The organism is Paenibacillus sp. FSL H8-0260, assembly GCF_045040625.1.
Taxonomy (GTDB): Bacteria; Bacillota; Bacilli; order Paenibacillales; family Paenibacillaceae; genus Paenibacillus_AQ; species Paenibacillus_AQ odorifer.
In genome coordinates this window covers 1,730,141-1,845,483 of record NZ_CP150298.1, presented here as the reverse complement: position 1 = coordinate 1,845,483, position 115,343 = coordinate 1,730,141, and the positions used below count along the sequence as shown (strand labels likewise).

General features: G+C 46.2%; 94 protein-coding genes and 1 riboswitch (2 of these 95 running past the window's edge). Of the genes, 30 read left to right on the top strand and 64 right to left on the bottom strand.

Going from position 1 to position 115,343, the window contains the following annotated elements:
• From MHI51_RS07950 to MHI51_RS07905, 10 genes are all read right to left on the bottom strand, one after another.
• Positions 1-5,074: the 5' portion of a polysaccharide lyase family 8 super-sandwich domain-containing protein gene (locus tag MHI51_RS07950; protein WP_405173752.1), read on the bottom strand. Its footprint begins 2,894 nt before the window's first position; the window shows 5,074 of its 7,968 coding nt (coding positions 1-5,074); it begins with the start codon at positions 5,072-5,074; its stop codon lies beyond the left edge, outside the window.
• A gap of 41 nt (positions 5,075-5,115) precedes the next feature.
• Entirely contained in the window at positions 5,116-6,948 is a 1,833-nt protein-coding gene (locus MHI51_RS07945; RefSeq protein ID WP_076277100.1) for a beta-galactosidase family protein, read from the bottom strand.
• 25 nt (positions 6,949-6,973) lie between these two features.
• A complete protein-coding gene (locus MHI51_RS07940) occupies positions 6,974-8,248 on the bottom strand; it encodes an alpha-L-fucosidase (RefSeq protein WP_256719026.1) in 1,275 nt (424 codons plus the stop codon).
• A gap of 115 nt (positions 8,249-8,363) precedes the next feature.
• Positions 8,364-9,761, bottom strand: coding sequence for an ABC transporter substrate-binding protein (locus MHI51_RS07935; RefSeq protein WP_076192894.1), 1,398 nt, complete (start codon positions 9,759-9,761; stop codon positions 8,364-8,366).
• Between the two features lie 141 nt (positions 9,762-9,902).
• Positions 9,903-10,739 (bottom strand): carbohydrate ABC transporter permease, encoded by an 837-nt coding sequence (locus tag MHI51_RS07930; protein WP_076277101.1) that lies wholly within the window; start codon positions 10,737-10,739, stop codon positions 9,903-9,905.
• Between the two features lie 15 nt (positions 10,740-10,754).
• Positions 10,755-11,684, bottom strand: coding sequence for a carbohydrate ABC transporter permease (locus tag MHI51_RS07925; protein ID WP_051490863.1), 930 nt, complete (start codon positions 11,682-11,684; stop codon positions 10,755-10,757).
• A gap of 169 nt (positions 11,685-11,853) precedes the next feature.
• Complete coding sequence (locus tag MHI51_RS07920) at positions 11,854-13,437, bottom strand: response regulator (protein WP_076138290.1); 1,584 nt, start codon at positions 13,435-13,437, stop codon at positions 11,854-11,856.
• Positions 13,437-15,158, bottom strand: coding sequence for a sensor histidine kinase (locus tag MHI51_RS07915; RefSeq protein WP_076281121.1), 1,722 nt, complete (start codon positions 15,156-15,158; stop codon positions 13,437-13,439). Before MHI51_RS07915 ends, MHI51_RS07920 begins: the two co-directional genes overlap by 1 nt.
• 67 nt (positions 15,159-15,225) lie before the next feature.
• Entirely contained in the window at positions 15,226-17,385 is a 2,160-nt protein-coding gene (locus tag MHI51_RS07910) for an alginate lyase family protein (RefSeq protein WP_405173751.1), read from the bottom strand.
• The gene (locus MHI51_RS07905; protein WP_342410571.1) at positions 17,375-18,496 is read right to left on the bottom strand and encodes a glycoside hydrolase family 88 protein; all 1,122 of its coding nucleotides are present in this window, start codon (positions 18,494-18,496) and stop codon (positions 17,375-17,377) included. Before MHI51_RS07905 ends, MHI51_RS07910 begins: the two co-directional genes overlap by 11 nt.
• A gap of 259 nt (positions 18,497-18,755) precedes the next feature.
• Here MHI51_RS07905 and MHI51_RS07900 point away from each other — a divergent pair, with 259 nt between their 5' ends.
• Complete coding sequence (locus MHI51_RS07900) at positions 18,756-20,018, top strand: TraB/GumN family protein (RefSeq protein WP_076220344.1); 1,263 nt, start codon at positions 18,756-18,758, stop codon at positions 20,016-20,018.
• A gap of 196 nt (positions 20,019-20,214) precedes the next feature.
• On the opposite strand, the gene MHI51_RS07895 is transcribed toward MHI51_RS07900, so the two are convergent.
• Positions 20,215-21,501 (bottom strand): Gfo/Idh/MocA family oxidoreductase, encoded by a 1,287-nt coding sequence (locus MHI51_RS07895; protein WP_405173750.1) that lies wholly within the window; start codon positions 21,499-21,501, stop codon positions 20,215-20,217.
• A gap of 147 nt (positions 21,502-21,648) precedes the next feature.
• On the opposite strand from MHI51_RS07895, the gene MHI51_RS07890 reads away from it, so the two are divergent.
• Positions 21,649-22,476 carry a helix-turn-helix domain-containing protein gene (locus MHI51_RS07890; protein WP_076301920.1) on the top strand — a complete coding sequence of 276 codons (828 nt, stop codon included), beginning with the start codon at positions 21,649-21,651 and terminating at the stop codon, positions 22,474-22,476.
• A 560-nt stretch (positions 22,477-23,036) separates the two neighbouring features.
• Here MHI51_RS07890 and MHI51_RS07885 read toward each other — a convergent pair.
• Genes MHI51_RS07885 through MHI51_RS07845 form a run of 9 tightly spaced genes read right to left on the bottom strand, consistent with a single transcriptional unit; the run spans position 23,037 to position 36,763 of the window.
• Positions 23,037-25,256, bottom strand: coding sequence for a glycoside hydrolase family 105 protein (locus MHI51_RS07885; RefSeq protein WP_405173749.1), 2,220 nt, complete (start codon positions 25,254-25,256; stop codon positions 23,037-23,039).
• Positions 25,257-25,271: 15 nt separating this feature from the next.
• Positions 25,272-26,543: a hypothetical protein gene (locus MHI51_RS07880; protein WP_405173748.1), complete on the bottom strand. Its 1,272-nt coding sequence runs from the start codon at positions 26,541-26,543 to the stop codon at positions 25,272-25,274.
• Positions 26,544-26,570: 27 nt separating this feature from the next.
• Positions 26,571-27,380 carry a polysaccharide deacetylase family protein gene (locus MHI51_RS07875; protein ID WP_405173747.1) on the bottom strand — a complete coding sequence of 270 codons (810 nt, stop codon included), beginning with the start codon at positions 27,378-27,380 and terminating at the stop codon, positions 26,571-26,573.
• A gap of 21 nt (positions 27,381-27,401) precedes the next feature.
• Positions 27,402-28,109, bottom strand: a complete 708-nt coding sequence (locus tag MHI51_RS07870) for a DUF1961 family protein (RefSeq protein ID WP_179087644.1) — start codon at positions 28,107-28,109, stop codon at positions 27,402-27,404.
• A gap of 27 nt (positions 28,110-28,136) precedes the next feature.
• Complete coding sequence (locus tag MHI51_RS07865) at positions 28,137-30,773, bottom strand: hypothetical protein (RefSeq protein WP_405173746.1); 2,637 nt, start codon at positions 30,771-30,773, stop codon at positions 28,137-28,139.
• A 29-nt stretch (positions 30,774-30,802) separates the two neighbouring features.
• A complete protein-coding gene (locus tag MHI51_RS07860; RefSeq protein ID WP_081387534.1) occupies positions 30,803-33,217 on the bottom strand; it encodes a helix-turn-helix domain-containing protein in 2,415 nt (804 codons plus the stop codon).
• A 51-nt stretch (positions 33,218-33,268) separates the two neighbouring features.
• On the bottom strand, positions 33,269-34,855 hold the full coding sequence (locus MHI51_RS07855) for an extracellular solute-binding protein (RefSeq protein ID WP_076220261.1): 1,587 nt from the start codon (positions 34,853-34,855) through the stop codon (positions 33,269-33,271).
• 34 nt (positions 34,856-34,889) lie between these two features.
• Positions 34,890-35,774, bottom strand: a complete 885-nt coding sequence (locus tag MHI51_RS07850; protein ID WP_076220262.1) for a carbohydrate ABC transporter permease — start codon at positions 35,772-35,774, stop codon at positions 34,890-34,892.
• Positions 35,775-35,791: 17 nt separating this feature from the next.
• The gene (locus MHI51_RS07845; protein ID WP_076142502.1) at positions 35,792-36,763 is read right to left on the bottom strand and encodes a sugar ABC transporter permease; all 972 of its coding nucleotides are present in this window, start codon (positions 36,761-36,763) and stop codon (positions 35,792-35,794) included.
• A gap of 264 nt (positions 36,764-37,027) precedes the next feature.
• On the opposite strand from MHI51_RS07845, the gene MHI51_RS07840 reads away from it, so the two are divergent.
• Entirely contained in the window at positions 37,028-39,019 is a 1,992-nt protein-coding gene (locus MHI51_RS07840; RefSeq protein WP_405173745.1) for a beta-galactosidase, read from the top strand.
• A 75-nt stretch (positions 39,020-39,094) separates the two neighbouring features.
• On the opposite strand, the gene fucU is transcribed toward MHI51_RS07840, so the two are convergent.
• From fucU to MHI51_RS07820, 4 genes are read right to left on the bottom strand one after another with little or no spacing between them, the layout of a single operon-like run.
• Positions 39,095-39,523 (bottom strand): L-fucose mutarotase, encoded by a 429-nt coding sequence (fucU, locus tag MHI51_RS07835; RefSeq protein ID WP_076277110.1) that lies wholly within the window; start codon positions 39,521-39,523, stop codon positions 39,095-39,097.
• Positions 39,524-39,534: 11 nt separating this feature from the next.
• Entirely contained in the window at positions 39,535-40,185 is a 651-nt protein-coding gene (locus MHI51_RS07830) for a class II aldolase/adducin family protein (protein WP_038569477.1), read from the bottom strand.
• Between the two features lie 20 nt (positions 40,186-40,205).
• Positions 40,206-41,651: a rhamnulokinase family protein gene (locus MHI51_RS07825; RefSeq protein ID WP_076220128.1), complete on the bottom strand. Its 1,446-nt coding sequence runs from the start codon at positions 41,649-41,651 to the stop codon at positions 40,206-40,208.
• Between the two features lie 29 nt (positions 41,652-41,680).
• On the bottom strand, positions 41,681-43,447 hold the full coding sequence (locus MHI51_RS07820) for an L-fucose isomerase (RefSeq protein WP_405173744.1): 1,767 nt from the start codon (positions 43,445-43,447) through the stop codon (positions 41,681-41,683).
• Positions 43,448-43,688: 241 nt separating this feature from the next.
• Here MHI51_RS07820 and MHI51_RS07815 point away from each other — a divergent pair, with 241 nt between their 5' ends.
• Positions 43,689-44,459, top strand: coding sequence for a DeoR/GlpR family DNA-binding transcription regulator (locus MHI51_RS07815; protein ID WP_076130709.1), 771 nt, complete (start codon positions 43,689-43,691; stop codon positions 44,457-44,459).
• Positions 44,460-44,500: 41 nt separating this feature from the next.
• Here MHI51_RS07815 and MHI51_RS07810 read toward each other — a convergent pair whose 3' ends face one another.
• Complete coding sequence (locus tag MHI51_RS07810) at positions 44,501-45,208, bottom strand: SGNH/GDSL hydrolase family protein (protein ID WP_076220130.1); 708 nt, start codon at positions 45,206-45,208, stop codon at positions 44,501-44,503.
• A 66-nt stretch (positions 45,209-45,274) separates the two neighbouring features.
• Here MHI51_RS07810 and MHI51_RS07805 point away from each other — a divergent pair, with 66 nt between their 5' ends.
• The gene (locus MHI51_RS07805; protein ID WP_076220131.1) at positions 45,275-46,249 is read left to right on the top strand and encodes an aldo/keto reductase family protein; all 975 of its coding nucleotides are present in this window, start codon (positions 45,275-45,277) and stop codon (positions 46,247-46,249) included.
• An 82-nt stretch (positions 46,250-46,331) separates the two neighbouring features.
• On the opposite strand, the gene MHI51_RS07800 is transcribed toward MHI51_RS07805, so the two are convergent.
• The gene (locus tag MHI51_RS07800) at positions 46,332-49,007 is read right to left on the bottom strand and encodes a YhgE/Pip domain-containing protein (RefSeq protein WP_076277113.1); all 2,676 of its coding nucleotides are present in this window, start codon (positions 49,005-49,007) and stop codon (positions 46,332-46,334) included.
• A 235-nt stretch (positions 49,008-49,242) separates the two neighbouring features.
• Between MHI51_RS07800 and MHI51_RS07795 the strand changes: the two genes are divergently transcribed.
• The gene (locus MHI51_RS07795; RefSeq protein ID WP_076220854.1) at positions 49,243-49,770 is read left to right on the top strand and encodes a hypothetical protein; all 528 of its coding nucleotides are present in this window, start codon (positions 49,243-49,245) and stop codon (positions 49,768-49,770) included.
• A gap of 81 nt (positions 49,771-49,851) precedes the next feature.
• On the opposite strand, the gene MHI51_RS07790 is transcribed toward MHI51_RS07795, so the two are convergent.
• From MHI51_RS07790 to MHI51_RS07770, 5 genes are read right to left on the bottom strand one after another with little or no spacing between them, the layout of a single operon-like run.
• Complete coding sequence (locus MHI51_RS07790) at positions 49,852-50,817, bottom strand: family 43 glycosylhydrolase (protein WP_076125166.1); 966 nt, start codon at positions 50,815-50,817, stop codon at positions 49,852-49,854.
• 12 nt (positions 50,818-50,829) lie between these two features.
• The gene (locus MHI51_RS07785; protein WP_405174046.1) at positions 50,830-52,107 is read right to left on the bottom strand and encodes a glycoside hydrolase family 27 protein; all 1,278 of its coding nucleotides are present in this window, start codon (positions 52,105-52,107) and stop codon (positions 50,830-50,832) included.
• Between the two features lie 31 nt (positions 52,108-52,138).
• The gene (locus MHI51_RS07780; protein ID WP_076125168.1) at positions 52,139-52,411 is read right to left on the bottom strand and encodes a DUF6171 family protein; all 273 of its coding nucleotides are present in this window, start codon (positions 52,409-52,411) and stop codon (positions 52,139-52,141) included.
• A gap of 4 nt (positions 52,412-52,415) precedes the next feature.
• Positions 52,416-53,891 carry an alpha-N-arabinofuranosidase gene (locus tag MHI51_RS07775; protein WP_076220435.1) on the bottom strand — a complete coding sequence of 492 codons (1,476 nt, stop codon included), beginning with the start codon at positions 53,889-53,891 and terminating at the stop codon, positions 52,416-52,418.
• The gene (locus MHI51_RS07770; protein ID WP_405174045.1) at positions 53,888-55,210 is read right to left on the bottom strand and encodes an arabinan endo-1,5-alpha-L-arabinosidase; all 1,323 of its coding nucleotides are present in this window, start codon (positions 55,208-55,210) and stop codon (positions 53,888-53,890) included. The genes MHI51_RS07775 and MHI51_RS07770 overlap by 4 nt, the downstream gene beginning before the upstream one ends.
• A gap of 424 nt (positions 55,211-55,634) precedes the next feature.
• Between MHI51_RS07770 and MHI51_RS07765 the strand changes: the two genes are divergently transcribed.
• The 3 genes from MHI51_RS07765 to MHI51_RS07755 all read left to right on the top strand — a co-directional run bounded on the left by MHI51_RS07765 (position 55,635) and on the right by MHI51_RS07755 (position 57,167).
• Positions 55,635-56,591, top strand: a complete 957-nt coding sequence (locus MHI51_RS07765) for a transcriptional regulator (protein ID WP_036675692.1) — start codon at positions 55,635-55,637, stop codon at positions 56,589-56,591.
• A 131-nt stretch (positions 56,592-56,722) separates the two neighbouring features.
• A complete protein-coding gene (locus tag MHI51_RS07760; protein ID WP_036675694.1) occupies positions 56,723-56,881 on the top strand; it encodes a hypothetical protein in 159 nt (52 codons plus the stop codon).
• Between the two features lie 136 nt (positions 56,882-57,017).
• Positions 57,018-57,167, top strand: a complete 150-nt coding sequence (locus tag MHI51_RS07755) for a hypothetical protein (RefSeq protein ID WP_405173743.1) — start codon at positions 57,018-57,020, stop codon at positions 57,165-57,167.
• Positions 57,168-57,664: 497 nt separating this feature from the next.
• Here the strand turns inward: MHI51_RS07755 and MHI51_RS07750 are convergent, their stop codons facing one another.
• From MHI51_RS07750 to MHI51_RS07670, 17 genes are all read right to left on the bottom strand, one after another.
• Positions 57,665-57,838 carry a hypothetical protein gene (locus MHI51_RS07750; protein WP_405173742.1) on the bottom strand — a complete coding sequence of 58 codons (174 nt, stop codon included), beginning with the start codon at positions 57,836-57,838 and terminating at the stop codon, positions 57,665-57,667.
• A gap of 36 nt (positions 57,839-57,874) precedes the next feature.
• Positions 57,875-58,645: a class I SAM-dependent methyltransferase gene (locus MHI51_RS07745; protein WP_076220669.1), complete on the bottom strand. Its 771-nt coding sequence runs from the start codon at positions 58,643-58,645 to the stop codon at positions 57,875-57,877.
• Between the two features lie 56 nt (positions 58,646-58,701).
• Complete coding sequence (locus tag MHI51_RS07740) at positions 58,702-59,625, bottom strand: S1 RNA-binding domain-containing protein (RefSeq protein ID WP_076220668.1); 924 nt, start codon at positions 59,623-59,625, stop codon at positions 58,702-58,704.
• On the bottom strand, positions 59,622-59,969 hold the full coding sequence (rsfS, locus tag MHI51_RS07735) for a ribosome silencing factor (RefSeq protein ID WP_036675699.1): 348 nt from the start codon (positions 59,967-59,969) through the stop codon (positions 59,622-59,624). Before rsfS ends, MHI51_RS07740 begins: the two co-directional genes overlap by 4 nt.
• Complete coding sequence (yqeK, locus tag MHI51_RS07730) at positions 59,966-60,544, bottom strand: bis(5'-nucleosyl)-tetraphosphatase (symmetrical) YqeK (protein ID WP_076125176.1); 579 nt, start codon at positions 60,542-60,544, stop codon at positions 59,966-59,968. The genes rsfS and yqeK overlap by 4 nt, the downstream gene beginning before the upstream one ends.
• Positions 60,516-61,118, bottom strand: a complete 603-nt coding sequence (locus tag MHI51_RS07725; protein WP_076138319.1) for a nicotinate-nucleotide adenylyltransferase — start codon at positions 61,116-61,118, stop codon at positions 60,516-60,518. Before MHI51_RS07725 ends, yqeK begins: the two co-directional genes overlap by 29 nt.
• Before the next feature lie 36 nt (positions 61,119-61,154).
• Positions 61,155-61,448: a ribosome assembly RNA-binding protein YhbY gene (gene yhbY / locus MHI51_RS07720; RefSeq protein ID WP_036675703.1), complete on the bottom strand. Its 294-nt coding sequence runs from the start codon at positions 61,446-61,448 to the stop codon at positions 61,155-61,157.
• A gap of 67 nt (positions 61,449-61,515) precedes the next feature.
• On the bottom strand, positions 61,516-62,334 hold the full coding sequence (gene aroE / locus MHI51_RS07715; protein ID WP_081387649.1) for a shikimate dehydrogenase: 819 nt from the start codon (positions 62,332-62,334) through the stop codon (positions 61,516-61,518).
• Positions 62,335-62,405: 71 nt separating this feature from the next.
• Positions 62,406-63,533, bottom strand: a complete 1,128-nt coding sequence (gene yqeH, locus MHI51_RS07710; RefSeq protein ID WP_076277850.1) for a ribosome biogenesis GTPase YqeH — start codon at positions 63,531-63,533, stop codon at positions 62,406-62,408.
• 2 nt (positions 63,534-63,535) lie between these two features.
• A complete protein-coding gene (locus MHI51_RS07705; protein WP_036675921.1) occupies positions 63,536-64,057 on the bottom strand; it encodes a YqeG family HAD IIIA-type phosphatase in 522 nt (173 codons plus the stop codon).
• 87 nt (positions 64,058-64,144) lie between these two features.
• Positions 64,145-66,385 (bottom strand): DUF4129 domain-containing transglutaminase family protein, encoded by a 2,241-nt coding sequence (locus MHI51_RS07700; RefSeq protein ID WP_405173741.1) that lies wholly within the window; start codon positions 66,383-66,385, stop codon positions 64,145-64,147.
• A gap of 1 nt (position 66,386) precedes the next feature.
• A complete protein-coding gene (locus MHI51_RS07695; protein ID WP_076104720.1) occupies positions 66,387-67,631 on the bottom strand; it encodes a DUF58 domain-containing protein in 1,245 nt (414 codons plus the stop codon).
• 1 nt (position 67,632) lies between these two features.
• Positions 67,633-68,589 carry an AAA family ATPase gene (locus MHI51_RS07690; RefSeq protein WP_405173740.1) on the bottom strand — a complete coding sequence of 319 codons (957 nt, stop codon included), beginning with the start codon at positions 68,587-68,589 and terminating at the stop codon, positions 67,633-67,635.
• A gap of 155 nt (positions 68,590-68,744) precedes the next feature.
• The gene (spoVAE, locus tag MHI51_RS07685) at positions 68,745-69,095 is read right to left on the bottom strand and encodes a stage V sporulation protein AE (RefSeq protein WP_036675923.1); all 351 of its coding nucleotides are present in this window, start codon (positions 69,093-69,095) and stop codon (positions 68,745-68,747) included.
• Positions 69,096-69,097: 2 nt separating this feature from the next.
• Positions 69,098-70,129 (bottom strand): stage V sporulation protein AD, encoded by a 1,032-nt coding sequence (gene spoVAD / locus MHI51_RS07680; protein ID WP_036675714.1) that lies wholly within the window; start codon positions 70,127-70,129, stop codon positions 69,098-69,100.
• Positions 70,126-70,629, bottom strand: a complete 504-nt coding sequence (gene spoVAC / locus MHI51_RS07675) for a stage V sporulation protein AC (protein WP_076125192.1) — start codon at positions 70,627-70,629, stop codon at positions 70,126-70,128. The genes spoVAD and spoVAC overlap by 4 nt, the downstream gene beginning before the upstream one ends.
• Before the next feature lie 139 nt (positions 70,630-70,768).
• Positions 70,769-70,945 (bottom strand): hypothetical protein, encoded by a 177-nt coding sequence (locus MHI51_RS07670; protein WP_155288103.1) that lies wholly within the window; start codon positions 70,943-70,945, stop codon positions 70,769-70,771.
• A gap of 247 nt (positions 70,946-71,192) precedes the next feature.
• Here MHI51_RS07670 and MHI51_RS07665 point away from each other — a divergent pair, with 247 nt between their 5' ends.
• Positions 71,193-72,266, top strand: a complete 1,074-nt coding sequence (locus MHI51_RS07665; protein WP_076185305.1) for a M42 family metallopeptidase — start codon at positions 71,193-71,195, stop codon at positions 72,264-72,266.
• A gap of 489 nt (positions 72,267-72,755) precedes the next feature.
• On the opposite strand, the gene MHI51_RS07660 is transcribed toward MHI51_RS07665, so the two are convergent.
• The 3 genes from MHI51_RS07660 to MHI51_RS07650 all read right to left on the bottom strand — a co-directional run bounded on the left by MHI51_RS07660 (position 72,756) and on the right by MHI51_RS07650 (position 74,468).
• Positions 72,756-73,595, bottom strand: coding sequence for an aldo/keto reductase (locus MHI51_RS07660; protein ID WP_217696910.1), 840 nt, complete (start codon positions 73,593-73,595; stop codon positions 72,756-72,758).
• A gap of 195 nt (positions 73,596-73,790) precedes the next feature.
• Positions 73,791-74,105: a multidrug efflux SMR transporter gene (locus MHI51_RS07655; RefSeq protein ID WP_076125196.1), complete on the bottom strand. Its 315-nt coding sequence runs from the start codon at positions 74,103-74,105 to the stop codon at positions 73,791-73,793.
• Positions 74,106-74,468 (bottom strand): multidrug efflux SMR transporter, encoded by a 363-nt coding sequence (locus MHI51_RS07650; protein ID WP_036675723.1) that lies wholly within the window; start codon positions 74,466-74,468, stop codon positions 74,106-74,108. It abuts the gene before it with no gap.
• An 84-nt stretch (positions 74,469-74,552) separates the two neighbouring features.
• Positions 74,553-74,660, bottom strand: a riboswitch (guanidine-I (ykkC/yxkD leader).
• A 150-nt stretch (positions 74,661-74,810) separates the two neighbouring features.
• On the opposite strand from MHI51_RS07650, the gene MHI51_RS07645 reads away from it, so the two are divergent.
• Together MHI51_RS07645 and MHI51_RS07640 are read left to right on the top strand one after the other, a co-directional pair.
• Complete coding sequence (locus tag MHI51_RS07645) at positions 74,811-75,749, top strand: MBL fold metallo-hydrolase (protein ID WP_076277852.1); 939 nt, start codon at positions 74,811-74,813, stop codon at positions 75,747-75,749.
• A gap of 28 nt (positions 75,750-75,777) precedes the next feature.
• Positions 75,778-76,116 carry a hypothetical protein gene (locus MHI51_RS07640; protein ID WP_076220329.1) on the top strand — a complete coding sequence of 113 codons (339 nt, stop codon included), beginning with the start codon at positions 75,778-75,780 and terminating at the stop codon, positions 76,114-76,116.
• 144 nt (positions 76,117-76,260) lie between these two features.
• Here the strand turns inward: MHI51_RS07640 and MHI51_RS07635 are convergent, their stop codons facing one another.
• The gene (locus MHI51_RS07635) at positions 76,261-79,092 is read right to left on the bottom strand and encodes a glycoside hydrolase family 3 protein (protein WP_076277853.1); all 2,832 of its coding nucleotides are present in this window, start codon (positions 79,090-79,092) and stop codon (positions 76,261-76,263) included.
• A 174-nt stretch (positions 79,093-79,266) separates the two neighbouring features.
• Between MHI51_RS07635 and MHI51_RS07630 the strand changes: the two genes are divergently transcribed.
• The gene (locus MHI51_RS07630; protein ID WP_076220877.1) at positions 79,267-79,656 is read left to right on the top strand and encodes a DUF1720 domain-containing protein; all 390 of its coding nucleotides are present in this window, start codon (positions 79,267-79,269) and stop codon (positions 79,654-79,656) included.
• Here the strand turns inward: MHI51_RS07630 and MHI51_RS07625 are convergent.
• The 3 genes from MHI51_RS07625 to MHI51_RS07615 all read right to left on the bottom strand — a co-directional run bounded on the left by MHI51_RS07625 (position 79,644) and on the right by MHI51_RS07615 (position 82,168).
• Positions 79,644-80,321, bottom strand: a complete 678-nt coding sequence (locus MHI51_RS07625; protein ID WP_076220878.1) for a winged helix-turn-helix domain-containing protein — start codon at positions 80,319-80,321, stop codon at positions 79,644-79,646. The two genes, MHI51_RS07630 and MHI51_RS07625, sit on opposite strands and share 13 nt — an antisense overlap.
• A gap of 1,102 nt (positions 80,322-81,423) precedes the next feature.
• Complete coding sequence (locus tag MHI51_RS07620) at positions 81,424-81,843, bottom strand: rhodanese-like domain-containing protein (RefSeq protein ID WP_405173739.1); 420 nt, start codon at positions 81,841-81,843, stop codon at positions 81,424-81,426.
• 4 nt (positions 81,844-81,847) lie between these two features.
• Entirely contained in the window at positions 81,848-82,168 is a 321-nt protein-coding gene (locus MHI51_RS07615) for a rhodanese-like domain-containing protein (RefSeq protein WP_076185313.1), read from the bottom strand.
• 101 nt (positions 82,169-82,269) lie between these two features.
• Here MHI51_RS07615 and MHI51_RS07610 point away from each other — a divergent pair, with 101 nt between their 5' ends.
• The 6 genes from MHI51_RS07610 (at position 82,270) to MHI51_RS07585 (ending at position 88,728) form a co-directional block, all read left to right on the top strand.
• Positions 82,270-82,554, top strand: a complete 285-nt coding sequence (locus MHI51_RS07610; RefSeq protein ID WP_405173738.1) for an ArsR/SmtB family transcription factor — start codon at positions 82,270-82,272, stop codon at positions 82,552-82,554.
• A gap of 6 nt (positions 82,555-82,560) precedes the next feature.
• Complete coding sequence (locus tag MHI51_RS07605; RefSeq protein WP_342410556.1) at positions 82,561-85,119, top strand: FAD-dependent oxidoreductase; 2,559 nt, start codon at positions 82,561-82,563, stop codon at positions 85,117-85,119.
• 209 nt (positions 85,120-85,328) lie between these two features.
• Positions 85,329-86,021: a response regulator transcription factor gene (locus MHI51_RS07600; RefSeq protein WP_342410555.1), complete on the top strand. Its 693-nt coding sequence runs from the start codon at positions 85,329-85,331 to the stop codon at positions 86,019-86,021.
• 82 nt (positions 86,022-86,103) lie between these two features.
• Positions 86,104-87,027 (top strand): ABC transporter ATP-binding protein, encoded by a 924-nt coding sequence (locus MHI51_RS07595; protein ID WP_036675740.1) that lies wholly within the window; start codon positions 86,104-86,106, stop codon positions 87,025-87,027.
• Positions 87,020-87,781 carry an ABC transporter permease gene (locus MHI51_RS07590; RefSeq protein WP_076141190.1) on the top strand — a complete coding sequence of 254 codons (762 nt, stop codon included), beginning with the start codon at positions 87,020-87,022 and terminating at the stop codon, positions 87,779-87,781. The genes MHI51_RS07595 and MHI51_RS07590 overlap by 8 nt, the downstream gene beginning before the upstream one ends.
• Positions 87,782-87,801: 20 nt before the next feature.
• Entirely contained in the window at positions 87,802-88,728 is a 927-nt protein-coding gene (locus MHI51_RS07585; RefSeq protein ID WP_405173737.1) for a sensor histidine kinase, read from the top strand.
• A gap of 138 nt (positions 88,729-88,866) precedes the next feature.
• Here MHI51_RS07585 and MHI51_RS07580 read toward each other — a convergent pair whose 3' ends face one another.
• Entirely contained in the window at positions 88,867-89,325 is a 459-nt protein-coding gene (locus MHI51_RS07580) for an Lrp/AsnC family transcriptional regulator (protein WP_076185318.1), read from the bottom strand.
• Positions 89,326-89,497: 172 nt separating this feature from the next.
• Between MHI51_RS07580 and MHI51_RS07575 the strand changes: the two genes are divergently transcribed.
• Positions 89,498-90,673 carry a serine hydrolase domain-containing protein gene (locus MHI51_RS07575; RefSeq protein WP_405173736.1) on the top strand — a complete coding sequence of 392 codons (1,176 nt, stop codon included), beginning with the start codon at positions 89,498-89,500 and terminating at the stop codon, positions 90,671-90,673.
• A gap of 119 nt (positions 90,674-90,792) precedes the next feature.
• Entirely contained in the window at positions 90,793-92,001 is a 1,209-nt protein-coding gene (locus tag MHI51_RS07570; protein WP_076220450.1) for an MFS transporter, read from the top strand.
• A 106-nt stretch (positions 92,002-92,107) separates the two neighbouring features.
• Here MHI51_RS07570 and MHI51_RS07565 read toward each other — a convergent pair whose 3' ends face one another.
• Entirely contained in the window at positions 92,108-94,372 is a 2,265-nt protein-coding gene (locus MHI51_RS07565; RefSeq protein ID WP_405173735.1) for a glycoside hydrolase family 3 C-terminal domain-containing protein, read from the bottom strand.
• Between the two features lie 110 nt (positions 94,373-94,482).
• On the opposite strand from MHI51_RS07565, the gene MHI51_RS07560 reads away from it, so the two are divergent.
• Positions 94,483-95,760, top strand: coding sequence for an AraC family transcriptional regulator (locus MHI51_RS07560; protein WP_076277857.1), 1,278 nt, complete (start codon positions 94,483-94,485; stop codon positions 95,758-95,760).
• 52 nt (positions 95,761-95,812) lie between these two features.
• Here the strand turns inward: MHI51_RS07560 and MHI51_RS07555 are convergent, their stop codons facing one another.
• Both MHI51_RS07555 and MHI51_RS07550 read right to left on the bottom strand, forming a co-directional pair.
• Entirely contained in the window at positions 95,813-96,880 is a 1,068-nt protein-coding gene (locus MHI51_RS07555) for a serine hydrolase (protein ID WP_076277858.1), read from the bottom strand.
• 181 nt (positions 96,881-97,061) lie between these two features.
• Entirely contained in the window at positions 97,062-97,895 is an 834-nt protein-coding gene (locus MHI51_RS07550; protein WP_076277859.1) for a metallophosphoesterase, read from the bottom strand.
• A 223-nt stretch (positions 97,896-98,118) separates the two neighbouring features.
• On the opposite strand from MHI51_RS07550, the gene MHI51_RS07545 reads away from it, so the two are divergent.
• The 4 genes from MHI51_RS07545 to MHI51_RS07530 all read left to right on the top strand — a co-directional run bounded on the left by MHI51_RS07545 (position 98,119) and on the right by MHI51_RS07530 (position 102,906).
• Positions 98,119-99,771: a helix-turn-helix domain-containing protein gene (locus MHI51_RS07545; RefSeq protein ID WP_076277860.1), complete on the top strand. Its 1,653-nt coding sequence runs from the start codon at positions 98,119-98,121 to the stop codon at positions 99,769-99,771.
• A gap of 170 nt (positions 99,772-99,941) precedes the next feature.
• Positions 99,942-100,889, top strand: coding sequence for an iron-hydroxamate ABC transporter substrate-binding protein (locus MHI51_RS07540; protein ID WP_076220363.1), 948 nt, complete (start codon positions 99,942-99,944; stop codon positions 100,887-100,889).
• A gap of 5 nt (positions 100,890-100,894) precedes the next feature.
• Complete coding sequence (locus tag MHI51_RS07535) at positions 100,895-101,902, top strand: iron ABC transporter permease (protein ID WP_076220362.1); 1,008 nt, start codon at positions 100,895-100,897, stop codon at positions 101,900-101,902.
• Positions 101,899-102,906, top strand: coding sequence for a FecCD family ABC transporter permease (locus MHI51_RS07530; protein WP_405173734.1), 1,008 nt, complete (start codon positions 101,899-101,901; stop codon positions 102,904-102,906). The genes MHI51_RS07535 and MHI51_RS07530 overlap by 4 nt, the downstream gene beginning before the upstream one ends.
• Before the next feature lie 85 nt (positions 102,907-102,991).
• Here MHI51_RS07530 and MHI51_RS07525 read toward each other — a convergent pair whose 3' ends face one another.
• Positions 102,992-103,690 carry an SDR family oxidoreductase gene (locus MHI51_RS07525; protein WP_076220987.1) on the bottom strand — a complete coding sequence of 233 codons (699 nt, stop codon included), beginning with the start codon at positions 103,688-103,690 and terminating at the stop codon, positions 102,992-102,994.
• A complete protein-coding gene (locus tag MHI51_RS07520) occupies positions 103,690-104,160 on the bottom strand; it encodes a VOC family protein (protein WP_405173733.1) in 471 nt (156 codons plus the stop codon). Before MHI51_RS07520 ends, MHI51_RS07525 begins: the two co-directional genes overlap by 1 nt.
• A gap of 263 nt (positions 104,161-104,423) precedes the next feature.
• On the opposite strand from MHI51_RS07520, the gene MHI51_RS07515 reads away from it, so the two are divergent.
• From MHI51_RS07515 to MHI51_RS07505, 3 genes are read left to right on the top strand one after another with little or no spacing between them, the layout of a single operon-like run.
• A complete protein-coding gene (locus MHI51_RS07515; RefSeq protein WP_076125253.1) occupies positions 104,424-105,305 on the top strand; it encodes a carbohydrate ABC transporter permease in 882 nt (293 codons plus the stop codon).
• Positions 105,305-106,144 carry a carbohydrate ABC transporter permease gene (locus MHI51_RS07510; protein WP_076141188.1) on the top strand — a complete coding sequence of 280 codons (840 nt, stop codon included), beginning with the start codon at positions 105,305-105,307 and terminating at the stop codon, positions 106,142-106,144. Before MHI51_RS07515 ends, MHI51_RS07510 begins: the two co-directional genes overlap by 1 nt.
• Positions 106,145-106,176: 32 nt before the next feature.
• Entirely contained in the window at positions 106,177-107,448 is a 1,272-nt protein-coding gene (locus tag MHI51_RS07505) for an ABC transporter substrate-binding protein (RefSeq protein WP_143761979.1), read from the top strand.
• Between the two features lie 102 nt (positions 107,449-107,550).
• Here the strand turns inward: MHI51_RS07505 and MHI51_RS07500 are convergent, their stop codons facing one another.
• The gene (locus MHI51_RS07500) at positions 107,551-108,132 is read right to left on the bottom strand and encodes a TetR/AcrR family transcriptional regulator (protein WP_076220677.1); all 582 of its coding nucleotides are present in this window, start codon (positions 108,130-108,132) and stop codon (positions 107,551-107,553) included.
• A gap of 294 nt (positions 108,133-108,426) precedes the next feature.
• On the opposite strand from MHI51_RS07500, the gene MHI51_RS07495 reads away from it, so the two are divergent.
• Positions 108,427-109,869 (top strand): DHA2 family efflux MFS transporter permease subunit, encoded by a 1,443-nt coding sequence (locus tag MHI51_RS07495; RefSeq protein WP_256719091.1) that lies wholly within the window; start codon positions 108,427-108,429, stop codon positions 109,867-109,869.
• A 127-nt stretch (positions 109,870-109,996) separates the two neighbouring features.
• Here MHI51_RS07495 and MHI51_RS07490 read toward each other — a convergent pair whose 3' ends face one another.
• Both MHI51_RS07490 and MHI51_RS07485 read right to left on the bottom strand, forming a co-directional pair.
• Positions 109,997-111,010 carry a stalk domain-containing protein gene (locus MHI51_RS07490; RefSeq protein WP_076220700.1) on the bottom strand — a complete coding sequence of 338 codons (1,014 nt, stop codon included), beginning with the start codon at positions 111,008-111,010 and terminating at the stop codon, positions 109,997-109,999.
• Between the two features lie 435 nt (positions 111,011-111,445).
• Positions 111,446-115,343, bottom strand: the 3' portion of a protein-coding gene (locus tag MHI51_RS07485; RefSeq protein ID WP_405173732.1) for an endo-1,4-beta-xylanase. It continues 686 nt past the right edge of the window; the window shows 3,898 of its 4,584 coding nt (coding positions 687-4,584); the start codon falls outside the window, past its right edge — the gene reads right to left on this strand; its stop codon occupies positions 111,446-111,448.

Here is a 115,343-nt window from a genome sequence, read left to right as displayed (position 1 = left end):
CTGTCGCCGTTTCATCCTGATTCGGCAGCAGCACATACGAATACGATTGATTCACCGGATTCGTTCCCTGAGCAATCGACAGGCTGGCATAATTTCTCGTAATCGGCTCCGTTGATCCCCCTTGATTAGTATCCTTCCATGCGCCAGTCCGAGACTCACGCAGACCGTCTATCGTTGGGGCATCAGGGAAATAATAACCGATTCCCGAGCCGGGAACATTGCCTTCCAGATGTGCCCAATGCACCTGATTCATTGACTCAGACCAACCCAGCGCGGATGGCTTGGCCTCTCCGTTGACCGTAAGTACATTGTCTCCGCTCGCCTTGAGCTTACGGTTATCTACGATGGTCTCCACCTTGCGGTTATCCGTGCTTGTAATGCCTGCCCCAAGTGCTACGATTTCATCATCGAACATGAACCAGGACTTTTTACCGGACAATGTGCTGTTATCCGGATCCAGATCCATGCCGGCCGCTCCATAAAGGCCGTCTATGGATGATCCTCCCACCCATGTTTTAGATGTAGTCTTGGCTGCACCGCGACTTGCCCCATCCGATGTAACCCCAGGCAGACGATAAGCGTTCACGGTCGGCCAGAATGCATCTGCATATTGATCCAGATCCTGATTATACAGATAGGTCATGCCTTCGCCTGTATACCAGCCCTTCAGATTCTCTGTGCCCGCTTCATAGTTGGCAATTCGGGCCGAAGACATGCTGATCCCAAAGGCATATCCAGGCCGATGGTGGACAATCCGGTCCATAGCCGAAAACTGCTTATGCACAGTAAGGTCTCCTGATGGCTGCACCTCTGGATCGTCCATAAGCGTCTGGAGCAGAACTATATCGGCTACTCTTAGACCGTCGTAATAACTTTCTACTACCGTATCGGCTTCGAACCAATACTTCACCATCGATTTAAATCGGGCCGCTTGCTCCGGTGGCGCGGAAGAAGCCAGCCGCAAAATATGCGACCAAGGCACGAGCTGCCGGTTTCCCCGGGCTATCGATCTACCGAACACCATATCCATCATTAATTTTCTGTAGACGAGAGGTTCATAAGAATCCGTTACCCAGTTGTATACATTCTTCATATTGGTATCAGTCAGCGGCCAAGAGGACCCTGTCAGCAAAGTCATCATTTTCATCATATCGCCAAGCAATACAGCCCCATAACTGCCGGTATAAGCAATATTATTATGCTGGATAAAGGAGCCGTCCTCATAAAATCCGTCTCCGCGGGTCACATAGGGTAATACTTGGCTAACCGCATCCCGCCCTTGTTTGATCTTCGCACTGTCACGATTATGAATGCCCCTCAAGACCACTGCCAGTGCTTTATCCAGCCGATTCGCGCCGGTTTCCATCAACGAGGGTTGATTGGTCCGTTTGGTTGGGTCCGGGCAGAATTTATCAATGGCTTTGGTATATTTGGTAATCTGATCGGCTGACAAATACTCGAACATTAAGGCCATCGTATCTCCCAATGCAAGCGGAATGCCGATCTCCCATTCGAACCAATTGCCTTTCTCCAGTTTAGTTTCGTTATACCAATTCGCGTATAAGAAATCTAAACCATCCAGAATATCTGATTTCAACTGCATATTCTCGTACAATGGTGAGCCGGATGTCGAAAAGGCAATAGCCATATCCTTCAACCGGTTATAAGAGGCTGCCGTATCAAAAGCATCCGCTGTGCTGCCCGGCTTATCGCTCCATAAATAAGTACGGTTCATTTGCTTGTTCATCGTATCCCAGAATCCAGTTCGCTCCTGATTACTGATCTTATCGGATAAAGTCTTTATAGACTTGGCAATGTCCGGGTTATTCGGGTCGAAGGAATGCCCTCCGGTCAAATACTCCACCCATCTTCCACGAAGCTCGTCATATTCGTCTTTTGGAGTCTCTCCTTCAGTAATATTAAATTTCAATACATGCGTTGCCCCTATAGAATTCTTCACATCCACCGTTATAACTGTATTTCCCGAAGCTTGCACTACATCCGTCTTGCTATCTTTGCTGAGCAGTGTCAACCCCGGTATATCCAGTTCCAGGGACAATAGGTTTTGAGACTGAGTAGGATCAGACACCGAAACGACAAGCTCCTGATCGATCTGCCGAATCATCACGGAAGCTGGATTGAGTGCCTTGATGGAATCTACTGTTCCTGGATTCCAGAAATTAGCGGCGGTTATGCCCAGCTTCTTCTCTCTGACCGCATGCACATCCTCTGTATTGCGCAGCACTTCGATATCCGGGTTGCCACTGTAATCCTCAGTACCTGAAATGTCACGATTAGGCAACAGAACATAGGAGTATGAGCCATTCGTAGGCGTATCTCCATGCTCAACTGCCAGGCTTAAATAGTTGCGCGTAATGGGAACATCGGATTGAGTGGCATTAATCTCTTTCCAACTGCCGGTTCTGGCTTCACGTTGCGCCAGTATACTTGGAGCTTCAGGGAAATAGTAGCCCACGTCGGCACCTGGCACATTACCCTCCAGATGGGCCCATTGAACGTTCTTTAACGTCGCTGACCATCCGGACTGTGACGGTTCTACAGCTCCGTTGATTAGAAGTTTGTTGTTTCCCACTTCGTTAAGCATCCGGTTATCGATAATCGTCTCAACAGACTGCGGGCCGGCAGTTGATTTGGAAATTCCCGAACCAAGCGCCACAATCTCATCATCGAACATAAACCAGGATTTCTTGCCTTGCAAATCGCTACTGGTCACTTGGGAGAGTGAGAAATCCATACCTGCTGCACCGTATAGGCCTTCCAGCGACGATCCACCCACCCAGGTTTTCGGATTCATGTAACTTTTCCATTCCACAGGCACCATCCCCTGCCCCGATCCATCCGTTGTCGTGCCAGACAAGCGGTAGGAATTGACGGTAGGCCAGAAGTCATTCCGGTATTGGGTCAGATCCTGATTGTATAAATAGGTCATCCCAATCCCCGTATACCATCCTTTCAGGTTCTCGTTGTTCCCTTTCTCAAACGCCGAGATGCGATTCGAGAACAGACTCAAGCCGAAGCCGTAACCTTCGCGTAGATGAACCACCCGGTCCATGCCGGCGAATACCTGATTCTTAATGAGAGCTCCTCTTGGATTGATCTTCCCGTCATTCATCAGCTTTTTCACAATCGTTATATCTGCAAGCGACAACCCTTCATAATAATTGCCGGATGTCATATTCGCTGAGATCCATTCTTTCGCCGCTTGCTTTATGGATACTGCAATATTCTCCGGAGCAGTTTCAGCCATCCGCAGCAAGGTGACAATTAACCCTCTTGCGCTGCCGCTTCCTTTTCTAGATATACCTCTGCCATTTACCGAATCCATAAATTGACCGTTGTAGATCACCGGCTCGTAAGTCTGAGCCACCCATTCGTAAATGTTCAGAACATTCGGGTCCGTTATTGGCCATGGAGAATCGGTCAGCAGATAAGACATGTCCGCCGTCCCTTTGAGCCAGACCGAACCATATCCTCCCGTATAGGCAATATTATTATGCTGAACGAGGGAACCATCCTTATACACACCGTCACCATGAGTCGTGTAAACATACTCGGAGCCAATGGAATCACGGCCCTGAATGATCTTTGCACTGTTGTTGCCAATCACGCCTCTTACCGTGACCACAAGTGCTTTGTCTAGTAGATTTGCTCCCGTCATCTTCGTGCCTTTAACGCCAAGCACCGACCCTACTTTCGGGTCTGGACAGAAGGCATCAATAGCCGCAAGATACTGATTGATTTGCTGCGGTGTTAGATGGTCATACATGAGCACCATAAGATCATTCACAATCTGCGGCGTGCCAATCTCCCAGTCCCACCAGTTCCCATAAGCGCTTTTGCTCGGATTATAGCGGTTTGTATACATCCAATTGATTGCGCTTACAATATCATTCACCAAAGTGCTGTTGCCGTAAAGCTCCGATCCCTCCACAGAATAGGCCAATGCCATAGTCTTCAGGCGATTGTAAGCGCTTGTAATAAACTGCGAATCTGTAGTGCTCGCGGTATCACTCCACAAGGAGGTGCGGCCGGAGGATTTATCCATACTCTCCCAAAGTGCAGCAGCCGATGCAGCCTGAGCGCTAATACTAGCAGCTATATCAGGATCACTCCCATCGTATTGACCGCCACTTAATCGGTCGTACCATTTCAGCCTCAGTTTATTGTAGGCCTGTATCGTGTCGGGAGCTTCGACAGTAACCAGACATTCGGCTGCAAGGCTACCATCCGGTGTGGCGATCTTGATGGTCGAAGAACCGATCCCCGTACCCATTACATTACCAAGTGCGTCCACAGTCGCAGCTTCTGGATTGCTCGAAGTCCACACTACCGTTTTATCCACCGCCGTTATAGGGGATAAAGTCGGCAGAAGTGCAACCGTGTCCCCTTTGACCATAGAAAAGGCCGTACGGTCTAGCGCAATTCCTGTAAGACCCGCATATTCCTCCAAAGCGATATCATCTATCCATAGCTTTCCTTTTCCAGTCTCCAAAAAAGGCTCGATGACTAGCTTCGTCGCGTTAGCCGGCATAGTTAGAAATACTTGCTGCATACTCCAGTCCTGTGTGCCTGTTATTTTGGGAGAGGAAGGTCCATCTCCCACTTTGGCAGTATTGTAATACTGTGTTCTAAAGTAGGCTCCCTGTCCAGTGACGTTGTCCGTCTTTAGCCAGACTTTAAGTCTGTAGGATTTACCGGGGATAACCGAAGTTACCCCCTGATTGATGGAAATCCTGCTTGTGGCAAAGGCATCGAACAGCATGGACCGGGTTCCTTCATGCGCAGTGCCAGCGTCTATCTTGATATTCGCTGTTTTATTCGTGCCTTTCCCGCTACCTGTAGGGACCCATAAGCTCCAGCCTACCGGAGCAGCGTCTGTAACCCCTGTCCAGGTTGAGTCAAGGGCTGTCGTTGTATTCTCAAAGCTTCCGTTAAGCATAAGATTTGATGCAGCCGCAGATGCCCTGCTATGCGAGGGATAAAGAACTCCCCCACAGGAAGAAAAAAGATCAACAATGAGAACTAATACTAAAAATAGACTTGGTTTACGCATTTGTTCACCCCAATCTTAGAATTGGTTAAAGCTAAAGGCATCTACAAGTTATCATCCTGCACAAAATTCAACACGGCGTCATCGACGGCCGAAGTTCTTCCCAGATCAGGAAGGTTCACAAGCTCAATCTCGCAAGTCTCCGCACAACCATGCAGCTCCAAAAGAACCAGCTCATTGCTCCCCTTGCGCAAGAGTGGACCAGGGATATATAGCGCCCGCTGCGGTCCAACGTTCCAGTAACGGCCCAGATTAAATCCGTTAATCCAGGCGACCCCTTTATTCCATCCATCGAATCGTAGAAAGGTATCGCCAATCTCCTCCGCCTCGAAGCAGCCCCGGTAGAATCCGGGCAGACCCGAAAGGGTCGCAGCTTGCTGCTTCTCCACCGGGTGCTTCTTGTACGCTAGTGAAGCCAGCTGTTCCTGTTCCAACGGCAAAGTACGAATCGTCCAGTTATATTGCAGCTGGTTATCAATCCGAACCCCGTCCAGAATCCCTTTCGGATCGCGAATGAGCGGCCCGTAATTGATTCGCCCCATGTTCTCGACAAGGATATCCAGCTGCGCTCCCCCAGCGGGGATGGAAAGTTCCAGTGGCAGCGGATTCCAGCGCTCAATCACCCCAAGCACCTCTCCATCCAGGAAGACCTGCGCCCGATCGCGCACGCCCTCGATGTAAAGCTTCTGTCTGGACCGCGGTCCCTGCACAAAAGTGCTGTACAATATAAAACCATAGGATTGTCCGAGCTTCTCCATCGGCTGTACACACACGCTGTTCACCGTCTCTGATAACTTCTCCAGATTGGAAGCCGTGAATAGTTCCGCTCTTTCCGTCAAAGCGACTTTCCCGTAAGAAATCTTCGGAATCGGCTCAGGGAGTGGACAAGTCGGGGCAAATCCATGGTTGCTGAGTACCGACCGGACAGCTTCAAATTTCGCCGTCGTATCTCCCCATTCCGTGAGCGGGGCATCATAGTCATAGCTTGTAGTCGTTGGCTCGTAGGTGACGATATGATTCGCACCATTATAGAAACCAAAATTGGTTCCACCATGGAACATGTACATATTAAATGAGGAGCCCTGGGTCAGGATCTCATCCAGAACACCTGCTACATCCCCGGCATCCCGTACATGATGATCCTCCATCCAGTGATCAAACCAGCCATTCCAGTATTCCATCACCATAAGCGGCTCTTCAGAGCGGTATTCCCGATATTTGCGGAAGGATTCCTCTGTACTGGAGCCGAAATTGACTGTCGCATGCATATCCTCCAGTGTTCCACCGAGCAACATCTCATCGGTTGGTCCGTCGGAAGTAAAGAGCAGCACATCGATCCCTCTGCTGACCAGTCCATCACGCATATAGCCCAGGTAGCCACTGTCATTACCATAGCTGCCATATTCATTTTCTACCTGAACGGCCAGAATTGGTCCGCCATGTGTGGAGAGCAGCGGAACCAGCCGAGGAATTAGCTCATCGTAATAACGGTCTACCTTGCTTAAATAAAGAGGGTCACAGCAGCGAAGCTGGAGTTCCCCGTAAGCTAGCAACCAGCCCGGCAGGCCTCCGAACTCCCACTCCGCACAGATGAATGGACTCGGTCTGACAATAACATGAAGCCCAAGCTTCCCAGCCAGCTCGATAAAAGATACCACATCGGCCATGCCATCAAATACGAACTCCCCTTCTTTAGGTTCATGTATATTCCAGGCGATGTAGGTCTCCACGGTATTGAATCCGCAGGCTTTCAATTTCAGCAGCCGGTCTTTCCAATATTCAGGCACAACCCGAAAATAATGAATGGCTCCCGATACGATACGATAAGGCTGTCCGTCCAGCAAATAGTGTCCGTCGTTCCAGGTGAGCAGGCTCATTATCGACAACCTCCTTTATTAATATTTATTCTAACGATTCCCCGCAGTGGTAGACGGCAAGCCGTCTGATCTTGGGGCTTGCGGCAGCTTCTGACACCCGTAAGCGGATTTTCTCTGCGACAACCGGAGGGAAAGCATCGATTTTCTTATGGCCAATCGAACTGCCACGCTTCAATTCCAGCCACGCTCCGTTGCTGTACGCTTCCAGCATATATCCTTCTACTCTTTCGCCGTAAGCGATATCCTCCATAATCTCGGCATGATCAATCACAGTAGCTGCTGGCAATTCCAGTTCAACAAAATCTCCAGTACCTGCGGTTACCGCCAGAGCCTTGCCGAATCTGCATCTTATCTCCTTACCGAATTCCAGCAGCCGCTGCACATCAGCCTCCGGAAACAGCCCGCGGTTGTCAGGGGCTACATTGAGCAGCAAAGTTGCCCCATGTCCAACCGAACGATAATAAATATCCATTAGCTGCGCCAAAGACAGCAGCAGATGCTCCTCCTCAGGATGCCAGAACCAGCGGTCTTTACGGATGGGCACATCGCATTCCGCAGGCACCCAGCTCGGCGTTCCGGGAAGCCAGTTCAATGAAGCTTCACTGAACATGCTACCCCGCGCAGAATTCGCAGTGTTCCAGCATGGATAAGGAGCAACGCCATCCTCATTGCCAACCCAGCGGATCGTTGGTGCCCCCATATTAAACACCATGGCGCCTGGCTGATGGCGCTTGATCAGATCCATAATCCGCTGCCAATCGTAATTGCGGCCCTCCGACCCTGCGCCGTCGAACCAAATTTCTGTAAGCGGACCATAGCCCGTAAGCAATTCCTGCAATTGCAGGGCATAGAAATCATCGTACGCTTGCGGATCTGCATAACAGGGCTCATGTCTGTCCCACGGAGACAAATAAATGCCGAAGCCAACTCCAAGTTCACGGCAAGCCTCCGCGCATTCCTTGACGACATCGCCGCGCCCTTCTTTCCATGGGCTAGAAGCCACAGAATAAGTACTTGTCGCAGTCGGCCACAAGCAGAAGCCATCATGATGTTTAGCTGTCAGTATAAAATAACGGAATCCAGCTTCTTTGGCTGTACTAACCCATTGGTGGGCATCCAAATGAAGCGGATTGAAGACCGCAGGTGAATCATTGCCTTCTCCCCACTCCTGATCGCAAAACGTATTGATGCCAAAATGGCAAAACATCCCCAGCTCCAGGTCCTGCCACTCCAGCTGTTCCCTAGAAGGCAGCGCCAGTTGCTCTTCCGGCTTGTTCTGTGAAAATCTGCTTTCCATCATTTCTACACTCTCCCATATGTTTGTGTAGGCCCAATATATAAATAAGGCTTTGGAAAGCCAGTTGATGACCTTCCAAAGCCCCGTCCACAACTTGTGATACTTGCTTATTCCCTATTTATTTGATAACACCTTTTTCGTTGATAATTTTTGTTGCTTCATCAACCATCCATTGCTGCACCTTATCAATCGATTCATTTCCAAGCATAAATCTGCTGAAGCCGTCATCGATTATTTTGGTCAATTCGGACGTTGCCGTCGTCATCACCTGCGCACCATCAAGGAACTGGATTGCACTGTCAAAGAGTGTATATTTGAGTGAATCCATATCATACATATCCTCTTTGCCAGCTACCAGTTTGGTCAGCAAGGCTTCATTATCCGCTTTTTTATAACCGGAGAATTCCAGTCTGTTATCACTAACAGCCGTTGACATAAATCTCATCAGTTGGAAAGACGCCTCTTTGTTCTTCGAAGTAGCGCCCATCGCCAGCATATTGCCGCTGGTGAAGTATTTGCCCTCGTATTCTTTCGGTTCCGATCCTGCCGGAGGCACCGGTACCGGAGCAAAAGCTGTCTTGAAATCATGCGGATACTGCTCTGTATTGCCCGGATCAGCAATCGTCCAGTTACCAGCCAGAATCATAGCGGCTTCTTCATTAAAGAATTCCGTGCGGTAATTGAGCTTAGCCGCTAAAGCGTCTGCATAAGTTTTCGCAGATTTATCAGCAGACTCCATATCTTTGCGCAGCTGGAAGAAGTATTTATAGGTTGGATCCGCGAAAATGGTCGTCCCGTCATCATACACGAATGGATCTTTCATCATCGTTTGGGCCGGTGCGTTCATATACAACTCCCAGGTGTGGAAGTATGTGCCGTAACGTTTGTCTACGCCTTCACCTTTGGTCAGTTTTTTGGCATAGTCGCGGTAGTCATCCCATGTCCAGCCAAAAGTAGGTACAGGCAGACCCGCTTCATCCAGTGCATCTTTGTTCAGCATTACATAGTTGCTGCTCTTGGTATATTGCATCCCATAATAGTTGTTGTCTACCTTAGCATTCACATAATATTCATCCTCAGGAACGAGGTTATCCTTCTCATAGAATTCGTTCAGCGGGGCAAGCGCTCCCCGGGTCGCCCGTTCAAGTACGCCTCCAAGGCTTGGTACCTGAACAACGTCAATCGCTTCGCCGGATGAAATCAGGAAGTCGAGTTTCTTCAGCATCTCCACAGAATCACCGGGAACGAGTGTCACATGCTCTACCTTGATATTTGGGTTCTGATCCATAAATTCCTGCAGCATGGCATCCGTGCCTGCTGATTGGGCTTCATTGTCCCAGTTGTAATATTTGATGGCGACTTGCTTGTCCACCTTGGTGTTCCCGGTATTCGTACTGGCTTCAGCACCGCCATTCTTCTCTGAATTTCCGGAATTTCCACAGGCGCTTAACGTTAAGGAAACCGCCAGCATGGAGCCTAGTACAACGGATAATCTTTTTTTGCCCTTTGTTTTCATTTTACTTCCCCCCGCACTGAAATTTAAGTATAGTGCCTTGTTCATTTCTTATTATAGGCACCCGCTGTACAGGCCAAGTGCACAATTTTGCTGTAGTAGGATCACATTTTTGACTTTTACCCTCTTTTGCATACCCGCAAGTCAGCCCTTTACGCCTCCCAAGGAGATTCCGTTAATGACTTGCTTTTGCAGGGCAATGAACACGATGACCAATGGGATGATCGCCGAAACGGCTGCCGTCATCATAATCGCATAGTTGTTCGAATAATCGTCCCGGAACAGTGTCATACCGAGTGGGATAGTGTACAGATTCTTGTTTAGCAAGAAGATCAGCGGATTCTGGTAGTCATTCCAGGTCCAGATAAATTTAATGATCGCCACGGTAGCGAGCACCGGCTTGCAGAGCGGAACAATGATAGACCAGAATATCCGCAAATGGCCTGCTCCATCAATTCGCGCCGCTTCAATATATTCGTCGCTGATACCAATCATAAATTGCCGCAGCAAGAACGTGAAGTAGATGGAGAACATACTCATTAATACGATAGCAGCATGAGTATCATAGAGGCCGAACCAACGAATCAGCAGAAAACGCGGAATCAGCGTGGCCTGGTCAGGAATAATCATGAATGACAGCAGCGCCAGAAAGACCATATTCCGTCCTTTAAACTTGATTTTGGTCAAGGCATACGCCGACATAGATGAAATGATCAGTGTGATGCAGGTTGTAATAATCGCAACTTTAAAGGAGTTTAAATAGAAATGGGAGAAAGGTACCCGTCCCATCCAAACCATCTTGAAATTATACGCTACATTGATCTTCTCGGGAATCCATTGGATCGGGAAGCGCATTACATCTTTTTCATATTTGAAGGCTGCGGAAATCATCCAGATCAGCGGAATAAGAAATACAATGGACAAAGCCCCCATGATGCAGGTAGTGATCAATCTGGACATATTTTTTCTAATCAGTTGCATGTTAATCTCCCCCCTTTATTCTTCATTTCTCATTTTCCAAGTGGCTGCGGTAATCAAGCCGATGACAGCGAATAGCAGCCAGGAAATTGCAGAAGCGTAGCCCATGTTGTAGTATTTGAACCCTTCCTCATAGATCCTGAACACAAGCACGGTAGAAGAATTATTCGGGCCGCCTTCGGTCAAAAAGGCGATGATGTCGAACACCTTAAACGAGCCAATCAGCATGGTAATAAGCAGGAAAAATGTGGTCGGACGCAGCATCGGAACTGTGATGGCAAAGAATTTTTTCAACGCGCTGGCACCATCTATTTCGGCGGCTTCGTAGATTTCATCGGAGATATTCGTCAAGCCAGCCATATAGATAATTATGGTGTAGCCAAGACTCGCCCAAGAACTGATAATAGCAATGGATAACAGTGAGGTCTTTGGATCAACTAGCCATTTCGGAGGGCTGGAAATTCCAAACTCCATCAGCAACTGATTGATCGGTCCAAGAGACGGATGGAACAATGCACTCCATACGGCAGCTATCGCAATAATCGAAGAAATATAAGGAATAAAGAAAGCCACTTTAAAATAATTTTTGAGGAACACACTGTTTTGAATCAATGCCGCGAGCACCAGCGCAATCGCAATCGGGATCGGCACGGTCATAATCATATAAAAAGCATTGTTCTTCAAAGCTTGAATGATACTCGGATCATGGAACATTTTGATATAGTTATCCAATCCGATGAACTCGATTCCTTTGACTCCCGACAATAGATCCCATTTCGAGAAGCTCAAATAAAGTGAGAATCCAAGCGCAAATACATTAAGAAAAAGCATCCCGACAATTTCCGGTGCCAAAAACAGCCACCCGGTTAAAGCCTCTTTCCGTTGCGGAGTCCAGAATTTCCGCTTCTCTTGCAGAATTTTTGGCACAGGTTGTTTTGCAGCCTCCACGTTGTATCACCTCGACAATTTGATTTGTCATTATAGTAATACATCCGCCTTCCGCAAGAAGGAGTGATTATGACCCGGAATGTGCAAGATTTTGACCTTTGTCCGCCGACAACAAAAAACCGCCCTAGAGGGGCGGCGCGTCTGTTCATATCATTAACAATTGTGCTTCTCAGCGTACCGAATGTTTGGATTTATATTCGCTTGGCGTTGTTCCTACATATTTTTTGAACACTTTTGAAAAATAGGTTCTGTCCGAATATCCCAGGCCGACGGCCAGCGACTCCAGGTTCTGGCTGGAGATTTTCAGCATTTTGGTAGCGACCTTCATCTTGTGCTGATGCACATAGTCCGTAAAGGTCAGGCCAGTCATGCGCTTGAAATAACGCGAAAAATAGCTTGGATCCAGAAACAGATAACGTGCCATATCAATTGAAGTGATATTATCGCCTAGATGCTGGTCGATATACTGCTGGATAAGCTGCAGCTTGGGCTCCTGCGGAGAAGCTCCTGCCACCTGCTGCTTGCTGCCTGTAATCTGTACAAGCTTTCTCTCCACCAGTTCCATCGTATCTTCAAGTGTGCGGGTCTGCACGAGATAGACGAACAGATCCTCATCGAACATCAGGCTCGTAAACATTAACTCGATGCCGCGGAGCATAAAGGATAAATCCCGGGCGAAATCGCCTGGATGAATAGACATAACTTTTGCAGTCCTAGCGATTTCCTGTAAAGTGCCACGGATGGCTTCAAGGTCTTTTTTAATCACGGCCCGTTCCATCTGAGGGATATAGCTGTCCAGAAATCCTTGGGGTGCAGGCTGGAAACGTGGAGAAGCGATTTGCAGAGTATCCAGAACCGTGTAATCCGCACTTGCATAGAACTCGCATTTGTCCTGAACAATCTGCCGATGGATCTGGCCAATCGCCTGTAGCTCCATTTTCTCTGTGACGGCAATAATGCCCGGTTGAATCTTAAGAAGATGGGAGCATTCAGAACACAGCCGCTGTAAATAATCGTGAAAATGAAGACTGGCATTCTGCGCCAGATTCACACGGTAATTATATAAAATCACAATATTCTTTTGCTCCAAGAAAGGCGTAATCCCTTCACATGTTTCGGACAGTTCCAAGGCTATATTGTAAATAGCATATAGAATAAGTGGATACTCACTCTGCTTGTATCGCTTGTCGAAGCTGGAAAAATGAATACTGACCGTGCCCAGCATAAACCACGGATACGTCCATGATATGCCGATTTGCGCCGCATAGGCAAGTGTGGTTTCAGGCGGAGCACCGCCAATCACCCTTTGCAGCAGGTTCTGCCGGAAGAGCTGGCTGTTGTAGCCTGTCTCCCCATGGCTGATCAACCCAATCTTCGACTTAAGCAAGTGTACGGACTTGGCAAGGCTTTTCTCCAGTTGCTCTTCTGTAAGCTGGTCCTTGATTAAATAATCATCCACTTTCAGCTTTACCGCTTGCTGAGCATAATGGAAATCCTCATGACAGGTCAGGAAAATAATTCTGACCTCCGGCTTCATGCGGGTGAAGCAATCGGCTAGCTCAATCCCGTTCTTTTGCGGCAAACCAATATCCGTGATCACAATGTCAGGCTGCACTTCCTCAAACATTAATAACGCCTTGGCACTGGAATAGGTGCTGCCGACAATCTGCAAGCTATGTGCCTCCCAGTCAATCATCTGCTGAAGCACTTTGAGCATAGGAACATCATCGTCTATGAGCATCACTTTATACATCAATATCCCTCTCTCTCTGACAGATTAACCTGATGATTGCCTTGCGGCAAATACAGAGAAACGGACACCCCGCCCTGCGGCAGATTATGCAGCGACAAGCGGGTATCCTGCCCATAGGTCAGCCTCAGCCTTTGAACCACGTTCATTAACCCGACCCTTTGATAAGCTTCATCCTGTTCATCGTCCTTATACAGTAACCTGCGGTTCAGGCCCGCCAGAACTTCAGCCCCTGCACCGCAGCCATTATCTTCAACTTCAATCATGATCCCATCAGGGACCGTTCGCGAGCGAACGACAATACGCGGTGCCGGGTGGTCAACCAATCCGTGGACGATTGCATTTTCTACAAGGGGCTGCAAAATTAGCTTAGGGACGATGAGCTTCTCTGTATCCTTTTCCAGATCGACCTCCAGTTCAAGAGGGATTTCGTTACGGATCTTCATAATATCGATATAATGGCCAAGCAGTTTGCATTCTTCCTGCAAGGTAGCCGGTTCATTGACCTTCAAATAAGCCCGGAGCAGACTCATTAATGAATCGATGATCCCGCTATGCAGCTTATCTTTGGCCAAAATAAGGCTACATTTAATCGAATTCAACGTATTGATCAAAAAATGGGGGCGAATCTGCATAAACAGCGCCTCCAGCTCCATCACCCGCTTCTGTTCCTGCTCCAGCTCGATGTCGTGAATCAGTCCTTGCAGCTGGTCCAGCATAGTATTCAACGTCTGCCCCAGCTCAGCGATTTCATCCTTGCCCTTGACCTCCAGCCTGACATCAAGATTCCCCATCCCGAACTGGCGCACAACGCGCTGCAGCTTCATGATCGGACTATGCAATCTTTTGGCAATCAGCATGGAGGTAGCCGAAAAGACAATAAATAAGAGGAGTACCAAGCCAATGCCACTATAAAACGTCCGCGAGATCTGGCCCGACCATTCTTTCTCCGAAGCTTCATAGATCAGCTGCCAATTGGATTTGTCGATAGCTCTGGCTGTACGAACGCTTCCTCTCGCTTCCTTGCCTTCTGGAGCCAATTCTGAGTTCCCAGCGATCAAGCCTCCTCCAGAATCAAATAATGCAACCTTGCCAAATTCGACGGGTCCGAGCAATTTATTGAAATAGGATTCAGGAATTGAGATAAGCAGCACGGACACCTGCCGTTTCTCCCGGCTGTCATAGATAACTCTGGCAATATAATAGCTGCTGCTTTTACCGGAACCGCTGTCAGCCATCCCAAGCCATTGCAAGGTCTCCGGTTCGTGGATATTGACACGGCTCATCAGCTTGTCCAGGTTAGCATTGATTACAGATAAATTCTCCGTCCCAGAGGAGATCACAAAGTGTTTCCGGTTGACCAAATACATGCGGATATTATTATTCAACGGCTTAGAGTTGATGAGCGAAAACACATCTTGAATTTGCGTAAAATGTACGTAATCCTGATAGCTATTTAGCCGCTCAGTATCCGCAAAAGACTTCAGATTAGCGCGGAAATTGGTATCGTTTACAATAAAATGGGAAGCGAACGTCACATCATCAATAGTTTTATTTAGTTCGTCAATCATAACGTTCAGGAAGTTATCGTTGCTGAGCTGCAGCTTCTCTACCATCGTATCCCGGATGAGCACGAAGGAGATGATCGATACTGCAATCAGCGGGATAAAAATCAGCAAAAGAAATGAAACCTGGATACGTCTATAGTAAGTGAATTTGAACATGTTTTCTCCGCGCCTCTCTCATGCTCTTTTCTTTTATTCTATCAGCCCGTTGTCCAGTATTCATACATTATCTGATTACCGTGACTTTCTTTTGACCGTCTGCAGAAACCATAAGCACTACTTCTCCAAAAATTTGTACGCCCTCCACTACATAGGAATCTAAATGACTGGATGGAATCTCGTGGCTGATCACGATAATATGCTCCTCATTCCTTTCGGGGAGGATGATGCGGCAGGCCTCCGCCTGTGCAGCAGCCACCGGTTCACCCGTATGGCGGTAAATCGGCACCTGTTCGACCAGCGGACAGAACAACTCACCCGCAGACTGCGGGTACAGCACCTGCATGATCGAGACCGTTCCTTTCCCCTTTCGGGAGTACACAGCATACTGATTGGGTTCCAGCAGATTATATTCGCGGGAGATTACCCCAGCATCAACCCTGCCCTGAAGACCATCAACATGAACAGGAAGGATACAAAGATTGGCTTCCCGCTCATTTTTTGTACGGCATATTAGCGTTCCCTCTTCCATCTGAACCGTTCCGGGTGCAAAATGAAAATGCTGGGAAAATGTATGCTCCTGCCGGGAACTGAAGCTGTCCACCAGAAGCCAGTAAAAAGGCTTAATAAATAGGATCCTCCTTAACGGGTAGACCGGATCATCCCAATGACGGTAGCCGTCATGGCTGCCCTCTACATAATCAAAGTCCGGATGGCTGATCCATTGGCAGCCCGTTGGCTTCGCAATCTGAGAGAAGGACCATGTATCCGTGACTTCGGTAAATCCAATTCCGTCGACAGTGGTCGTATTATGGGCAGCGCTTTCTTTTAGCGCTTTTCTAAGTGGTGTATGATCACTATAGTTGTATCTGCCAAGATCGGTAAGCAGATCCTGCCCATAGGCATACAGATCGAAATGTAGCAGATCCGCGTGCCCATGTCCACCCCCAAGTGGTCCGCAGTGAAAATATAGGTACAAACCCTGCTCGTCCCAGCCCGTTCGCATCACATAATGGCCGGAATGTGCATAGGCGTGTGACAAGTTTGGCGGTAGCTCCGCAGTCAGCCGCTCGTAGCTCTCAACTCCATTTATCCCAAACAACCAGGCATTGTCATAATCCATTTGATCGTATCCGCCAAAGCGGAGTACAGCATCCTGAAATAACCAGCCCGCATAAGTCAAAAGCGAACGGATATCGCTGTCATCACTATCGCCAAGCATCGGCTGCCGGTGATTCGGCTTGGCCCAATACAATGAAGCAACAGCCATTTGCTGAACCTTTTGCTGAAATTCTTCCTGAAGCTCCAGTCCGTTCAATCGGGCTAAGCGGATGCAGTCGAGAAAACATACCAAAACCTCATGGTGATAGGTGGGAGATTGCTCCCAGTGGATACCGTCCGCCATAATCTGAATTCGCGCCGTCTCTCCCAATCTCTCCTCACTGAGCTGTCCCCAGTTATTGGCACTAGTGAACTCAGGGAAGTAGAGCGCAGTTTGGAACAAACCACAAGTCTCCAACACCCCCCAGTTGCTGATCTTCTTCCAGCCCGTAAACGATAAAGCTAAATATTGGCCGTGTTCATGCAGAGATATCATCACTTTGGCCAGCAGCGTCGGTGTGAGCAGCGGACTATCCTGTATATAAGACAGCGCTTTAATCCAGTTAGCACAGCGAAGGCCCGCTTCAATTGTGCGCCATGTCAGCGAATCATTCGTAGGCTTGTCTGGAACGGGGTTACGGTCTATCCAATCTTCAAGCTGGCAGCAAAATACCCTCGCATAATCCTCTTTACCTGTTATCGCATACGCTTGTCCTAATGCCACCCAGTAGCGGTGGCGATTCAGCATATAAGCCCATTCTACATCCTTGTCCGGAACATGACGCCAGTCAATTTCTTCCTCAAAGGTAACCGGAATGCGGCTGCGCTCCATATCCCAGGGAAAACGAAAGAGAAACGTCTGCTCCACAACTTCATCCGCTGTCTTCATTACAGCTTCCAGCTCGTCTGCACAATAAAGCCGTACATAGTCAATAAGCTGCTTCCGGTTATCCTCTTTCCGCCAGCCCGGCGTGCTCCGTCGGGTCAAATACCGATGTAATTCAGTCAGCGCATCGTCCTGCCGCGCTTGGCTGAGCGCATTCTTCACTAGAGCTAAAGCGGGCAACTCAAGGTCGAGCAGCGCAAAGACGGCATAGGGGGAAATTTGTCTGACATCAGTGTTCATACCAGTACCCCTTATTGCCTTTTTGCAGCCGCATCAATGCTTCAAGATAGAAATAATCTCCCCAGATCATGAAGTCATCTGGAGACAGATCGCCGCGCACATGGTAAGAACCATGCTTCAGCAGCCCCTCCGCCTCTTCACCGAGCGTGGAATAGTTCTGCACAAGCGAAGTCATCGACTGCACTAATCCCTGCTGAAAATAAGCCCGCTCCGAATCCTCCCCATCCATTAGCTCCAGCAGTTCCTGTAGTCCGGCTGCTACTATTGCTGAGGCCGAGCTATCCCGGTAAGTATCCGGAGATACCGGAGCATTAAAATCCCAGTAAGCGACATGATCTTGCGGCAAATGCTCCAGAAAATAGCGGGCCATCCGCTTGGACGTTTCCAAATACAACGGATCTTTGGTATAGCGGTAGGATAACGCAAAACCGTAAACACCCCAAGCCTGCCCGCGCGTCCAGGTCGATCCGTTAGTAAAACCCTGGTGTGTGGCGCCGCCAATCGGCTCTCCGGTCTTCGGGTCGAAGAAAAACGTATGGTAAGAGCTGTCATCTCCCCGTACCAGATACCGTCTCGTTTTCTCCGCCTGCATGACCGCCACTTCCCTGTATACGGAATCACCGGTCTGTTCTTCTGCCCAATACAAAAGGGGAAGATTTAACAGACAATCAATAATGATCCGCCCGCCTTCCTGAGTATCCCCCTCCGGTCCCCAAGCCTGAATATAACCGCCAGCTGTACGCCAGCGCTTCAGCAGCAGGTCTGCCGCCTGCAATGTCAGTTGACGCGCTGATTCGTCTTTATCTATAATCCACTGGGCTTTAGAGGATAACGAATACAGGAAGCCGATGTCGTGATGATCAAGCACGGTCTTTGCCGCGAAACGGCGGCGGAAATCTTCTACGGTATGGGATGCCGCAATACGGAAGCTGTCATCCCGTGTATATTCATAACACAACCACAACATGCCGCTCCAAAATCCGTTAGTCCAGTCGTCGTTGTTATTGAGCTGATAAGTTCCATTCCTGCTGACATGAGGGAAACTGCCCCCGAACCGGTCTATGTTCTTACGTACCTTCTCTATCGCATCTTCAATCGCACTGCTCCACATAAGTTCCTTGCTCCCTTCAGGCTCTTCGTTTCTTACGTTTCATGATAAGGAGAGTGAACAGGATCTAATAGGGGCGATTTTTGCTTTGATGTGCATTATTTTGACTTTTGAATGACGTGAAGTACTGTAAGTTTACTTTCCAATCATAGGCATCAAATCAATATAGTAACAAAAGGTATAACTGTTTATGGGAAAATACGTTAAAATCAGAGAGTGACTTACATCTTTCATTCTTTTTTAGAAACGGAGTGTCCTATTAATGAAAAAGCTAGGTGCATTATTTTTATCCATTTTCATGGTTATGTCTGTCTTTACCACTGCGCATGCTGCTGAAAAGCCTGTCGGTGTATGGATTGATGGAACCGAAATAAAGTTAGGCAATTCTAACCCTGTTGTAGAAAAAGGAACGACCCTAGTTCCTATGCGTCCCCTGCTAGAGAAGCTTAATGTAAATATTAATTGGAATAAAAAAACCCAAACCGTAACAGGGACCAAAAATGGACTGGCCCTCTCACTGACCATTGGCAGCACAACCGCAACGGTAAACGGGGAGAAGAAAAAACTAGAGGTGGCTCCTAAAACCATCAACAATGTCACCTATGTTCCTGTCCGCTTTATAGGAGAAACGATCGGCTATAAGGTGGAGTGGAGTCCAGCGCTGCGCACCATCACTTTTGTGGCCGATACTCAAGCTGCCGGAAGCACTGGATTCTTATGGAAAGTGGAGAACAACGGCAACACCGTCTATCTGCTTGGTTCTATCCATGTGGCTAACGACAAAATGTACCCGCTGCGTCCGGAGATTGAAGCTGCCTTTGAAGCCTCGCAATATTTAGGTGTCGAAGTAGATATCTCTAAGATTGATCAAGCTGAGATCCAAAAGTTTATTTTGGAAAAAGGCTCCTATACAGATGGAACCAAGCTCAAGGATCATGTATCCGCAGATACCTATAACAAAGTGACTCAATTGCTAAAAGCAAATGGTCTGGCGGAAAATGCATTCGATTCCTTCAAACCGTGGGTCGTTACCCAAGGTGTCTCAAGTCTACAGATGCAAGTTACAAGTTATACGGCGGATACCGGCATTGATTTATATTTTTTACAAAAAGCAGGCAAGCTGAACAAACCTATTATTGAACTGGAAAACACACAATTGCAGCTGAATATGTTCGACCAGTTCTCAGATGGATTGCAAGAAAAGCTTCTTGTCGACACACTCGGCAGCCTCAATCAAACGGACAATACTTCCGCAGCAGCTTCGCTGGATGCACTATCCCAAATGTGGATGCAAGGTGATGAGGAGTCGCTCGTAGCGATGACAAAAGCGGTCGCGCAAGAGCCAGAGTATTATAAAGGCCTGGTTTCGGATCGTAACGTCAACATGGTGAAGCATGTAAAAGAATATTTGAATAGTGATAAAAAAGCGACTTACCTTGTCGTCGTTGGCGCGCTGCATATGCTCGGTGACGATGGTATCGTGACCCAATTGCAAAAAGATGGCTTTAACGTCGTCAAACAATAATTGAGTTTTAGCTAAAATAAACAAGGCTGTCTCTTAGTCATCTACGATGATTTTGGAGACAGCCTTTTATTTTCACTTTTTTTAGCTCAATCTAAAAGTAGAAGTTGGCTTAACGTGCGGACAGAGCGGAGGGCCCTCCGGGATTCTGGAGAAACGCTCCCTACGAACCCAAAGCCGCTTGTTCATAAACGGGCTACTACAATTTTATTAACTGATCTACCTTAACTGGAAGTCCAGTAGCTATTGAACGATTTGCCGCAATCCCGGTCATAATAGACAACGCTCCGTCCACATGGGATGCTGCACGATTAAAGCGATCCTCCAGCGGACGTTCAAAAATATCACGCAGCATCACAGGATCTCCGCCTCCGTGCCCCCCAACTCCTTCTTCAATCTCCACTTCATAAGGTGCTGCGAACTGAGGGAAGACCGTGATCCGCTTGTCTTTTAACGCCCCTTCATCCTCCTTATTTCCTCCGGCATTTACATAAGACTGTTCGACGACCTTTACTTCCATCCGCCCCTTGGTCCCATTAAATACCACAATGAAACCCTCCCAAGGCAGATAAGCATTAAGTGAATAATTCATAATCGTCTTATTTTTGTATTTGACCATAACCGCCATCGTATCCTCAATGCTGATATTATCACCGAACACACTTTGGTCACGCAGGTAGCCATCCTCATGCTCCGTATCCAGATACATCTGCTTTAACTGCTCATTATCTTTAAGATGCAGGGCAAACGGATCATTTTCCGCCGCACTGCTACCATGAGCACGCTGATAAAACTCAGTCACCCCGCGCTTCTCCGCGTTTTCTCTGCCATAAAATCTTAGATCACCCATCGCATAAACCGTATCTGGGCGCGAACCCAGCCAGAAATTCATCAAATCGAAATGATGTGTGGATTTATGAACCAACAGACCTCCGCTGTTCCGTTTATCACGATGCCATCTGCGGAAGTAATCCGCCCCATGCTGCGTATTTAGCAGCCACTCGAAGTTGACGGAAAGCACTTCTCCAATCGCGCCGTCCATAATGAGTTCACGGATTTTGGTGTTGTGTGGGGCATAGCGGTAATTGAAGGTCACACGCAGCTTTTTCCCGGTCCGCTCAATCGCTTCAAGAATTTCCTGACATTTCTCTTCATCCACTGTCATCGGTTTCTCCGAAATAACATCGCAGCCAAGCTCCATCGCCCGGATAATGTAACGATGATGCGTGCGGTCAATACTCGTGACAATAACCGTGTCAGGTTTGGTTTCCTCAATCATACGGTCAAACTCCTGAGCTTTATAGGTAGGAACCGCTTGATATTTATATTTTTCCTCCAGCAAACGGTTCGCATAATCCATTCTTGCTCCATTCACATCACAAAAGCCTACAATCTCAGAGGTTTCACGATAATTCGTGGTGATCTCACCATAAAAAAACTCCGCTCGGCCGCCGGTTCCTACGAAAGCATATTTTTTGTTGGACATCAGGATCACTCCATCACTTATTGATTTAAAAGCGTTTTCTTCTTATAGTGTATAGTATAAAATATATCTTAATCTAAGCGATTCTTAGCAGAAATAACAAAAACTTTGCATATATTATCCTCATTATCAGAAAGGAGCAGATTTAGCATGGAACAGGAGCCTCAGCCTCCTTTTATAATTGAGCAAATAAAAAGAGCCGGTCCATTCAGCATGGATTCCGACCATTATCACGATACTTATGAAATTTATTATTTACTCGCCGGGGAACGCAGTTATTACATTAACAATCTGATCTACACCTTGCGTAAAGGTGATCTGATTTTTATTAACAAGAACGAGCTCCATCGTACCACCTCTAAAGGCTCTGCAAGCCATGAACGGATCTTAATTAACTTTGAGGAAAGCTTTCTGCAAAAGACATTGGCACATTTCGAGCTGCATTTTCCATTTATGGCTACACAAAGCTTGCTTTTGCGGCCCGGAGTACATGAGCAGGGGGTCATTGAATATCTTCTTTTCAGCATGCTAAAAGAACAAACAGAACCACGGACACAGCAATCCCCCTATCTGCAGACGCTGCTCATCCAACTATTTATTGAAATGAACAGAATACAGGAAATAAGCCGCGAGCCCATTGCCCCTGAGAACAGTGAGAAGCAGCTAAAAGTCTACGAAATTATCGATTTTTTACAAACACATTATGCTGAAAAGCTTACATTGGAGCGGCTATCTGAGACTTTTTTCATCAGCAGCACCTATCTCTGCCGTGTGTTCAAGCAGACAACTGGCTTCACCATCGTAGAATATCTAAACTACATTCGGATCAAGGAAGCCCAACGTCTCTTGCAGAGCACCAACGCTAAAGTTACGAACATCGCCGAGGATACCGGCTTTGACAGCATCGCCCACTTCGGGCGTGTGTTTAAACAAATCGTTAAACGTTCGCCTTTGCAATATCGCAAGCAAAACCGCTGATCCACAGCTAGAAATCACAACCGATTCTCTATGTAGCCGCTCCGTCGCTCAAAAGTACCTTATGTGAACTGCCATGGGCATGGGGGCATCTGGGGCATCAGGAGCATCTGGGGCATCAGGGGCATCTGGGGCATCTGGGGCATCTGAGCAACAACAATACCCCGTCACTAGATTATCTTTTCGCGCGAACAAAGTTCATGAGGCTATCGGACCCAGTGGACCTTATTCGCAGCATAATCGCTATTTTGGAATTTTATCGGACCCCATAGTCGCTATTGGCATAAAAAGCTACCTATATTAGCCGTTTTCGAAGCAATAACGTCACTGGAGTCCGAAAATGGCCCCAAAAGGCGATAAATCTGCAAATAACGTCATCTGAGTCCGCATAACTTTGTCTAGCAGGAGTAATCGGCGGTTTCGGGGGCCGGGGGCCGGGGGAGTTCGAGGGTTTAAGCAGCACTGTAACGCATAACAAAGAGCAGCGATCCCCACTAATGGAGTATCGCTGCTCCGCTGTAATTTTGTGATTAATACGGTCGTCTCATTCCTCATCATGCCATTCATTTTGCTTCGTCATGTGATTTCATTTCCAAATCTCGTACGAGCCTGTGAACCTCAATTCCGGCCAGCAGCACGATGCCAATCCCATGTGTATCGTTTAATTTCCAGGTCAATTCATCTTTATAATACAGTTTGTTAAACGAATAACCCGAACCGCGGCAGACACCGTAAACATTGCCTTGTTTGTCAATACAATGACGGGTTAAGCCGCTCCAGCCGTGGAGTGCAGAGGTTACGTATGACTCTGGTTCCAGCATCCAACCGCAGCGTACGCCTCTAGCAAAAGCGTAAATAAACATAGAGGTACAAGAAGCCTCCGCATAGGACTCAGGATCCGTCAACACTTGATGCCATAGGCCCCGCTCATCTTGCAGCTTAAGATAGCCTTTACTAAGCTCGCGGAAATAATCAAGCAAATCAGCTCGCATCGGATGTTGCTCTGGCATAACTTCAAGCAGCTCAGTCAGCGAAAAAATCACCCAACCATTACCTCTGCCCCAAGGCACGCCATTGGGTTTATTAAACTTATAATCATACACATGATGCATAATGCCAAGCTCCGGCTGGAACAGCCGCTCCTTGTAATGTAAAAACTGCGCCGCCGCATCATCAAGATAAGCCGCATTTCCGGTCATTTCATAATATTTGCTTAGAAATGGCGTGCTCATATACAGATCATCACACCACATCGTCTGCTGCATGAAATCAACTGTGCCACTGGTCCGATACAAAGCTCCGTCAGGCAGCCTGCTCTGCACTTTAGTAATGTAATTGGCAATTTCAGCAGCAGCTTCCGGTGCGCCCTGTAGTGGACGAAGCTTATGTGCTTCCAGCATCGTTGCCCCGAAAGATCCGCAGTCGTCCAGCGAATCCATCAGCGCCAGCTGATGATTGATGCCCGGAGCACCATAACGTTCAAGGTCCCATAAGGCATATTCATGCAGCGCTGTACATTGCTCAATATGGTGTTGTGCATATTCGGCATAATGGGGGGCCTTAAGCTCTACTCCTGTTCTCAGCAATCCGTACAGGGTTACGCCTAGAGGGTAATTCCAGCGCCCAAACATAACACTCTCCAAATAAGGCCTAACCCAGCTATTCGGTTGGTCCACACGCCAAAAGGTTACTTCATCCGCTTCCCCAAATAAAGTATCCATAGAGGTCAGTTCTAAGACTTTCGGCGCTGCCTCCTTGGTGAACAATCCAAGGTACAACCATGGATCAGTTAATCCTTCAACAGGATATGGTTGCACGAGACTACTCTGAACACCACCAGACCGTACGTCCAGTTCAAATCCCCAATTCCCCTCTCCACAGATGGACTCCACGACCAGATCATGTAGTCCATAACCAAGCTCCAGTTGGATATCAAGCATACCTTTCACGTTCTGATGCTCAGCTACAAGTTTCCCATTCACATAGATAGAGATTTCAGCCATTCCACGATAGCTACCTTGCAGACGAATGTCGTCTTTCTGTAGGCTGTTAACTTCCAGCTTACACCAAGCATACGCCTTGGCTCCCAGCATTTCCCCAAATATGCGTGAACAGTTGCCAGTTGCCTGTTCCTGTGGCGACCATTGCTGTGTCGGAAACCAAACGCAGCGAGCTGTCATTTGCTCTTCAGTGAATTCAGCTTCCAGCCAAGCTGCCCAAGATGTCTGCTGGGGTCCACTATAAATCCAACCTTCACAACCGCTTAACTGCGCCGTTGGAGTAAGAAAGTGTACTGGTGCACCTTTGACACTGCCCGTTCCAAAAACCCCTCCGCAACCTGTACCTGTTGCAACATACTCCAGTACAAGATGGTTCCAGCCTTTATCCATGCCCGCCCGAAAAAACGTCCTTCTGTCCGGAAACACATCATCATTTAGATTGGAGCTAAACACCAGCCGGCCATTTATGTAAACCTTAACTGGACTGTAGCAACTAACTGAGAAAGGGGCTTCTACCTCATTGTCGCCCCACAGCTTTCCCCATACATATACGAATTGTCCTGCCTCTAGCTCTGGCAGTCGTTCTTCCAGATTCATGTCGTAACGGCAGTCGCGGAGCCGGTTGAAACCACTCTGCGAATGTACCCGGTACACCGGAGGCTGCGGGGGATAGGCACCGATAAAACGGCTGGCCACAGCGGCCAGTACATTTTCGATTTTGCCCCCATTATATTTGGCAATACAATCAGGATCAGGAAAGTATTCTGGAATATAAGTACTCACTAAGCGTATCCTCCTTCACACCGTTATTTCTCCACCGGGATACAGTGTCGAGTTGTACAATCTTTTAGGGTGAGGTAACGATTTCTCAGAGGCACAGGTACTAATATCTATCCACTCGCTAGAATATACCGTTGCGGACTCATCATTATAAATTACAACCTGTTCCCTGCCACATCCCAGAAGATCGCCGTGAACGGCATAACCTTCCTCCTTGAATTCAGCGACAACCCGCATATGTCCATCGTACAAAGCAGGATATACCCCGCCTCCCCGGCGGTACGCGAGAATATAATCCGGAAAACCCGCTTGCCAGTTGCTCACGGCTTCAACTATAGTCAGCCAACCGTCGGTTGTACGTTCTTCTTTCCACAGTTCCTTGCCATTACAGTCTAGAAGGAACAACGCATCCTTACCTTTCAGCCCTTTGCCGTCATCTTCGCGGATCATTCGGTCCAGCCCGGCAACCTGAAGGCCAGGCAGTTCAGGCCGGAATCGGCCTAACGCCAGATGCTGTGACTCTATGGAGCCGTCATAACGCCAAAGCTCTTGTCCGTCCCGGTCATACATCACCGTTACGCTTCCGCCTACAACCAGTTCAGGATAACCATCTCCATTCACATCGCCAACCCAAATACAGTCCGCGTGGTCATCCAGATCGTGGCAGCTCCATAGTAAATTACCTTTAGAATCAAGCAGATCATAACCTGCCATCACTTGATCCTGTCCATTTCCATGAAGATCGTGAACCCACGGATAATGTCCTACATTGCCTTTATACGTCCATAATAAATTGAAATCCTGATCCAAGGCCCACAGTTGATGATAACGGTCCTTCAGAATGATGTCGGAAGCATGTCCTTGCCCTGTTAGATTGGCGATGATAATGCAATCATGTGCATGTTCTGCCGGTAAGTCGTATATGGATTTAACCGTTCCTGTTGAACCTTCAAGAATATGAAACCGTCCATCCATTACACATAATACTTCCAGCGCCCCATCACCATCTAAATCATAAATTTGCGCTGGATAGTCCGAGCCTTGGCTGCCAGCGTCAGGATCGGGTGTGCCCACCTGCCACAGCTGCTTGCCATCCATATCAAAAGCGGTCAGGCATTGCACCTGATGGGGAATATAACGAACATCCTGACGATTATCCGGCTGGACCAGCAGCATTTCCGCACGTCCATCCCCATTCAGATCGCCAATAAGCATTTTGCAGCGTGGACCGGCAGCGGAAATATTTACTTTTGCCAGCTGATAGACTAATTGTGTGTCCTTCGTTTTCATTAGAATCCTCCTGTCTTCTCTCTTCGATTAGATCTCTGGGAAACGGACGGTTTGTCCGCCTGCTACTTCTATAATCACACCGTCGATTTCCAGCCAGACAGATAGCGCTCCCGGATTATATACAAAATCCCGAGCAGCGGAGAAAATAAGGGCTTCACAAGCCTTCATATAATGAACGAGTTCAATATTTGTCGCGTACCAGATTTCCTCTAGTCCTCCCACTGCTTCACAGAAGCTTTCCATCAGCTCCCAGTTATTATCGTTATCAAATTCATAACTATGGCCCCACACATACATCAGATATAAATACTGCCGTTTATGCAGCTTCACGAACTGCTCCGCATGCTCCAGCAAATGATCATTATGATGGCAAGTCCCCCGCCATTCCAGCCAATCCTCCGGCAGCCCAAAGCCGCCGCCAGTGGTCTGTACCACACGGGCATATTCCATGCCTAAATGAGGCAAAAGCTTCTTTATCTCCTTGTTAAAGGAACCGTTAGGATAAGACATTCCCCGTATCGGCACCTGGAGCAGCGTCTCAAAACACTTTCGATCCTCCATAATCTCATGGATGATTTGCTCCTGCGGACAACGGGCCATCGTGGGATGGTGTTGCGTATGAACAGATACCTCATGTCCCTGGTACAGCTCAGTTATTTCATCTGCCGTAATACGATCACCTTCACCCAGCAGACCAGAATTGAGATGAAATGTTCCTCTAATCCCATGGCGGTTAAATAGTCCTACCAATCTTTCGTCAGCCCGTCTGCCGTCATCATAGCTCATTGTAAGCGCCTTATGTCTGCCCTCAGGGTAACAATAATAAATAATAGACATCAATCTGAAGCCTCCTTCGCATTACTGTCCAAAAACCGTCAGATTTGAGTATTCAGCCATCAGGGGTGCCATCTGTCGGAACCCAATTTTCCCACCTGTCAGTAGCGGCCCATAGGTTTCACCATCATCTATCCATGTAAAAATCGGCAGTTCATTGATTGCAAAAGACAGCATAGGACCACGCTTCACCACTAACATCCGGTAGGCCTCAGTCATGTCGCTGACGTCCGGAAGCGGATCGGCTGCCTGCGCAACCAGATGAAAACCATAGCTTTTACGCAAATTACAGGTATGAAATTTACGTTCTTCCACCCAACGCCTGCGAAAATACGAGATATGATACGTGTCTATCTGCCCGTGATGGTATTGATCATATTCACCCGTACGGCGAGCAAGCGTGGAATCAAATAAATCCTTCCCACCCTCTCCTTTGGCCGCGATAAACAAAATCGCCAACCCCGGCTCACGCAATGGGCGGAAATCCCAAGATACGGCGAGGTCTGCCGGGAACTCTTCTGGACACCAGAGAACGACATTTGCTTGTTGTCCGGCCTCGGCATGGATAGTACTCTCTAATCTCATTCGCTGCAAAGGGAAGGAAACCGCTCCCGCTCCCTCCATCTGGAATCCAGCGATATCACTAGTTGAAGCGAGGGGATTATGGTAGATTGGTTTCCATGCTTCAGGGATCAAACCACCTATACCCGTGTCCTGCATCGGCCTAGCCATAAATCATTCCTCCCCACAATGAAGCCTTTAATTCGCGCGTTCCGGTAAAGCACTACCGATTAATTCCAAGGCAATGATCGTATTTAAAGACCACTGCGAGGCTTCATTTGTATTCATCCAATCGATCTCATTTAACTCAGTCATATAAGTGACCTGATCAGCTTCCTCCTGTAGATTCACACCACCAAACGGATTCTCCAGCAAAATCGACCAGCACCGCTCTGCCGTCGCTGGATCCTTGCGGTAATATGCTCCATATGCAGCAATGGCTACACTGAGTACAGGATGCTCAAAACGGAGTTTTCCTGAAATCAACCCTCCTGTAAATGCGTCCTTCTCTTCTTGTGGCAAATTATAAAATACGCCGAACTCAGCCAGCATATCTCCCCAGTCCGGGTCCTCCAGCATTGCCGCCAGCTCGAACCACACCTGCGGACCTCCCATACTAATCGCTAAATGACGCCCCCAGTTATCGTCGCCCATTCCCGACAATAGGCCAGTTGCCGGATCATAACCATATGTGGGACCAGATAATAGCCGTAAATTTGCCCTTTTGATGCAATCCATGCCTGTTATAATCTTGTCACGATAAGCGGTATCCTCGAACCGCTCCCAGCGGGTCATCCAATTAGAGCTAAAGGCCGCCCAGTCCGGACCCACCCTAACATGAGTGGGGAATTCATCCTTCGGAAAATACGCCCGCATCGGGTCCAGAGTAACTGTTGAATAATCAGCATCCTTTACACTGTCCATAATATCGCCGACCCGCTCGTCTCCGGTCAGATAATAATAGTAGCGATGCAGACCCGCCATGGCGATACGAGCCTCTTTGCAGCCGCAGCCCCAGTGGATGACATTATGCCGCGAGCCTAGTCCGGCGTATTCGCCAAAATGATATACATCTACCTCACTCGTATGCCTGGTCATAGCTTCGGCCATACGGAACACATCCGCTCTCCCGGACCGGAGAAACGTTACCCACAACCACATATTTGGCACCAGCTCGGAATTCTGCCAGGCGCAGCCGCCAAGATCATAGTTCCATACATGTCTGACCGGATCGTAGCTGTGCATGAAATCTCCATAGTCCCAGAATCCATACCATTTGCGCTGCTCGATCTCTTCCTGGTAAAAGGAGATGATCCCGTCCAGCCGATCTTCCAGATATGCCTTGGCTGGCGTGCTCCGATCAGGCAAACTCCAGAAACCAAAAGCACCCGCTTCATGATAATAAGTTGGTTCGCAAACCAGCAATGAAGGTTCTTCAGCTTCTGCCTGCATCCGCTGCAACAATTCATGCCCGGGAGTCTGCGCCGTACACCAGAATGTTAGCTCGCTAGTATTAGCGATACCAAATGGAGTGGCCCGTAATTCTTCTGCACCTTCATACGAGGATTCCACATGTGTTTTCGTATCATAATGCCGCAAGTCCATAGCTGCCGCATCAGGTGACCAGAACCAGACAGTAAGCGCTGCCGCGTCAGTGGCAGTGGAACCAATCTCCATTCCTGCCGGATGCTTACGCCAGAAATTCTTCATCCCGATTGCTAGCCCTCCGCCCTCTGCCCCAACATAACCAAGCCCACCTGCCCGGCGGCCTTCTGCTGCCTTGATCCAAGCGCAGCCAACCTCTGTCCGCTTCCAGATCCCATAATGCTCGGAAGAATCTTGAACCAGCCGAAAGCTGCCCCAAGTAGCGGAGTCATCCAATAAACTAAGGAAATAGGCATCCTCTTCTGGATTAAATTTCACAGCACATCCTGCTACCTGATCGAGGAATAAATCACGGTACTTACCTTTGGTTCGCCGTGTATGCAACGTCTTAGGAGACTCGCTAAACAAGCCGCTATCTCCGGCAAAACGAACATGGCGGTTGTAAAGAGGTCCACGCATCGGCACTGTGAATTCTATTCCCAATCCTTTAATAAAATCCTGCTGTGGATTACCGTCATAATGAAACGTATGAACTAATCGAATAGACTCCAGCCCAGCATAAAAATATAAACGTAACGTATAGGGAAGCCACTCACGAGCACTGTGCGAAGCTTGGTGAAGTCCATCTAGCTTCACCACTGCGCGAACAGGTCCGTCCTGTTCAAGGATGGCACTTAACGTTCGTCCTGTGAACCGCTCCTCACGTATGCTCAGGGTGCCAGCACCCTCATCTCTCTGTTCACGTATACATACAAGCTCGCCATTACTGCAAACTTCCGTTCCTTCCGTGTCCGCCGGATTTCTGCGCACAATACTGCGGATAAGACCCTTCCCCTGCTTGTTAACCGTGCAAATAATAACACCTGTATCTATAATGAAAGCTTCCTCTGTTTCCTGCACAGTTAGTCGCTCAGTCACTTCTGTAGCTGGAGTCGCTTGATTTATTGTCATTGTCGCTAAGGAATCCTGCTGAATATCCGAATTTTTATTTACTGCCGAGTGCGTGGACCATTTGATGCTCCCGTCTGGCCAAAAAGCTGCTGGCCAGCTTTGCAGCGGCACATGCTTTTCGTTCTTCGGCATACTTAAGCAGAGATTCTTTAACGATTCCCTGTCGAGCGCTCCTTTTTTCCAAGGAACCCCCCAGGTAACACCCACATCAATAGCGGGCTTTTTTAGCCAATGCAGGCCAATCGGCAGAGCCGTAGGCACAACAACCATCTCCTTCATACGTTCTTCGCCGCACGTCCTCTTTACTTTTAAAGAGCTTCATTATTATGGCTTAGCTCTCTATAGCGGCTTGGGGTTATTCCCTCTTGTTTCTTAAAAATCCGGTTAAAATAGCTATGCTGATAACCCACCTGTTCAGCTACATCGTTAATTCGCAGCGAGGTATCACGCAGCAGCTCCTTGGCTTTATCAAGCCGTAATTCGGTCAGATAATCGATGAAATTTTTCCCGGTGACCCGTTTGAATGATTTACTCAGTAAAAATGGGCTGATTCCTGTATAATCCGCACATCCATCCAGCGAAATATTATCCATATAATGCTCATTGATATACATCATGGCATGCTCAATCGTCCGTTTGATTCCGGCATCAGAACGCTCACTCAGCTCCGTCAGATACGGTGCGACTACCTTTTCCTGAAACCAGGTAAGGATAAGCTTCGGCTCATGAATTTGCGACAGTGCCGCGTACAGATTAGCCCCTTTGAACAGCTGGTTTGGATGAATGCCTGAGACCATAATGGCGTGCTGAATACTGCCTAACAAATGAAGCATACCCTGCTGCACATCAATCACTTTTGCCCCATTGGCACACAGTGCCTCCAGAAATTCCTCCAACAGCCGGTAAGCCTCTTCCGCTTCTCCTGTTCGCAGGGCCTGAATCATTCCGCGCTCCAAAGTGAACGAATATTGCGGTTCTGGCGTACTTTGTCCCTCACGATCCAGTAGCTCCATATTAATAATCTGGTTCTCACCACCAAACTGGCGATAACTAGCGGCTTGCTTCGCAGCCTCGAACGCTAGCGGAATACCGGATATCCTTCCAACCGGTGCACTAAACGCCACTGTTACCCTCATTTTTAACATGCGATTAATCGTTCCTGTCAGTTCTTCGCTAAAGGCTTGCACCGCTTCCAGCGATGGATTCGCAACGGGTTCGATAAGAAGTAATCCTGCCGTGAGATCATGGAAATTGATAATATCAGCCTGGTTGAAGTGCTCGGCAGACAGTTCTCCGATAATATTGACGGCGGCGAATGATACAAGACTTTCATCACCGTTGCGGAATTTCCCCTCCTGGCTGGAGATGCCTGTAAGCTGAATATAAAGAATAATATAATGACAATCCTCTACTTCCCACTTAAAGCGCCGCATCCGGCTTTGCAGATCCTGCTCAGAATAGGAATATAAATACCCCTGAAACAGCTGATGCAGAAAGCTTTCTTTCACATGTGGAAACTGCTCGGAAAGAGTGTACTTCAGGGCATGGCTCTCCCCGTGCAAGTTCTGCCAATGCCGTTCAATCAGAATGAACTCATCCTCCCTACTCGCAGCCGCCGCTTGGTCAGGCAACAAAGTCTGCAGCAACCGTCCTATCGGTGAATAGATTTTACGGGAAGCAAACCAAGACAGAATCGCCGCCAGCAGCAAAGCACTAAAGCTAACTAAAAATATCAGTCTTGAAATGAAGACGACAGGTGAAGTTATGCTGGTTATCGGTGAAGCGGACACATAGAGCCAGTCTGCGGAGAGTCGGGAAAACTCACCATAAGTCACTGCATATGTAGCCTTACCCCAGTCGAAGAGAAAAGAGGACTCAAGATTTGACTCATGGTTCGCGCCCCGTTCCACAATCTCATTATGCAATGCGGTAAGTAAGGGAGAATCCTCGGCACTGTCTCCAGCAGATACGTACAAATCCCCCGTCGTCTGCAGCAAAAATGTCTCGCCGCTATTATAAGGTGTCATAGTTCGTAGCATCGCAGCTACTTTCTCCGTATCCATGCGGAGCAAAAGAGCCCCGAAGGGCTTCAAGCTTCCGCCCGGAATATGATGGACAAGCGTTAATTCTTTGATATTTGGTTTATTGGGATCGAATGCCCACTGCGTCCAATAGGTGCTTTGTTCAGTTGCAATTAATCTGTCATATTGACCAGATATCGCGCTGGAGTCAATCGTGCCATATTCGGGATTAAATAGTAATGGATGATCTCCTGATAGATAGAGTTCAACGTTACTCGTCATCGTGTTTGAGCCCTGCATCACTACGAGTGTCTTCGTAATATCCCACGCCCGCTCATGATCCTGAATAAAATCAAGGCCATTCAAGCTGTAATCAAACTTGGGATCAAAAGCCCAATGTGCCAGCATCAGCTCCAGATTGGACAGCTGATCATCAATATTAGCCGCCCGCTGTTCAATCTGCCTGTTATGCATCTGCAGCAGCTCGCTCTCCAGGCGTCCCCCTGCCATCCAGTAGACAAGCGCACCAATAATAAACCCCGGAATGGATGACACCACCAGCATAATGATCAGGTTTTTCCGATAATACCGGCCTTTACAGCCTGACCAGCCTTTTGTATAACGCTTCCATTTCGCCACATTTCTCATCACTATGCTCTCACCAGCCGAATCGGATAAATTTGAAGTGCAATCGAACCACATTCGTTTTGCTCCTCAGATCCTTTCCAGCCGGATAAAAGCACCAGGAAGGATCTATTGGTCAGCCTTAGCGTATAATTCGTTCATTTCCTTTACTAAATCATCTCCACCTGTTTTTCTCCATACGTCAAATGCGGATTTCAATTCAGCTTCATCAATTTGTCCTACAATATACTTTATGCGTGCATCATTAATTACATTGTCGAGTTGAGCACCCTTTTGCGAATATACTGTGGAAATAAAGGCCTCTGCCGGATTAACCACGATCGAAGCTTCATTTGCCTTTTGAACTTCAGTTTGTTTAAGACGCAGCGGCGTTTGTGCTACAGTCTTGGACTTATCCTCAGGAATATAGGCCAATATTTGGTTTAGACCTTCCACTTCTGACTCCACAAGTACAGTGTCTTTGGAGCGTTCAATAAAACCATCCACCATAGTGTAGTGAGTACCTTCCAAACCAAAACCCAACATCGTTTGTAATTCCGGATTATTGATTTGATCTAGAAAAGCCAGTACCCGTTTCAGTTCTTCTTCGCTCTTCACAGATGATTTTGGAATAGCCAGCATGCCCGAGAAACCAGAGGTCGGCAATGTGTGTAGCTTGCCATCCGTACCTGTTACGCCCCCGCTTACATCTACATAATGTTTATCCGGTTCGTCTTTGCCTTCTTTTTCTAGCGCAGCGTGAATTTTATCATCCACCCGGGCGCCTGTATCGACCACATCGACGATTACTCCTGCCTTATTGTTCACGATCGGATCTGTCCATTTAGCACTGTCCATTACAGCAAAGTCGGAGTTGATCAATTTCTCATCATACAGCTTCTTCATGAACTTAAGCGCTTCCAAATATTCTGGATATTCATGCTCAGGCACCAGCTTGCCATCTTGCACGCCCCATTTATTCGGTGTTCCAAACCATAACTTAATGGTATCAAAACCGCTGGCCCACTGGCCGCTCCATTTGACAAGCACCATGCCATACGTATCCTCTTTACCATTGCCGTCTGGATCTTTTTCCTTGAACGCTTTCAGCATATTGTAGAAATCATCTACCGTCTGCGGTGTTTGCAGCCCCACCTTCTCTAACCAATCCTTGCGGAAAACCATACCGTTACGGCCGAGTACACGCCCCCGATAGATCCCGTAATTCTTCCCATCAATGGCCGAGTTTTTCAGAATAACCGGGTTCGCTTGGCTTAAATTCGGATAATCCTTAAGGTAAGGCCCTACTTCCCAGAATGCACCCGATTTGGCAGCGTTCACAAAACTAGAAGCCTTAACATCCCCCACGTAGATAATGGTCGGCAGCTTCCCAGAAGCTAGCGTAATATTAAATTTATCTGCATAAGATGCATTCGGGACCCACTCAAAGTGGATTTTTGTATTGGTCTGCTTCTCAAGTTCAGCAGCAACCGGACTGCCATCCTTCGGATAATTTGTTTTGAATATCGGCAGCATGAGGGTCAGATCCAGCGGGGACTCGCTTTTCTCTTCTCCAGTATTACTACTCCCCTCACTTTTGCTGTTAGAACCTGCAGATTCATTACCTGAGCAACCTGCAACAACAGTTGTAACCATCATAGCCACAAGTAAAAGTAACAACCAGCGCTTCTTTTTTACCGAACGATTAGCTTCCATTATTATACCTCCAAATTGGAATAAGTTAAGTTTGTTATCCTTTAACAGAACCCAGCATCACCCCTTTAGCGAAATGTTTTTGCAGAAATGGGTACACACATAAAATTGGTAGAGTACCTACTACAATAACCGCCATTTTAATCGACTGCTCCGGTGGCTGCACAAAGCTTGGATCCATAGAACTCATATCGCCAGCCGCAGATTGGGATAACATTACGATCTGTCGCAGCATCACCTGCAAAGGCCATTTTGTCGGATCCGTAATATAGAGCAGTGCCGAGAAGAAATTGTTCCAATGTCCCACAGCATAGAACAACGTAAATGTAGCGAGAACCGGTTTGGATAAAGGAAGGACTATCTTCCACAACAAGCCCAGCTCAGAACAACCATCAATACGCGCCGCTTCTTCCATTTCTATAGGCAGCTCCTGAAAAAAGTTTTTGACAATAATCAGGTTAAAGGCGCTAATTGCTCCCGGTAAAATAAGAGAATTGAGCGTATCCAGCAAATGCAGCTCCCGAATGACGAGATAGGTTGGAATCATTCCTCCACCGAACAGCATCGTAAAAATAACAAGGTTGAGTACCAAATTACGGCCCATCAGATATCGTTTTGCCATCGGATAAGCCATAGTTACCGTGAAGAATAAATTAACGACAGTTCCGATTACCGTAACATAAATAGAAACCCCTATACTGCGCATAATCGTATCTGTTGAAAAGATAAATCGGTAGGCGTCAAATGAAATCGTGGTCGGGATCAGGAATACGGCACGTTTAGTAATTTCCGCATCCGTAGCGAAGGAGCCCGAAACCACAAAGAGAAAAGGGAGAATCGCTACGATTCCGATAATCCCTAAAAATATATAATTGAATATATCAAATGCAGTTCCAACCGTACTCTTGTATTGTTTGGCCACAGCAAGCTTCTCCCTTCTCAATAAAGTCCAGATTCACCAAATTTTTTGGCGATCCAATTCGTCCCGAGCACAAGCGTCACACCGATTATTGATTTAAATAATCCAACAGCCGTGCTGTAACTAAAAGCTCCCTGGGTAATTCCCAGCGCGTATACATAGGTATCGAACACCTCACCTACTTCACGATTAAGAGCATTCATCATTAAATAAATTTGTTCAAAACCGTTATCCAAAATCGTTCCCATCCGAAGAATAAGTAAAATAACGATTGTACTGCGGATAGCAGGCAACGTAATATGCCAAATCTGCCGCCACCGGTTCGCACCATCTACTACCGCAGCCTCATATTGCTCCACATCTACACCGGCCAGCGCTGCCAGGAATATAATCGTCCCCCAGCCGCACTCCTTCCAGATCGTCTGGAGAATAATCAATGGACGGAACCAGTCAGGATTAGCTAGAAAGTCTATTTTCCTGCCTGTAAACGTATACAAAAACTCATTTACAGTCCCGCCTTCCGTAGTTAGAAATACATAGCTCATACTGGCCACAATGACCATGGATATAAAGTGCGGAACATAAATCATCGTTTGTATCGTCTTTTTATAGAAGGAAAGCCGTATTTCGTTTAGAAGCAGTGCCAGAATAATCGGCGCCGGAAAAAAGAAAATCAAATTATAAAACGATAACAATAACGTATTGCGCAGCAGCATAAAGAAATCAGGATTCTGGAAAAAAACACGAAAATGCTCAAAACCTACCCATTCACTTTTCTGAAAACCAAGAAACGGCTGGTAATTCTTAAAAGCCAGCAGCACGCCCCACATCGGAACATATTTGAAAACAAGAAAATAAAGGACTCCAGGGAGCAGCAGAATATATAACCATTTATCACGTTTAAAACGTTTCCATCTTCTTACCCGGATATTTCGATAGGTCTGCGGCTTTGGCTGTTGTTCTGAAGTTCCCGGAACTGTTACGTGCTTCATCCTGTTCACCTCCATTTGTCATGTACAGCTCGCGATTACTGTAGCCATGGATTACTGCAATCACCCTTACTGCGACTCCTATTATGCTGCTAGTGATTTTTTCCAGCAATCGGACTTTTTTGAACGCTCTATATAAGCTAAAAATCCCATTTTATCTAAAAAGTCCAAACCGCGCAAAAGTTTACTATTGTCCGTAAGACATTAAGCACCTATGATTCCAAGTGATGATTTCCAGCAAATGTTTGCCTTAAAGGAGGAACTGAATTGAAGAACAAGCTATACTACGGTGCTGCTTGGTATCCCGAGCTATGGAGTGAAGAGGTGCTTGAGCAGGACATCCTTCTAATGAAAGAAACGGGGATTAATATCGTACGAATCGGAGAATTCATTTGGTCTGCTTTGGAGCCAGAAGAAGATAAGATTGATATCGGTCCCGTCGTGAAATATATCGAAAGGTTACATAGAAACGGAATTGACACAGTAATGTGTACGCCGACACCTACACCCCCCATCTGGCTTACTCATGGACATCCTGAGCGCTGTTATGTGGATGAAAGCGGAACGGTAATGGGACATGGAGCACGGCAGCATATCTGTACGAACAATCCTTATTTTCGTGAGCGGGCAGCCATTATTACGGAGCATATTGCCAAGGAGACCGGAGCACTGCCGGGGTTAACCGCCTGGCAGCTTGATAACGAATTCAAAGCGCATGTGGCGGAGTGTATGTGTGAGACCTGTAAAGGCTTATGGCATATCTGGTTGCAGCAGCGCTACAGCTCCATTGAAAGGTTGAATGAGGCATGGGGAACAGCCGTCTGGAGCCAAACTTATCAACGTTTTGATCAGGTGCCACAGCCAGGACCCGCACCTTTCCTCCACAATTCATCCCTGCGGACGATGTACCGCTTATTTTCAATGGAAAAGATCGCTGAATTCGCCGATGAGCAGGCTGATATTATCCGCCGCCACTCCACTGCGCCAATTACCCACAACAGCAGTGTCGCTTTTCATCTAGATAATGAGCGGCTATTTCAAAATCTCGACTTTGCTGCCTACGACACCTATGCCTCACAGGAAAATATGCATGCTTATCTGCTTAACTGTGATCTGTGGCGAAATTTCAAGCCGGGAAAAGATTTCTGGATAATGGAGACCGGACCCTCGTTTGCCGCATCTCTAGTCAGTTTTGGTGTGCCCCATCCGAATGGATATCTGAAAGCAGAAGCAGTTGCCGCCTATGCGCTGGGTGCAGGTGCATTTTGCTATTGGCTCTGGCGCCAGCATACTTCCGGAAGTGAACAAACGCATAGCTCGATCCTTAGTGCCTGGGGAGAACCAGCTCTAGGGTACGTTAATGTGCTGGAGGCCAATCAAGCACGGCGGGAAATTGAACAAATTATGCTCTCCACCCGGCCCCTTCGGGCAGATGTTGCGATTACCTATTCGGACAGAACCAAAGCTTATCTCGCAACTGAACCTCATCGGAAGCTAAATTATCGTAGTCTGCTGGGCGATTTCTACAAAAGAGTTCTTCATATGGGCATTCACAGGGATCTGCTGCCCGAAGGCGGAGACTTAACCGGATACAAGCTGTTATTCACTCCGTTCGTACATTATTTGTCCCCCGAGTATGTGCAAAGTGCCCTGGCCTTTACAGCAGCTGGCGGGATTTGGATTGTCGGTCCTCTTACCGGAGGACGAACGAAGGAGCATACCCTTCACACGAATGCCGGACTTGGGGAATTGGAGCGGTTAGCAGGCGTCAAAACTAAGTTTACCTATCCGCTGGAATCAACAGGCACGATTGGACACGCTTTTGGGGTATCTGCTCCCTTGTCCTTGTGGAGTTCTGTTTTTGAACCCGTTTCAGAGTCCGTTACCAGTATCGGAATGTTTACGGAGGGGGTGACGCCGGGGTTGTCCTTCCTGACGGAGCAGCCTTACGGACAAGGCACTATTGTTATGCTGGGTTCAATGCCTGCCGGTGAAGAAGGCAACCTAATGTTATGTAAACTCATTGATCATTATGCAGAACGTGCTGGTGTTACCCTACGCAGTGATGTCACTAAGGGAACCCTTGTCTGCCCTAGAAGCGATGACCAGGCTGCCGAAGTCTGGACCCTTGTAAATATGGATGGACACGGGGGAAGTCTCACACTCCCGCGGGACGGACATGATGTTCTCTCAGGCAAATCCGTGGCCTGCGGCCCCCTCTCCCTTGGTGCATATGAGTACCGAGTAATCCGGTTATAAATACTTATCCTTGCAGCATAAAAAGCCGCTAACTCCTTGGTCACCCAAGCGGTTAGCGGCTTCGTTTCCGTTATTTTAACTTTTAATAACGCCTTTTTTAAGAATAACGTTCCCATACAACGCTTCTTCACCAGTAACTATAACTGCATAACTTTGCTTAGAACGGTTATAGAAATCAAAACGTTCCTCATGTTTAATCGTGGCTTCAGCATCATGTTTGGCGATGATTGTCTCGTATGTGGTCCAAATGACCGGCACAGTTGGATCTCCTGCAACCACTGCCATAAAAGCCACCTGTTGCTCTGCGTAATGATCCAGAGGTAACAACTCTAAGATGGCATCCAGCAGTTCAGGAATACCGATGCCATCATATCTCAGTACCCTCGGATTCAACGAATGTCCGGGATAATTCGCATCAGCCAATACAAGCTCATCCCCATGACCCATCTCCATCAGAATGCGTACCAGCTCCGGAGACAGCAGCTTAGGAATTCCTTTTAACATAAGGCACCTCTTTACTTCCCATAAAATGATCGCAACGCTACCAGCTCATCAATCCGATGCTGTGGCAATTCTCTCTCCCCGCCAATCATCCGGGTAATGAAGGTGAGCTTGGCGGTATACTCAAGCCGCTCCATATTCAGATATGCTTCCATAACATCTTCTCCCCAAGTAAGGGCTCCGTGATTCTCTAGCAGAACCGCAGTTTTTTTGCCCAGGAAAGGCATCAGTGAATCTGGAATTTCTTCCGTCGATGGTGTTCCATATTCCGCCAACGGAATATCTCCGATCATAATCACCGACTCTGGCATCATCATCTTGTCGAGCGCCTCACCTTTTATGGCAAATGCAGTAGCATACGGGGGATGTGCATGGACCACACCCTTCATCTCTGGCAGCTCATTATAAATTCTTAGATGCATTTTTGCTTCCGTTGAGGGTCTGTAGCCTTCAGCTGCTTCAAGGACTTCACCTTGCAGATTCACTTTTACAAGCATATGAGGCTCTAAATATCCCTTACTCACCGCTCTGGGGGTAGTCAGAATTACATTCTCTGATAAGCGAGCAGAAATATTCCCATCATTAGCCGCGATAAAATCTTTATTAAACAGGTTTCTCCCGATATCACAAATCTGCAAACGTAATTTTTGTTCTAAGGTATCCATAGGGTTTCTCTCCTCGTATCCTATTTTTCACAAACCTTCACCAAAGAAGGCTGATATGTCTTAAAGGCAAAAGATCTTTCCACTACCTGCTTGCCCCCGGAGATTTCCAGTTCCCCTAGGGCAGCCAGTTGAATAATTATATTGCCAATTGCACCGGCTTCCACAGGCCCTGCTACAACTTTTCTCCCCGTAATATTAGCGGTAAGCTGACAGAGCAGTTCATTCTGAATCCCACCACCGACCATATGAATGATATTGATTTTTTTGCCGGTGATCTCTTCCATTTCGTCAATCGTATGGCGATAGGACTCTGCTAAGCTCTCAAGTATGACGCGTATAATCTCAGCTTTCGTATAAGGGGCTTGCTGGCCTGTTCGTTCGCAATATTCTCTAATCCGTTGGGTCATCACACCGGGTATACTGAACAGCTCGTCATTCGGATCAATAATTGCTGGGGCATGATTTATGGTTTCGGCTAGCTCAACCATTTGGCCTTGGCTGACGTATTTTCCCGCTTCTGCCCAATTCCTTTGCAGCTCCTGCAAAATCCATAGTCCCGTTATATTTTTGAGCAAACGATTAGATTGGCCGTAACACTGCTCATTTGTGAATCCGTATTCATAGCTTTTCTCTGTAATGACAGCTTTAGGCGTCTCCATGCCCACTAACGACCATGTACCACAGCTAATAAATGCTGCATCTTCCTTTAGAGAATAAGGAATAGAAGCTACTGCTGAAGCCGTATCATGAGAAGCACCCGCAATTACCTCCATTGAACCTACGCTAAGCTCCTCTTGAATTACCGGAAGGATAGAACCAATAACCGTTCCCGCTTGAACCCGTTGTGGCACTATACCAACCGGGATATTAAGCCTGCTGAATACTTCAGTGGAGACTTCACCAGATACAGCGTCCATTAAGCCACTTGTACTCCAAATCGTGCTTTCTGCTGCCGCAATACCAGAGAATAAATAGTGGAACAGGTCTGGCATCATTAAAATAGTATCTGCAACCTCTAGCAGAGAATCGTTATCCTGAAAATCAGCAAACAGCTGATAAACCGTATTAATCAAGCTCGGTTGAATACCTGTAATGCTAAATTGCTCCCTTGGTGGAAGCAGCGCCTCCAACCCTAGACGATGGCTTCCCATTCTCCTATCCCTATAATGATGGGGGGAATAGAGCAACATCCCTCTTTTATCAATAAAACCGTAATCGACTCCCCACGTATCCACGCTTAGAGACCTCAATTTTCCATGCGCCCTATAAGCTCTCTGGATTCCTTTTTTCATTTCGTGGAAGAGCTTCAAAACATCCCAATACAAATGCCCGCCAACATACACCGGCGTATTAGCAAACCGATGAATTTCTTCTATGCGAAGGGTGTTACCGTCATACAATCCCAACATCACTCTTCCGGAACTGGCGCCAAGATCCATAGCCAGAAGCTTAATCGTATCACCCATTTCAAGCACACCTGCTCCACAAGAAGATTTTAATATAGCGGTCCGAAATTCTGACAGGCTCTGTAATCTGCTCCTTCCAGATTCTCCGTCCCAAATAACGACCACACCCGTGGTCTGAAAATACGTGATTCCTCAACGTTATGCATGCTTACTGGAATGCGTAAAATCGACGCCAGCGTAATCAGATCCGCCCCGATATGGCCATAACTGATCGCCCCATGATTCGCGCCCCAATTATTCATGACATCATATACCGATTGGAATGAACCACTGTTAATTAGCTTAGGAGCGAACCAGGTCGTCGGCCATGTCGGATCTGTTCTTTGATCCAAAGTATGATGAACCTCTTCAGGCAGCTCTACGGTGTAACCTTCAACAAGCTGAAGAACAGGTCCAAGCCCCTTCACCAGGTTCAAACGAGCCATAGTAACCGGCATTCCGCCTTGAGTTAAATAATCGGTAGAGAAGCCGCCTCCCCGGAAATATTCTTGAGAAGCTGGCCGGAATTGTGTATTGCTTAGACAAGCCTCAGCCTCTTCGTCTGTAATCTCCCAAAAAGGTTTGATTGCAGGCTTACCCTCTATCCTTTGCTCACCTGTACCATCAAGCGCTGCCGAACCAGAGTTGATCAGATGCAGTATTCCGTGAGCTGCTTCTCCTTCCAATTGATGACCCGTCACTCGCTTCACAGCATCGGGACTCCAGAAGGTTCGGACATCCGCAAAGATTTGTGCTGTATTCGTAAGCAAATAATTGAACAGCATCGTTACCCCATTCAAGCTGTCATTCTCTGTCGCTACGAGATAAGGTGCACGTTTGCCGTTCCAGTCAAAAGAAGAATTCAACATCGTCTCCATGAAATCGCCGTTAGGGAAATGGTCCGTCCATTGTCTCTGGCCTTGGAAACCGCCAACAATCGCATTGTGGCCGTTAGCTTCCTCCTCAAAACCAAGCTCAGCGAGAACCGGATTGCCGATCATCAGGTCGCGGGCGATCAATGTCATTTTCACACAGGTCTCCCACTGCTTCTCTTTCTCTTCTGCACTGATTTGCAGATGCGGCGGATTATTATCGGCGCCAACTTGGCAGTTTTCTTTAGTCCACGCTAGCGCACGCTTAAATTCCTCTTTATCATAAATCTCTTCTTCAAAGCGCCGGACATATTCAGACATATCTATATATTCATTGCGCATGCCCAGATACTCTTGGAAAAACTGTTCATTCACAATGGAACCCGCAATCCCCATCGAAACAGAACCCATAGATAAATATGATTTCCCCTTCATTTGAGCAACTGCTAAGCCTGCTCTAGCAAACTGCAGCAATTTAGACTGCACATCCGCTGGAATCTCTTCACTGCTAGACTCTTGAACATCTTCACCATAGATACCAAACGCAGGAATTCCCTTTTGAGCATACGCCGAGAGAACAGCAGCTAGATACACAGCACCCGGCCGTTCCGTTCCGTTAAATCCCCACACGGCATGCGGAATGGATGTATCCATATCCATTGTCTCTGAGCCATAACACCAGCAAGGCGTCACGGTGATCGACACCCCTACGTTAGCCCCGGAGAATTTCTGAGCCGCAGCAGCAGCTTCTTTAACTCCACCGATCGTAGAATCGGCGATGATGCACTCTACAGGACTCCCATTCGGATACCTTAAATTCGCTTCAATAAACTTAGCCACCCGCTGAGCCATGCCCATCGTTTGCTCTTCCAGTGATTCACGAACGCCTCTTCTTCTGCCATCAATGGTTGGGCGGATACCAATTTTCGGATAGTTTTCTATCAATGCCGTTCCTCCTCAAGATCATCTTAGAGTCATCGTTAATAGATCTATTTCTCCTTCATCATAAAATCTGCAAGCGCTTTAGTCAACACAAAACAACATATCCTCTAAACAAAAGTGTGGTTTTATGTGATATTATTATTATATATTGTGGTTTTATGTGAATATGTAATTATTTTTAGATTTAAACAACAATGTAGTACACTAGAAAGCAGACGATTTATATATAAAGGTGAGTGAACGAATGAAAGCATTTGAACGACGGGATCTAATTATTAAAGAGCTTTACAGACAGAAGAAGGTCCATGTCGCAGAGCTAGCGCAAAAATTCAACGTCTCGGAAGAGACCATTCGGCGGGATCTAGATAAACTGGACAAAGAAGGTCTTGCCAAAAAAAATTATGGTGGAGCCATTCTCAACGCCCATACCAATGAAGATCCTTCCTACATCAGCAGACATCAGGTCAATATTGAAGCAAAGCGAATCATAGCCGATAATGTACTGCAATTAATCAATGATGGAGACAGCTTGGTGACGGATACGAGCTCAACGGTGTTTGAAGCCTTGCGTAGAATTATTGAGGAGAAAAACAATCTGACAATTATTACGAACTCTCTGGTGGTATTATCCGAATTTCAACACTCCGGTCAAAAGCTGATTTCCACAGGTGGAATTTTAGGCCCCGAGACCAGCTCCTTTGTTGGAAATACCGCTTCACAGACGATTCGAAAATATAATGTGGATGTAGCTATATTCAGCTGTAAAGCATTGTCCATGACAGGCGGGCTAAGTGATTCAAATGAAGAAGAAAGTGAACTGAAGGTGCTTATGCAGCAGCAGGCAAATAAAGTGGTTCTGCTCGTAGATCACTCCAAATTTGACCGGACTGCGTTCATTAAGTTGTTCAGCTTTGATAGAGTGGATTATATTGTTACAGATCAGAAGCCTTCTGAGGAATGGACCGATTTCTTAAATAATTACCATGTATCTCTTATCTATGCGCCCGCTGAGTGATCAGCAGGTGCATAGATAAAGAGAGATAAGAACTTTATAACTTAGTTGTTTAAAAGACCACTTTCCAAGACGACCTTCAGCCATTCCCCAGCAATCAGATCATGCCCGGCAGTCGTCGGATGAACGCCATCCCACAGCCAGTAGGCTGCTTCTGCTCTCTCCACAGCTGCATTGAAAGCATCCTGTAAAGGTACATAGACCGTATCAAATTGCTCAGACAGCTGCTTAACCACTCCCTGATAATGTGTAATCTTCGCTTCCCATTCTGCCCACTGTTCAGCTGGAGCTCCGGTATTTAAAATAAAAGGCTCACATAAAACCAGCTTCGTATGTGGCAGAACTTCACGTGTTTCTTCAAGTACGTGACGGTAAGCGCGTTCAAAACGGTCCGTAACTCCACTTGGTTCCCCTTTCATCATTCTCCAAATATCGTTAACCCCAATCAATATACTAATGATGTCAGGCTGCAAGCTAATTGCATCTTCATTCCAGCGTGCATATAAATCGGAGATTCGATCTCCACTCACTCCGCGGTTATAGAATACCAGATTCTCTTCTGCCCGCTCATTCCCTAGCTTGCCCCCAATGATATACGCATAGCTATGTCCAAGAATATGATTCGGGTCTTCATCACGACCCCGATTCCCATCCGTAATGGAGTCACCCTGAAATAAGATCACTTTTGATTTTTTAGTAGCTGGATTAGTCATTGAATCTTTCATCTCCTTGATTACTAGTATATTAATCATTCAACTTGAATGTCTCCTATAATACAAGTAAAGTTATCATATAGAATACAAGGAGGAAAGAGAAAAATGAAATATAGAAGACTAGGCAATTCAGGGCTCAAAATCAGTGAGATCGGACTAGGCAGTTGGCTTACATATGGAACAGCAGCAGAGCAAAAGGCAGCCGATGCTTGTATCAGCAAAGCTTTTGAATGCGGTATCAATTTCTTTGATACGGCTAATGCATATAACCGTGGTGAAGGCGAAAAAGCGATGGGTGCTGCTCTACGCTCCTATGAAAGATCATCTTATGTGCTAAGTACAAAGGTCTTTTTCCCCATGGGAGACGATGTTAATAACCGTGGTTTGTCCCGGAAGCATATTATGGAGCAATGTGAAGCCAGCCTCCGCCGCTTAGGCACCGATTATATTGATGTATATTTTTGTCATCGCTTTGATACAGAGACCCCTGTAGAGGAGACTCTACGCGCGCTGGATGATCTGACGGCTCAAGGTAAGATTCTCTACTCCGCTGTTAGCGAATGGAGCGCAGCCCAAATCTCCAATGCTGCTGGTATCAGCCGCAGACTGAATCTGCGTCCACTGATCTCGAATCAACCTATCTATAATATGTTCGAACGTTATATTGAAGACGAGGTCCTTGAAGTATCCCAGCGTGAGGGGCTGGGCCAAGTGGTCTTCTCTCCACTAGCGCAAGGAATTCTGACTGGCAAATACAAACCGGGGCAACAACCTCCAGCAGGAACCCGTGCAGCGGATAATTCAGTTAATGGTGTGATCTCCAGCTACCTCCGTGATGATGTGTTGTCTGTGGTTGGACAGCTGGATGAACTCGCTCACAGTTTAGACCTGAAGCTTTCGCAATTGGCATTGGCATGGATTCTACGCCAGCCTGGTGTAAGTTCAGCATTAATTGGTGCCAGTAAACCAGAGCAAGTTGCAGAAAATGCCAAAGCTGTAGATACGGTACTCTCCGAAGATACTTTGCAGCAAATCGAGGAGATTCTTAAGCCGGTAGCTGATTTTGCTCCTGCAAGATAACCTATTGCGCACTTGCCATATAGTACACAAAAGAGGTTGTGCCAAAAGCCATCACCATGGCTTAGGCACATCCTCTTTTTCTTTAAGAAATCAATTTAGACTCTTCGGCTTGTTCAGAAGCCTTATGGATAAAAGGCTCCAGTGGTTTCTTGAGGAGTAATGCCAGCAAGAGTGCCAGCACACCGAAGATAATCAAATAAATCACATCACGAATCGCCACTTCCGGCAGAATTCCCCCTACCGCCTCCCGCATCAGACTAATTGCATAGGTAAACGGCATATATGGATTTAATATTTGAAAAAAACGCCCAGTCGTACTAATCGGAAATGTACCGCCGGAGCTAGAGAATTGAAGCACCATGAACACGATTGCTATTCCTTTTCCCAGGTTGCCAAATACAGCGACAAGCGTAAATACAATGGTTACGAACACGATGCTGATTAACACTCCAAAAAGTACAAACCACACCTTATTCACCACATAACAGTGCAAAATAAAAATGTTGCCCAGGACAGCCACCAGCCCCTGAAGAATCCCCACCGTAAGGAAGGTCAGCAGGCGGCCAAAATACAATTGATATCTTTTGTACGTTAGCCCCCCCGTATCCACACCTGTGCGGAGAAGAGAGACAAGCAGTGTGCCTCCGACCCATAAGGAAAGTACGACATAAAAAGGAGTCATTGCTGAGCCGTAATTCGGAATGGGATATAACTTATTCTCTTTTAACACTACCGGATTGGCCAAAAAATCACTTTTGCTCTTAATATCTCCTCCGAGCAGTTGCGCAATTTCCCCCAGATCAATCTCTTCTTTAATTTGGCGGATCGTGGAGGCGGCTTTTCGAATCGAGTCTTCCAGTACTGGAAGATCATTTCTTACCAAATCTGCGGCAAGCGCCACTCCTTTATCTGCACGGGGGAGTCCTGTACGAATCAGCTCCGAGACCTGATGAACCCGCTCTTCTACAGTAGGCAGATCCTGACGCACGAAATTCGCAGCTTGCTGTATCTTTTCCCCTGCAGTAGGTAAGCTGCTCTCCAATAGCGGAAGTGTATCTCGGATGAAAGCACCAAAGCCCTGGGTCTGATCGGCAACCCCACTGGCTGCTGTGTGGACCGCTTCGCGTATAGCTGGCAAATCCTGCTGCAGACTAGCTAAGCTTGTCTGCCCGAACTCAATCGCCGACATTGTCTCTTCCAGCAGGGTACCCAGCGCGGGTAAACGATCTGGCACCTGCTGCAATGCGGTAGCTGTGACATCTGCCGCCGAAGTTATTTGCTCCAGTTTATTTTTTATGGCAGGGATAGTCGACGAATCATATCCTGAGATAAGCTTCGCAATCGCCAGCTTCCCAAGACCAGACTTTAGGAACAATTGGTTAATTGCACTGGAATCAGCGTTATCCTTATTCTGAAGGTCAGCCGTCATAGCATTTACCAAGGACTTCTGACTGTTCAAAACACTGTCTACACCTTTCAATGCCGCAAGCTCAGCAATAGACACTGTTTCAGGGGAAAATGTGTTCAATGCATTTAACAAAGAAAGTGTGTGTTCAATTACGCTGCTTCCTGCAGCCAACTGTGCTGAGAGTAACTCCAACTGCTCACGTACAGCTTGCGGCTCGTTATCTTCTCCCTTTAACTGTTCAGCAAGCTTGACCACTGAGCTCTCCGTTTGCTGTAGGAGATTAAGATTTTGTTTGACAGCTACTGGAACAGCTTCAAATGCAGCACTGCTCTTCTCCAAAAATTGCTGAAGCTCCAGAACAAAATCATTTCCGGCTGTAGCAATCTTTTCTGCCTCAGGCAGTGCTGTTAAGGCAGCATTAACGATTTTATGCGCTTCCGTAAGACCTTGCGAGGCCTGAGCCATGATCTGTTCAACTTCACCATAATGGTTATCAAGTTGAACGATTAGCTGTGCCGCTTCTTCAATCTTGGGCAGCTTGTCCTGTAGCCCCCCTAAATGATCTAAGGTACTCGCGATTTGCGGCCAATGCTCAGCAATTTTCTCTAAAGCCTCACCCGCTTTTTCCACCTCTGGCAGCTTATTCTCCAATGTGGAAATACGCTCTGCTGAGGCATGAATCTGCGGCCAATTTTCCTGAATTTTTAATACTCGTTTACCTGCGGTTTCAATTTCTGGCAGGCTCGCCTCTAATTTAAACAATCCTTTTTCTACCTTGCGTATAATGGGCAATTCAGATTGAAATTCCTTATCGATTTGACTTAAAACAGTAAATACCGTCTCACTAATCGTTTCCGTGAAATTCTCACTGATCTGTGTGGTGATTGAAGTGGCGCCCTTATCCGTGATTTTAGGAGCAATCGCATTTATTTTCTCATTGACGGTATATTCGATCTCTGGTTTCACAATCGTTCCTTCAAGAATTCCAGTCATTCGTTTGGAGAAATTAGCAGGGATAACAATACTGGCATAGTAGTCTCCGCGTTTGACACCATTATGTGCAGTCTCTGCATCTACAAAGGTCCAGCCCAAGTTTTTATTGCTCCGAAGACTTTCCATGACCTCATTGCCGATATTAAAATTCTTCTCCTGCACCTTAGTACCTTCATCTAAGCTGGTAACAGCAATTTTAATGCCAGAAGTATTGCTATAAGGATCCCATACTGACGCAACGTTCACCCAATCATATACGGAGGGCAATACCACCAAAGCGGCAACCAGCAATACGGCCACAGGAACTCTGAATAAGTTACGCCAATCGTTCCTATAAATCCGTAGTATTCCGCCCATTCGCTGCTCCCCCTAATCTGCATGTTTTGATATTTTAATATGCCCGAGGAGACAAGCTTTTACTATTCATTTTAGGGAACTCATGACTTCTCATTGCTTTTTAAAAAAACTTTTAAAAAAATGCAACAAAAACTGCTCTTCTCACGTAAAGAGTAATATAAACCCGTTTAAGAAAAAACAGAGCGGGTAATAAGTTTTATACAACGTCTTACATATCTCAAGGGGGAGATTAATAATGTTTAAGAAAAAGTCAGCGTATGTGTTACCGGTTGTTGTTCTGTTGTTTCTTTCCCTCATTACTTCTGCAAGTACCATTGGAACACGGGTAGATGCGCAAGATAGTGACAAGACCCAGCATCAAACAGTTTACTTTCATACTATTGAATCCGACCATGGCAAGCTCTCCGGTACGACCGATGAAATAAACTGGTATCAGGGTGCTGATGCCGATCGAATCTTTGCTGAAAGAGATCCAGAAGCTGCAGCAGAAATAGGCGGAGCTCCAGACAGTTATTATATTGTAAATGATGTTGATACTCTGACAACTTATCCGATTGCGGATAACGCCACAGTGACGATGCAAATTTTTGATCACACTGGCAATATGGATGACTTGGATATCAACTGGAATGAGTCCATCACCTTACAGCAATTTATGGATCAATTTAATAAAACGGATGTCATCGACTTGAGCCAGTTCCCGTATCACATCACCATTCAGGACGGCGTAATTACTTCTATCGTTCAACAATATATACCTTAAGGTGCAACATAAGAAAGAGGGTTACTCAGCAGCCATGTAAATGGCTTATAAGTAACCCTCTTTTTTTATTTGCTTAACGAATTATTGTTTAGCTGCATCCTTAACGGGAACCCCAAAATTCGGCGTACCATCTTCATTCCAATGGAAGACTTGAGCACGAGTATGACGGTTCGGATCGTACAGCGGATCGCCGGTAATTTCTTTATAATTGCGGCAGTGGTAGATGAGTACATCTTCCCCATTTTCATTTACAGTAAAGCTGTTATGACCCGGTCCATATTGTCCATTCTCTTCATTGGTCTGGAATACCGGTTCCGGCAGTTTGGTCCATGAAGTGGCATCCAGCAGGTCGCTGTCCTCATCTGCAACTAAAAGTCCCATGCAGTAATTGAAGTCCGTAGCGCTAGCCGAGAAGCTGATAAAGATACGGCCGTTACGTTTAAGCACTGCAGCTCCTTCGTTTACCTTGTACCCAATAATCTCCCAGTCATATTCAGGAGTAGCAATCATGGTCTGAGGACCGGTTAGCGTCCATGGATTACTCATTTCCGAAATATACAGGTTAGAATTCCCCTCAATATTCAGATCCTTCTGTGCCCATACATAATACAATTTTCCTTTGTGTTGAAAGGTGGTTGCATCCAATGCAAAGGATTCCCAAGCGGTTTTTACCTGGCCTTTTTCTACCCATGTTCCTTCTAAAGGATTGGCAGATTCATTCTCAAGAGCAAACATACGGTGATCGAATAATCCATCCTTCGTCTCCGTAGTACGCGCCGCCGCGAAATAAATGTACCATTTCCCGTCAATATAATGGAGCTCTGGTGCCCAAATGTTTGCACTAAGCGGACCCGTCTCATATTTACGCCAAGCTACAACCGGTTCTGCAGCAGCCAATCCCTCGATTGTTGTTGCTCTCCGTACTTCGATCCGGTCGTATTCTGGAACAGAAGCAATAAAGTAGTAATAACCATCTGTATGTTTATATACCCATGGATCAGCACGTTGCTCCACCAATGGATTTTTATATTCTACACTCGTATTCATAATCTCTCTCCTCTATTTAAACTTTAATAATACAGAACCATGCTGTGGAAGAGTTTGAGAAATACCTTCGTTAACCACTTCCAAATCGCGGCTTTGCCATAGATCACGTATAGTACTAGGAATTGAACCCTTAAGCTGCTCGAACGACACCTGAAGCGTTAAGGCTTCATCGCTAAGATTAAACAAAGCTACATAGTGGTTACCTTGTTCATCCTCAGATGTCCAGATCGCATGCTCCTCATTTAGCGCTACCTGACTGCCGCCTTTACCATAACGATGCAGATGAAGCACTTCCTTATTGGTCAATAAAGATAATGTCCAATCATCATTGTCCCGAAGTTCTCCTCCAAACATTAACGGGGAGCGGAAAATACTCCATAGTGTCATCATGGTGACCTGCTCGTCATGAGTAAACCGCGTGAACCGGTCTCCCCCGCCATCTACAGAACGAATGCCCAGATGACCTAACGGCAGCATGTCACAATCCGGCCAATGGCCCGGCTGCACATAAGGAGCCCATTTCTCACAGCGCTCAAACATCCCGCGCAGCAAATGCCAATGATCCCAGTAATCATCGGTCATTCTCCAAAGGTTAGCGTGTCCGGCTAAGTGTTCAGCCTCTTCCACTGGAGCAGGTCCAGGCGAAAGACTGAGCACCATCTCGCGACCGCTGCGGTCAATAGCCTTACGGATCATAGCAACTTCTTCTTTGTGATATCCATAAATGCGAGAAGCGGCAATATCATCCACTTTCACATAATCCACACCCCAACTGGCATACAACTGGAACAGCGAGTCATAATACGCCTGACTGCCTTCTTTTGAAGCATCTACTCCATACATGTCCGTATTCCATGGACAAATAGAATTTGGGTGAGCCACATCGCGTGCGGTTTGCTCAGAGCCTAGAATGGCACTGGCCGCATGAGCAGCCTGACGCGGGATTCCGCGCATAATGTGTATGCCGAATTTCAAACCCAATCCATGTACATATTCAGCGAGTGGCGCAAACCCTTTGCCTCCCGCTGCGGAAGGAAACCGGTTCTCAGCAGGTTGAAGTCTGGAGTACTCATCCATAACCAGCGGTACAAAGTTGCGATACTGCGAAGAATTCGCTCCAGGCTCATACCACTGAATATCCACAACTACATATTCCCAACCAAAGTCCTTCAAATGGGTAGCCATATATTCTGCATTGCCTCTTACTTCTTCTTCATTTACACTGGCCCCGTAACAATCCCAACTATTCCAGCCCATCGGGGGCGTAGCAGCTAACAAATTTTGTTTGATGATTTTCACGTCCTTTTCAAAAACTTAGTATTCACTCCCAGCGAGGTGCCAAGGGATAAGGGCAAGTAGAGTCCTGCAATCTTGTTCTTACCTCTACAAGACAGCCACAATAACGGCAAGTGCTACCAAATTGCAGGCCAGAGCAATCTCGGCAATGTTCAATACGCTGCAAATATTGCTCCTCCGGTGCTAAAGGTCTTTCTCTAGTGGCTATTTCTATTAAACGCTCCAATTTTTCTGGGCTTATTCTCATGTTCTCATCACAGCTTTTGCAGCGACGGTTTTTTTCTTGGTTCTCTGACATGATGTTATTCCAGAGTCAAGACTACCACGGAAGCAGGTGGAAGCTCACAGCTGAGCTTTTCACCTAATAAAGACGCACCCTCAAAAGCTACTGGAGTAACTGTATCCGGTGCCTCAAATGTATTGTGCGCTCCCAGCACGGAATGCGTTAAAATCTGACCTGTCACTTTGCTAAAGCTAACCTCTTCAATACCAATACTTAGCGATGCGCTGTCCTTATGGCTCAGGTTACAGAGTGAAACATACACTTTGCCATTCGTATCACGAGATGCAGAAACGCTAATCTGTGGAATTGTAAGCTCCCCAAACGTATAATCAGGACTCTCAATAGTAACTTCAAGCAGTTCATTATCCTGATGCTCTTTGTACATTTCAAATACATGATAGGTAGGCGTTAGAATCATCTTGTCGCCCTCCGTCAGGATAAGAGCCTGCAGTACATTGACCACTTGAGCCAAATTCGCCATTTGCACACGACTGCTATGCTTTTGGAAAATATTCAGCGTTACCCCTGCTACCAATGCATCTCTGAGTGTATTCTGCTGATACAGGAACCCTGGATTCGTACCAGGTTCACTTAAGAACCAAGTTCCCCACTCATCTATAATCATTCCAACCCGCTTATCCGGGTCATATTTATCCATAACCGCTGAATGTTTAGTAATCAATTCATCCATATGCAAGGTTTTTTGCATAGTCTCAAACCATTCGGCTTCGTCAAAACCTAAAGCGTAACGTTTCTCTTCCCAGCTTCCAGGAATCGTATACGAATGAAGACTGAGACCATCCATAAACCGTCCAGCTTCGCGCATTAGCACTTCCGTCCAATTATAATCATCAACGTTGGCGCCACCAGCGATTCTATAGATATGATTTTCACCATAATTGCGCACATATGTCTGGTAACGTCTGTACAAATCTGCATAATATTCTGGACGCATATTGCCGCCGCAGCCCCAGTTCTCATTACCTACACCAAAATACTTCAACTTCCACGGCTCTTCACGCCCATTTTCACGACGCCAGTCCGCCATCGGTGATTCGCCTTCAAAGGTCATATATTCAACCCACTCCGACATCTCCTGAACAGTGCCACTGCCAACATTCCCGCAGATATACGGTTCACAATCCAGCAACTCACATAATTCAAAAAACTCATGCGTCCCAAAATGATTATTCTCGACGACACCGCCCCAGTGCGTATTCACCATCCGCTTACGGGTTTCTTTTGGACCGACGCCATCCTTCCAATGATACTCATCGGCAAAACAGCCCCCCGGCCAACGAAGGACAGGAATATTAACTTTTTTGAGTGCTGCTAGGATGTCATTGCGGAAGCCCTTGGTGTTCGGAATCGGTGAATCTTCCCCCACATAGATCCCGTCATAGATACATCTGCCCAAATGCTCGGCAAAATGACCATATAGATATTTGCTGATCTTATTAATTCCTTTACCTGCATGTAGCTTGATCGTAGTCATCTATTCTCTTCTCCATTCTTTTGCTTACCCCAGATGGAAATTCCATTTTCATTTAATCCAGTAAATACAAGGGTCTGAGTTTCTTTCTCCCAATCCCATGACGGAAGCAATTGCACCTTCTCTATCCGGCCTCTACCCTCGACAACATCATTCCAGACCAAGGTCAGGACTCTGCATCCATCAAAAGACCAGCTTCCCTTTCCATTCGCACCTTCCAGCTTAAAGTCAGAGGATAGACTTATGACGGCAGACTGAATCTGGCCATCCGCTGAGGGGTCCATTACAATCCATTCCCACTGTCCTGCGATTAGCTGTTCTGGAATATCCTGTTCCACTTCACCCGCATACCGTTCTGGAGATACAACAGGCCAGCCATCCTCTGTCCACAGAATTCGACGAACCTGTAAATAGGACCAATGTTTATCGATTTCACCACGTGCATGATGAACTATATAATAGCTGCCATCCTCATGAAGAACTGAGTTATGGCCGGGAGCTATCCAACCTGGATCTTGTCCAAAGCGATAGCCACCCAGTATTTTATTGCCGACCTCATATCGGGGTTGATGCGCACTATCAGTCATATCTCGTCCGTTATAATCCACATATGGGCCGGTAATAGTATCTGCACGAGCGACACGAACGTTATAATCCTCAAACAGGGAGTCATAGGAGACGAACAAATAGTATTTTTTGAATTGCTCGTTATACACTATGTACGGTCCTTCAACTGCTCCATCTTTAATGGTATTATCCCGTTTAGCGATCAGCGTACCAAAACCTTCTTGCTTCGGTTTGCCTGTTTCTGCATTCAGCTCAATGATATGAATTCCACCAAAAAAAGAACCATACACCATCCACATTCGCCCATCTGCATCCGTAAGCACATTGGCATCAATCGCATTCAGTGAATCTTCAGCACGCGTCTGAATCACTAAACCTTCATCGGTCCAAGGTCCCTCAATAGAAGCTGAAGTTTGAAGTCCGATTAGTGATTGTCTACTTCCGAAAGATGAGGCCGAGTAATACATTCGATACTGTTCACCGTATTTCAATACATCGGGTGCCCATAAATTAGTAGCCCCTGCCCATTCCTTCGCAACTTGGGGAATTCCCGGCAGCGCATAATGAACCCATTCCCAATGGATAAGATCCTGTGATTTCCGAACCATTACGCCTGGACGTAATTCTCCTCCGACTCTTATGTCGGTAGAAAAAACATAGTAACCCTCATCTGTTTTAATAATGCCTGGATCATGTGTGTTGTGAATCGTCCATAAAGACTCGATATCAATCACTGATAGATCATACATTGGCATGTTCCCCGGGGAACTTGGAAAGACAAGATCTGATGTTTTTTTTACCATTAAATTATCACCTCAGAAATAGCAACAGATTGAACAGCAATAAATATTAAATTTAAAATGAAAAAATATGTATTCGCTTACAATATAAAATAACATATATAAAAAGCCTTGTAAATATATTTCTATAAACCTTTTTATATTTATATGAAATTAAACTCGAAATAAATGAATTATGGCGAAATAACAGCCTTTTTCTTTAGATTAATTCTTTATATGTTTAAATTTTACTAAATCAAATAAAAATCATGCCAAAAATCCCTCTTATATTCGTACATTCTACAAAATAAGGAAGTATACTTTATTTATATGCCTTATTAGTTTATAATTTTATAAAATAGTATAATTTATGACGTAATCGGAAGAAGGTATTGATAAAATGATTTATATTAAAGATTTAATGAGTGGATTAGAAATTTTTAAGGCACTAAGCTCAGAAATCAGAATTCTCATTTTAGAGCTCCTTGCCACCAATCAAGCCTTGAACCTGAATGAAATTGCCAAGAAACTGAACCTCAGCAACGGCGCCATCACCATGCATATTAAAAAGTTAGAAGAAAGCGGTCTCATTGAGATAAACACATCAGTGGGTAAGCACGGTATTCAAAAGGTCTGCTATTTAAATAAGGACAAGCTTATTGTTGACCTTCGCAGCAAGGATGTTGATAATCTTTACGAAGTAGAAATTCAAGTAGGTCATTACAGCAACTATCAGGCTGTTCCAACTTGTGGACTGGCTACCAAAGACAGCATCATCGGGGATTTCGACGAGCCGCGTTATTTTGCAGATCCGCAGCGAATTGAATCCGAAATTATTTGGATGGCTGAAGGGTTCCTCGAATATAGAATTCCGAACTACCTTAAAGCCAACCAAACGTTCCGCGAAATTCAGTTCTCGATGGAGATCGGCTCTGAAGCTCCTGGGTCTAACGATAACTATCCGTCCGACCTTTATTTCTATTTAAATGGAATTGAAATCGGATTCTGGACTAGCCCTGGCGATTTCGGAGATACCCGGGGAACATTTAACCCCGATTGGTGGCCTCCGCACCTAAACCAATACGGTATGCTGAAGCTGATCCGTATCAATAATGAAGGCAGCTTTATTGATGGCTGTCGGATTTCTGACGTGACCCTTGATGATATCCAATTGGATTACAAAAGTGAACTCACTTTCCGTATCGCAGTAACCGACAAACCTACAAACAAACGCGGACTCACGATTTACGGAAAACATTTCGGCAATTATAGCCAGGACCTACTGGCACGTGTGTTGTATGATGTACATGAAGTTGGAGAGGGCCTCCCTCGTAACGCTGTTATAATAGCAGAGTAACAACCCCACTTGAATAAAAAGACCCTAGATTCAGCTAACGCTGATTTAGGGTCTTTTTGTGCTTCGTATATTTTTTCGATATTGAACCATAATAACTTTGTCTCCCAAACCACCGAGAAGGAGTGTTTCGAATGCGTGAAGGTCTAATTCCCGCTGTTCTTGGAACCGTCGTAACCGCTTCTAGCGCCGCTTTTCTTGGAAGCAAGTATAAGATGGCAGCAACAGGCGTACTTGGATTTGGTCTGGCTCATGTCGTATTGGGTGCCATTGATCTGTTTGAGCATCGGTAAGGATTGGAAGATGCCGGGTGGTATGAACACTGCCCGGTTTATTTTGTATTTCTTATGTTGGCGCAATTACAAGCTGCTCCAACAGATGATGTCATAAAAAAACAGCGCTTCTCCTGATATCGGAGAAGCGCTGTTTATGATTGGGTCACTGGCTGGTTGCTCCAACCTTGTCTCCATCATCTCACGTATCTCACGTGGCTTACGTGGCTTACTGGCTTACGTGGCTTACGTGGCTTACGTGGCTTACGTGGCTTACTGGCTTACGTGGCTTACGCGGCTTACGTGACTTACGCGGCTTACGTGACTTACGTGACTTACGTGGCTTACTGGCTTACGCGGCTTACGTGGCTTACGTGGCTTACGGACCCAGATGACGTTATTTGCATATTTTTAGCTCTTGGAGCATGTTTTCGGACTCCAGTGACGCTATCCATTGGAAAAAGACCAATATTGGACGTTTTTCAAGCCAATAGCTGCAATGGAGTCCGATAGCACCCCAAATATTGGAAAATGCTGCGTATAAGGTCCGCTGGGTCCAATAGCTACTACTAATACGTATATCTGATGGTACTTGTGCATGCATGCGTGATGGGTAGTGAAAACCCACACGCATGCGGCAGCGGTAATGCATGAGCATTCGAGAGCGGGAATCCACACGTTTACGCCGGCGGTGATGCATGAGCATTCGATAGCGGGAATCCACACGTTTACGACAGCGGTAATGCATGAGTATTCGATAGCGGGAACCCACACGCTTCCGCAAAGCGGCAATATATGAGCATTTCAGAGCGAGAACCCACACGCTTCCTCCAGCCGTAATGCATGAGCATTCAATAGCGGCAACCTACTTGTTTCCGGCAGCGTCAACTTATGTGCTTCCAACAGCAGCATTCCACTCGCTTCCCCCAGCAATAAGCTAAAGTCAAAAAAAGGGGCTGTCCCAGCAGCTATTTTCATAGCTTATGGGACAGCCCCTCTTAGCATTTTGAATAATTATTTTATAGCTACATAAAATAATCGTTCAGCATCATCTTCTGCCTCTACCCACTCGAAATCGGCGTAGATCTTCACATCACTAAACCCAGCCTTAAGCAGTTCTTCCTTCATCCAGTTAGGATCGTAGGCGCGCTGAATATGGGTCTCTTCGAATCGGCGATAGCGATCGCTATGTCCGTCTTCACGGGCAAAAATGGACAGATGATGTTCAATTTCGCGGCGTGGAACATCCATCTCACAAGTCCAAATATAAGAAACAGATGGCTCGTCCAGAATAAAGGGCTGTTCTTCTTCATAACGAATTAGTGTGTTTGGATGATGCACATCGAACAGGAAGGTTCCGCCTTGCTTTAACCCTGCATAGGTACTGGCAAAAACAGCGCTGATGTCATCCTCTTCCAACACATAATTCAGACAATCACAAAAGGAAATCACAGAATCCACCAGCTCCGGAAGCTCCCATTCCTTCATGTTTTGTCTAACCCAACGAACACTGCCTTCGCGCAAAAAGCGCCGTCCCTGGGGATGCTCCTCCATTTTGCGCTGTGCCACTGAGAGCATGTCAGAAGATAAATCGATTCCGGTCATATGATATCCTGAACCCGCCAAAGGAATTGTAATACTTCCTGTTCCGCAGCCAAGCTCGGCTACAGTTAACGGTTTGCCGTATTTACTCCATGCGGCTTCAGCAAAGGATATCCAATCTGGATACGGCATATCTGCCATAAGCTCATCGTATACATAAGCAAATTTCCCATAGGAAGACACAATTACACCGCTTTCTATAACAACATTTTATAAATTCCGTCTATTGAATCGTAAGCTTAATCCGTCGTTTCTTCTTGCCCTCCGGTTGTTCCTTCTTCATTATCCTTAGCAACAAGATACGTCCAGTTCTCTTTTTGAGTAATATGGCCTTCCTTCATCAGCTTCCCAAGTGCACGCTTGAAGGCGGATTTACTGATTCCGAACCGTTGTTTGATAATATCTGGCGGCGTAGCATCCGAATAAGGCATCGCTCCACCTGGACGAGCATTTAAGAACTCCAAAAGTGCGGCAGAATCTACATCCATCCCCACTTCTTTACGAAGACCCATAGAAAGGTTAACACGTCCATCTTCACGGATATGAGAGACACGTGCTTCAAACTGCTCACCAAGACGCAGCAGACGGCTCCGCTCCGAGGAATGGACCATACCGATAATCCCAAAGCCTAGCACACCCGCATCCACAAGTACAAAAGTACCCATTTGCAGCGGCTTATACACTCGGGCGGTTACAGTCTGTCCCATCCAAGATTCAGGTGCAGGCAGAGCTAGAGGAGCAAGCTCCTGTTCTCCGGCCAGCTTGGCACGCAGACGCCCCTGTTTATCATGCTCCATGATCGCAAACACATAGTCCCCAACCTGCGGACGCAGCTCTGGAAGCTCTGGAAGCTCACGGATAGGCAGCAGCAACTGACGTCCAAGACCCATCTCCAAAAAGCAGCCCAGACGCGGATGAATATCAGCCACTTCCAATAACGCCATCTCGCCCAGCGTCAGAAATGGTTTTTTCATCGTTGCCGCAAGACGGTCCTCGGTATCAAAGAAAATGAAAACTTCAACTTTATCGCCGGCTTTTACCTTCTCTGTCAGCTCCGTATAATGCAGCATAACATCTTGGTCTCCAGCATTCAGAAAAAATCCGTATGGCGAAACTTCCCGCTCTACATGAAGTGTAACCGTAGTTCCTGCAATCAGGCTCATACAGTCTCCACAACCTTGGCATCGGACCACAGACGCTCGATATTGTAATATTCACGCTCATCGCGGTGGAATATATGAACGATAACATCGCCAAGATCCATCAGCACCCAGCGTGCTGAATCCATGCCTTCAATCCCTTTGATCACTCCGCCTGCTTCATGAACCACTTTACGGACTTCGGTAGCGATCGCCTGTACCTGAATATCCGAGTTACCGTGACATACGATAAAATAATCACTGATTGGTGAAACATTACGTAGATCTAGTGCCACGACGTTCATTGCTTTTTTATCTTCAACAGCCTTAAGGGCCAGTTCTAACAGCTTGCTTGGTTGTACACTCATATTTTATCCTCCAATATTCTAACTAAATCATTACGCGCCAGTACCGTTAAGGGGAAAATCACCCGGCGTTTCTCCAGTAACAAACTAATCGTAGAATCAAACCCAGCGACTAATCCTTCTTCCAAACTTACTTGTGCCTTCTCGCGTATCTTATCAACCCCGGGAAAATCACGCCCAGGCTCGATGTAGTCAGCTAGGCAGACGATCTTTTCAAGTAAACTCATGTCTTCACGGCCTGAGGTATGGAAACGAATCGCATTGATAATATCAGGATCCGTAATCCCATAGTCTTTCTCAGCTACAAAGGCGCCTACTTCCGAATGCCACATCTGCTTGTCATACACCAGAAGATCCAAATTCAATTGATTTTGTTCAATGATCTCCTTCATACGCTCAACCGGCCAATACTTGGCCACATCATGCAGAATTGCTGCTGTCTCTGCACGCTCAGGGTCAGCACCATATTGCTTCGCCAGTTGAATAGATGTCTCCATCACGCCGAGTGTATGCTTCCAGCGCTTATCAGGCATCTGTGCGGAGACCGCTTCAATCAGCGCTTCGCGGCTGTATGCCATACAATCCACTCCTTTGAACATAATCGAACACTGCCTCTGGAACCATATAACGAATAGATTTACCTGCTGCCGCCCGTTCTCTTAACATCGTTGACGAAATATCCACCAGTGGCATATCTGCAAGCAATACCTTCTTTGCTATAAAGTCTGGCAATGCATCTAGATCAAGAGGTGTTCCCGGACGACCCACACCAATAAATGTAAGCCGTTGCACCAGTTCTTCAATCTCGTTCCATTTCGGCAAATACTGGACCATATCCGCTCCAATGATGAAATATAGATCGAAATGCGGATACTCCTCTTGCAGACGTCTTATGGTCTCATAGGTATAGGAGACGCCACCTCTGACCACTTCCCAATCTAATGTGCAAAAAGCTTCGTGATTCTTCACCGCTTCCTGCACCATGGCTAGTCGGTCTTCTCCAGATACACCCGCCTCATGTTTATGAGGAGGGATATGTGAAGGCATAAACCATACCTCTTGCAGCCCATAAGTATCTCTTGCGGCTTCCGCTGCCATCATATGACCGATATGAAGAGGATCAAAGGTACCTCCCATAATTCCAACTTTCAAGAGGACGACCTCCTCGGTAAGGTATACTTACAGCTATTAACGCGGCAGCTCAATGGTTTTGTTATCACGTGATTCTTTGTATAGAACGACAGTCTTACCGATCACTTGCACAAGCTCAGAACCCGATTGTTCAGCCAGAGCAGCGCCAATTTCCTTGGGATTCTCAATATTATTGCTCAGTATACTAATCTTCATAAGCTCGCGCTTCTCAATAGCTTCTTCAATATGGCGTACGAGGTGATCATTTACTCCACCTTTGCCCACTTGAAAAATAGGATCGAGATGGTGCGCCAATGAACGAAGATACCGTGTTTGTTTACCAGTTAACATAAATGAATAACTCCTTAATTAACATATATTATTACCTATTATTACCCTAACTTGATGATTCCATTTCTTACTCATTTCCACCCAAGCAATCGAGAATGGTCTGCCGCATGATTTCCGTAGGTGCAGGCTGCCCTGTCCAATACTCCAGTGCATAAGCTCCCTGATAGACAAACATACCAAGGCCTCCATGAATCGTACAGCCCCGTTCGAGTCCTTCCAACAATAGCCGCGTACGCAGCGGATTATAAATCAGATCGCTTACGACCATTCCTTCACGAAGAAGTCCAGGATCTATCGGTGTCTCATCCATATGAGGATACATACCTACGGAGGTAGTATTGATCAGCACGTCTACACCACTTAGCATTTCTGCTACTTCGTTCATGCTAATCCCGATGACATTCCCTTTGCTCCGGCACTGTGACGCCAAGTCCTCTGCCTTATCAACACTGCGATTAGCAATAATGATTGAAGAAGGCTTCTCCTGAAGTAGTGCGGCAACAATTCCTCTTGCTGCTCCACCGGCCCCGATAACCATAATCTTCACACCAGACAAATCAGAAATAGCTTCCGCTTTGAGCGAACGCACATAACCGATCCCATCCGTATTATATCCGGTGAGCACTCCGTTATCATTAACAATCGTATTGACTGCACCAACGGCTACTGCACTCTCATCTAATACATCCAAATATTGCATCACCGCAACCTTATGCGGAATCGTCACATTCACTCCACGGAAACCAAGCGTACGGATCGCTTGCACCGCATCGCCCAGCTTCTCCGGGCGGATGTGAAGCGGTACATAAGCACCCGGAATTCCCAGCGCTTGCAGCGCTGCTTCATGCATAATTGGAGATTTGGATTGTATAATAGGATCTCCCATTACACCGAGTAGAATATTACCGCTATTGTAGCCTTCGACTGCAGTTGTAGACAATAGATTATCCTCCCTCGTTAAATCATCGAAGGGCGGGTAAGCACCTTCACACCACGCGGAACATGAATGGCCACAACTGCACCTTCAGTCCCATTAACCTTAATCCAGCCCAGACCCGAAATGTATAGATCGGTTCTGCTGCCCCGGTTAATCCGGAACTCATGCCGCTGCCAAGGTGGCAGCTTGTCCATCCGGTCACTTCCCGGTGGAGACAGCATTTCACCGCGATGATCCTGATAGAGGGAATCTGCGCGTTCCAGCTTCGTGCGATGGATTTTTAAAGTACCACTAATAAAGCAAGTGAAGGATTGATGCGGGCCTTGTACGAAATCAAAACGTCCCAATCCACCGAAGAAAAGAGTCTGTCCTTCGTTCAACTGATAGACTGTTGGCTTCAAAGGATTGGCAGGCATAACTGCATCCAGATCCTGACGCTCAACTAATTCACTATAACGCCAAGGATACACAATCCCTGGAGTATCTATAATGTAGTGGCCGTCATCCAATGGAATTTTGACTGTATCGAGTGTTGTGCCAGGGTAACGTGAAGTCGTTAACTCCTGCTCTAAATCGCTATAGTCCGAAATCAGACGATTAATAAGCGTGGATTTGCCCACATTGGTAGCACCTACTACATATACGTCGCGTTGACCGCGCAACTCCGTTACGGCTTCCAGCAAACGGTCAAAACCTTGATTGCGTTTCGCACTGCAAAGTACGATTTCAGCCGTCCGCAAGCCTTCCTCTTTACAGCGCTGCTGCATCCAGTTACGCAACTTGTTCCAGTTTGTAACTTTCGGCAGCAAGTCACATTTATTCACTGCAAGAATAACAGGGTTATTGCCAACAAACCGCTGCAGGCCGGAAATCAGACTGCCTTCGAAATCGAAGATATCGACAATATGAATAACAAGCGCATTCTTCTCTCCTACTCCACTCAGCAGGCGAAGAAATTCATCCTGATTCACCGAAACAGATGAAGCCTCATTATAATTTTTAATCCGGAAACAGCGTTGGCAAATCACCGGGTCCCGTTCAAGTGCAGCCTCCGGAAGGTATCCTGGTTGATCCTTATGCTCCGTCTGAAGCTTGATGCCGCAACCGCTGCACTTCTCAGGACGCTGTGTTTCGCTTTGTTCGTTCATTACTATTTATCCTCCTCGTGCCACAATCCTTTTTTGCGAAGCCGTGTCAGAGCAACCCGCTCTACGCGGCGATTAAACCTTGTGCCGAACCCCTCGTCCTTGACGGAGATTGGCAGTACCAAAACAGTATACAGGCCAAGGCGATTGCCGCCGTATACATCAGTAAGCATTTGGTCTCCCACCACAATCGTTTGTTCAGGGGGCAGCTCCATCTGCTTCATCGCTTTGAGAAAAGGAGCATTACTCGGTTTACGAGCCTGGTGCACAAATTCAATATTAAGCGGTGTTGCAAAGCGGGACACCCGTTCCATGTTATTGTTAGATACGATGATGAGCTTAAAGCCCAGTTCCTTCACCTTTTCGAACCATAACAACAGCTCCGGAGTAGCCACAGGCGCTTTGGCACCGACCAGTGTGTTATCCAGATCCGTGATGATTCCGCGATATCCCTGTCTATACAGCTCGTCCAGAGCAATATCGAATACCGTATTCACCCGGAGTTTGGGAACTAACATTTCAAACAATACGTTCACCTCGATTTCATACAAAAAACTATAACATACTCCTTGCGCATCGCAAATAAATCTGTAGCTATACTTTCACGCAAAGTGTTATTTCTTGGATCTCATTTTTCTCCGCACCCACAAAGCTTCAGTATACACGCTCTGCCAGTCTTTGTCTTCAATAACCTCAGGGCTATATTTCGCCTTTTCGAACATTGTTAGTAGCGAGTGTAGATGATCAGCCACTGCCGGCCGTTCTCCACTCCAGCGATCTACGGCTTCACGTAAAGTTTCGTGTTTTTCTTTTAGCATTCCCTTGCGATGCAAATACCTTACCCAACGCTCAGTTTCCACCACTACTTTCTGATCTGGCGTTAAAGGCCGGCCATTGCGCAGCTGCTGCATGAAGAAGCGAAGCTTAAAGCGTCTATGCCAAACTATAAAAATCGCCCAGGACAGCAACACCACTACAGCTGCCACAACAACCCATAGACCTACATGAAACCCTTGATCTTCTTGTGCGTTATTCACAGGCGCTGGTGTAGGTTCTGCCTGCTCTTCTTGATCTTCTGGCTCGACTTCAGGGGTTTGCTCACTCTGAGTTAGAAGCGGAATATTAAATCCAGGTGTAGCTTCAACTGGAATCCAACCATAATCACCAAAATAAACCTCAGCCCAAGAGTGGGAATCCGCATTGGTAATTGTATAGTTATTATTCACTGTGCCTGATTGCTGTTGTGCCGGATTCATTGGGATTTCAGGCTGTTCCCCAGGTGCGTACCCCTTAACCCATCGTGCAGGGATGTTCAGAGAGCGCGCCATAGTAACCAGTGCCGTAGAATAATAATCACAGTAACCTTCCTTTAACTCAAACAAAAACCCTTCTACAAAATCGTTGCTTGTGACACGTGATATATCTGGATTATTGGTATATGGAAAGGTTTGTTGTAAGTATTGTTGCAAAAGCGCTGTTTTTTCATACGGCGTTTTTCCTTCAGCCGTGATTTCCTCAGCCAGCTCCCTGACTCTTTTAGGAAAATCGTTAGGCAGTTGAAGAAACATTTTCTCCAAATCGTTCCCTTTATATAGCTCCTCATACGTCTTTGTTGTCAATTCTTGAACAGGAATTACAGGAACCTCAGACGTTACCTCAAAAGTAGACGGATAAGCGAGTTTCTTCCCATCCACATCCCAGATCAGCTCGCTGTCTCGGCTTCTCCAGGAGAGTCCATCTCCAGCTTTTTCCCCATTTAAAGAATCCACCGAAGATACTGAATAAGTGCCAAATAGTACGGGAAATTCATTATTATTAAGCACGGTTACTGTTTGTTTCAGTGTTCGTGTATTTACTTTAGAACCCACACTGCTCTCTAAAGCTTCACCTACATCCACCGCTTCTAGAGGTCCCCGATTTAACCGGTCTCTATCGACCCAACCTCTTCCGGAATATAATCTGCGCGTTTCTCCCCGCATATAAATACGCAAATCAGAAACCACTGTCATCACCGGTGTATAATCGAAGGCAAAGCCGCCACCTAGTTGATCATCATTCAGACTATAGCCTGAGGAAGTATTGTTAGTAGGGGAGACAGAACCCATCTCAGATTTCGTGGTCCCAACTGTGCCCTTCCCAGAAGACTTCCCAATCCCATTCCATTCTTGCCAAGCGGTATAAGGATCGGTTAGGGTAGGCCTTACCCCAGGCATATTCACTCCAATTAGGATGACCAAAGAGAAGACGATGGCAATATTAATGACTATTTTCGTGGGATATTTCAACAGATGCACCCAACCACGCGGATAATGAAGCTGGAAACTTCTCAGATGCTGGCTGACCAGCCAGCCCATCCCCGCAAATACCGTCCAGGCTACTTCCTGCCACAAAACAATAGATGTAAAGGAATCCAAGGCAGCCAAGGCCACTATGTTCATTCCTATAAACCATAAAATACGTCTTTTTGAGGATGCCCACCAAGACGACAACAGCAGCAGGGCTGAGGCTCCGAGAGCAAACCAGATATAGGGCACCATATGAACTGCAATATCCTGCAGTCTGTCCGGGAGGGTTGTTGCCCAAGGATCAGCAACGTATATACCATAATTGATAAGTATCCGATAAACGATATAAATAATAGCTGCCGCTTCAATAAAGAGCCTTATTTGAACTTTAACAGGAATTATGATTTCAATAACAGTGATCGTTATTAATGCAGCCCACACAACAGTAGTTGTCTGTCTTAACCAGATAGGCTCTGTATAAGAGACCCACTGGTGGGCTATAATCAAAAGCCACAATAGACCTAAAGAACGGTGCCAGGAGAATTTCATCTGATTCCACCAGTTTCTCATATCAGACTTCCCCTCCTAATACTATGGGAAGCTCTTGCAGTGAGCTAATGCTGTAGCCTGTAATCCCCCGTGATCTTAGAACGTCTGTCCAATCTGTGCTGCTATTCGTTTCTGATAAATTCCCTATATGAATGTGCGACGGAGTCATCCCTCTGCTGTCAGCCCAACGTAGTGCATCCAGTACAGGCTGACCACGTTGAGGACTAATTAGCACGAAGTATGAGCCTTTAGGGAACATACGGTAACCTTTTTCCAAACGGGAAATGAGTGGACCGTGCCCTTCAGCGTTAAGATCGATCAAATATTGAATCATTTTCTGACGCTCAGCAGCGCCTTCAACAGGTGCAAATACCTTGGTGGTTTTATCCAAGCAGCAAAGACCGATCCCAATTCGCTCTCGAATGCCGAATCCAAGTAGTGAGGCTGCGACGGAGACTGCGAGTTCAAATTGATTCGAATTCATATAAGCAGAAGCAGAGCCGTCCAGAACTAGAATGGTCTTGGGAATCGACTCATGCTCGAACTCTTTGGACTTCCACGAGCCTGTCTTTGCCGTTGCATTCCAATGAATGCGTGTTAGGCGATCGCCATATACGTAGTCGCGTACACCGTTAATTTGGGTAGTCTCACGTCGTGATTGAACAACAGAGGTCTGTGGCCCAGAAAGACGGGATTTTCTTTCATATAACTGCCAGCGCGGAACATAGATTGCACGAGGCAACACTTGAAACTGTCCTTCAGCCAAAAAAGTACCTTTATGCTCGACAAGGCCGAAAATATCTTGGCTGATGATATCCGTATCTGAAAATGTGTAAGTGCCCCGTTCCAGTACTGGTGTCTGAAACCGCAGTTCCCCAAGTCCTCTGAGGCTGGGAATCAGACTTTCTTCAAATACCCATGATTCGCCATTATGCCGTTTCAGAACTTCCCTAACAACTACATAAGGTAAAGGCAAAATCCCCGGGATTGTGACCTTCAGACCTACACGAAGATACCCCCCGGCAGAGAGCAAATCTCCCTTATCCTGTTCGGCATAAAAACTGCGAACACCCTTAGCCCGCCGAACGCCTCCTAAACCTCCAGCAATCAGATATGCAATAAGTACAGAGACCATAATAAACAACATAAATGCAGTTTTACCGCCCTGAAATAGTACATATAAGAGCGTAATACTCCAAATTACAAGGATGCTGGCGAACTTAGTAGGCTGAATGCGAGCTGCCACCGTAGACAAATAACGTCTCATATTATTGCCTCATCGTAACAGGCACTTGAATGCTCTGCAGAAGCTTTTGAAGCAGTGAATCTACGCTAACATTATCTAGGCGCGACTCTGGACGCAGCAATATACGATGACCCAAGGCAAATGGAGTAAGCACCTTTACGTCATCTGGAAGCACATAATCTCTTCCCTGTAAGAAAGCATAAGCTTTACAAGCCAGCATAAACGATAACGAAGCTCGTGGACTTGCACCGAGCAATACAAGCGGATGCTCTCTTGTCTGGCGCACAATATCTAACAAGTAATTCAGTACAGGATCACTCATATAAATCTCACGAATCTCCTCCTGGATACTAGCGATCTGCTCCATACTAGTGACAGCCGTAAGCCTGTCCACTGGTTGACCTTCTTGATGGCTCAACAATAGATTTTTTTCGGTTGCTGCATCAGGATAACCAAGACTGATTCTTAGCATAAACCGATCCAACTGAGCTTCCGGCAACGTGTAGGTTCCCTCAAAATCTATCGGATTCTGGGTGGCGCACAACATAAATGGATACGGCAGCGGATAGGTCTCCCCATCTACGGTTACATTTCGTTCCTCCATCACTTCCAGAAGGGCGGATTGTGTCTTTGTGGTGGCTCGGTTAATTTCATCGGCCAGCAGGATATTCGTCATCACTGGACCCGGGCGGAAATGAAACATCTCGTCTCTCGGATGATACACAGATACACCGGTAATATCACTCGGAAGAATATCCGGATTACATTGTATCCGGCGATACTCTCCGGACATTGATCTGGAAAGTGCGCGAATAAGCTGGGTCTTTCCTGTTCCCGGTACATCCTCAATCAGAACATGACCACCGGCAAGCAGCGCTGTTAGCAGCAATTGTATTTCAAATGATTTTCCAAGTATGCAGGATTCTAGATTATTACGGACAGCATTCATGATGTGCATTGATTCTTGACGAACGGGCATATATGATCCTCCTAGGTCAGAATAAGCAGTAATATTTATATTTTACATGATTAGGGGACCCAAAGTACATTGTTGAAGCTTACGAAGTGTAAACAAAGCAAAAACCCGCAGAACACAATGTCCCGCAGGTTCTAATCTAAAGCGCTAAAATCCCATTATCCTTTAGGCCGAACAACCAATGCAGCCAGGAAGGAGAACACAATCGCTGACGAAATCCCTGCGCTCGTGATATCAAAAATCCCTGTAACTACACCGATCCAGCCATCCCGTTCCAGCTCTGTCAATGCCCCATGGACCAAAGAGTTACCGAAGCTTGTGATTGGAATGGTTGCGCCCGCACCCGCAAATTTCACAAGTGGATCGTAGATGCCAAAAGCATCAGCAATCGCTCCGGCTACAACTAATGTACTCATCGTATGTGCAGGTGTCAGCTTCAATACATCAAACATCAGCTGGCCTATAACGCAAATGGCTCCTCCGATCAGAAAAGCCCATAAGTAAATCATCATTAAACTCCACCTCCACTTTCTATAGCAACAGCATGAGCCACACACGGAATGCTCTCTCCCTGCTGGTATGACAATGGGGATAATAAGGCTCCAGTTGCCACAATCAGCACCCGTTTAAGTTCACCTTTTTTAATACGCTTGAGTATATGACCATAAGTCACTACCGCGGAACACCCGCAGCCACTTCCTCCGGCGATCACATACTTCTGTTTCTCCAAATCGTAGATAAGCAAACCGCAATCATCAAAGGTTGTTTGCTCCATTGGAATCCCTTCTTTAGCTAATAAGGTTTTCGCTATGGGCAAGCCTACAGATGCAAGATCACCTGTAACAATTAAGTCATAATGCCCGGGGGATAATCCGGTATCCCGAAAATGCGCAGTGATCGTATCCGCCGCCGCCGGTGCCATCGCTGTTCCCATATTAAAAGGATCTGTCAAACCGAGATCCATTATTCGTCCAAGAGTGGCCGAGACCACTACCGGATTGTTGCCAGTCCCATCATTCTGACCTACTACAGCACAGCCAGAGCCTGTGACCGTATATTGCGCCGTTGGCGGCTTCTGTGAACCGTATTCGGTAGGATAACGAAATTGCTTCTCCACCGTACAGTTATGGCTGGATGTTCCCGCGAGCACGTATTTGCTGCCTCCGGAATCAACGATCATAGAGGCAATCGCAAGGCTCTCCATGGAAGTGGAGCAAGCACCAAACACTCCAAGATAAGGCACACCTAATTTTCTTGCCGCGAAGGAGCTGCTGATAATCTGGTTCATCAAATCTCCGCCAACAAAAAACTCCAGCTTCTCCTTATCCAGGTTTGCATTAATCAGTGCCAGTAGAGAGGCTTTTTCGAAAAGAGCCCGCTCAGCCTTTTCCCATGTTTTTTCACCCATTTCCAAGGAATCAAATATAAAATCAAAATCTGACGTTAATGGACCCTCTCCCTCTTCAGGACCCACTACAGCGGAAGAGCCTAAAATAACGGGACGGCTCGTGAACTCCCAAGTCTGACTGCCAAGCTGTTTCATGTATGTGCACCTCCGCCAACGCCTAAAAAGAGATAAACGATACCAATTATGAAAGCAGCAACGGCACCAAATACGATGACTGAACCCGCCAGCTTGAACATATTGCCGCCCACACCGAGCACAAGTCCTTCCGCACGATGTTCAAGAGCTGCTGAGCACATGCTGTTCGCAAATCCAGTAACCGGAACCGCAGTTCCTGCACCGGCCCATTGGGCCAGTTTGTCATACACGCCAAAGCTGGTCAGGATTACAGAGAGTAGAATCATCGTCGCTACAGTCGGACTTGCGGCTTCTTTGGAAGTCATATCGAATATTGCCATATAAGCCTCCTGAATCCCTTGTCCAATTACACAGATTAGGCCGCCAGCAAGAAATGCTCGCACACAGTTTTTGAATACGGGCCTAGCGGGTACAAAGGGCTTGGACAATTTCTCGTAATCTTGCGGGGTCAGGGTATCAAGCTTCAGCTTGACACCCGATTTTTTCGTTTTCGCCGGCATTGAGGGCACCTCCTGAAAGTTAGGCGAAGGGGGCTGACAAGCATCATAGTAGTACTCACTTTGAGCCCCTCAAGTTGTTTCTTCGCTTAGAAGTTTTCCTTATTGTTTGCCATACCCCGCTTCGTTATGTCCCTCCAATTCAGGAAAAATACAGTAACACAACTATCAGCAGCAAGAACAGCACAAGAATAAGCACTGCTTCCTTTTCCAGAGAGTTGTGGCGCCAGTAACGTCTGCGCGCTCCGCTAACCTTTAGGTTTCTTTTGGAGTATCCTCCCTGCACCCTTCTTTTGGGTACACTACCTGCTACCCTCATTTCCTTCGCATCCTTTCTAAAGCTCCTGCCACCAGAGCCCCTATTGCATTGTATTCGCGGAGCGTTCGCCGGGTGTTCATTTGTCTCTTTAGCATGGACAAGTGAGCTCACAATGTTCATACTAAGTGGCAGGAAGAAATAACGTTGTCGTCCATTTTGAATGGCAACCGTTTCTCGTAGAACTATAAGGATGATGCAAAACGCAAAGCTTATACGTCCTTATATTTTAATAAAGGAGTGATTTCAAATGAATCAAGAAACATTGGATCTATTCAAAACACTTACCGAATTCCCTGCAGCCCCGGGTTTTGAGCGCGAACTCCGCGCTTACGTCAAGGATGCTATGACACCTTATACCGAAGAGTTCGTGCAGGATCGTCTCGGAAGTCTGTTCGGCGTCTTGCGCGGTGAGGAAAACGGGCCAAAAATTATGGTCGCTGGACATTTTGACGAAGTGGGCTTTATGGTCACCGGAATTACTAACACCGGGATGATTCGTTTTCAACCGCTAGGCGGATGGCTTGCTTCTGCTGTTGCTTCCCAGCGTCTCCAAATCATTACACCAAAAGGCACATTGACCGGTGTTGTTGGCAGCACGCCTATCCACCTACTAAGCGCAGAAGAACGCGGCAAGACGGGCGAAATTAGCAAAATGTATATTGATATCGGTGCAGACAGCCGTGAAGAAGCAGAAAGCTTTGGCGTCAGACCAGGTCAACAAATACTACCGATCTGTCCGTTCACCCCGCTTGCCAACCCTAAAAAAATCATGGCTAAAGCGTGGGACAACCGTTATGGCGTAGGTCTCGCCATTGAGCTGGTTAAATCATTACACGGAAAAAAACTGCCTAATACTGTTTATGCTGGTGCTACCGTACAAGAGGAAGTCGGACTTCGTGGAGCACGTACAGCCGCTAATCTTCTGTCCCCAGACATTTTCTTCGGCTTGGATGCGAGCGCTGCTGCCGATATGACCGGTGATAGCCAAGCCTTTGGCCATTTGGGTAAAGGCGCTCTACTGCGCATTTATGATCCTACGATGGTTACACATCGCGGCTTAATCGAATATGTACAAGACACAGCGGATACTCACAAGATCAAATACCAGTATTTTGTCTCCCAAGGTGGAACAGATGCAGGTCAGGTTCATGTAAGTGGCATCGGCGTTCCTTCCGCAGTCATCGGAATATGCTCCCGCTACATTCATACTGCTTCATCAGTTATTCATAGCGATGACTACGAAGCTGCTAAAGAGCTGTTAGTTAAACTGGTAGAAGGCCTCGACCGCACTACACTGCAAACGATTATTGAGAACAGCTAAGTTCTTATTTTTAAAAGAGCAGCGATCCTTTTTGAAGGATTGCTGCTCTTTTTTGGGTCGGGGCTTACGACCTGTGTCACTTGCGCCCCAGTGGTGTTTACAAACCCCGATATTACTTTTAAAAACCAATTGTGCTTATGCTCATGAACCCCGTTGCCCGCTGATCCCGCCATTGGTACTACGACGAATCCATGATGCTTACGAACCCACGTTGTTTATTATTTACGCTCCCGATGTTGCTTCGGACTCAGATGACGCTATTTGCTAATTTAGAGCCTTTTGAGTAAGTTTCCGGACTCCAGTGACACTATTCCAGAGAAACGGGCTCATAATCGGTGTCATTTATGCTAATAGCGACTATGGTGTCCGATATTCCTCCAAAAGTGGCATAATTCTGCGTTTAAGATCATCTGTGTCCTATAGAGACTCCCCCTTATCTCTTTTCATATAAAAAAGCCCGCCTCAACGGCGAGCTCTTTGACAGCTATATCAACTCATATCCAGCGGCACTTTCCACGAAGGTATCGGGAAAGCCTCATCCAGCTTCCATCTTTCTTCTTCACTCAGCGTAATTAAACCTGCAGCAGCATTCTCAATTACATGCTCACGTGAAGAAGCTTTCGGAATCGTAATGATGTCCTCCTCGCGGATCGTCCAAGCTAACATAATTTGTAGTGGTGTTGCGTTATGAATACGGGCAATTTCCTGAACTGCCTCACTTTCGATAACCCCTTTGCGGAGCGCGCCTGCTTGTGCAAGCGGAGAGTACGCCATTACGGGCATGCGGTGACTTTTCTGCCATGGCAGCAATTCAGCTTCGATGCCTCTCGACCCTAAATGATACAGCACCTGATTCATAGCACAGTGAGTTCCCCCAGCTATACTAAGCAGCTCTTTCATATCGTCAACATCAAGGTTCGATACACCCCATCTTGCTATTTTACCTTGAGAGACCAGTTTCTCCATGCCTTCCACAGTCACTTCAAGCGGAATATCTCCCCGCCAGTGCAGTAAATAGAGATCCAGATGATCCGTATTCAGTCGTTGCAAGCTTTCTTCACAGCTGCGAATAAGATTCTCGTTGCCGGCATTATGTGGGTATACTTTGGATACCAGAAAAACGTCATCCCGAATACCTTTAATAGCATCACCTACTAAAAGCTCTGAGTTTCCTTCCCCATACATCTCCGCCGTATCTATCAAATCCATGCCTAATTCCACGCCTAATCTAAGAGCAGCAATTTCTTCCTCTCTACGGGAAGCATCATCACCCATATTCCAAGTTCCCTGTCCTATTCTAGGCACAGAGGTACCGTCTGGAAGCAGCATGCGGTTAGCTCGGTTCACTTTCACAATTTCAGCCAAATGCTCGATTGAATCCTTAGTCATTGTAAAAATCTCCTTACCGATAAATTGTATACTTACTTTATACGACCTTTATGACCCTTTCGAAACATCTGAATCGTGTCTAATTTATAACTTATCTTTCCTTTAGGAGAGAAAAAGCAACAAATTGATTGCTAACTACGCTATCAACTTCAGCCCCACTGCGGCTCCCAGTATCATAAAAATACAGATAACCCGCCGCCAGTCTTTGGCCTCCCCATATAAAAGCATCCCCAAAATTGCTCCACCGGATGCACCGATCCCCGTCCATACCGCATAAGCTGTGCCCATAGGCAAACTTTTCATTGCAAATGATAGAAAAAGAAAACTTCCTCCAAAACCAAGGAAGAGCAGCAAAAACGACTGCAGATTCCGGTATTTATTCAACCTGTTGATCATAGCCACTCCGAACATTTCAAACAATCCAGCAACAACCAAAAATGCCCATGCCATTTAAGACTCCCCCTTTATTTCAGTTTCTTTGATATCTTTGGTTTCGTTAGTTACCATTTTCAGACCTATAACTCCTGCCAGCAAAATAACCACCAGTACCAGCTTCATTAGCTTGAAGGGTTCACCGAATAAAACCATGTCCGCAATGACTGTTCCTGCCGTCCCCAGCCCAACAAATACAGAATATACGGTACCCACCGGTAATTTACTGCTTGCTGAAATAATGACATAGAAACTTATGATTATGGCTACAACTGTGATCAGCCACTCCCACACGCTTGAAGCATGCTTTAAACCTATGACCCACATGACTTCGAAAATCGCAGCGCCAACTACCTTCAGCCACTCTGAATTCTTTTTCATTTCAAGCCCTCCTTCAATTCTCCATAACTTATGATTGCCCACGGACAAACAAATAAGCCCGGAAGGTCATCGCCAAATGGCGATACCTCCCGGGCTTTTATCCCTCCGTGTAGACACAAACTTAATGTTCGTGCGTTTTCCCTCGGACCAGACCAGCTGTGCACCCGCTGCGGAACCCTAGAAAACAAATAAATGATTAAGTTACATCGTATGGTAGCAAATCGGGCGTATAAAAGCAACCTTTTTTCTATTACTAGCGTAATTAAATCACAGTATAAAATTCCATAAAATTATAAAATAGATATAAATTTCATTCGATTATCTAGGAAAAGAGGTTAATTCATGTTTCTTTCCAGACATTTTAACTGCGTCCCTCTAGTGGAAGGCATTTATTGCCTTGAAGCGAAGGAGCAAGGCGGAGCCATGAGTAATGCCGGTTTGATAGATATGGGTGATTACACATTAATCTTTGATACATTCAACACTCCACAAGCTGGCAAAGATCTTAGGGATGCCGCTCTGTATTATTTTAATAAACCTATCAAATACATCGTCAACAGCCATTGGCATGGAGACCACGTTAGAGGGAACCAATTCTTCTCGGATGAAGTAATCATATCCTCCAGTAGAACTAGAGAGCTCATGATAAAAACTCAACCAGACTGGCTTGCCCGAATGAAGAAACTGCTTCCTAATCTTGAAGAAGATCTTACGAAGCTTAATACATCTCTCGAGCTCGAACTGAACGATTCCAAAAAACGAGAGCTCCTTTCGCAAATAGGTTATTTACAAGAAATCAAAGAGTCTATACTAACGCTTGAAGTAACCCTTCCCCAACTAACTTATGACCGCAAAATGACTATACATGGCTCGGCAAGGACCGTTGAACTCCTATCGGTGGGTACTGCCCATACGGAATGCGATTCTATTCTATTTTCTCCATCCGATTCTTTAGCTTTTGTTGGAGATATTGTCGCAGTTGATAATCATCCATTATTAGTAGACGGTAATCCCTTATCCTGGTTGGAGGCACTTACTTATGTCGAGCGCTTAGATGTGAACATAATTGTTCCCGGCCATGGGCCCGTTACTCAAAAACATTATCTACAGCAAATAAAACGGTATATAAATGATATAATCCATATTAGCGAATCATTGATACGCGAAGACATGAATGTGAATGTGAACCATATAGAAATTCCCGAGCCTTATCTGGGCTGGAATTATGGGAGTATTTTTTACAGAAATCTTGAGTTTTTGGCGAAAGCAGCTAGTAACTAATTTTTGGAGTTGAAAGGAGCGGTTCGTTATGGTTTTTGGGATACTATTTGTAGGTGTTGCTGTATTTATTATTATACAAGCCGTAATACGTAATGGCTCGAGCTCAAACAAAAGTACCTTTGATAGAAATAGGCAAAATGATGCCGCCAACATGTCTTTTATGGCTGCCAGTCATCCGGATCTGCTGGATCCAAACCACTCTAACCACTCTAATCATTCTAACCACCACCATAATCACCACGGAGATCACTCGCATCACCATTCTGGACCTGACAGCGGGGGGCATAGCTGGGGTGGAGACGGCGGACATAGTGGCGGTGGAGACTTCGGTGGGGGTGGAGATGCTGGCGGGGGCGGTTGTGATTAGATCCAAAGAAACGACTAGAAAAGGACATCCCTGATCCTTCAGGAATGCCCTTTTTTTAATGCTCATTTATGATACTGAGAATTTTAGCTTGAGTTTGGCTTAATAACTTTTCGGCACCGTGCGGATGAAGCGCTCTAGCTTATCTTATTGATTAAATTCAAAACGGCTAAGCAGTACCTCACCATTAAAAATGAGATAAACATCGGTAGTTTCAGATTCCACGGACACTTCACCAGTAAGTGTGTTCCACTGCTGCAACACGCCACCCGACGGTACAGTCACAGATCCAACCAGCTTCCCTGCTGGGCTGCCCGTTCTGATCTCAAGGGTGCCACCTTTTGCAGAGGATACCAAGGCTTCAAAAGCTCCTGCCCCTTGCTCGAACAATACATCTTTAAAAGCGATCCAAGCGCCATCTTTTACCGGATGTATGGAAGCACCGCCTGCTTTGCACTCGTCCAGATATACGCCTTCGTAGTCATCGTAATTCTCTGCTTTGGTATTGATATACAGATTACGCGACGGAATAACGTCCCCCTGGACCGATAGTTGAGCGGATAATTGGATGTCAGCAGATGAACGGCCGATCAGAACCATATACTCTCCATTTTCCACGCAATATTGCTCACGGGTAACATCCCAGAATGCCAGCTCGGCAACCGGTAACGTAAACTCTAGGGTTTGCGATTGACCTGCGGTTAGGTTTACTTTTTCAAAACCCTTCAACTGTTTAATCGGACGTTTGACCCGGGAATTCAGAGCTTGCACATAAAGCTGCACCACTTCGTCCCCATCAACAACGCCTGTATTCTCTACTTGAACAGAAATTTTCAGCGTCTCATTCGCTTGCAGCTCCTTAGCGCTTAGGCTTAGGTTGCTGTAGGAAATTTGGGCATAACTTAAGCCGTGTCCAAACGCATACAGTGGCTCTCCGTCAAAGTACATATATGTTCTTTTGCCTTTGATAATATCATAATCCATCAGCTCAGGCAGCTGTTCTACAGAACGGAACCAAGTCATGTTCAGCTTGCCGGAAGGACTGTAATCGCCGAAAAGAACTTCTGCCACCGCATTGCCCAGCTCTTGTCCACTGTGGGAGGTATACAATACAGCCGGGATGTTCTCGTCAATCCAAGTGGAAGTTATCGGGTAACTGCCGACAATGACTACAACTGTATTCGGGTTCGCTGCATAGACAGCCTTGACCAGTCGCTCTTGCTCCTCTGGAAGCACAATATCCGGCCTGTCGATTTCTTCTTTTCCGTTAAGGAGTGGATGGTTGCCCACAAAAACCACAGCGATTTCAGCCGCCTTGGCAGCTTCTACTGCAGCCTCTATGCCGTTAGTTACGATGTTCTTTTTGAAAAGACGTGCTTGCGCATTGGCATCCTGATCTGCCACCTGCAGCGTTCCATCTTCCGGATTCACCGAGATCATTTTATCATTCCAGGTCCGCAAAGATACCGTATCTTCGCTTTCCGGAACGATGTTAATCGATTCTTTTACAAACCAGCCGTAAATTTCATCAGCAGATGCTGTAAGAGTCTCTGCTTCGCTTAAAGTTACATACTGACCGCGACTTGTCGACTTCAGAGTATTGCTAGTCCAGCCCCAGGCTGTATGTTGGAACAATTCTCCGTGCGCTGCTATGTCATGCTGTACAGCCAGTCTTCCGTCCTCACCTGTGATTCCAATGGCTTGGCCGTTTGCAGCTGAAGTAAGAATGATCTGATCTGCGCCACTCTCAAAAGTAACGTGTTTACCAGGCAGCTTTTTGCTAACCCCCTGCAGCGGAGTCACTCCATAAGGTAATGTGCCAGAATACCAATCTCTAAAAGCTTCATCACCAAGTGGACCAATAATCGCCAATTTGCTCAGACTGCTTTTGCTCAATGGCAATGTACCTTGGTCATTCTTCAACAATACTATCGATTGTTTCGCTGCTTCCAAGGAGAGTACGGTATGTTTTTTGCTAAGTATAACGGAATCGTCGATCGCTGCGTATGGGTTCCCTTCAGCCGGATCGAACTCTCCCAGACGGAAACGAACTCTGAAAGTGTTGGCAAGCGCACGATCCAAATCTTCCTCTGCTAAGAGGCCTTGGTCTAGTGCTTCGTGAAGAACCTTGATTGTCTCTGCGGTTTCTTCTGTTACGCTGTCAATTCCATTTTTGATAGATTCAGCCATCGATTGTGCAAAAGATTCATAATACTTGTGATCCTTCACAATCCCAAAAAGATCGCCGGCATCGCTTACGATAAAGCCATCCATTTCCCATTCGCCTTTGACCACATCCATTACTGCCGGATGAAGAATAACAGGCACGCCATTCACCGAGTTATAAGCGGTCATCATGGACTGTGCGCCACCTTCTTGAAAAGCAGGCTTAAACGCTTCCAGATAATACTCCCGCATATTTCTCGGATCGATGCTCGCGGAGCAGTTCCCGCGTTCAATCTCATTATTGTTGCCGAGGAAATGCTTCAGCGTTGCTACCGCTTTCAAATAGACCGGGTGATCACCTTGGATTCCCTGCACAAGTGATGTGCTGAGGCGTCCGGTCAACTCTGGATCTTCGCCGTAAGCTTCCTCGGTTCTTCCCCAACGCGGGTCACGTTCCATATCCACCGTTGGCGCCCATAACGTCAGACCGTTCACCGTTGGATTCTTTTTGTAAAAGGCTCTAGCTTCATCTCCGATGGCCGAACCAATCTCCTTCAGCAGCTCTGGATTCCAAGTACAAGCCAGTCCGCTCGGCTGAGGAAAAGAAGTCGCTTTTCCAAGCCAAGAAATCCCGTGCGCCGCTTCCGTACCATGCTTGTAGGCCCCAACACCCAAACGCTCTATGGCAGCTTGATACTGAGGCATCAGGCTTACTTTTTCATCAAGTGTTAGTCTGGAGATCAGATCCTGCACTCGCTCATTTAAAGGTAAATCAATCTGTTGAAATGGATATTTAGCTATATCTGTTCCCATCAAAATCGCTCCTTCGTCTCTTGTTGATAGCGGTTTCATTCATTCCCGAGGACATTCCTTCGAAAAAACACCCATACGTCCTATCCATCTAATCATAAAAGATTCCCCTCCTCCGCAACACCTTAACAATCTAAATAGAAATCAGGTCATAATTAGAGATTTTGGGGGGATGATGTGAGTGTGAGAGCATGGGTTTGCTCATTATTCGCTCCATCTCCACAATCTACGGGATTTATACCGTTCATTTACTCAATTATCGCTGTACGCCCACAATCTGCGGGATTTCTACCGTTCATTTGCTCACTTCTCGCTCCACGCCCACAATCTACGGGATTTATACCGTTTATTTGCCCACTTCTCGCTCCACGCCCACAATCTACGGGATTTATACCGTTTATTTGCCCACTTCTCACTGCACGCCTCCAATCTGCGGGATTTATACCGTTTATTTGCCCACTTCTCACTGCACGCCTCCAATCTACGGGATTTCTACCGTTCATTTGCCCACTTCTCACTGCACGCCTCCAATCTGCGGGATTTATACCGTTTATTCACCACAGCTGAATATCGTTAAGTGAATGTACATATTCATAGCGACAAACCCTCCCACTCACCTGGGAAACTATCGGCTTAAACTTACCTTTCTCACAAAGTGACCTCATACATTTCCTAACTGTACGCAGATCAATGCCAAGCTCCCTCACCAAATCAACAGGCCGAATGTCCCCGTTCGAACGCACCGCAATTTGCAAAATATCACGCTCCAGTCGGCTAAACGCCTCCTTCTCTTCTGTCCTTAAAGCGAGGTACGGCATCAGTAATGATCTCAACAAAAAAATAGTATTCTCAGGACTCGCTTCCAGATCATCATAGGGTATCGCAACTACCCGATAACCCGCAATTTGTAGATAAGTCTCTCGATTCAATTCCTGCCGATACCGCGTCCGATCTGTGTTTTGCACATGTGGACCGTAACCTTTTACCTCAAAAGCAAACTTAACCTGCCCAGGCTTCCACGCAAAATCAACAAAATAAGGCCATCCCCGCCAATCCAACACTTCATATTCAGGATGAAGATCATTAAAATGACCCATCATTGGCCACCAAACCTTCTCCACAAACATCCGCTCACCATGCCCATGTCCCCGCTCCAATCTCCCCCGTCTTTCTCCCGTTCTTCGACTAATATGATCTTCCACCCACTTACGATGTTCTTCCGTAAACCCCATAACGTTCTCCTCCTCCTTGGCATAAAAAAATCCCGCACCCAATTATGGATGCGGGACGTGCTTCGTCCTATTACTCAAAAGTATAGTATTCGCCTTCTTATGCTGTCAATGACACTCTACATTCAACGTTAGCACTCAAGCTAAACATGCTTACCTATTAAAAAATCACATTGGTTAAAGTGAGTCGCATTAAAGTAAGTTCAGTTACAGTTAGCTCATTACAGTTAGCTCATTTAGAGTCAGATCACTAAAATTAGTTCAGCTAGAATTCGATCACTACAGTAAGTTCAGCTACAGTTAGATCACTACAGTAAGTTCAGCTACAGTTAGATCACTACAGTTCAGTTAGAATTAACTCAGCAAGAGCAATCACGGTTAAGTAAACTACATTTGAGTTAGATGACTAGATTCAGCTCAATATAGTAGGTTTTGTATAGTAGGTTCAGTTAAAGTAATCTCGGTTTGACTAAGTTCCGCTAGAATAATATTATTCGACCTACCTTTTTGAAATTGCCCAAAACCGTCTCCCATTCTCCACTATTCACTGGCTATCGACCTGTGATTTTTCTATTTAATTGTATTTCATGCAACTATTTAACTCTTATCCCCCTAAAAGTCCATTTAGTTGTACTTTCTACAACTAAAAAAGGAAACATTAGGTAGTTAGGCGTAAATGATCAAATTTAGATGTACAAAGTGCAGTTAACTGTTACTTTTCCTAAAACTACTTAAGTTTAACTGCACAAAATGCAATTAAAACTGAGTTCGAGATAAGGCTGACTGGATTGCGACTTAGTTACATTGACTTAGCCGCCTAGCTATAACATTGCGACTTAGTTACATTGACTTAGCAGCCTAGCTACATCATCGCGACTTAGCAACATTAATTTAGCGACCTAGCCACAACATCACGACTTAGCAACATTAATATAGCGGCTCAACTAGAGTGACATATTGCTCCCTCTTCACTGCCTTCCCTCACCTAGCAAATGTGCAGGCCGAGCCCCTAGCCCATAGGCATCAAAAGAGATCATTCCATCGACACCCTGACTTCGACACGCTAGCTTCAATGCGAGACGAGAAATCAATGACCCTAAATCCATTATCCTTCACAACAACCTTTCACAGAAATGTCGGAGAGCATTCTTTCGTTCCCTAACAAATCACCATTTACCGCATATAGCTTACGAAATCCCTGCTTATAAAGAATTCGCGCGGCTTTATTTCTTTTGTAGTAATTTCCTGCAAGAATTAAGACCGAATCGCCCGGAGATAGACAGTGCTGCCAGACATAGGGTAACCGCCCCAGCGAAATATTTATCGAACCACGGATACTGTCCTTCTGGTAATCAACGGCATCCCTGACATCGAGCATTTTCATAGCCAATGATTGATCCGCTAATTCGCGAACCTCACGAACTTCTATATAAGTAAGTGAACGAACAGGCCAAGCATAACGCAAAAACCTCACAATACTAAAGACAATTAAAATACTCAGTAGGATCCGAACCATCATGCTCATATCATTACTCCCGTACCAAAAAATCATCCGTCCAAGCGCCTAATCCACCCGTCATGTTCACAACGTTATACCCCTTTTCACTCAGCAGCTCACAAGCCAGTCCACTACGGCCACCACTTAAGCACATCACAATTATCTCGCCATGAGAATCCAGTTCATCTGTGCGCATCAATAGCTGTCCAAGCGGAATATGTTTAGCACCCATTACATGTCCCTCCACCCATTCGGCGGGTTCGCGTATATCCAACATGGTAAGAGTCTCGCCATTCTTCAAGCGTTCCGCCACTTGCTGTGGGGTAATTTCCTTTGAAATTTTAAAAGACATCGAGCATCTCTCCTTCACCTTTATAAAAATAACTTGATTTTCATATCCTTATATCATAATATTACGATATAAGGATATTGTAAAGCGAGGTGTTCGTTACCATGGACAAAAATTTCAAAGCCTATAACCAAACCGCCGAAACCTTAAAGGCTATAGCTCATCCCGTGCGCTTGTGCATCATCAAGGGACTTCTGGAAAAGGGCAGCTGCAACGTGAGCTTCATGCAGGACTGTCTCGATCTTCCACAATCTACGGTGTCCCAGCATTTACAGAAGCTTAGATCACTAGGCATCGTTGAAACCGAACGTAATGGGCTGGAGATTAACTATTCTGTTAAAGACGAAAAAATCAAACATCTGATTCTATTATTTTTAGGGGAGGAATAAGTCATCATGAGTAAAAAAGTATTAATTGTTGGCGGTGTTGCAGGAGGCGCGTCAGCAGCCGCCCGACTTCGGAGATTAGATGAAGATGCGCATATTGTAATGTTTGAGCGTGATCCGTACATTTCTTTTGCCAATTGCGGACTTCCTTATTATATCGGTGGGTCCATTCAGGACCGCTCCAAGCTGCTGGTGCAGACACCGGAGGCGATGCACAAACGTTTTAACATCGATGTTCGGATTCAAAGTGAAGTCGTGTCTATCGACCCCGTGAACAAAAAAGTGCGAGTAGAAAGCATAGAAAAAGGCTCCTATGAAGAGCGCTATGATGCGCTTATTTTATCGCCAGGTGCTAAACCGATTCGTCCGAATCTGCCCGGTATCGAGAGTTCCAAAATACACATGTTGCGTAACATTCCCGACACTGACAAAGTCAAAGCTAAAGTCGCTGCGGAAGGCACACGTTCAGCCGTGGTGATCGGTGGTGGATTTATCGGTGTGGAAATGGCTGAGAACCTTAGAGAAGCTGGTCTGGAAGTTTCCTTAATTGAAGCAGGACCACAAATATTAGCTCCATTCGATACTGAAATGTCTTCTATTTTGGCAAAAGAACTCGACGAGCATGGTGTTAATCTTATTTTTTCCGATATGGTCCAAGGGTTTGCTGAGGTGGGAGAACAAATACAGGTGCAATTAGCAAGTGGCACTGTACTGCAAAGTGATATGGTTCTGTTGGCTATCGGCGTTTCTCCGGATACCTCTTTTCTGAAGGACAGTGGCTTAGAATTCGGTCCCCGCGGCCATATTTTAGTCAATGAGCGGATGGAGACCAATCTGGATCAAGTGTACGCTGTAGGTGACGCGGTTGAGGTGGTTGATTTCGTAAACGGAACAAAAACCGCCATTCCACTAGCTGGTCCTGCCAATAAGCAAGGGCGGATTGCTGCGGACAACGTCAGTGGTCTCGGCACAACTTACAAAGGATCACAAGGGACTTCTATTATAAAGGTTTTTGGAGTCACAGGTGCTTCTACAGGTAATAATGAAAAAACATTACAACGTTTGGGTCTGCCGTATCACGTGATTTATATACATCCAAGCTCACACGCAACCTATTATCCGGGGGCAACCCCGATATCTATGAAGCTGATTTTTGATCCAAAAGGTACGGTGCTAGGAGCACAAGCTGTAGGTTACAGTGGTGTAGACAAACGTATCGACGATATCGCTACAGTTATTCGTTTTAGAGGTACAGTCACTGATTTGACGGAGTTGGAGCTATCTTATGCCCCTCCTTATTCTTCCGCTAAAGATCCGGTGAATATGGCTGGTTTTGCCGCTGAAAATATTTTGCATGGTTTGACTACGGTATTCGTCCCTAAGGATTTAGAAGGTCGTGACAAAAACAATACCATTTTAGTTGACGTACGTTCGGAAATCGAACATGCTAATGGTCATATTGAAGGGTCCATTAACATCCCTGTGGATGATCTGCGTGGTCGGCTAAGCGAGCTTGACTCTAGTAAAGAAATTTGGGTGTATTGCCAAGTTGGACTCAGAGGCTACACCGCTTCCCGGATTTTACAGCAAAAAGGTTACCGTGTGAAGAATCTGACCGGCGGTTATAAAACCTATCAGATTAGCCAATTTACGCCTAAAAAAAAAGATAACTTGACGCCAAACGTTGGTACACCAGCAGCCAGTAAAGAAATCGCAGCAACGGGAGCAATGACAGAGCCTGGAACTGGAACTGGAACTGGAACTGGGACTAGGACTGGCACAGTTACACCAACCGTTAACGCTACAGCTTTCACAACACCTGATTCCGTGCTTGATGCCTGCGGACTGTGCTGCCCAGGGCCGCTGATCCAAGTTAAAATGAGCATGGACCCGCTCTTGGACGGGCAAGTCCTGAAGGTCACTGCTTCCGATCCCGGATTTTATGAGGATATCAAGGCTTGGGCTCGTATGTCCAACAATACGCTTTTGCAGCTAACAAAGCTGCCTACTGGTATGATCGAAGCTTATCTGCGCAAAGGAGTTATCGAGACTTCAGCATCAACACCAACCGGAACAGGCGCACAAGTAATTCAAACTAGCAACGCAAGCACAATGGTTGTTTTTAGCGGGGATTTGGATAAAGCGATCGCTTCCTTCATCATTGCCAACGGAGCAGCATCCAGCGGCAAAAAAGTCACAATGTTCTTTACCTTCTGGGGCCTCAATATTATCCGCAAGGATGAGAAGGTGCCTGTTAACAAAAACTTTATCGGTAAAATGTTCGGTGCCATGATGCCACGCGGCAGCCGGAAGCTGACGCTTTCAAATATGAACATGATGGGCATGGGCTCGAAGATGATCCGCTCTCTAATGAAGAGCAAAAATATCTCTTCCTTGGAGGAATTGATTCAGATGGCTATCGACCAAGGTGTGGAAATCGTCGCCTGCCAAATGTCCATGGATCTTATGGGCATCACTCGTGAAGAACTGATTGACGGTGTCGGAATCGGCGGCGTTGGATACTACCTCGGCCAAGCCGATCAGTCGGGTCATAATCTATTTATCTAAATACCTTAACACCGCAAAGAGACTCCTCTATTTAAATAGAAGAGTCTCTTTGCTATATAAAAATGGTCTCACGAGAATAGGTGACATAGATATTTGAATAACCAAAATGCAAATTGGCTGAATCTGGATACAGAATCTAAAACCTGCTATCCTATTTAATAGGCATTCATCCGAACAACGACCTATTTCAGGTAAAAAAAGGAGATTAAATGAATAACCCGATACATATTCTTGTTGCTGAGGACGACAGCGACATCAACCGATTGCTGTGCAACATTATCAAGAAAAGCGGCTATATTCCCCAACCTGCTTACTCGGGAACGGAGGCACTTCTCTATCTGGAGCAACGTCAATGGAGCATGCTGCTACTGGATCTGATGCTGCCAGGCATGTCGGGTGAGGAACTACTTGAGAAGATTGCCGGGCGGGATGATATGTCGGTAATTATCATTTCTGCCAAGGGTGAGCCCCAGACCAAGGTGTCTGCCCTGCGGGCGGGGGCGGATGATTTCATTACGAAACCCTTCGACGTTGAGGAAGTCTCTGCACGGATCGATTCTCATCTGCGTTTGTATTCGCGGATTGCGCAATCGGCTTTGCCTAACGTGCTCCAGCATCAGGGTCTTGTGCTTCATCGAGAGGCGATGTCGATTACGGCAAATGGTGTGGAACTGACGCTCACAGCTCTAGAGTTTGAAATTCTCTCGTTACTTTTGTCAGCCCCCAAAAAGGTGTTTACGAAAGCGAATTTGTATGAAAGAGTCTGGCACGAGCCATATTACGGGGACGATAATACGGTCAATGTCCATATGAGCAATTTGCGCAGCAAGCTAACCAAGGCCGCACCAGGAAGCGAATTTATCGAGACGGTATGGGGCATAGGTTATCGGCTCAAGCCTTAAGACATTCTTAAGATTTGGCTTTAGCTCTTCTTATGTTTTCAATTCTATACTTGGTCTATCACGAAAAGGAGGCCAAGACGAGATGTACGAGTATGTATTAAAAACAAATCAGCTATCCAAAAAGTTCAAGGGCCATACAGCGCTGGACAAAGTCAATTTGTCAATCCGTAAAGGCTCTATTTATGGTTTTATTGGACAAAATGGAGCCGGAAAATCAACATTAATCCGGATTGTGACCGGACTTGCTTTTCCGACTCAGGGGACGATCGAGCTGTTCGGAGCCAGTGAAGAGCAAGCCCTGATCCAGGCTCGTAAGCGAATCGGCTCGATTATCGAGAGTCCCGCTTTATTCCCCCATATGACTGCGAGTGAAAATTTAGAAGCAAACCGGATTCTACGTGGTATTCCCGGCAAAGATTGTGTTCCTAGAATGCTAGAGCAAGTTGGACTGCAGGGCGCCGGAAAGAAGAAAGCCAAAAATTTCTCACTTGGAATGAAGCAGCGGTTAGGTCTTGCCATCGCCTTACTGGGAGATCCAGAATTTCTGATTCTGGACGAGCCAACTAATGGGTTAGATCCGATGGGTGTCGTCGAAATGCGCGAACTGCTCAAGCGACTAAACCGTGAGCTAGGCATTACGATAATGATCTCAAGTCATATTCTAAGTGAGCTGCATTTAATGGCAAGTCATTATGGCATTATTCATCGCGGTCAGTTGCTTGAACAACTCACTGCGGAGGAATTAAACGAGAAATGTCAGCAGTATTTATTTATCAAAGTGGATGATCCGGGCAAGGCAACAGCCGTCATTCAGAACGAGCTGGGTACGGCCGATTTCGAAGTGATGCAGGATGGAACCATCAAGTTGTATAGCCGTATTGAGCAGCCAGGCAAAGTATCAACAGCGTTATTCTCGGCGGGCCTCGAGATCGAGAAGTTTATGCCTATGGGTGAAGACTTGGAAAGTTATTTTACGAAGCGGATTGGGGGGAATCCAAATGTATAATCTGATCAGAGTTGAATTTTTCAAGCTCCGTAAGAATAGATCATTTTGGACTTTTCTATTGGCTCTTTCCGTCCTCTCGCTTGCTTACCCATTGCTATATTATTTTGATCATCGCTCCAATGGGGAACCTCAGATCACCGGCGCTGAATTTCTGACTACCTTTATTTCAAGCAATGCCTACATTATTAAATTCGGCGTAGCCATTCTGGCTGGATTCTTTATCTCTAACGAATATTCCACAGGGGTCATGAAGACAATCGCATCTTCGGGCAACACCAGAGGGCGGCTGTTCGCAGCAAAACTAATCGTATTCGCAGTTGGAGCCATGGCGATTTCGCTCGTCTTTCCTATTGTCAGCACAGTCGAAGTCACACTGCTTTCGGGCTTCGGTCATCTGCCGGAAGGAAGCACTACACTTTTTATACCGCGAGCCCTCGGGCTAACGTTATTGTACACGGCTGGTTATGCAGCCATCGGGGCGCTGTTCACCGTAATCCTAACCGACAGCGGCAAAACTATCGGCTTCTCAATGATTTTCTTCCTTATGATCGATACGGTTTTGGCCAGTATAGGTTCGAAGATCTCTTTCTTTAGTAATTTGTATGATTATTCCATCTTCAAACGGGTGAGCGATATCGGTAAGCCCAGTATCGACAGTGGAGATTGGCCAGCACTTCTACTCGTGCCGTTGTTGACAATAGCCGTTTCCGGGGTACTCGGTATTCTCGTATTCCACCGAAAAGAGATCAAATAGCAAATGGGGGGTGCAGGAGAGTGTTGCTTATTCTGACAATCATATTGTTTGTGGCAGGAGCTCTCCTGCTTTTTCGTTTGTTGATGTTAAGGCGAGAGCTAGGGCGGATAACAGGGCAATTGCATACCTACAATGAGCGAGCAACCGGTAAAAAAATTGATGTGGCTCTATTCGACCAGAAGCTTGAGGCGCTTGCAGGACAAATCAATCGTCAATCTGATTTAATCGTCGAAGCGGACGCCCAGCGAAAACGTGTCGAACAAGAATTCCGTCAGGCTGTAGCGAATATTTCACATGATATCCGTACACCCCTCACCTCCATCTTCGGTTATATTCAACTGTTGGAGGATGAGTCTATTACCCCTGATGAAAAGCTTGAATATGTTGCCATCGTTAAAAATCGGACGAAACGGCTGCAGGCGCTGCTGAATGATTTTTTTGAGCTTTCCTTGATCGAATCGCTAGATTATCCTCTACATACGGAAAAGCTTGGGATGACGGCCCTGCTCTCGGAAATACTGGTCGGATTTTACGATTCTTTCAACGAACGCAATATTACACCGGATATACGGCTACCTGAGGAAAATGTATCCGTATACGCCGATGAATCCGCTGTGCGGAGAGTTGTCGAAAATTTACTTGTCAATACGGTCAAACATGCGACCGGGTATGTAGAAATCCATTTCGAACGACAGCAGGAAACAGCTGACTTAACAATAGTAAACGATGCGAAGGAACTAGTCGGAAGCGATATTAACCTCTTATTTGACCGATTCTATACCGCAGACCGTACCCGATCTTCTCAAGCTTCCGGGCTGGGTCTCTCCATCGCCAAAAGTCTAATGAATAAAATGGATGGCACGCTGACAGCCGAACTGGAGGGTGAGAAGCTGATAATGACCTGCCGTTGGAAACTAGGCGATGCTGGCATTAGCTTGGCTACTTAATTCATTTTATAGTTGGTCTAGACTAACCATTGTTCTAACCCGTTTATGGAAGGACAGTATCCAAACCAAAAAGACTCCTCTATTTATATAGAAGAGTCTTTTTTTTGTTACGACAGGCTAACGGATTATGTTTAAAATCTAACTCAGCAAGTTTAGGCTTGCTTCTTCAAGCGAGGGTATAAGAAATTTATGATCGATTGGTGATGACATCACGATCAGAATCGTGTAAGTACCGTATTTGTCACATTGATTTCCGAACTCCTCGAGGGCTCGTGTAGAGTCGGTTACTACCTTCAATAAGTAGTTGTGTTCCCCACTTATACGGTAACATTCGACGACATCAGGACTTGAGCGGCAGAAATCAAGGAATGCATTACAATCCCTAGAATGAAATAACATGTAGGCAGCTGCTTGTTTCCCAATCTTTTCAGGAGAAATTATGGTGCGATATTCGCTGATGATGCCTTTTTCCTCCATACGCCTAACTCTCTCCGTAACCGCAGGTTGCGATAAACCGACACATTTGCCCAGCTCTGTCATAGAAATTCTTGCTTGATTTTGAAGATGGAAAAGAATTTGCTTATCAACATGGTCCATCAAAATCGCCTCCTTTAAATTTAAGGTTTTCTATATTAACTAGATTGTAATTAACCGTTATAAAGCTAATTTAGCTTAGTTGCCTTATGTAATCAAGATAACTTGTTATATATAATAACCCTACAATAGTAAAGTGTTCTTGACTTTAACTATTCCGAAGGGATGAAGACCGTTGAGTATATTGGATTCAAATAAAATAATTACAGAATGTTTATCAGATCGCATCGATAGAGTAATCGATCGAACCCACGCTGACAAGCGCTTGGTCGGTGCTGTCATTAAAGTGGCGATAGATGGGGAACTGGTTTATAGCCGTGCTGCCGGTTTTGCCGACCGCGAGCTAGGCCGACTCATGCGAGAAGATGCCTTATTCCGGCTCGCTTCAGTTACTAAACCTATCGTTTCAACGGCAGCCCTAGTATTAGTTGCGCAAGGTCGTCTACAACTGGACGACCGCGTTGATCGTTGGCTTCCAGAGTTTCAGCCGCGTTTGCAGAATGGCGAGTTCGCTTCCTTAACGATTCGTCATTTGATGACGCACACCGCAGGCCTGTCTTACCGATTTTTCCAAGAAGAGAAGGGTTCCTATCAGTCAGCAGGGGTATCAGATGGTATGGATCAGTCCGGCATCACGTTGGAAGAGAACCTGCGCCGTCTTGCCTCTGTCCCCCTCCTTTATCCGCCAGGTACCGAGTGGAAATATTCCATCGCGACAGATGTGCTGGGAGCAGTAATTGCAAAGGTCACAGAAACACCGCTCAGTGAGGCTGTACATTCACTCGTGACCAAGCCGCTTGGCATGAGCGACACGGGTTTTATTGCAGTCGATCGAGAACGGCTGGCCACTTCCTATGCCAATGATACTCCAGAGCCACGGCCCTTACTTGATCCTGACAGTATTGCCTTTGTGGAGGGAACGGCTGGGTTCCTGCTTGCCCCTAGCCGAGCACTTGACACTACTGCCTATCCTTCTGGAGGAGCTGGCATGGTCGGCAGCGCCGGAGATTTTTTGCAACTGCTGGAAACATTACGTATGGGCGGAGCGCCGCTGCTACCGGAGTCACTGGTTCACGATATGACGACCAACCAGATCGGTGATCTGCCAATGGCCTTCTGGCCAGGACGAGGTTTTGGCCTAGGCATTACGGTACTAAAGGATCCTGTCGCCGCAGACACTCCAGAATCTCCGGGTACTTGGCGCATGGGGGGTACTTATGGTCATTCGTGGTTCGTAGATCCCAAGCAACGCCTCAGTGTCGTCGCTTTCACTAATACCGCATTGGAAGGCATGTCGGGTCAGTTTACTGTAGACCTTTGTGATGCCATTTATGATAGACGTAATAAATAGAGCATGAACACAAGAAGCCTGGGTCCGGAATGAACCAGCCTAGGCTCTCTGTCCAGTAGACCCTATTCGTCGTCTATATCATTGAGTTTGCTAAAATTATATAAGAGAGGGGCTTCTCTATGAGCCAAAACACATCTTCTGCCACACAAAGTGCCTCCAGCACTCCCTCTTCTGAACGTCTGCCATGGGCTGGATTACTTGCCTTAGCTATGACGGGGTTTATCTGTATTCTTACCGAAACGATTCCGGCAGGCTTGTTGCTCCAAATAGGTGAGGGGCTTGGTGTCTCCGAGGCCCTTGCCGGTCAACTTGTCACTTTGTATGCTCTTGGTTCCCTGTTGGCCGCGATTCCCTTAACTACCGTGACGCGTGGATGGCGGCGGCGACCACTGCTACTAATGTGCATCCTTGGTTTTCTCATATTCAACACCGTCACCACTTTTTCTTCCAATTATATACTTACGCTAACAGCTCGGTTCTTCGCCGGCGTATCCGCTGGAGTCTTATGGGGCATGATAGCAAGTTACGCCCGGCGCATGGTGCCGGAGTCACTCAAGGGACGAGCAATGGCGGTAGCGATGGTTGGCACACCTCTCGCTCTGGCACTCGGTGTCCCTGCTGGAACCCTTCTTGGCACCCTTGTAGGCTGGCGCTCTATCTTCGGGTTCATGTCGCTATTAGCTCTCATGCTGATCGCTTGGGTATTTTGGAAGCTACCGGACTATCCAGGAGAAGCCCCTGATAAACGGCTCCCTCTCTACAAGGTTTTTGTTATTCCGGGGGTACGGCCGGTATTGTTTGTCGTTCTGGTATGGGTACTAGCACACAACATCTTGTATACCTATATTGCCCCCTATCTTACTCAGGCCGGGCTAACCCAGCGGGTTGACTTGGTATTGCTTGTTTTCGGCATTACAGCGCTTGTTGGCATCTGGGTCATCGGTATTTTGATCGACCGCAAACTGCGTCCATTGGTTCTGATCAGCCTAGCTGCTTTTGCCTTGTCATCCATTGTACTAGGCATTAGTAGCAGCCAGCCCATAGTGATCTATTTAGTGGTTGGTGTATGGGGGTTGACGTTCGGAGGAGCAGCTACTTTGCTACAGACAGCCGTTGCCGAAACCGCTGGCGAAAGTGCAGATGTGGCCCAATCGATGCTGGTGACGGCATGGAACCTAGCTATCGGCGGTGGCGGAGTGATAGGCGGAATTCTTATTGAAACACTTGGTGTCCGCTCCTTCCCGTGGGTAATGTTTATACTATTGATTCTTGCGCTGCTAGTAGCGTGGCGCGCTAAAGATTACGGATTTCCTTCAAGGAAACGTTGAGGCACACCTATCGAGTTTATGGGTAACGGTATCCAGACAAGAAATTTACACAAATAAGACCAGTGACACATATTAGATAGGACTAATATGTGCCACTGGCTTACTTCTACTTAGTAGCCAATGTATTAAATTCTTGCAGATCCTTGGCTAAATCTTCTTCCGTGTATTTCCCTTGGCCAAAACCGATCATTGCCCGCAGCGGCATATATTTCATCATCGCCATGTACATTTCCGGGTTATCATCCATCGCACCCTCTAAGCCAAAAACACTGCTGAATTTCTTCACTTTTTCCGCTGTCCGTGGATTATCCAGCAAATCACCAATCGTACTATTCCGATGATAACGCATCGTAAGCGGATTGGTCGATTCTACTCCGATACAAGTTGTCAGACGAATATCCCGCGATGATGAGCCAATAGCAATTTCAAAATCTCCACTTTCCACATGCCAATCACCCATGTTAACGTTGTAATAAGCAAAGGAGCGTTTATCTAACTCAAAGGTTACCTCCTGCTCTTCTTCAGGCTGAAGCTCTAGCTTCTGGAAGCCTTTTAGTTCCTTCAGTGGACGGATCACGCTGCTCTCCACATCACTAACATAGAGCTGAACGATTTCTTTTCCTGCGCGAGTGCCCGTATTTTTAACAATAGCCTTAACCTGAACAGTCTCGGTGTCCTTTATGCTGCTCTTGGAAATTGTTAAATGACTGTATTGAAACTCTGTGTAGCTGAGACCAAAGCCGAAAGGAAACAGCGGTTTTATCTCTTTTTTATCATAATAACGATAACCTACGAACAAACCTTCCTTATACTCTACCTTATCCCCTTCCCCCGGGAAATTAAGAAAGGATGGATTGTCGCTCAGCTTCATGGGGAACGTCTCTGCCAGTTTACCGCTTGGGCTGACCTCTCCAAACAATAAATCTGCTACGGCACCCCCAAACGCCTGCCCACCTAGATAACCCTCAAGGACTCCTTTTGTTTTATCAATCCAAGGCATCTCTACAGGTGAGCCATTACTGAGTACAACAACGATATTACTCTGCACCTCAGCTACCACATCTATCAGCGCTTTATGGCTCTCTGGAAGAGACAAGTGGCTGCGATCATAACCCTCTGACTCATAATTATCCGGCAGTCCAAGGAACAACACCGCTACATCACCTTTTGCTGCTGTTTCTCGTGCCTCTTGCAGCAAAACCTCATTAATCTCATCATGCTCCAGTTCATATCCTTGGGCATATAGCAGCTCAGCAGACCCCGCAAGACCTCTCATCTCTTCAAAAGCATCATCCAATTGAGTTGGATTCACATGCGAGCTTCCCCCACCTTGATAACGCGGATTTTTAGCAAATTCCCCAATGATCGCAATAGTACCTTGTTTAGATAAGGGTAGAACTTCCTCCTCATTTCTAAGAAGCACCATGCTTTCCCTCGCCACTTTCCGTGCCAGTTGGTGATGCTCTTCAGCATTAAATGAAGTATTATCTTTACGATTGTCTACCGCCTTAAAAATAAAAGTGAGCAGCCGCTCCACCGCAAGGTCTAACGTTTCTTCAGCTAGTTCCCCACTTTGCACCGCTGCGACAATCTTGGCATCGCCAAGTCCTCCCGTTGACGGCATTTCCAGCTCCAGCCCTGCTTGAAGCGCCTTCACTCGCTCATTGACCGCACCCCAATCCGAAACTACAAATCCTTCGAAACCCCATTCCTCTCTAAGAATCCGCGTTAGAAGCGTTTCACTCTCAGAAGCGTATTCACCGTTAACCCGGTTGTAAGAACACATTACGCTCCAAGGTTGACTGTTCTTAACTGCACCTTCAAAGCTAGCCAGATAAATCTCCCGCAGCGTCCGTTCATCAATAACGGCATCTACCGACATTCTCCGGTGTTCCTGATTATTGGCGGCAAAATGCTTAAGCGAGGTGCCGACTCCTTCGCTTTGCACACCTTTGATATGGTTCCCCCCCATCTCCGCAGAAAGATAAGGGTCTTCCGAGAAATATTCAAAGTTACGACCGTTCAGTGGAGAGCGTTTAATATTCGTTCCCGGTCCCAACAGAACAGCAACGTTTTCTGCCTGGCACTCCTTACCAAGCGCCTTCCCCACTCGCTCAATTAGTGCCCGATCCCACGAAGAAGCCAACCCTGATGCTGAAGGAAAGCAAGTTGCGGGAACACTGTTATGAAGCCCAAGGTGATCGGCACTCTCTTTTTGCTTGCGTAAACCATGGGGTCCGTCCGTTACCATCAAAGAAGGGATTCCGAGTCGTTCAATCCCCTTGGTATGCCAGAAATCAAGCCCTGAACAGAGTCCCGCTTTCTCCTCAAGGGTCAATTGTGATATGAGTTCAGGAATTTTGGTTTTCATAAAAATGCCTCCTCTGAATGTATACTATCCCCATTTTAATATACTTCACGCTTGATTTATGGCATTATTATTGTGTTTTTGGTATTCTTGTTAGGCGAGGGGGTCATAACATGTTAGATCATTTGGAGGATAAGGAAAGAGTCCAGTATATCTGTAAAGTGATGTATGAGTCACAGCAAATTCCCGTGTTCCTGCTCGACACCAATCGGGAAATTGAATTTACTATGCCTTCCTCCTTCGAGTGCGCCCCTTGGGTTCATAACCTTAATGAGCCACTTTCTGAAATTACTAAATCTTTTAATCATGAAAACAACTCTAATGGCAATGGACGGACTTCTACCATACCCATCGTTCGTACCACAAATTTTCTAGAGAATTACATTATTCTCCATCTACCCTCAGACAAGAGCAACGAGGGAAGCATTGTGATTGGCCCTTCATTGTATGCTCAACCTACGGAGGATAGTGTGGCAAGTCTGATGCGTGATCATGAAGTTCCGCTTAAGTTTCAGGAGCAATGGCTTAACTATTACCGCAGCCTGACCGTGTTAAATAAAATGAGACTATACCATACCGCTATGCTGCTATACTCGCTCGTTACTGGAAAAACCTTGACCCTTAGCGAACTGCTGCTGGACTCCCGCATTCTTGCCTATAAACAACTGCCCTCAGGCAGTTTGGATTTGGATATTTCTTATCGCCGTGAGAATACGTGGCTGCACCACGAGCCCATGCTAGAAAAAAATCTCTTTCACTATGTCAAAAAAGGCAATAAAACTGATCTGCTACGCGTTCAAGCCTCGTTCTCTGAAGAAAGTTACGGGCTTCTCTCCAAGAGGAGCCAATTACGTAACAAAAAGAATCTGGCAATCTCTTGTATTACACTTGCTACACGTGCAGCTATAGATGGTGGGCTGTACTGGGAAATTTCTTATACCCTAAGCGACTTTCATATCCAGCATATCGAAGAACTAAAAGATATTCCCGCTGTAGATCATGCCGTTCTTAACGCCCTTTGCGATTTCGCAGACCATGTCAAAGAGAGCCGGATGGCGAAACTGTCGCGCACCGTGGCTCTCTGTCAGAACTATATTTTCAATCACCTATATGAGGAACTTTCCTTAGATAGACTGGCTGAGGTTGCAGGATTAAATAGAAGTTATCTCTCCCTATTATTTAAGAAGGAGACCGGCATCACCATCAGCGATTTTATTCAATTGGAGCGGATTGAAGAGGCAAAACGACTAATAGAAGTACCAGAGATAAGCTTATCGGACATCGCCTCACGCCTACATTTTAATGATCAGAGCTACTTTACCAAAGTGTTTAAGAAATATACCGGAATCACCCCTAAACAATTTAGAACAAATAGGGAAAACATACTTTAAGAAAAGTAGACACAACAAAAATTCAAAATGGATATGAAAATAGCAGCTGACATCACAGCTCTGTGATTGCTGCAAGAACAGTATTGTTGAAGTAATCAACATACATATTTTTAAATGGCTTCTGGTGATCCAGCTCTACGGATAAATGAACCGTCACTGTCTGATAAACCGGATCCACACAGAGGAAAGGACCTGCCGCTCCCCAGTGTGAATAGGCATCTGCAGAGAGCAGATCTCCACCGTCACGCTTCGTGCCATTAATCGCCCATCCATACCCCCAGTATGCTTCAGGGAAAACTTCGTCTCTATATTGTGAGGATACGCCTGGAATTTGATTGCGGGTCATTTCTTTTACTGTTACCGGACTAAGCAATCGTACTCCGTTATAAATTCCGCCGTTAAGGAACATCTGGCCAAAAACAGCCAAATCCATAGCCGTTGAGTAAGCGCCGCCCCCCGCAGATACAGAATTCAAATTGTATTCACTGTCTACCCATTCCGCGCATGCTGCCTCAGGGGCACGTCTAACTACTCTGTTCCGCACTTCCATTGGCACACGATAATATGTATTTTCCATTCCAAGCGGTTTAAAAATAGTTTCCTTTACGAATACATCATAAGCTTGTCCACTAACTCGCCGTATAATTTCACCCAACAGCTCATAACCATATCCACAGTAAGACATCACAGTACCTGGCTCGTGGCTTAGTGGTGCATCATAACCGCCATTAACCTCAATTCCAGAGGTATGTGTCAACAAATGATGTACGCATACTTTTGTTTTGTTCTCCCCTGTAAATTCGGGGATGTAATCAGAAACCGGCCTATTTAGGCCCACTTTCCCTTGTTCCACTAACATCATAATAGCGGTTGCAGTAAATAGTTTTGTGATGGAACAGAGTGGAAATATAGCATCCGCTGTTAAATCTGCTGCGTCTGCTTCAGGTCCGAATTTTCCATTCGCTTGATGGACCAGCAGCGTCCCCTTTCTCGCAGCAACAATAACTTGCGCAGGTGTGATATTGTCTTCAACCATTTGTGCGGCGGCTGTACGAATACGCTCCACACCAAAAGCCGAGACACCCGCCTGTTCTAAAGAATTAAATACTAACCCTCTCATCGGTAGCCCTCCAATATGATTCATTTAATACATATATAAACTATTATACAAATATATTAAATAATCCTGCTAGCTTACTATTATCCTGTGACTGAATTGTTGAGTTTCTATTAACTATTCGCTAAACAAAACTAAAGCTGACCCCGGTTTCTCCCGAAAATCAGCTTCAGCTTAGTTTTTGCTAAGTTACCGCTACCTTAAAAGCATCTACATTAAATGTTGTCCCGTTGATGGATAATGTGGCATTGTAATAACCCCGATCACCATTTGTTTTGCATTTATATTCCCCAGAACATCCACATACGAAAAATTTAGTTTTGTTGTAACCGGGATATATATTACTAAGCTTTCGGTAAAACAGATGTCCATGATGCGTAAAAATAGCTAACACCTTATCTCTCACTTTTGTAGGAATGGATGAAAAAAACTTATTCGTCTCCGATGCGCTTAATACATGGGTTGGGTCCACCGTAATCCCACTTACTTTGAGGGGCCAATGAAAATCTATAATATAATAAAAACTATCATCTAAATTTCTCAACAAATTTATACTACCCGGAGTAAACCGTCCAAGCGCACAATTAAGCCATACATACTTGACCTTCCCCTGCGTACCCGGAAAATTCATTTGCCCCTCAACAGCACCTAAATATTGTGTGAATAAGGACTGTGTGCTTGCCTCCCAATTTCCTATAGATGCTTTATAAGGAATACTCCCAAGCGTGCTTGTTACCGTATCCTTGAAATCCTTGTAGTAAGCATTCGCATTATTTCCATGATTAGCTCCCGCTTGCGTATTATCTCCTCCAAAAATAAAAAATCTCTTATTCCCGCTATTCACAGCTTTAGGCAAAAGATTTCTAAAAATGCTTGAGCTGTTTCCATACCCCACATGACTATCACCAATAACCGCAAAGTTAATGATTTGCGCTTTTGCTTTAAGAATTAAACTACGTTTAGGCTGCAGTCTGGAGGCAGGTCTTCTTTTCCTACTAGGTTTCACCTGTCTTTTCATCTTAGATTCACCTCTTTTAAAATGGATGAAGGATCATAGTAGTATTTATATTCGCTTGACCTTAGGGACTCTTGGACCAATGGATTCATCTAGGAGATTAGTTTCTCTTCTACTTTGTGGTCATTTATGCGGCTTGTCCCAAACGAGAGATGTTATAATTAGCCCCATAGAAGTGAAGAATATAATACCATTCATAGAATTATAGGTAACGGAGGCTTAAGATTTGAATAACATAGTCCCAGAATGGGCGGAGTCCCATTTCCCTTTATATACCGCTGATAGTATTCAGTCGATGTATGGAACCTCAAATCTGCCAAGACTTCAGATTCATGAGCATTCAACCGTCCTACTAGCTATTGCTGCTGGCAAGGGTATGCTTGAGATCAATCATCAGACTTATGAGCTAATGGAAGGCATTGTCGTCCTTCTCCCCGAGAATACTTACGCCTCACTAATTACAAATCGCCAGCAGCCGCTTCATGCTTATAAGCTTTCAATCCGGATTCAAGAACAGACACGAGCACTGCCCTCCAGTGCTATGACGCGGACAAGCCAACTGACATCCAATTCAAATATGCTGTTGTTTCCTCATGAACCAGCCATTGTATCTAATATGAAGGAATTGTATCTTCACCGGTTGCCAGATCGTGAAATACGTCATGTGCAGAACCAGATCCTGTTCCATCAGATCCTTCTTCAATTGCTGGAGCAGCAGGAAACAAGATTTGAAGTGAGTGAGCTGCCCTCAATGGAACGCAGTATCACATACTTAGAGAATCACTTCAGTGAAAAAATATCACGTGAGCAATTAGCTGCAATTGCGGGTGTGAGCGGTTCACATTATTCAACGCTATTCAAACAATTTACGGGCTTTACCCCTAATGAATATCTGTCCAGGTTGAGAGTTCACAGAGCGAAGGAACTACTGCTTAATAGTTCAAGCACACTAAGAGAAATTGCTTTAAAGGTGGGCTACAAGGATGAGTTTTATCTTAGTCGGCGCTTTAAGCAGCAGACCGGCGCATCTCCTTCAGGCTATAATCTTATCCCTTTCCAACGTGTAGCGGTGATGCTCACTCCCTATGCCAGTCATTTGCTGCTGCTTGGCCTGGAACCTGCAGTTACCATTTCAGAGAGCAGCGAGTATTTAAATCTTTCTGACCAGGAACCACCACAGTCTATGAAATTCATCCATACGAACAGCTCGGCTGAGCAGATAAAAGCGTTATTACTGGAAGCAAACATTGAATTGCTTATTGCAGCCACACAACATCTGGAAGAATTCGGCTTGAACGCTGAGCAGCTGCGGGCGGTCGCTCCTATTGTTGAAATCTCTTGGCAGGAACTAGGATGGAAAGACCACTTGCGCTTGATCGGCCGTGCCATTCACCGTAGCGAACGTGCTGAGCAGTGGCTGGACGATTTTGAACAAGAGGAGCTGGAAGCTCGGGCCGTGGTGCAGCAAAGCGCGGTGGCTAACGAGATTGTAACCCTTCTGGTCATTAAACCAGATGGACTACTCGTATACGGGGCAAGAAATGTTGGGTATGTGATCTATCAATCGCTAGGTCTCAAGGCTCCTGCCTTGATTGAGGATCAAATAAATAAACTCGGCGACCAGTTTCATTCCCTTGTGATTGACGTCTCTGAGCTGGAGGCTTATGCCGGTGACCGATTGTTAGTCACTGTATTTCCAGACGCAAAAGGCTCCACTGCACACAGTGAAGAAATCTTCCACTCCTCTTATTGGAACCAGCTTTCTGCTGTGCAGAACAAGAAGATCCATCTGCTTAATCTGGATGAATGGGTGCCTTATAATCCAGTTTCCATTCGTTTGCAGCTTGGACGTGCGGTTGCATTATTCGAAGGCCAATAATAGTCCAAGTCTTTTTTCCAACAAAAAGGCATGGTTAGGCACATAAGTGATCCCTATAATGATTACAAATGCGAATGATTCTCATAATCAATCTATGGCGCAGCCTGGGATTCATTAAATAATGGAATTATTCACGGAAACATAGTCATTAAAAGGGGAGAATTATTTAAATGAGAAAGATATTTATTCCGTTTGTACTTATTTTAGGGCTTGCCCTTAGTGCTTGTGGGGGAAATCAGGCGAAGAATGAGGTTAGTCCTACAAATAGCCCATCCTCGGCTCCTGCTGCGGAGTCAGAAAGTGCGACTTTTACTTATGAATCGGAAAATGGACCTGTTGAAGTTCCGACACATCCTCAGCGTGTCGTTGTCCTCACTCGATTTTTAACAGGTAATGTTATGGCACTAGGTGTACCTGTTGTAGGCGTAGATGAAATGTCCAAAACCAATCCGCGCTTTGAAGAGCAATTGAAAGATGTAGAAGCTGTAAGTGATGAAAGTCTGGAGAAGATTATTGAGCTGCAGCCTGATCTGATTATCGGTCTCTCCGATATTAAGAACATCGATAAATTCAAGCAAATCGCACCAACGGTTACTTATACTTATAATAAAGTTGATTACTTAACCCAACAGCTGGAAGTCGGCAAATTGGTGAACAAAGAAAAAGAAGCCCAAGCTTGGGTAGATGACTTTAGTGCCCGCACCAAAAAAGCGGGTGAGGAAATCAGAGCGAAGATCGGCGAGGATGCAACTGTCTCTGTCATTGAAACCTTCAATAAGCAATTGTATGTATACGGGTATAACTTTGGCCGCGGAACTGAACTCCTCTATGGGGACTTCAAGCTCGGTATGCCGGAGACAGTAAAGGAAGGCACCAAAACAGATGGTTACGTGGCCCTCTCAACAGAAGTGCTTAAGGATTATCTAGGCGATTACGTTATTTTCAGTAAAAATGCGGATGAAGATAATTCCTTCCAGGATACAGAAATCTACAAGAGCATCCCTGCTGTCAAAAATAATCATGTTTACGAAGCTGATGCCAAAGCATTCTATTTTAACGATCCGCTTAGCTTAGAATATCAACTGGAATTCTTTGAAAAAAGCTTTCTAGGAAAATAATAAAGATGACTACGAAGCAAACTTCCATTCCATTCTTTTATAAGCTGCTTGGTAGCGTGCTGGTAATGGTTATTTGCCTCGTGATCGCGATGTTATTCGGGGCTAAAGAAACCACCCTCCATGATCTGTGGCTTGCCATCACTTCAAGTTCAACGGCAGACAATGTCCTCATTCTTCGTGAGATCAGGCTGCCGCGTGAACTGGCCGCCATGCTGATCGGCGCCGCCTTTGCCGTATCCGGTGCTATTATGCAAGGCGTTACACGCAATCCGTTAGCCGATCCCGGCCTGCTGGGGTTAACTTCAGGAGCTAATATGGCACTGGCGCTTACCTTCGTATTTATGCCGGGGCTGAACTATTTTGGTACCATGATTGCTTGCTTCTTCGGCGCTGCTCTGGGAGCCGTTCTGGTTCTTATTCTCGGCTCCGTGCGCCAAGGTGGCTTGTCTCCGATCCGTATCGTACTCGCTGGTGCTGCGGTATCTGCATTCCTATATGCTATCGCAAGTGGTGTCAGCATTGCCTTCAAGATATCCAAAGATGTATCCATGTGGACTGCCGGTGGGCTTATCGGCACAACTTGGGGCCAGCTTCAAGCCATTGCACCTGTGATCCTCATCGGGATCGTGATGGCATTAATATTTTCTAACCAGCTGACTATTCTTAGCTTGAGTGACGAGGTAGCGATCGGATTAGGACAAAACCTTGTTTTGGTTAAAGGGATTCTGTTCACGCTCATTATTCTGCTGACTGGCGCATCGGTCGCTCTAATTGGGGACATGGCTTTTGTAGGGCTAATGATTCCGCATATTGTCCGCAAAATAGTCGGCACCGACTACCGCTATATCCTGCCGATTTCAGTATTCACTGGGGCATCCTTCATGCTCCTTGCGGATACGATTGGCCGTACAATCCATGCCCCTTATGAAACGCCAATAGTTGCTGTCGTGGCTATGCTAGGACTGCCTTTCTTTTTGTTCGTTGTTCGTAAAGGAGGTCAAACACTCTCATGATTTCCTCTGCTCCAGTACGAAAACAACGTCTTATCCTGTGGGTATGCACCGGACTGATCCTGCTTACGGCTATTGCCAGTATGGGGATCGGCTACTCTTCCCTGTCTTTTGACAGGCTGCTTCCCGTTCTCTTCGGTCACGGAACCTTTAAAGAGGACTTTGTATTATTTTCTGTAAGATTGCCACGAATTCTAATTACGCTACTGGCAGGAATGGCCTTAGCCTTATCTGGAGCGATTCTGCAAAGCGTTACCCGAAACGATCTAGCAGACCCCGGTATTATTGGGATTAACTCGGGGGCAGGTGTGGCTGTCGCTGTATTTTTTCTCTATTTCCCGGTTAGCGTTGGAACCTTCATTTATGCGTTGCCGCTGGTTGCTTTTATAGGGGCTATAATTACGGCAGCATTAATTTATCTTTTTTCATATAGTCGGACTAGAGGGCTTGATCCTATTCGGCTAGTTTTGGTCGGGGTCGGATTTTCCCTAGCGCTGTCGGGAGTTATGATCGTAATCATTTCATCCGCAGATCGTGCCAAAGTTGATTTTATCGCAAAATGGATTGCCGGGAATATTTGGGGTACAGATTGGCCCTTCATCTGGGCTTTACTGCCTTGGTTATTGCTGCTAGTTCCCTTTACCCTGTACAAATCGCTGCGACTCAATCTGCTCAGTCTGAGTGAGGTATCAGCCATTGGTGTCGGTCTGAATCTGGAGCGCGAACGTATCGTCCTGATTCTTGTCGCCGTCGCAGCTGCCGCCTCCGCGGTATCCGTAACAGGTGGAATCGCTTTTATCGGATTGATGGCACCACATATTGCGAAATCGTTGGTCGGTCCGCGCAATCAGATGTTTATTCCCGTCGCAGTATTGCTGGGTGGCTGGTTGCTTCTGATCGCGGACACCGTTGGCCGCAATCTCGTCTCCCCTGATGGCATCCCGGCTGGGATCATGGTAGCGTTGACCGGCGTACCTTATTTCGCTTATTTATTGATTAAGAAATAAATAAGCATATAGAAAAATCAAAAAGAGGTAACTCAGAAGCCATGTATGGCTATTGAGTTACCTCTTTTAGTTAGAACACTCTTTATTAAATCTTCATATCCTTACCCGTATAGTCTACAAACATGAATTGACCTTCCGGTGTAGTCCGCTTCTCGATCAAGTCCATGATGCCCTCAGCACTTTGGGTTGGATTCGTTGGCGCCTCTGCCCCGCCCATATCCGTATGCATCCAGCCGGGATGTACGCCGAGTACTTGTACCCCGCGTTCTTTTAAATATACATGCAGCTGCTGTGAGAACATATTAAGTGCCGTTTTGGAGATGGAATAAGGATAGTCTCCGGAATAAGCATTAGTAATGCTGCCTGCTTCCGACGATATGTTGATGATCGAAAGCTCGGGTTCAGTGAGTAGCGGCAAGAAATGCTTAACCACTCGCATCGGTCCATAAAGATTAATATCCATCGTGGTAAGCATATCTTGGAAATCCAGCTCTTCAATCTGTGTGTCCCTTGCAGTCAGTACTGCCGCATTATTGATGATGGCACCAAGCGTCCGGTCTTGTCCTTGCAGTTTTGCAGCTAACGCCGCGATTCCTTCTTCATCCGTCACGTCCAGCTGGGCCACAGTCAGCTTCTCCCCGTAGGTCGCAGCAAGCTGAGATAGTGCTGTTTGATCCTGATCGGGACGGCGAACCCCGGCAATGACTCCATGCCCCCGCTTCAATGCCTCAGTCGCCAGCTCATAACCCAATCCACGTCCGGCACCAGTAATTAGAATGTTCACTATACATCCTCTCCTTTATCTTTATCGTTCTCCAGCAGCTCCACAATCACCTTTAACTCCTTGAACGTGTCCATATAAGCATAACGCCCCCCGGTATACTCGCCCTTTTGCTGGAGTGGGAACCCTTTGCCTTCGAGCAGCATAATCTTCTCCTTCATTCCTTCAACCACAAAAGCAATATGATGAGGTCCCTCACCATGCTCATTCAAATAATCACGCCACGTACTGGGCTGCTGGTCTGGCTCAATCAGTTCAAGCTGCAGGGAGCCCATATCAAAAAAAGCCAACTTCCCCCGCGCCACCGTCGCCTCGCCATTATACCGAGTCTGCGCCTTATCTTCTGTATCTGTAACGATAATTTCCGGCTTTTCCAGTTCAAAAAACTCCGCATAAGCCGTGCTTACCTTTTCAACATCATTCACCAAAATTCCAATCTGCGTAACAAAATGATTCCCCAGCCATCCTGACATGTACCCTGCCTCCCATTTGTCTGACAAGTCCACCATACCGATTCTTTGAAAAGACTGTCAAGCCCGAAAAGAAATCGCTCCGGGCCAATGAAAATTATCCAGAGAAAGCTCAGCCGACTTCGGCGCTATCAAGGGCATTGTGGCCTCTCCCGATGCCGCAACTCGTTAAGAATACTTGGTGCGTTATATTACTGTTTGTTTCGGTTAATCACCAATTCGGTTATAGAATGAAAAGTTTAAATTAACAAAAGGGGTGAGGAACGATGGACCATAGAAAAAGATCACGCCTGATGCAGCAGTTTATTTTTGTCGGGCCAACTTCCTTGTTTTTCTTTATTATTGTGCTGATTCCTTTCTTTTTGGGACTCTATTATTCATTTACCAGTTGGAACGGAATCTCGCGGCATGTCGAGTGGACCGGACTACGGAACTATCTACATATTTTCACCAAGGATCCTTCCTTTCTTAATTCATTCTGGTTCACGGCGAAGTTCACTTTCTTCGGTCTAGTGCTGACCAATCTGCTTGGCTTCGCACTCGCTTATGTGTTGACGCGCAAACTGTTCACACGTAATGTCCTGAGAACTGTATTTTTTGTACCGCATGTGATTGGCGGACTTTTGCTCGGGTTTATTTGGCAGTTTATTTTTGTCAGAGGATTCTCCTCTATCGGGCAGGCCACCGGCTGGTCCTTCTTTAATCTTCCCTGGCTAGGCACCGGAGGGACAGCATTCTGGGCGATTGTTATCGTATTTGTCTGGCAAAATGCAGGATATCTGATGGTGATTTACATCTCTGCTATCAACAATGTTCCCCAAAGCCTAATTGAAGCGTCCAAAGTGGATGGAGCCGGACGTTTTCAGGCCTTGCGCCATGTCACTCTTCCACTGGTCATGCCCGCTGTAACTGTTTGTCTATTTCTATCTATCTCCTGGTCCTTTAAGCTGTTTGACCTCAACCTGTCGCTGACCAAGGGTGGACCCTTTAAAGCTACCGAATCTGTAGCCTTGAATATTTACAATGAAGCCTATACCATCAGCCGGTTCGGAATGGGCTCGGCTAAAGCGATGGTTTTCTTCGTCATCGTGGCCGTGATCTCCCTACTACAGGTTAGAGCAACCAAGAAAAGAGAGGTGGAGCTGTAATGGAGACTACCGCCAAGAAATTTAATGTCCCCCTGCTTCTCATCGAAGTAATTGTAATCCTGCTGGGACTTCTATTTTTAGTGCCCTTTTACTTTTTACTGGCTAATTCAGTGAAAAGCTATAGTGAAATACTTTCTGACTCTGCTGCGCTGCCTTCCGCGCTCCAGTGGAGCAACTACGCGGAAGCTTGGAAAGCTACCAATTTCCCTCGCGCCTTCCTGAACTCTTTTATCATCACGGTGATTAGTAATGTTCTGCTAGCATTCCTCTGCTCTATGTGCGCTTACAAAATGGTCCGCAACAACAGCTTGTATAACCGTGTGCTCTATATTGCATTAGTAGCCGCCATGGTTATTCCATTTCAATCTATCATGATCCCGCTGGTACAGGTCGTCAGCGGTTTGGGCGTCATGGATTCAACCGCCGGTTTGATTTTAGCATATCTTGGGTTTGGCGCCCCGATGACTGTTTTTCTATTCCACGGCTTCGTTAAATCGGTACCTCTCGATATCGAGGAGGCCTCAAGAGTAGATGGCAGCAGTCCTTATGGTACCTTTTTCCGGATTGTACTTCCGCTTATGCAGCCGATTATCGTCACCGTCATCATACTGAATACCCTGTGGATCTGGAATGATTACTTGATGCCATCGCTTATTCTGCAGGATCCGGTGCTTCGCACCATCCCTATTGCCACTTATAGCTTTTTCGGACAATATACGAAGCAGTGGGATTTGGCGCTTCCAGGACTTGTGCTCGGGATTACGCCGGTGGTCATCTTTTTCCTAGTGATGCAAAAATATATTATCGAAGGTATTGCCCAAGGCTCCGTGAAGGGCTAATGATACACGTGACTTTCAGCCAGAGAGGATGAATGAATATGAGAACAAAACGTGGAATTCTCCTCGCATGCTCCCTGCTGCTGGCTGCCCTGACAGCCGGTTGCGGACGCAGCAGCGACAATGCAGATGGAGTCAAAACCGTACACATCTACCAGTTCAAGGTTGAAATATCTGAAGCGCTGGCTTCGCTCAAGACCGAATTCGAGAAAGAACATCCCGATATTAAGCTTGAGGTGCAAAGCGTGGGTGGCGGGACCGATTATGGCGCCTCGTTGCGTGCCAAATTCTCTTCCGGAGATGAACCGGATATCTTTACCATCGGCGGCAACAATGAACGTGATATGTGGCTGGAATATCTGGAGGATCTGAGCGGCGAAGCTTGGGCCAAGGATGTAAAGCCACTCGCAGCAGAACAAATGACTATAGATGGCAAGCTGTATGGGATGCCGATGAATCTGGAAGGATACGGCTTCATCTATAATAAGGATCTATTTAAAAAAGCCGGAATCACTGAGAAGCCATTGACGCTAACCGCTCTACGCGAAGCCTCCGAGAAGTTAAAAGCGGCAGGCATCACCCCTTTTGCGAATGGTTACCAAGAATGGTTCGTGCTTGGCAATCATAATGTAAACGTGCCTTTCGCCCAGCAGCCTAATCCAGAGGCATTCATCGCCGGACTTACAGACGGTTCCAAAACCTTCGCCGGAGACCCTATTTTCTCCAAATGGATCGATCTACTTGACCTTACTGTTGAGTACGGCAATAAGAACCCGCTCTCAACCGACTATAATACACAAGTCACTATGCTAGCGAGCGGAGAAGCTGCGATGATGCAGCAGGGTAACTGGACACAAGGACAGATCGACGGCATCGATCCCAATCTAAACCTGGGCATCCTGCCCATGCCCATTGACGACACTCCCGAAGACAACGACAAGCTTTATGTAGGTGTACCCAGCAATTGGGTTATCAATAAAAACTCTCCCGTTAAGGAGGAGGCCAAGGTCTTCCTGAATTGGCTAGTCACCTCCGAGACCGGAAAAAAATATATCACTAAGGAATTCCAATTCATCCCTGCGCTCGACAACATTAAGGGAACCGAAGAAGATCTTGGAGCACTAGGTGCTGAGGTGCTGGCTTATACCGATAAAGATCAAGCGCTGACCTGGAACTGGACCCGCCTGCCGAACGGGATGCCACAGGAATTATCCAGCAGCATTCAAGGGTATCTCGGCGGCAAGCTGACCAAAGAAGGGATGTTGAAGGAATTCCAAATCAACTGGGATAATCTCAGTGTGCAGTGATTTACCTGCTCTAAACACGGGCAAACAGCCGCGCAACGATGCGTGGGTGTTTGCCCGTGTTCATCATTTAATTCCTCTCCGGTCATGAGTCGGAATCCGTTGCTAGTTCGCACGCAGCATACTAATTTGTCTGGCAAGATACACAGGCGTATAGGGCATGTCATCTCGGAGCCAAGAAATAACCGTGCCAATTAGAGCTGCTGAACCGTACCAAACGGCAATGTCCTTTTGTATCGGTACCTTTGAATGATCAACGGCCCCCTCCTTTTTCTCCTGGTGTGCAGAAATGATTTCCGCCATCAAATTAAACAGACGATCTGTAAAAATCGGGCTTCGTTTCGATGTGAGTATGACTTTGTAGAATTTTGCATTTTCCGCAATATGCTTAAGCAGACTCTCTAATATCCTCAGATTCTCTTCATCAACCGATTCATCATGGTTGCCATCGTTGTTCACCACTTGTAGAATGTCCTCCACCATCTCATCCGCTATCTTTTCTAACATATCCGGGAGATCCCGGTAGTGCAGATAAAAAGTAACACGATTGATTTTAGCCCGCTCTGCAATACGGTTTACGGATATTTTCTCAATATCCATTTCCTCAAGCAATTCAATTACAGCATCTCTAAGCAATTGACGTGTCCGAAGTACCCGGGGATCTGTACGTTGCGTTGTGTTATTCATCTTCTACTCTCCAATCTTTCACTTTCATATTGTAAGCTACATATTTTAGATAATTGTTGTTTTTTTAAAAGAAAAAACTACATTTTCACAAAGAATGTAAACTACTTTACATTTTTTCGCAAATTGTTGCTTGATTACATGAAAATTTCATTTATAATCTAATTCATGCATTGTAAACTATACAACACACTGTAAATTTAGTCCATGATCGACGAGTTGAAAGGATGGAGTGGAGTGAGTACAAAGAGAGAAGTAACAAGCAGTTCCGTGAAAAAGGGCCCCATCTTATTCATTATGATTTTGGGTGCCTTTCTTGCAACACTGAATCAAACGGTAATGAGCGTTGCCGTTCCGGAGTTAATGCATGATTTTAATATCTCAGCGGCTACAGCTCAGTGGCTGACAACGGGGTATATGCTGGTTAATGGTGTTCTAATTCCGATTACAGCTTATCTAATGCAACGATTTACGACGCGAGAGCTTTTTCAAGCTTCTATGTTTATATTTTTGGCTGGAACGATCGTATCGGCCGTCGCGACAAACTTCCCTGTTCTGTTGACCGGGCGTATGATTCAGGCAGCTGGTGCCGGGATTATCATGCCACTGCTCACGAATGTCATCTTGACCCTGTTCCCTCCTGAAAAGAGAGGGGCTGCTATGGGGATGGTAGGGTTGGCCATTATTTTCGCACCTGCGATTGGACCTACTCTGGCTGGATATATTTTGGAACATTATTCTTGGGAGATTATGTTTTATGGCATGATTCCTTTGACCGTCATTGTAATCATATGCGGATTTATTTATTTAAAAAATGTATCGGAACGCATCTTTCCCAAGTTGGACATTGTTAGCGTTACTCTTTCTACCATCGGTTTTGGAACATTGCTGTATGGCTTCAGCCGCGCTGCCAGTGCGGGTTGGTCGAGCGCAGAAGTGTTATTGTCTTTAGCAGCAGGTGTGCTTTCCCTTGGCTTGTTTACTTGGAGACAGCTGGCTTCCCAAAATCCACTGCTTGATCTCCGGGCCTTTAAATACAATATGTTCTCCTTAACAACTGTCATCAGTATCGCAGTTACAATCGTAATGTATGCAGATATGATGCTGCTACCTTTGTACCTGCAGAATGCCCGCGGTTTTACAGCGATGGAGTCCGGCTTGTTGCTACTTCCTGGTGCACTCGTAATGGGATTGTTGATGCCGGTAACCGGCAAGCTGTTCGACCGGTTCGGGGCAAAATGGCTCGCTATTATCGGTCTACTGATTACAATTGCAACGACTCTTAGCTTTGTAAATTTAACAGACTCAACCAGCTACATGTATCTGGTATACATGTCAACAGGCCGCCGGATCGGGATGGCTTTGCTCCTCATGCCTATACAAACTCTGGGTCTAAATCAACTCCCCGCCAAGCTTAGTGCGCATGGTACAGCGATTTCGAATACCATTCGACAAGTAGCTGGCGCCGTTGGGACTTCCCTGCTCGTCACCGTAATGACAAGCCGTACTACAACGCATATGAAGGATATGCTGGCCTCAGGCAGTACACAGAACGGAACACAGGAACATATGATTATGGAAGCATCCATTCAAGGGATCAATGATTCCTATCTAGTGATTGTGGGAATTGGTATCCTCGGTCTGCTGCTATCTTTCTTTATTAAACGTGTTGGGCAAGCGCCTGACCCTGAGCAAGAACCCAAGGTGAAGCTCAAAAAAGTCATTGCCAAAGAAGCTTGATATAGAAGTTATCAGCACTGTGTAAGCCTCATAAAAAAGAGATCAACGATGTTATTCATCGTTGATCTCTTTTATTTTGATCCTTATTACAGCAATTAGCGACCAAACCATCTGCTAACTTGCCTAACTATTTCAGTTTAAAATAGATGGATCTTTTGTCGGACTCCAGCTTACTATCATTTCTATAAAGAACAAGGTTGTTCTCCTTGCCTTTGATTATTGGCAGAACAACTTTACCCGAAGCGTCAAAAGAACCCGGTTTACTTGGGGTGACTTCAGGAAAATCAGCCAACAACTTTTCGATATTTTCTCCGAGAGATCCCTCAAAATAGTCACTAGAGCCACCAATATAGTACTGTCCACTGGATGTTTCTACCCCCCAAATGGTAGGTGTAAAACTTGAAAGGAACTTCCGCCCTTGGTCCTGACTACCTTTTACAAGAGTGGCGTTTTTCACCTTAAGCGTTACATCAAGCAGGACATAATCTACAGCTACATCGGGATCAGTGACATGTTCCTCATACCCAAGCGCATGTAATTGTCCGAGAGTAGTCGGCGTAACCTTATTGATAGTGAAAGAATATTGAACAGATGTTGAATCACCCTTAGGACTATAATTGTTATCAAGGTCCGTATAAGTAAAAGAAGTACCCAACTTCACTGCATCTGCAAACGAAGCGCCGCTGTTACTGGAAGTCGTAGCGGAAGATGATGCCGCAGGCTTTGGTGTTGGCTGCGGAGTAGACTCGGTTGCAGACGGAGTAGATACTGTTGCTGGCTTCGCAGTGGCTTGTGCAACTGTATTGTCCTTATCCGGGACAACGGATGTTGATGTTCCGCCGTTCGCCGATGTGATCACAACAGCTTGACGACTGTTGTCCCATTTCACAGTTGCCCCCAGTGCTTCAGATACAGCCTTGGCGGATACATAGCTATGTCCCTCATAGATAATTGGGTACATTGTTCCTTCACTACTTGACAGGTTCACTTTCTGATTATCCACTTCAATACTGATGGCCGCATTCTGATATGCAGAAATCTTCTTCAATGTCGTGTCTGCGTAAGCGACTGCACCCACAGCCAACAGCATTGAGCTAACTGTAATAATTGACATGACTTTTTTGCTTGTTACCTTTAGCATCTTACACTCTTCTTTCATGTTTATGTATATGAATCTAAAAAATTATATCACTTTATATCGAATTTTGTAAATATTGGAATGGTAGGATATTCGTTCTTTATTTGTGAATACTTAAAAAAGACACATTTCCATTGCCCAACGCCACATTTCGCCTCAAAATGGCCGATATTTTGGTAAGCCTTAATAACTATGACCTTGTCAGTAGAGTCTGATAATATCTGAAAAAAGGTAGATTTCTGTTTCGTGACATTTTTTTCCGTTTCAGCTCCAATTTAACGGATCACACATAGAAAGAATCGCTGCTCCTCTCCGCAGGGAGAGGAGCAGCGATTCTTGAAACAGAAGAACGCAAAGGGATGAATATACACGTATTTCCGCTCTTCAGAATAAATATTGCTACGAGCCAATTCAGACTTCTTTTCTCTACTACAGGGACTACAGCTTCCAGATACGGTACAGAATGACTGCCGCTTCAGCACGGGTAAGCGTATCGTTCGGCGCAATTCTATTATTCTTTCCGTTTACGACTCCGGATTGGATCAACAATGATGCGCTGTCTTTTGCGTAGCTGGAAATACTTGCTTCATCAAGATAAGCAGCAGCTACAACGCCGCTCGCCTTAACTTGCTTACCGGCTGCCGCCAGCGCGCGTGCTGTCAGCACCATCATATCTTGTCTGGAGATATTGCTATTGGGTCTGAACGTATCATCTTTAAAACCTGTAGCAATTCCCAATTCCTTCGCGATGACCAGTTCATCATAATAATAGTCCGTCTTTTGGACATCGCTGAACATTATTGCACTTTTGCCCGTTCCCTTCAGTTCAAGCGCTCTTACGAGGAGAGCAATGAAATCCGCTCGTTTGATTGAATCTGCAGGTGAAAAACTGTTCGTGGACGTTCCTTTAATGATATCGCGAGCCGCCATAACGTCTATAGCTTGTTTCGCCCAAGACAGATTCTGCAGATCTCCGAAGTCTTTCTTTACGAAGGTTACTGCATAAGTGCTGAAGTGGGTTGTTTGAAAGACCACCGTTTGGGTTGCAGCATCATATCGGCCGTTCGAAACCGGCAGTACGTTGCCTTTGCCATCGATGTACCAAACGACGATAAGCTCCGGATGGCTTAGCTCCTCCGCTGTCGGCACGTAAGGAATGGCTACCGTTACAGGTGCTTTAGGGTTATTCCAAGGAATAACTTTGTCACCTGCTACTACGCTTAGACCGATAATTGGACGGTTGCCAATCATATTGCGGGTAGCTGCTTCCAAGCTGTCCGTGGTGACTTTACTTATTCGTATAGAAACTTGCTCAGCATTGTCTGTTACGTTAGACAGCATATTGCTTGGAATTTGAATTGTGGCATTTTCCGTCTTAAGCCATAGTTCAAAGTTTTCTTTCCCCGTTAGGCTTTGGGTCGGTAATTGTATATCATACCCTTTCCCGTCCGTTTGCTTTGGCACTTCAATGATAATTTGTTTCTTGCCGTTTGCCGCTACAGTAGCCTGCTCAAGCGCTTTTTTCATGTTGTCGCTGGAGATGGTACCTATAGCACGCCCGTTGTCGGACTTTACCTCCAGTTTAATCGTAACAACACCATCTTTGTTTGTAATGGCTCCAGGCTGTGGAGTTGATACTACATTACCCGAGTTACTGCTACCCGTTGGCGCATTTGTTGGTGCTGGCGTCGCTGTTGGAACAGGTGTCGGGGTTGCCGATGGTTCCGTTGGGTTTGTTGGATCGGTTGGATCGGTTGGATCGGTTGGGTCAGTTGGATCGGTTGGGCTCGTTGGTGTCGGTGTCGGTGCTGTTGTCGGCGTTGGAGTGGGTTCCGGACCCGTAGATTTACCCTTTAGAGTAAGCACACCATAAACGGATGTGTCCATATACCCAGTTCCACTCGTATCATTCCAAGCCGCGACACTTTGACGTGAGCCCTCTTTAGCATCGTTGATCTGTACATCAAAACCAAGCTTTTTATCGTTGTCCGGAGTGATCCCTTGAAGTGGAATCTTCACTTCAACCGTATAGTTTGTTCCGGAAATCCGGGTTGCCGATTCAAAACCGGCTGCGATACTTAAAGGATTAAATGAAGTCTCGTTGTCAAAATTGATTCTGTACTGGCCGTCATCATCTTGATAGAACGTCGTTTTCCCATTATTTTGGTCCACGAAGATTTCGACCGAATCCTGTTCATGTGCATTCACACTGCTCTTATCAAGCTGTGTATCACTCACCTGGATCAGGACATATAAATTTTGATCATCCCAGAGTGCTTTTGCCACTCCACTCGCTCCTTGCCAAGCGGTTTGATACCGATTGACCGGAATCTCAGCGGTCTGGCTCCAGATCTCGTCGACTGTTCCGTCTATAACAGGTGCAGCAAATTTAGCGGTAGATTGATTGGCTTCTACTGTTTCAGGCTCATGCTCTTCAATGAAGGTATCAGGATCGATAACGCCATAGTAAGCTGGCTTGGCTTGCAGATTTTTATCGAATAACAACGGATTGGATGAAGCTCTCCAGCTTGTGTTATCATCCATTCCCCAGAAGGTAACACGTTTGATAGAATCAGCGTGATCCCTGAAGATATTTAACAACTGCGCATATAGATAGCCCTGCGCATTAGCAAGCTTTTCAGAGAGCTGATAGTTGGTTCCGGCCTGAATGTCCAGCTCAGTTATGCTTACTTCGACACCCAAGGAAATGAACTTTTCCAAGGAAAGCTTCACATTCTCTGGGTTCGTATTAATGCTGTAGTGCCCCTGCATGCCAACACCGTCGATAAGCAATTTGCCAGGGTGAGTCAGCGCGTACCTATCATTGATTTCTTTGACCATACTGTAGATGGCTTGCGCTTTATTCTGATTATCTTCGTTATAATCGTTGTAATAGAGCTTAATATCCCAATCTGGATGCGCGTCCAATACTTCTCTTGCCGCCAGGAAGGCTTGCTCTACGTAATCTGCTCCAATGGCACTTTTCCATGGGGCGGATCGCAGCGCTGTTTTCCAATCTGTTGGGTTGGATGGATTATCGCTCATCGCCTCGTTTACAACATCCCAAGAGATCACCTTGTCACCAAAATGCTCCATAACGGTTTGGATATGGGTCTGCAAATTCACAAGAGCTTCATCCCGTCCCAAGGGGATTGTGTTGTTAGCTGCGTCTGTTGTTGTATTCAGCCATGCAGGCGATTGTTGATGCCATACCAACACATGTCCATGCATCTGCATGCCCTCACCCAGTACTTTATCTACAATTGTATCTGCCGCGGTAAACGTGAAGTTGTCCTTAGTAGGCTGCAACGCGTCCGGCTTCATGGCATTACCTGCCGTAGCAACATTGTGATGCATTTTCAAAAGCTCAAGTCTGACACCTTCCAGATCCTCAGCGGTTATCGCATTTCCGATCAGAAAGTCATTCTGATAAGCATCCTTAATCGGTATAAGATCTTTTTCGATATCTACCGGGCCAGAGCCTACCTTTTCAAAATTAATATCATCAATATAAAAAGAGGCCGTGCTATTACTGGAGCTTTCCACATAAATGGTCAAATACTCACTGCTTACATTGTTATAACGGTAGGACCCCTCAAACTGAATCCAGCCATCGCTTGCACTGATGGTTTTAGGTGCGAGCTGCACATAATTGGCGCTGCTGCCATTGCCAACCTGCGTGGACAGCTGGAGCTGCGAGCTTGCAGGCTGGATCAGCTTGACCCATAACGAAATTTTATATTCGTAGCCTTTGTCCACATACTTCTCCACACGTAATGTCGGCCCATGCCATGTACTGGTTCTTCCCTCAACCTTCAAAGCGTATGAACCATCATCCGTATGATTCGCTTCATTAGTAACCGTAAGCGTTTCTGTACCTGCCCTGCCTTCAAAACCACCTGGCGTTTGATCCTCAAAAGTAACAGTGGTAAAAGGTAAAGCTGGGTCTCTAGGTGTTTCTGGTGTTGGAGTTGGCTCTACGGTAGCCACCTTTTCTGTGACCAATACATCCCCAATGTAGAACGGAACCGTTTTCCCGTCATCGTTGGATTGAACACGCAGTGTTGTATCTTTGTCCGTATCCACGGTAAATTCTTTCGTCAAGGTGACCGCTTGACCTGCTTCATAATTCACATTTGCCAAAAGAGCGTAGCTGCCTATCGCTTGAAGATAAGCTTGGGCACCGCTAGGTACAATCACATCAGCGTCTACATAAACGGATGCAGTTACCGTGTAGGTTTTGCCGTTCTCTAGGCCCATGTCGCTGAATTTAAAATCAGCCGCGTCCCAGTTATTCGCTCTATTGCTTACATATAAAGCTGCCCCGTCAGCATTG

Bases quoted from the DNA above. Each gene is read 5' to 3' on its own strand.
- MHI51_RS07945 (WP_076277100.1), bottom strand. From the start codon at position 6,948: ATGAGCCTGCTCACCTGGAACGACGGACACTATTTGCTGGACGGACAG.
- MHI51_RS07940 (WP_256719026.1), bottom strand. From the start codon at position 8,248: ATGATGGAAAGCAGATTTTCACAGAACAAGCCGGAAGAGCAACTGGCG.
- MHI51_RS07935 (WP_076192894.1), bottom strand. From the start codon at position 9,761: ATGAAAACAAAGGGCAAAAAAAGATTATCCGTTGTACTAGGCTCCATG.
- MHI51_RS07930 (WP_076277101.1), bottom strand. From the start codon at position 10,739: ATGCAACTGATTAGAAAAAATATGTCCAGATTGATCACTACCTGCATC.
- MHI51_RS07920 (WP_076138290.1), bottom strand. From the start codon at position 13,437: ATGTATAAAGTGATGCTCATAGACGATGATGTTCCTATGCTCAAAGTG.
- MHI51_RS07915 (WP_076281121.1), bottom strand. From the start codon at position 15,158: ATGTTCAAATTCACTTACTATAGACGTATCCAGGTTTCATTTCTTTTG.
- MHI51_RS07910 (WP_405173751.1), bottom strand. From the start codon at position 17,385: ATGAACACTGATGTCAGACAAATTTCCCCCTATGCCGTCTTTGCGCTG.
- MHI51_RS07905 (WP_342410571.1), bottom strand. From the start codon at position 18,496: ATGTGGAGCAGTGCGATTGAAGATGCGATAGAGAAGGTACGTAAGAAC.
- MHI51_RS07900 (WP_076220344.1), top strand. From the start codon at position 18,756: ATGAAAAAGCTAGGTGCATTATTTTTATCCATTTTCATGGTTATGTCT.
- MHI51_RS07895 (WP_405173750.1), bottom strand. From the start codon at position 21,501: ATGTCCAACAAAAAATATGCTTTCGTAGGAACCGGCGGCCGAGCGGAG.
- MHI51_RS07890 (WP_076301920.1), top strand. From the start codon at position 21,649: ATGGAACAGGAGCCTCAGCCTCCTTTTATAATTGAGCAAATAAAAAGA.
- MHI51_RS07880 (WP_405173748.1), bottom strand. From the start codon at position 26,543: ATGAAAACGAAGGACACACAATTAGTCTATCAGCTGGCAAAAGTAAAT.
- MHI51_RS07875 (WP_405173747.1), bottom strand. From the start codon at position 27,380: ATGTCTATTATTTATTATTGTTACCCTGAGGGCAGACATAAGGCGCTT.
- MHI51_RS07870 (WP_179087644.1), bottom strand. From the start codon at position 28,109: ATGGCTAGGCCGATGCAGGACACGGGTATAGGTGGTTTGATCCCTGAA.
- MHI51_RS07865 (WP_405173746.1), bottom strand. From the start codon at position 30,773: ATGAAGGAGATGGTTGTTGTGCCTACGGCTCTGCCGATTGGCCTGCAT.
- MHI51_RS07860 (WP_081387534.1), bottom strand. From the start codon at position 33,217: ATGTGGTTCGATTGCACTTCAAATTTATCCGATTCGGCTGGTGAGAGC.
- MHI51_RS07855 (WP_076220261.1), bottom strand. From the start codon at position 34,855: ATGGAAGCTAATCGTTCGGTAAAAAAGAAGCGCTGGTTGTTACTTTTA.
- MHI51_RS07845 (WP_076142502.1), bottom strand. From the start codon at position 36,763: ATGAAGCACGTAACAGTTCCGGGAACTTCAGAACAACAGCCAAAGCCG.
- fucU (WP_076277110.1), bottom strand. From the start codon at position 39,523: ATGTTAAAAGGAATTCCTAAGCTGCTGTCTCCGGAGCTGGTACGCATT.
- MHI51_RS07830 (WP_038569477.1), bottom strand. From the start codon at position 40,185: ATGGATACCTTAGAACAAAAATTACGTTTGCAGATTTGTGATATCGGG.
- MHI51_RS07825 (WP_076220128.1), bottom strand. From the start codon at position 41,651: ATGGGTGATACGATTAAGCTTCTGGCTATGGATCTTGGCGCCAGTTCC.
- MHI51_RS07815 (WP_076130709.1), top strand. From the start codon at position 43,689: ATGAAAGCATTTGAACGACGGGATCTAATTATTAAAGAGCTTTACAGA.
- MHI51_RS07810 (WP_076220130.1), bottom strand. From the start codon at position 45,208: ATGATTAATATACTAGTAATCAAGGAGATGAAAGATTCAATGACTAAT.
- MHI51_RS07805 (WP_076220131.1), top strand. From the start codon at position 45,275: ATGAAATATAGAAGACTAGGCAATTCAGGGCTCAAAATCAGTGAGATC.
- MHI51_RS07800 (WP_076277113.1), bottom strand. From the start codon at position 49,007: ATGGGCGGAATACTACGGATTTATAGGAACGATTGGCGTAACTTATTC.
- MHI51_RS07795 (WP_076220854.1), top strand. From the start codon at position 49,243: ATGTTTAAGAAAAAGTCAGCGTATGTGTTACCGGTTGTTGTTCTGTTG.
- MHI51_RS07790 (WP_076125166.1), bottom strand. From the start codon at position 50,817: ATGAATACGAGTGTAGAATATAAAAATCCATTGGTGGAGCAACGTGCT.
- MHI51_RS07780 (WP_076125168.1), bottom strand. From the start codon at position 52,411: ATGTCAGAGAACCAAGAAAAAAACCGTCGCTGCAAAAGCTGTGATGAG.
- MHI51_RS07775 (WP_076220435.1), bottom strand. From the start codon at position 53,891: ATGACTACGATCAAGCTACATGCAGGTAAAGGAATTAATAAGATCAGC.
- MHI51_RS07770 (WP_405174045.1), bottom strand. From the start codon at position 55,210: ATGCCAATGTATGATCTATCAGTGATTGATATCGAGTCTTTATGGACG.
- MHI51_RS07765 (WP_036675692.1), top strand. From the start codon at position 55,635: ATGATTTATATTAAAGATTTAATGAGTGGATTAGAAATTTTTAAGGCA.
- MHI51_RS07760 (WP_036675694.1), top strand. From the start codon at position 56,723: ATGCGTGAAGGTCTAATTCCCGCTGTTCTTGGAACCGTCGTAACCGCT.
- MHI51_RS07755 (WP_405173743.1), top strand. From the start codon at position 57,018: ATGATTGGGTCACTGGCTGGTTGCTCCAACCTTGTCTCCATCATCTCA.
- MHI51_RS07750 (WP_405173742.1), bottom strand. From the start codon at position 57,838: ATGAAAATAGCTGCTGGGACAGCCCCTTTTTTTGACTTTAGCTTATTG.
- MHI51_RS07740 (WP_076220668.1), bottom strand. From the start codon at position 59,625: ATGAGCCTGATTGCAGGAACTACGGTTACACTTCATGTAGAGCGGGAA.
- rsfS (WP_036675699.1), bottom strand. From the start codon at position 59,969: ATGAGTGTACAACCAAGCAAGCTGTTAGAACTGGCCCTTAAGGCTGTT.
- yqeK (WP_076125176.1), bottom strand. From the start codon at position 60,544: ATGGCATACAGCCGCGAAGCGCTGATTGAAGCGGTCTCCGCACAGATG.
- yhbY (WP_036675703.1), bottom strand. From the start codon at position 61,448: ATGTTAACTGGTAAACAAACACGGTATCTTCGTTCATTGGCGCACCAT.
- aroE (WP_081387649.1), bottom strand. From the start codon at position 62,334: ATGGGAGATCCTATTATACAATCCAAATCTCCAATTATGCATGAAGCA.
- yqeH (WP_076277850.1), bottom strand. From the start codon at position 63,533: ATGAACGAACAAAGCGAAACACAGCGTCCTGAGAAGTGCAGCGGTTGC.
- MHI51_RS07700 (WP_405173741.1), bottom strand. From the start codon at position 66,385: ATGAGAAACTGGTGGAATCAGATGAAATTCTCCTGGCACCGTTCTTTA.
- MHI51_RS07695 (WP_076104720.1), bottom strand. From the start codon at position 67,631: ATGAGACGTTATTTGTCTACGGTGGCAGCTCGCATTCAGCCTACTAAG.
- MHI51_RS07690 (WP_405173740.1), bottom strand. From the start codon at position 68,589: ATGCCCGTTCGTCAAGAATCAATGCACATCATGAATGCTGTCCGTAAT.
- spoVAE (WP_036675923.1), bottom strand. From the start codon at position 69,095: ATGATTTACTTATGGGCTTTTCTGATCGGAGGAGCCATTTGCGTTATA.
- spoVAD (WP_036675714.1), bottom strand. From the start codon at position 70,129: ATGAAACAGCTTGGCAGTCAGACTTGGGAGTTCACGAGCCGTCCCGTT.
- spoVAC (WP_076125192.1), bottom strand. From the start codon at position 70,629: ATGCCGGCGAAAACGAAAAAATCGGGTGTCAAGCTGAAGCTTGATACC.
- MHI51_RS07670 (WP_155288103.1), bottom strand. From the start codon at position 70,945: ATGAGGGTAGCAGGTAGTGTACCCAAAAGAAGGGTGCAGGGAGGATAC.
- MHI51_RS07665 (WP_076185305.1), top strand. From the start codon at position 71,193: ATGAATCAAGAAACATTGGATCTATTCAAAACACTTACCGAATTCCCT.
- MHI51_RS07660 (WP_217696910.1), bottom strand. From the start codon at position 73,595: ATGCTGCTTCCAGACGGTACCTCTGTGCCTAGAATAGGACAGGGAACT.
- MHI51_RS07655 (WP_076125196.1), bottom strand. From the start codon at position 74,105: ATGGCATGGGCATTTTTGGTTGTTGCTGGATTGTTTGAAATGTTCGGA.
- MHI51_RS07650 (WP_036675723.1), bottom strand. From the start codon at position 74,468: ATGAAAAAGAATTCAGAGTGGCTGAAGGTAGTTGGCGCTGCGATTTTC.
- MHI51_RS07645 (WP_076277852.1), top strand. From the start codon at position 74,811: ATGTTTCTTTCCAGACATTTTAACTGCGTCCCTCTAGTGGAAGGCATT.
- MHI51_RS07640 (WP_076220329.1), top strand. From the start codon at position 75,778: ATGGTTTTTGGGATACTATTTGTAGGTGTTGCTGTATTTATTATTATA.
- MHI51_RS07635 (WP_076277853.1), bottom strand. From the start codon at position 79,092: ATGGGAACAGATATAGCTAAATATCCATTTCAACAGATTGATTTACCT.
- MHI51_RS07625 (WP_076220878.1), bottom strand. From the start codon at position 80,321: ATGGGGTTTACGGAAGAACATCGTAAGTGGGTGGAAGATCATATTAGT.
- MHI51_RS07620 (WP_405173739.1), bottom strand. From the start codon at position 81,843: ATGAGCATGATGGTTCGGATCCTACTGAGTATTTTAATTGTCTTTAGT.
- MHI51_RS07615 (WP_076185313.1), bottom strand. From the start codon at position 82,168: ATGTCTTTTAAAATTTCAAAGGAAATTACCCCACAGCAAGTGGCGGAA.
- MHI51_RS07610 (WP_405173738.1), top strand. From the start codon at position 82,270: ATGGACAAAAATTTCAAAGCCTATAACCAAACCGCCGAAACCTTAAAG.
- MHI51_RS07605 (WP_342410556.1), top strand. From the start codon at position 82,561: ATGAGTAAAAAAGTATTAATTGTTGGCGGTGTTGCAGGAGGCGCGTCA.
- MHI51_RS07600 (WP_342410555.1), top strand. From the start codon at position 85,329: ATGAATAACCCGATACATATTCTTGTTGCTGAGGACGACAGCGACATC.
- MHI51_RS07595 (WP_036675740.1), top strand. From the start codon at position 86,104: ATGTACGAGTATGTATTAAAAACAAATCAGCTATCCAAAAAGTTCAAG.
- MHI51_RS07590 (WP_076141190.1), top strand. From the start codon at position 87,020: ATGTATAATCTGATCAGAGTTGAATTTTTCAAGCTCCGTAAGAATAGA.
- MHI51_RS07580 (WP_076185318.1), bottom strand. From the start codon at position 89,325: ATGGACCATGTTGATAAGCAAATTCTTTTCCATCTTCAAAATCAAGCA.
- MHI51_RS07570 (WP_076220450.1), top strand. From the start codon at position 90,793: ATGAGCCAAAACACATCTTCTGCCACACAAAGTGCCTCCAGCACTCCC.
- MHI51_RS07565 (WP_405173735.1), bottom strand. From the start codon at position 94,372: ATGAAAACCAAAATTCCTGAACTCATATCACAATTGACCCTTGAGGAG.
- MHI51_RS07560 (WP_076277857.1), top strand. From the start codon at position 94,483: ATGTTAGATCATTTGGAGGATAAGGAAAGAGTCCAGTATATCTGTAAA.
- MHI51_RS07555 (WP_076277858.1), bottom strand. From the start codon at position 96,880: ATGAGAGGGTTAGTATTTAATTCTTTAGAACAGGCGGGTGTCTCGGCT.
- MHI51_RS07550 (WP_076277859.1), bottom strand. From the start codon at position 97,895: ATGAAAAGACAGGTGAAACCTAGTAGGAAAAGAAGACCTGCCTCCAGA.
- MHI51_RS07540 (WP_076220363.1), top strand. From the start codon at position 99,942: ATGAGAAAGATATTTATTCCGTTTGTACTTATTTTAGGGCTTGCCCTT.
- MHI51_RS07535 (WP_076220362.1), top strand. From the start codon at position 100,895: ATGACTACGAAGCAAACTTCCATTCCATTCTTTTATAAGCTGCTTGGT.
- MHI51_RS07530 (WP_405173734.1), top strand. From the start codon at position 101,899: ATGATTTCCTCTGCTCCAGTACGAAAACAACGTCTTATCCTGTGGGTA.
- MHI51_RS07520 (WP_405173733.1), bottom strand. From the start codon at position 104,160: ATGTCAGGATGGCTGGGGAATCATTTTGTTACGCAGATTGGAATTTTG.
- MHI51_RS07515 (WP_076125253.1), top strand. From the start codon at position 104,424: ATGGACCATAGAAAAAGATCACGCCTGATGCAGCAGTTTATTTTTGTC.
- MHI51_RS07510 (WP_076141188.1), top strand. From the start codon at position 105,305: ATGGAGACTACCGCCAAGAAATTTAATGTCCCCCTGCTTCTCATCGAA.
- MHI51_RS07505 (WP_143761979.1), top strand. From the start codon at position 106,177: ATGAATATGAGAACAAAACGTGGAATTCTCCTCGCATGCTCCCTGCTG.
- MHI51_RS07500 (WP_076220677.1), bottom strand. From the start codon at position 108,132: ATGAATAACACAACGCAACGTACAGATCCCCGGGTACTTCGGACACGT.
- MHI51_RS07495 (WP_256719091.1), top strand. From the start codon at position 108,427: ATGATTTTGGGTGCCTTTCTTGCAACACTGAATCAAACGGTAATGAGC.
- MHI51_RS07490 (WP_076220700.1), bottom strand. From the start codon at position 111,010: ATGCTAAAGGTAACAAGCAAAAAAGTCATGTCAATTATTACAGTTAGC.